This is a genomic window from Escherichia sp. WS2035, assembly GCF_046487065.1.
GTDB lineage: Bacteria > Pseudomonadota > Gammaproteobacteria > Enterobacterales > Enterobacteriaceae > Escherichia > Escherichia coli.
In genome coordinates, this window is the sequence record NZ_JBJQKD010000012.1 from 1 (window position 1) to 115,343 (window position 115,343).

Below are 115,343 nucleotides of genomic sequence, written 5' to 3' on the forward strand. Positions count from 1 at the left end.
GATAAGATGCGTCAGCATCGCATCCGGCAACGCGCACAGGATAACAAATGTGCCATTAATGTCGGATGCGGCGTGAGCGCCTTATCCGACCTACGTTCGGCACCCGTAGGCCGGATAAGATGCGTCAGCATCGCATCCGGCAACGCGCACAGGATAACAAATGTGCCATTAATGTCGGATGCGGCGTGAGCGCCTTATCCGACCTACGTTCGGCACCCGTAGGCTGGATAAGATGCGCCAGCATCGCATCCGGCAACGCGCACAGGATAACAAATGTGCCATTCATGTCAGATGCGGCGTAAACGCCTTATCTGACCTACGTTTGGCACCACCATGCCTTACTTAACTCCATCCGCGCTCATACGATCGCGAATATGTTGGGCGCGTTCGGCGGATGCTGGGTGGTCGTCAAACATTGAACTTTGGCGACCTTCTTCCAGTTTAGCCAGTTTTTCAAAGCTGGTGGCAAGGCCAGCCGGACTGATGCCGCGTTGGCGCAGCAAATCGTAGGAGTAATCATCGGCCTCTGCTTCCTGGCGCTGGGAGAATTGCGAATTGACTAGCTTTTCGCCCAGGTCTCCTAGTTGTGATTGTGACAAACTGCCGACAATTCCGCCTGCAGAGGCCGCCGCAACGCGAATTGCGTTTGTACCAAGTGCTACCTGCATTCCTTTCTTCACATGGCCTAATGCCACGTGCCCCATTTCGTGACCGAGCACCGCTTCGACTTCGTTATCCGTCATCATATCCATCAGCCCGCTATAGACGCGGATACAGCCGTTAGCCATTGCAAAGGCGTTCACATCCTTCGCCATATACACTTTGTAATTCACCGGCTGACCATTGATGTTATCGCCTAACGCGCGAGAAATTGTCGTCAGACGTTTAGCGTATTCGCTATTGGCTGGCGCAATCGTCGCCTTGCTGTCCATATCCTGACATGCCTGATCGCTCAGGGTTTTCACCTGCGCATCACTCAAACTGTAAGCCTGAAAAGCTTCCGCTCCTGATGAGAGCAGTCCACTGGAGTCCATATTCTGGCAACCAGTCAGTACCGTTGCCACGCTCATTGCTACCAATAAGGCGCGAATTTTCATGTTTTCTCTTCCGCACAAGGTCAGGATTATTCTAAAAATGCGCCATCTGCAGGTGAATTGACGCTCAATCGAAGTATAAGGAAAAGTGCAGTGGACCGGCGAGTAGATTGCGCAACATGCGAGCATGATCCAGAGATTTCTGAAGCGGCAAAAGGATGTTCCATGTACATGACGCGCGGCTTGCGGTAAATTGTTGGCAAATTTTCCGGCGTAGCCCAAAACGCGCTGTCGTCAAGTCGTTAAGGGCGTGCCCTTCATCATCCGATCTGGAGTCAAAATGTCCTCACGTAAAGAGCTTGCCAATGCTATTCGTGCGCTGAGCATGGACGCAGTACAGAAAGCCAAATCCGGTCACCCGGGTGCCCCTATGGGTATGGCTGACATTGCCGAAGTCCTGTGGCGTGATTTCCTGAAACACAACCCGCAGAATCCGTCCTGGGCTGACCGTGACCGCTTCGTGCTGTCCAACGGCCACGGCTCCATGCTGATCTACAGCCTGCTGCACCTCACCGGTTACGATCTGCCGATGGAAGAACTGAAAAACTTCCGTCAGCTGCACTCTAAAACTCCGGGCCACCCGGAAGTGGGTTACACCGCAGGTGTAGAAACCACCACCGGTCCGCTGGGTCAGGGTATTGCCAACGCAGTCGGTATGGCGATTGCAGAAAAAACGCTGGCGGCGCAGTTTAACCGTCCGGGCCACGACATCGTCGACCACTACACCTACGCCTTCATGGGCGACGGCTGCATGATGGAAGGCATCTCCCACGAAGTTTGCTCTCTGGCGGGTACGCTGAAGCTGGGTAAACTGATTGCGTTCTACGATGACAACGGTATTTCTATCGATGGTCACGTTGAAGGCTGGTTTACCGACGACACCGCAATGCGTTTCGAAGCTTACGGCTGGCACGTTATTCGCGACATCGACGGTCATGACGCGGCATCCATCAAACGCGCAGTAGAAGAAGCGCGCGCAGTGACTGACAAACCGTCCCTGCTGATGTGCAAAACCATCATCGGTTTCGGTTCCCCGAACAAAGCCGGTACCCACGACTCCCACGGTGCGCCGCTGGGCGACGCTGAAATTGCCCTGACCCGCGAACAGCTGGGCTGGAAATACGCGCCGTTCGAAATCCCGTCTGAAATCTATGCTCAGTGGGATGCGAAAGAAGCAGGCCAGGCGAAAGAGTCCGCATGGAACGAGAAATTCGCTGCTTACGCGAAAGCTTATCCGCAGGAAGCCGCTGAATTTACCCGCCGTATGAAAGGCGAAATGCCGTCTGACTTCGACGCGAAAGCGAAAGAGTTCATTGCTAAACTGCAGGCTAACCCGGCGAAGATCGCCAGCCGTAAAGCGTCTCAGAATGCTATCGAAGCGTTCGGGCCGCTGTTGCCGGAATTCCTCGGCGGTTCTGCAGACCTGGCGCCGTCTAACCTGACCCTGTGGTCTGGTTCTAAAGCAATCAACGAAGATGCTGCGGGTAACTACATCCACTACGGTGTACGTGAATTCGGTATGACTGCGATTGCCAACGGTATCTCCCTGCACGGTGGTTTCCTGCCGTACACCTCCACCTTCCTGATGTTCGTGGAATACGCACGTAACGCCGTACGTATGGCTGCGCTGATGAAACAGCGTCAGGTGATGGTTTACACCCACGACTCCATCGGTCTGGGCGAAGATGGCCCGACTCACCAGCCGGTAGAGCAGGTCGCTTCTCTGCGCGTGACCCCGAACATGTCTACATGGCGTCCGTGTGACCAGGTTGAATCCGCGGTAGCGTGGAAATACGGCGTTGAACGTCAGGACGGCCCGACTGCGCTTATCCTCTCCCGTCAGAACCTGGCGCAGCAGGAACGTACTGAAGAGCAGCTGGCAAACATCGCGCGCGGTGGTTATGTGCTGAAAGACTGTGCTGGTCAGCCGGAACTGATCTTCATCGCGACCGGTTCTGAAGTTGAACTGGCTGTAGCGGCATACGAAAAATTGACTGCCGAAGGCGTGAAAGCGCGCGTGGTTTCCATGCCGTCTACCGACGCATTCGACAAGCAGGACGCGGCTTACCGTGAATCCGTACTGCCGAAAGCGGTTACCGCTCGTGTTGCGGTGGAAGCTGGCATTGCTGACTACTGGTACAAGTATGTTGGCCTGAACGGTGCTATCGTCGGCATGACCACCTTCGGTGAATCTGCTCCGGCAGAGCAGCTGTTTGAAGAGTTCGGCTTCACCGTTGACAACGTTGTTGCGAAAGCAAAAGCGCTGCTGTAATCGGTAAGATGCTTTGTGAGAAGGGCCGCAAATGCGGCCCTTCAGATTGTTGGCAAAGTGCGCGTTGTTTATGCCGGATGCGGCGTGAACGCCTTATCCGTCCTACAAGATTTTGCAAATTCAACATATTGCAGCCTGATAAGCGTAGCGCATCAGGCAGTTTTGTCTTTGCTATCAGTCTCAAGGGCCGCGAAAGCGGCCTTTTTTTACTTAGTAGAGATAAACGGAACTGTGCTGCCGGGGATCATGGTATCGGGCAGTTTACCGTCCCAACGCTCAGCAGTGGTGAGGGCAACAAGTCCGGGATTCTCCCGCAGAGCTTCACCGCGCAGGCGGATAGCTTCTGCTTCAGCCGCACTTTTTAAACGAATAGTTTCAGCCTCTGCCGCGCCTCTTACGCGAATGGTCTCAGCTTCTGCTTTGGCTGCCGCCAGTTTACTGTCTGCTTCTGCCTGGGCCTGAGTTACTGCTATTTGCGCTTGGATTTTCTCTGTTTCCAGATTTTGCTTACGTGTGGCAATGGCGACTTCTGCTTTCATTCGGTCTTCAATCGACTTTTCATAAGCGTCAGAAAAATCAATATTTTCAATCTGGACACCATCAATCACCACCGGGCCAACAACGGCTTTACGCATTGCATTTTGCAGATCCTGAACCAGTTTTGTACGATCCTGTACCGCGCTGATGGCGGTATATTGGCCGAAAACGTTCTCCAGTTGAGTTGGCAACTGACGGACAATCAGACGATCTTTTAATGCTTCAATGGTGTTGTAGGTGGTATAAACCGCGCCTGCTTCTGAAGGTTTAATGTGGAAGCTGACTGATACCGTCATTTGTGCCGGTTGCTGGTCGCGGCTGTAGGCCTGTAATCCCTGATAGACCACAGCCTGATTACGCGTGGAAATTTTCTCTACACTTTCCATAAAAGGGATCTTAAAACCCAGCCCCGGCTCGGCAACTTTTACGATTTTTCCGTAGCGCAGCAAAATGCCGCGTTCACCTTCATTAACGGTGTAATACGAGAGAAATGGCAGCACAACCACGGCAAGCACGCCAATGGCGATAGCAATAGATTTTTGTGGGCGAAATGAGGTTATTGAAACAGGTGCTTTCATATGAATCTTCCTTGAGTAAAGTATGGGAATATGTCACATGGGGGGAGGAGAAAACAGCTGGCAGGTGAGAATTCAGAATCTATAAAGGGGTATAGCGAAAAAACATTGCATTAGAAAAGTATGCTTTCGGACATTCAATAAATAAATAGAGATATGCATCACAAATACAATAACAAACAAAATATTTATTTTGTGATAAACATAACAAATACAAAATTGACTTTAAAAATATCAATTTCATGTTGTTGTTATTTAAAGTTTTATTATTTTTACTCATGAGGTTTTTCTTCTCGCGTGCCCAATTGCTTTCATTAAACTGCACGAGTATTTTATTTTTACCGCCGGACGGTACCCTAAAAATAAAATAAGGATAATTTATGCGGCTTATTGATTATTTTCCAGAATCATCAATCTCAGTTATACATTCAGCAAAAGACTGGCAGGAAGCTATCGATTTCTCGATGGCATCATTGCTGGATAAAAACTATATCAGCGAGAATTACATTCAATCTATTAAAGACTCCACCATCAGCAATGGTCCTTATTATATTCTCGCACCAGGCGTGGCAATGCCTCATGCGCGACCGGAATGTGGGGCGCTTAAAACCGGGATGTCTTTGACGTTACTTAAACAAGGCGTTTATTTCCCGGGGAAGGACGAACCGATTAAATTACTCATCGGGCTTTCTGCTGCCGATGCCAATTCGCACATTGGCGCTATTCAGGCGTTAAGTGAATTACTGTGCGAAGAAGAAATACTCGAACAACTCTTAACAGCATCATCAGAAAAACAATTAGCGGACATTATCAGCCGCGGATAATTACTCTCTCCTCTACAGGATAATATTATGGAAAACAAGTCTGCTCGTGCAAAGGTCCAGGCTTTTGGGGGCTTTTTGACTGCAATGGTCATCCCCAATATCGGTGCTTTTATTGCCTGGGGATTTATAACGGCATTATTTATTCCCACCGGCTGGCTGCCGAATGAACATTTCGCCAAAATTGTTGGTCCGATGATTACCTATTTATTGCCCGTGATGATTGGTTCTACCGGTGGTCATCTGGTCGGCGGTAAACGCGGCGCGGTCATGGGCGGAATTGGTACGATTGGTGTGATCGTCGGCGCTGAAATCCCGATGTTCCTTGGCTCGATGATTATGGGGCCGCTCGGTGGTCTGGTGATTAAATATATCGACAAGTCGCTGGAAAAACGCATACCTGCTGGTTTTGAGATGGTTATCAATAACTTCTCATTAGGTATCGCGGGGATGCTCCTTTGTCTGCTGGGTTTTGAAGTTATCGGTCCGGCGGTGTTAATTGCTAATACTTTCGTCAAAGAGTGTATTGAGGCGCTGGTACATGCGGGTTATCTGCCTTTGCTGTCAGTCATCAATGAACCGGCGAAAGTGCTTTTCCTTAATAATGCGATTGATCAGGGCGTCTATTATCCGCTGGGAATGCAACAGGCTTCGGTTAACGGTAAATCCATCTTCTTCATGGTGGCCTCCAACCCAGGTCCTGGTCTGGGGCTGCTGCTGGCGTTTACCTTGTTTGGTAAAGGGATGAGTAAACGTTCTGCGCCCGGGGCGATGATTATTCACTTCCTCGGTGGGATCCACGAACTGTATTTCCCGTATGTGCTGATGAAGCCGCTGACCATTATTGCCATGATTGCGGGCGGTATGTCTGGCACCTGGATGTTTAACTTACTGGACGGTGGTCTGGTGGCTGGCCCAAGTCCGGGGTCTATCTTTGCTTACCTGGCACTGACGCCGAAAGGCTCGTTCCTGGCGACAATTGCCGGTGTTACGGTAGGTACCCTGGTGTCCTTTGCTATCACTTCGCTGATACTGAAGATGGAAAAAACGGTGGAAACGAAGAGCGAAGATGAGTTTACCGAGTCAGCCAATGCGGTTAAGGCGATGAAACAAGAAGGTGCATTCTCGTTAAGCCGTGTTAAGCGTATTGCCTTTGTTTGCGATGCAGGGATGGGCTCCAGTGCGATGGGCGCAACCACCTTCCGTAAACGCCTGGAAAAAGCGGGGCTGGCAATAGAAGTAAAACATTACGCCATAGAAAACGTGCCTGCGGATGCGGATATCGTCGTTACTCACGCCAGTCTGGAAGGGCGCGTGAAACGTGTGACGGATAAACCACTGATATTGATTAATAACTATATTGGCGATCCAAAACTCGACACTTTATTTAATCAATTAACCGCTGAACATAAACACTGATTACAGAGGTAAAAATGAAAACCAAAGTTGCTGCTATTTATGGCAAGCGGGATGTCCGTCTGCGCGAATTTGAACTGCCAGAAATTACTGATAATGAACTGTTAGTGAGTGTAATTTCTGACAGCGTTTGTTTATCCACCTGGAAAGCGGCGTTGCTTGGTAGTGAACATAAACGCGTCCCCGACGATTTAGAAAATCATCCGGTTATTACCGGGCATGAATGTGCTGGGGTTGTTGTCGAAGTGGGTAAAAATCTCACTGGCAAATATAAAAAAGGGCAGCGTTTTGTATTGCAACCGGCGATGGGGCTACCAAGCGGATATTCAGCCGGATACAGCTACGAATATTTTGGTGGCAATGCCACCTATATGATTATTCCCGAAATCGCGATTAATTTAGGCTGTGTATTACCGTATCACGGCTCTTATTTTGCTGCGGCGTCGCTGGCAGAGCCTATGTGCTGCATTATTGGTGCTTATCATGCCAATTATCACACCACGCAATATGTTTATGAGCATCGTATGGGCGTCAAACCTGGCGGCAATATTGCCCTGCTGGCGTGTGCTGGCCCGATGGGCATTGGCGCTATCGATTACGCCATTAACGGCGGCATACAACCGGCGCGGGTGGTGGTAGTCGATATCGACGACAAACGGCTGGCGCAGGTGCAGAAGTTGCTGCCGGTGGAGCTGGCGGCCAGTAAAGGCATTGAGCTGGTGTATATGAATACCAAAGGGATGAGCGATCCGGTCCAGACGCTGCGGGCGCTGACGGATGATGCCGGATTTGATGACGTATTTGTCTATGCAGCGGTGCCTTCAGTCGTCGAGATGGCTGATGAATTACTGGCTGAAGATGGCTGCCTGAACTTCTTTGCCGGTCCGACGGATAAAAACTTCAAAGTGCCGTTTAATTTCTACAACGTCCATTACAACAGTACGCACATTGTCGGCACGTCTGGCGGTTCCACGGACGACATGAAAGAGGCGATTGCCCTTAGCGCCACGGGGCAGTTACAGCCGTCGTTTATGGTGACCCATATTGGTGGCCTGGATGCGGTGCCAGAAACCGTGCTCAATCTGCCGGATATCCCTGGCGGTAAAAAACTCATTTATAACGGCGTGACCATGCCGCTGACCGCCATTGCCGATTTTGCCGAAAAAGGCAAAACCGATCCGCTGTTTAAAGAGCTGGCGCGGCTGGTTGAGAAAACGCACGGTATCTGGAATGAACAGGCCGAGAAATATCTGCTGGCACAATTTGGCGTTGATATTGGGGAGGCCGCGCAATGATGTCCCTGGCGTGGCCATTATTTCGCGTTACGGAACAGGCAGCGTTGGCTGCCTGGCCGCAAACCGGCTGTGGCGACAAAAATAAAATTGATGGCCTTGCGGTCACCGCGATGCGCCAGGCATTAAACGACGTTGCTTTTCGTGGGCGAGTGGTTATCGGCGAGGGGGAAATTGACCATGCGCCGATGCTGTGGATTGGCGAAGAGGTGGGCAAAGGCGATGGGCCAGAAGTCGATATCGCGGTCGATCCCATTGAAGGCACGCGGATGGTGGCGATGGGGCAGAGCAATGCGCTGGCGGTCATGGCTTTCGCCCCTCGAGATAGCCTGTTACATGCGCCCGATATGTATATGAAAAAGCTGGTTGTTAATCGACTGGCTGCCGGGGCGATAGATCTGTCTTTGCCTCTGGCGGACAACTTGCGTAACGTGGCGCGGGCGTTAGGTAAACCGCTGGACAAGCTGCGCATGGTTACGCTGGATAAACCGCGCCTGAGTGCCGCAATTGAGGAAGCAACACAGCTCGGCGTGAAGGTTTTTGCCCTGCCGGATGGCGATGTCGCCGCCAGCGTGCTGACTTGCTGGCAGGATAATCCTTACGATGTGATGTACACCATCGGTGGCGCACCGGAAGGTGTTATTTCTGCCTGTGCCGTTAAAGCATTAGGCGGGGATATGCAGGCCGAGCTGATTGACTTTTGTCAGGCTAAAGGGGATTACACGGAAAATCGGCAGATTGCAGAGCAGGAGCGCAAGCGTTGCAAGGCAATGGGCGTTGACGTTAACCGTGTATACTCGCTCGATGAACTGGTGAGGGGGAACGATATCCTCTTTAGCGCTACGGGCGTGACGGGCGGCGAGTTGGTGAACGGTATCCAACAGACGGCGAATGGGGTGCGGACGCAGACATTACTGATCGGCGGCGCGGACCAAACGTGTAATATAATAGACTCCCTGCATTGATGGTGATCTATCGGAAGACCAATGGCGACGCTGACAGAAGATGATGTGCTTGAGCAACTGAATGCACAGGACAATTTATTTTCATTTATGAAAACTGCGCATTCTATTTTGCTCCAGGGGATACGCCAGTTTCTGCCGTCGCTGTTTGTCGATAACGATGAAGAGATCGTCGAATATGCAGTGAAGCCGTTACTCGCCCAAAGCGGCCCGCTTGACGATATTGATGTTGCGCTGCGTTTGATTTATGCGCTGGGGAAAATGGATAAATGGCTGTACGCCGATATCACGCATTTTTCCCAGTTTTGGCATTACCTGAACGAACAGGATGAAACGCCCAGATTTGCTGATGACATAACCTGGGATTTTATCAGCAACGTCAATAGCATAACCCGCAATGCGACGCTCTATGACGCGTTGAAAGCGATGAAGTTCGCCGATTTCGCCGTCTGGTCAGAGGCGCGTTTTAGCGGGATGGTCAAAACGGCGCTGACGCTGGCAGTAACGACCACCTTAAAGGAATTAACGCCGTGAAAATCGAACTGACGGTGAATGGACTAAAGGTACAGGCGCAGTACTCTGATGATGAAATTGAAAATGTACATAAACCATTGCTGCGTATGCTGGCGGCCTTACAGACAGTAAATCCGCAGCGGCGTACGGTGGTTTTTCTTTGCGCTCCGCCGGGGACGGGTAAATCTACCCTAACCACCTTCTGGGAATATCTCGCGCAACAAGACCCGGAACTGCCCGCTATTCAGACGCTGCCGATGGATGGTTTTCACCATTACAATAGCTGGCTGGATGTGCATCAATTGCGACCCTTCAAAGGCGCACCAGAGACATTCAACGTTGCGAAACTGGCGGAAAATCTGTGCCGGGTTGTGGAAGGGGATTGTACGTGGCCGCAGTACGATCGACAAAAGCATGATCCTGTTGAAGATGTGTTGCACGTTACCGCACCACTCGTCATCGTCGAAGGAAACTGGTTGTTGTTGGACGACGAGAAGTGGTGCCAGCTTGCGCAATTTTGTGATTTCTCGATCTTTATCAAAGCTCCCGCATCTGCGTTGCGGGAGCGTCTGGTGGGGCGCAAGCTGGCGGGAGGGTTATCGCTGGCAGACGCAGAAGCCTTTTATGACCGTACCGACGGGCCGAATGTTCGCCGGGTGCTGGAAGAGAGTCTGCCTGCAAATTTGACCTTAATGATGACCGCTACGGGTGAATATCGTCTGATGGATTAACGTTCCTGATTACACCATCTTCCAGTCGCACCACACGAGAGAAATGACGCCGGGTAAATGCGGCGTCATGACTGATTGCTACGACGCTCGTGCCTCGCTGGCGGCACTTTTCCAGCCAGCTTTCAAACACGCTCAACCAATTTTCGTCAAAATCCCGACTCGGCTCGTCCAGTAGCAATAGTGGCGGAGAGAGTGCTTCCAGGCAGGCGACGGCGACCATCCGTCGCTGCGCACTATGCAGATCTAACGGATGCGCGCTGGCAGTGTCTGCTAACTGACAGCATTGCAGGGCAGCATTGGTACGTTGAGTGATTTCATCCGCCGGGCATTTTTGCAGTATCAAACCAAATGCGATTTCGTCAGCAACGGTGCTGTGAAAAAGCTGATTTTCCGCTTCCTGAAACAGTACGCCAATCTTTGCCGCGCGCTGGCGGTTTTTCAGGTTTTTCATCGCTTGTTGTTGCAGCATAACCGTACCGGCTGTGGGCGTAAGAAGACCTGCCATTACTCGTAACAGCGTCGATTTTCCCGCGCCATTGTCGCCGGTCAGCGCCAGCCATTCACCTTGTTTGAGTTGCAGAGAAATGTCGCAAAGACAATCCGTAGCCGCGCCAGGCCAGCGATAAGATATCTGATTTAACGTTAACATAGTGGCTGGAGCGCTCCGTTTTGCAATTGCCACGCTTGCTGGCAGTGGTTCAGGAAAGGTGTGTGATGACGTTCAAAAAGAATAATCAGCGAACCACGTTCAAGCGCCCAGTGTTGTAAGCGCTGCAACAGCATTTCGCGGGCCTGCGGCGTCAGGCGGCTAAAGGCTTCATCAAGAATTAAGAGCTTTGGCTGCATCGCGATGGCGCAGGCGATGACCACACGCTGTGTCTCTCCACCGGAGAGTGTTGCCGGGTGACGATGGCGCAACGGCTGGCACTCGGTCAGGGCCAGGGCGGCGTCAATCCGCGCCATAATCTCTTTTTCAGCAAGACACAGATTTTCTGGCCCAAAGGCAACTTCTTCTTCCACGCTAAAGGTACAGCCGGAGAGCTGCAAATAGGGCGATTGCTGGACGAGCTGGATGGTGGCGGATTGTTCATTAAGCGGGAGACGCCCAATGGGCGTACCGAGAAGCGTCCCCGTGCCGGTTATCTCTCCTGGTAGAAAGTCCGGATACCAGCCCGCCATCAGCTGTGCCAGCGTACTTTTGCCACTGCCGTTGTCACCAAAGATGGCGACCATCCCCGGTTTGACATAGTGAAAGTCATAACAGAACGGAGGATGCGTTGAGTGTGTCGGGCAATAGCGAAACTGTTCTAACGTAACCATATCCACGCTCCGAATTCAGCCAGCATTAGCAATATCATGGCGTAACGTGCTACGCATTGTAGGGTGCTATCGGCTGGTGCCCATAACGTAGTGCGCCTATTGTTGATTCGAAATGCCCGCATATCCAGCGCCGCACCACGGACAGCAAGATCGTTTAGCGCATTGTGTGTTAGCGGAATAATTAACGCGGGCATCGCACGTAAACGCTGATACCAGCCCTCATCCAGCGGCACGCCGCGGGCGCACTGCGCTTCATGAATAATCGCCAATTGCCGTTTTAACTGCTCAACGACCAATAACGGCCCGGCAAACAGATAAGCGACGCCCGGCGGCAGGCGAGAAGCAAACAAAGCGCGGATAAAACGTTGCACGGGGACGTACTGCATCCACAACTGTGAGGTTGAAACAATCGCCAGAATCCGCAACCAGAGCGTAATAGCATGCGCCCACCGTTCTGGAGAGTGTGGCGTGCCGCTTAGCCATTCTGTCAGCCAGCCACCGTGCACCAGCCACAGTCCAGCCCCCAGCGAGAACATCAGCCAGACGACATATTTTGCCCGCCGCCGCGTGGCCTTTAGCGCAATAAGGCAGAAAAAGGTCGCCGCGCTATAGACTGGCAATATTGTCTGTGTAGGCAGGATAAGCGTGGTGCAGGCCGCCAGCGCCCACAGCGTTAAGGATGTAAAAGGATGCATTTAGCGCACGGCAGCCATTGCCGGAAAATGGCGCGTGGTGCGAATCGGCAGCTGACGCAGTAAAAGCCAGACTATCACCGCTGTAAGAATTTTATCGACCAGGTTCGCGCCTATCACCGTAATCGCCACCGACTCCACCAGGTTTTGCCCCATCGAGTGCATCCAGGCAACGAACAAATCGGCTCCGCTTCCTGTCACGCCGCCGAACAGCGCAGTACGCAGCGGTACAGCGACGACCGTTACCGCAAGCGTAATAATCACGCCGCTAACAACGACTTTTGGCAGGGTGCGAAACCAACCCGCTCGCGCCAGCCAACCGGCGACCAGGCCGATGACCATCGCGACGGGCGCAAATGCGGCGGCGATCGGGTCGGTCAGCAATCCCCAGAGTAAATTGGTCAGTAAACCGGTCAGCATCCCGATTATCGGACCAAGCAGTACCGCGCTAATAAGTGTGCCGATGGAGTCGAGAAAAATAGGTAATTTAACCATGCTGGCCAGTTGCCCGCCGATCATATTGATGGCGATAGAGATAACGATCAACACCAGTGCCTGACTGGAAAAGTGGCGACGCGCCATAAGAAAACCTCTCTGAAAATAGTTATTTAACGGGGGAAATATGCAACTCGTCGTAACCAGAAAGCGCGCAAAGCTGGCGGCTAAACGCCAGTTCCTCAAGGCAGCCGATCACCAGTTCAAGCGTGGTCCGCACGGTACAGCCGGGCATCATATGACCGCCAAGCATCGTGCCGTGTGGATCGGAAACGCAGAGATGAAGATGTTCACCACTCTGTTCCAGCGTGCCGTTCAATGCGATGACTTCGAACTTACCGCTTAGCAGGGCAGTGTTTTCTTGCCCGGCATAGCGTAAGGCGACGTCAGTCAGACTGCCGGTACAACCTGCAATCCACGCGGCGTGAAGTTGTTGTTGCTGCGCGAAGGCGCGTAATTGGGAGAGAACTTCCTGCCCGGGGAGCAGGCGCAGCGCGTAAAAGCGTGCGGAGGAAGAATATGGGTAGGGCAATGTCATCATTGGAGTACTCCGAAACTCGGACGTATTGCGGATAATATCGACGCTGCATCAGTCATATTCTGATATAAGTCAGGGTTTGTGACCGCACAACGAAAAGATATTGCTACGCTTATTCGTGATTCTGCAAAGTGGAATAAATTCCACAGGGGCGGGGATGAAAACGTGACATAAGTCAGATAATTGTCTTCTTTGACTGGACAAACATTCCTTTTATTCCACGTTTCGCTTATCCTAGCTGAAGCGTTTCAGTCGATTAAATGTTCGACAATTAACCAATCAGTCGCAGTTTGCGACAGGTAAGGTTTCCCCGAACGATTTGCTGGATTACTCTGTCTGGCAAATTTGCTCAGGGAAAACCTTGCAGGAGATCTATGACCGTACGCGTAGCGATAAATGGCTTCGGTCGCATCGGGCGTAATGTGGTTCGTGCTTTGTATGAATCCGGACGCCGTGCGGAAATTACCGTGGTGGCAATCAACGAACTGGCGGATGCTGCGGGCATGGCGCATTTGTTGAAATATGACACCAGCCATGGCCGTTTTGCATGGGAAGTACGACAGGAACGCGATCAACTTTTTGTTGGTGATGACGCCATCCGTGTATTGCATGAACGTTCACTGCAATCGCTCCCCTGGCGTGAACTTGGCGTTGATGTAGTCCTCGACTGCACCGGCGTATATGGCTCCCGCGAGCATGGTGAAGCACACATTGCCGCCGGGGCTAAAAAAGTGCTCTTTTCACATCCTGGCAGTAACGATCTCGACGCGACCGTTGTTTATGGCGTCAATCAGGATCAACTTCGTGCGGAACACCGCATCGTTTCTAATGCTTCCTGTACCACGAATTGCATAATTCCCGTCATCAAATTGTTAGATGATGCGTACGGTATTGAGTCTGGCACTGTGACCACAATTCACTCCGCCATGCATGATCAACAGGTTATTGATGCATACCATCCTGACCTGCGTCGCACTCGGGCAGCCAGTCAGTCGATCATTCCGGTCGATACTAAACTGGCCGCCGGTATCACACGATTTTTTCCGCAATTTAACGATCGCTTTGAGGCGATTGCGGTACGTGTGCCAACCATAAATGTGACGGCAATCGATTTAAGCGTGACGGTGAAGAAACCTGTAAAAGCCAATGAAGTCAACCTGTTGCTGCAAAAAGCAGCACAAGGTGCATTTCATGGTATAGTTGACTATACGGAATTGCCGTTGGTCTCTGTAGATTTTAACCACGATCCGCACAGTGCCATTGTCGATGGCACTCAAACCCGGGTCAGTGGCGCACACCTGATCAAAACGTTGGTCTGGTGCGATAACGAATGGGGCTTTGCTAACCGAATGCTCGACACGACGTTAGCTATGGCTACTGTTGCTTTCAGGTAAGACGCAAGCAGCGTCTACAAAACTTTTAGAATCAACGAGAGGATTCACCATGTCTGTAATTAAGATGACCGATCTGGATCTTGCTGGGAAACGTGTATTTATCCGTGCGGATCTGAACGTACCAGTAAAAGACGGGAAAGTAACCAGCGACGCGCGTATCCGTGCTTCTCTGCCGACCATCGAACTGGCCCTGAAACAAGGCGCAAAAGTGATGGTAACTTCCCACCTGGGTCGTCCTACCGAAGGCGAGTACAACGAAGAATTCTCTCTGCTGCCGGTTGTTAACTACCTGAAAGACAAACTGTCTAACCCGGTTCGTCTGGTTAAAGATTACCTCGACGGCGTTGACGTTGCTGAAGGTGAACTGGTTGTTCTGGAAAACGTTCGCTTCAACAAAGGCGAGAAGAAAGACGACGAAACTCTGTCCAAAAAATACGCTGCACTGTGTGACGTGTTCGTAATGGACGCATTCGGTACTGCTCACCGCGCGCAGGCTTCTACTCACGGTATCGGTAAATTCGCTGACGTTGCGTGCGCAGGCCCGCTGCTGGCAGCTGAACTGGACGCGCTGGGTAAAGCACTGAAAGAACCTGCTCGCCCGATGGTGGCTATCGTTGGTGGTTCTAAAGTATCTACCAAACTGACCGTTCTGGACTCCCTGTCTAAAATCGCTGACCAGCTGATCGTTGGTGGTGGTATTGCTAACACCTTTATTGCGGCACAAGGCCACGATGTGGGTAAATCCCTGTACGAAGCTGACCTGGTTGACGAAGCTAAACGTCTGCTGACCACCTGCAACATCCCGGTTCCGTCTGATGTTCGCGTAGCAACCGAGTTCTCTGAAACTGCACCGGCTACCCTGAAATCTGTTAACGATGTGAAAGCTGACGAGCAGATCCTGGATATCGGTGATGCTTCCGCTCAGGAACTGGCTGAAATCCTGAAGAATGCGAAAACCATTCTGTGGAACGGTCCGGTTGGCGTGTTCGAATTCCCGAACTTCCGCAAAGGTACTGAAATCGTGGCTAACGCTATCGCAGACAGCGAAGCGTTCTCCATCGCTGGCGGCGGCGACACTCTGGCAGCAATCGACCTGTTCGGCATTGCTGACAAAATCTCCTACATCTCCACTGGCGGCGGCGCATTCCTCGAATTCGTGGAAGGTAAAGTACTGCCTGCAGTAGCGATGCTCGAAGAGCGCGCTAAGAAGTAAAAAATCACAGGGCAGGGAAACCTGCCCTTGTTTCAGCGCGCTTTTAGAGCACGCACTTTTTCATACTCTAAATAATTCGAGGTGCAGGAAGGCGACAAGAGAGTGAATCCCAGGAGCTTACATAAGTAAGTGATTGGGGTGAGCGAACGCAGACGCAGCACATGCAACTTGAAGTATGACGAGTATAAGGCCCGACGATACAGGACAAGAGACATGTCTAAGATTTTTGATTTCGTAAAACCTGGCGTAATCACTGGTGATGACGTACAGAAAGTTTTCCAGGTAGCAAAAGAAAACAACTTCGCACTGCCAGCAGTAAACTGCGTCGGTACTGACTCCATCAACGCCGTGCTGGAAACCGCTGCTAAAGTTAAAGCGCCGGTTATCGTTCAGTTCTCCAACGGTGGTGCTTCCTTTATCGCTGGTAAAGGCGTGAAATCTGACGTTCCGCAGGGTGCTGCTATCCTGGGCGCGATCTCTGGTGCGCATCACGTTCACCAGATGGCTGAACATTATGGTGTTCCGGTTATCCTGCACACCGACCACTGCGCGAAGAAACTGCTGCCGTGGATCGACGGTCTGCTGGACGCGGGTGAAAAACACTTCGCAGCTACCGGCAAGCCGCTGTTCTCTTCTCACATGATCGACCTGTCTGAAGAATCTCTGCAAGAGAACATCGAAATCTGCTCTAAATACCTGGAGCGCATGTCCAAAATCGGCATGACTCTGGAAATCGAACTGGGTTGCACCGGTGGTGAAGAAGACGGCGTGGACAACAGCCACATGGACGCTTCTGCACTGTACACCCAGCCGGAAGACGTTGATTATGCGTATACCGAGCTGAGCAAAATCAGCCCGCGTTTCACCATCGCAGCGTCCTTCGGTAACGTACACGGTGTTTACAAGCCGGGTAACGTTGTTCTGACTCCGACCATCCTGCGCGACTCTCAGGAATATGTTTCTAAGAAACACAACCTGCCGCACAACAGCCTGAACTTCGTATTCCACGGTGGTTCCGGTTCTACTGCTCAGGAAATCAAAGACTCCGTAAGCTACGGCGTAGTGAAAATGAACATCGATACCGATACCCAATGGGCAACCTGGGAAGGCGTTCTGAACTACTACAAAGCGAACGAAGCTTACCTGCAGGGTCAGCTGGGTAACCCGAAAGGCGAAGATCAGCCGAACAAGAAATACTACGATCCGCGCGTATGGCTGCGTGCCGGTCAGACTTCGATGATCGCTCGTCTGGAAAAAGCATTCCAGGAACTGAACGCGATCGACGTTCTGTAAGTCATTCTTTTCTGCTTATCTCAAGGCCCGCTCTGCGGGTCTTTTTTTCGCCAAAAGCAAGGTGATGCAGATGAGAAATCTGTGATCTATTTGGCAAAATTATGCTTTATTGTTTACCCTTGTCAGACTGCCCGCCATAAGGCGGCGGAGTGTATTTCTCCATTTTGAGTCAGTTGAAAAGGAATATTGAATGGAAGATTTGAATGTTGTCGATAGCATAAACGGCGCGGGAAGCTGGCTGGTGGCTAACCAGGCGCTGCTGCTAAGTTATGCAGTAAACATCGTGGCGGCACTCGCGATCATCATCGTTGGTTTGATTATCGCGCGGATGATTTCCAACGCGGTGAATCGCCTGATGATCTCCCGTAAAATCGATGCCACTGTTGCTGATTTTCTTTCTGCATTAGTCCGTTACGGAATTATCGCCTTTACGCTAATCGCTGCACTGGGGCGCGTGGGCGTACAAACAGCGTCAGTCATTGCTGTACTCGGTGCCGCAGGCTTAGCTGTTGGTCTGGCTTTGCAGGGGTCACTGTCTAACCTGGCCGCTGGCGTGTTACTTGTCATGTTCCGCCCGTTCCGTGCCGGTGAATATGTTGACCTCGGCGGCGTAGCCGGCACTGTGCTGAGTGTGCAGATTTTCTCCACCACCATGCGTACTGCAGACGGTAAAATTATCGTTATTCCGAATGGTAAAATTATTGCCGGGAATATTATTAACTTCTCCCGCGAGCCAGCTCGCCGTAACGAATTTATTATTGGCGTGGCGTATGATTCCGATATCGATCAGGTTAAGCAGATCCTGACCGATATTATCCAGTCTGAAGATCGCATTTTGAAAGATCGCGAAATGACTGTGCGTCTGAACGAACTTGGTGCATCGTCGATTAATTTCGTGGTCCGAGTCTGGAGCAACAGCGGCGATCTGCAAAACGTGTACTGGGATGTGCTGGAGCGTATTAAACGTGAATTTGATGCCGCCGGTATCAGCTTCCCGTATCCGCAAATGGATGTGAACTTTAAGCGGGTGAAAGAAGACAAAGCTGCGTAATCAACGCTGAGGCCAGATAATACTCTCTGGCCTCTCTCTTATTAGTTTTTCTGATTGCCAATTAATATTATCAATTTCCGCTAATAACAATCCCGCGATATAGTCTCTGCATCAGATACTTAATTCGGAATATCTAACGTGTTTTCTTATTACTTTCAAGGTCTTGCACTTGGGGCGGCTATGATCCTACCGCTCGGTCCACAAAATGCTTTTGTGATGAATCAGGGCATTCGTCGTCAGTACCACATTATGATTGCCTTACTTTGTGCTATCAGCGATTTGGTCCTGATTTGTGCGGGGATTTTTGGTGGCAGCGCGTTATTGATGCAGTCGCCGTGGTTGCTGGCGCTGGTCACCTGGGGCGGCGTAGCCTTCTTGCTGTGGTATGGTTTTGGCGCTTTTAAAACAGCAATGAGCAGTAACATTGAGTTAGCCAGTGCCGAAGTCCTGAAACAAGGCAGATGGAAAATTATCGCCACCATGTTGGCAGTGACCTGGCTGAATCCGCATGTTTACCTGGATACTTTTGTTGTGCTGGGCAGCCTTGGCGGGCAACTTGATGTGGAACCAAAACGTTGGTTTGCGCTCGGGACAATTAGCGCCTCTTTCCTGTGGTTCTTTGGTCTGGCTATTCTCGCAGCCTGGCTGGCACCGCGCCTGCGCACGGCAAAATCACAGCGCATTATCAATCTGGTAGTGGGATGTGTTATGTGGTTTATTGCCTTGCAGCTGGCGAGAGACGGTATTGCTCATGCACAAGCCTTGTTCAGTTAGGCGCTATCTGATGGAAAAATAAAACAGAGGCGCTAAGCTTGCCTCCAGAGGTCCTGAATTTTGGGCAAGTCAATTAACACGGAGAGACTAACGTGAAGTTCAAAGTTATCGCCCTGGCGGCATTAATGGGTATTAGCGGGATGGCAGCGCAGGCTAACGAATTGCCGGATGGACCGCATATTGTCACCTCCGGTACGGCAAGCGTGGATGCGGTGCCAGACATTGCCACTCTTGCGATTGAAGTTAACGTGGCCGCGAAGGATGCCGCTACTGCCAAGAAACAGGCAGATGAGCGCGTCGCACAATACATTTCCTTCCTTGAGCTCAATCAGATCGCGAAAAAAGATATCAGCTCAGCGAACTTACGCACTCAGCCAGATTATGATTATCAGGATGGTAAAAGTATCCTGAAAGGCTACCGCGCAGTGAGAACGGTGGAAGTCACGCTCCGTCAGTTAGACAAACTGAATTCCTTGCTGGACGGCGCGCTAAAGGCGGGTCTTAACGAAATTCGTTCTGTGTCGCTGGGCGTGGCGCAGCCGGATGCCTATAAAGACAAAGCGCGTAAGGCAGCGATTGATAACGCGATTCATCAGGCACAGGAACTGGCGAATGGCTTTAATCGTAAACTGGGGCCGGTATATAGCGTGCGCTACCATGTTTCCAACTATCAGCCCAGCCCAATGGTGCGGATGATGAAAGCTGATGCTGCACCGGTGTCCGCACAGGAAACTTACGAGCAGGCCGCTATTCAGTTTGATGATCAGGTCGATGTAGTCTTCCAGTTAGAACCTGTGGATCAACAACCTGCTAAAACACCTGCAGCACAATAATACTTGTAGCCCGACGTATTCGTCGGGCTAATGCCTTTACCCGATATTGCCTCCTTTTTCTGTAATTTTCTGTAAAACCATGACGTAATCACCTATCTTTGCTCGCGGTTTCATCAAGGATAGGCTGACTGAAACGGTTAAGCGGACAAGGATGCGGGAGAGGGGGGATGGACATTTTTATTTCGAAAAAGATGCGCAATTTCATTTTATTAGCGCAAACCAATAATATTGCCCGGGCGGCAGAAAAAATCCATATGACGGCTTCGCCATTTGGCAAAAGCATTGCCGCGCTGGAAGAACAAATTGGCTATACGCTATTTACCCGCAAAGATAATAATATCAGCCTCAATAAAGCCGGACAGGAACTGTATCAAAAACTGTTCCCGGTTTATCAACGACTTTCTGCGATTGATAATGAAATCCATAACTCAGGACGTCGTTAACGAGAAATTGTGATAGGCATAGATAATACTTATCCGACAATTATTTTTGATCAGTTGATTAGTCTCGGAGATAAGTACGAAGGCGTGACCATCCAGCCAGTTGAGTTCAGCGAAAATGGCGTTATCGATAATCTTTTTGACCGTCAGTTAGATTTTATTATCTCCCCACAGCATGTATCTGCACGAGTTCAGGAACTGGAAAACCTGACTATCAGTGAACTACCACCGCTGCGATTGGGCTTTCTCGTTTCTCGCCGTTATGAAGGGCGACAGGAGCAAGAGCTGCTTCAGGAGCTGCCCTAGCTACAAATGCGCTTTCAAAACCGGGCTAACTTCGAAGCAATGATTGATGCGAATATGCGTCCTTGTGGGATCAATCCAACCATTATTTATCGTCCCTATAGTTTTATGGCTAAAATCAGCGCCGTGGAGCGGGGACATTTTCTGACGGTGATCCCGCATTTTGCCTGGCGACTGGTGAATCCGGCAACGCTGAAATATTTTGATGCGCCGCACAGGCCGATGTATATGCAGGAATATCTTTATTCAATCAGAAATCATCGTTATACCGCCACGATGCTTCAGCATATTGCTGAAGATCGTGACGGGACAAACCATTAACCCAGCATCGATCCGGTTGCAATTAAATTACGGTGTAAGTCGAAGACGTGGCTAAGATCGTGGTGAATATGTCCGCCGGACGCATTTTCCAGATATCGATGCAGATAATCCCGATACATGGGATGTGCACAATGATCAATGGTGGTGCGGATAACGTTGTTATACGGATCCTGTGCGCCAAATCCACTGACCGCTTCGCTCCATAAATAACGTGCCGCACGCAACATGGCGACGTTCATAAACAGATCCATGCCAATGCCGAAGAAAAACGACAGGCGAGGGGCGAAGTCATCAATTTTCAGCCCGGCGGAGATTGCTGCTTTGATGTACTCAATCCTATCGGCGAGCGTAAATGCTACCTGCTGCACGCAGTTGGCACCCGCTTCACCCATGTGGTAACCGCTGATACTGATGGTATTAAATCGCGGCATGTTGCCGGAACACCAGGCGATGATGTCTGCGATAATACGCATTGACGGTTTTGGTGGGTAAATATAGGTGTTGCGGCAAAGATACTCTTTGAGGATATCGTTTTGAATGGTGCCGGTCAGTTTATCGGATGTAACACCTTGCTCTTCTGCGGCGACGATATAAAACGCCAGTACTGGTAGCACTGCGCCATTCATGGTCATCGAAACCGACATTTTATCCAGCGGGATCTGGTCGAACAGGACTTTTATATCTTCCACGGTGTCGATAGCGACGCCCGCTTTGCCGACGTCGCCCGCCACGCGTGGGTTATCGGAGTCGTAGCCTCGGTGGGTGGCCAGGTTACGGCGATAAAAAGCGTTGGACTCTTTTGCTGTCGAGAAACCAGCATACTGACGGATGGTCCACGGTTGGGCGGTATACATAGTGGCACGCGGGCCACGAACGTAGGGGGGCAAACCAGGAAGGGTACCCGTCACCTCCAGATTATCGAGATCGGCTTCGGTATACAGCGGCTTGATGGCGATCCCTTCCGCGGTTTGCTGAACCAGCGAGTCGACAGTTTTCTCCCGACGGCTCAATTCCTTGTTGGCAAGCTGTTGCCACTCCTGCACGTTAGACATTATTTGCTCCGTAAAACGCAATCAAAATGAGGGTATTTGCGCTTACGGTGAGCTTTTTACGTGGGTTTGTCGCCAGCAAAAAAATGCATTCAGACGTCGTTTTTTGCCGCCTGAGATTTGTCTATTTTGCGATGTGATTCAAGGAATACAAAAAGAAGTGAGGATAACGCCTGATATGTGCTATCAGGCGTTATTTGATGGATTAATCCTGACGAAGAACTTTGTGACCATAATCGAGCAACGCATCAGTGACTTTACGCATCATGCGGCTTTCAGGAGCAAAGCGGTGCCAGTAGAGCATCCGGCGTTGAAATAGCCCTGGCGTTAAGTCAATCAGTTCGCCGCTGGCCAGCTCTTTCTCGATTTGCAGGTGCGGGATCATACAGCAGGTGGTGCCCTGACGAGCAAGTTGCACGAACGCTTCCGAAGAATTAACGATATGGCAGGGTACGCTGCCAGGAGGCAGATCGAAATTTTGCTGCAAAAAGGCCTGGTGCATATCGTCAAGATGGTCAAACGCGACCACTGGCGCTTTCAGTAATGCCGAACGCGTTACGCCGTTAGGGAAATATTTTTCGGCAAATGGTTTTGAGCTGACGAACAGATAGTCGAGCGCACCGAGTTTATCGACAAGACAACTCGGCAGCGCCTGATGTTGAATACTCACTGCGCCGACCACTTCGCCGCGACGCAGACGTTCCTGAGTGCGGGTTTCATCTTCTACCTGCAAGTTGAGGCGGATGGGCGAATCAGCCAACACAGGAGCCAGTGCCGGAAGCAACCACGTCGCCAGACTGTCGGCGTTGACCGCCAGTGAAAGCAGCAGCGGAGTCGAACCGGTTTGTTCATCGCCCAGCCACTCTTCTTCCAGCAGCTCCACCTGGCGTAGTAGCGCCAACAGTTTTTGCCCTTGTTCCGTCGGGCGCGGCGGTACGGTACGCACTAACAACGGCTGCCCGAACATATTTTCCAGTTGCTTAATGCGCTGTGAGACGGCTGATTGTGTAATGCACAGCTTTTGTGCCGCGCGCTCAAATCCTCGTTCACGTATCACCGCATCCAGTGCCTGTAATGTTCTGTAGTCCGGGCGTTTCATTGCTGTTGTCTGCTCCTGGTAAATGCTTTTTCCTGCACTATGACACAATTTTGTGTCGGGTTGCATATACCGAAGCCGTTGGCGGGTAACATTTGTATCAGTGGTTAACGCGCAGCTTAAAAGATCAGAGATTTGCGCTAATGCATTTCGCTCAGCGAGTTCGCGCCCTGGTTGTGTTGAATGGCGTGGCGTTATTGCCTCAGTTTGCCTGTAAACAGGGGCTTGCGAACGGGGAACTGGTGCGCCTGTTCGCACCGTGGAGCGGCATACCCAGACCGTTGTATGCTTTATTTGCGGGGCGAAAAGGGATGCCCGCCATTGCGCGATATTTTATGGATGAGTTAACCACGCGGCTTGCCAACGGGGTCTGAATCGCTTTTTTTGTATATAATGCGTGTGAAATTTCATACCACAGGCGAAACGATCATGACGCAGGATGAATTGAAAAAAGCAGTAGGATGGGCGGCACTTCAGTATGTTCAGCCCGGCACCATTGTTGGTGTAGGTACAGGTTCCACCGCCGCACACTTTATTGACGCACTCGGTACAATGAAAGGCCAGATTGAAGGGGCCGTTTCCAGTTCAGATGCTTCCACTGAAAAACTGAAAAGCCTCGGCATTCACGTTTTTGATCTCAACGAAGTCGACAGCCTTGGCATCTACGTTGATGGCGCAGATGAAATCAACGGCCACATGCAAATGATCAAAGGCGGCGGCGCGGCGCTGACCCGTGAAAAAATCATTGCTTCGGTTGCGGAAAAATTTATCTGTATTGCAGACGCTTCCAAGCAGGTTGATATTCTGGGCAAATTCCCGCTGCCAGTAGAAGTTATCCCGATGGCACGTAGTGCAGTGGCGCGCCAGCTGGTGAAACTGGGCGGTCGTCCGGAATACCGTCAGGGCGTAGTGACCGATAACGGCAACGTGATCCTCGACGTCCACGGCATGGAAATCCTTGACCCGATAGCGATGGAAAACGCCATAAATGCGATTCCTGGCGTGGTGACTGTTGGTTTGTTTGCTAACCGTGGCGCGGACGTTGCGCTGATTGGCACACCTGACGGTGTCAAAACTATTGTGAAATGATCTGACGGGGGAACCTCCCCCGTTAAAAAAATTCTCTTCATTAAATTTGGTGACATGTGTCACGTTTTTACCAGGCAATTGTCGATTGCTCTAAATAAATCCTCTAAACCAGCATATTCATCCAAGAAATACTTTTGCGTGATATTTCCTCAACATCGCGACGCAAACGTTCATATTGCCGCAATATTATTTTTTGATATGTTGAAAGGCGGATGCAAATCCGCACACAACATTTCAAAAGACAGGATTGGGTAAATGGCAAAGGTATCGCTGGAGAAAGACAAGATTAAGTTTCTGCTGGTAGAAGGCGTGCACCAAAAGGCGCTGGAAAGCCTTCGTGCAGCTGGTTACACCAACATCGAATTTCACAAAGGCGCGCTGGATGATGAACAATTAAAAGAATCCATCCGCGATGCCCACTTCATCGGCCTGCGATCCCGTACCCATCTGACTGAAGACGTGATCAACGCCGCAGAAAAACTGGTCGCTATTGGCTGTTTCTGTATCGGAACAAACCAGGTTGATCTGGATGCGGCGGCAAAGCGCGGGATCCCGGTATTTAACGCACCGTTCTCAAATACGCGCTCTGTTGCGGAGCTGGTGATTGGCGAACTGCTGCTGCTATTGCGCGGCGTGCCGGAAGCCAATGCTAAAGCGCATCGTGGCGTGTGGAACAAACTGGCGGCGGGTTCTTTTGAAGCGCGCGGCAAAAAGCTGGGTATCATCGGCTACGGTCATATTGGTACGCAATTGGGCATTCTGGCTGAATCGCTGGGAATGTATGTTTACTTTTATGATATTGAAAACAAACTGCCGCTGGGCAACGCCACTCAGGTACAGCATCTTTCTGACCTGCTGAATATGAGCGATGTGGTGAGTCTGCATGTACCAGAGAATCCGTCAACCAAAAATATGATGGGCGCGAAAGAGATTTCGCTAATGAAACCCGGCTCGCTGCTGATTAATGCTTCGCGCGGTACTGTGGTGGATATTCCAGCGCTGTGTGACGCGCTGGCGAGCAAACATCTGGCGGGGGCGGCAATCGACGTATTCCCGACGGAACCGGCGACCAATAGCGATCCATTTACCTCTCCGCTGTGTGAATTCGACAATGTCCTTCTGACGCCACACATTGGCGGTTCGACTCAGGAAGCGCAGGAGAATATTGGCCTGGAAGTTGCGGGTAAATTGATCAAGTATTCTGACAATGGTTCAACGCTCTCTGCGGTGAACTTCCCGGAAGTCTCGCTGCCACTGCACGGTGGTCGTCGTCTGATGCACATCCACGAAAACCGTCCGGGTGTGCTGACTGCGCTCAACAAAATTTTTGCCGAGCAGGGCGTCAACATCGCCGCGCAATATCTGCAAACTTCCGCCCAGATGGGTTATGTAGTTATTGATATTGAAGCCGACGAAGACGTTGCCGAAAAAGCGCTGCAGGCAATGAAAGCTATTCCGGGTACCATTCGCGCCCGTCTGCTATACTAAATCCCTTTCTCTGAAAATCAACGGGCAGGTCACTGACTTGCCCGTTATTTTATCCCTTCTCCACACCGTTGCCGCGTTGCGCATTCTACTTTGCGAGTCTGCTCCAGAAAATAAATCAAAGTCAGATCAATGCGTTGTGTTTATTTAATGGGGATTTACGATGGCGGGACTGTACAGGGCTGTAACGGTAAAGCCCTCACCGAAGCGAGGGCTTGAAGGAGAAGGGTTATGATGCGACTTGTCATCATACTGATTGTACTGTTACTCATAAGTTTCAGCGCTTATTAACAGTCAGTCACAGGGGAGGAGCAATCCCCCCTTACCCTTACTCACTAAATTAGGTTAAAGAATCAACGATGTCAATCAGGGCGATGCAGGTGTGTCGCCCTCACCACTCCCAGACTTTCGACGGTGTAACCACCGCAGGCAGTGGGATATCCCACTCTTCAACGGGGAGTTTTTCCACCAACTGACAATCATGCGCATAACCCACCGGTTGCATTTTATAGTGCTGCCAGTTTTGTAAGGTCCGATCATAAAAACCACCGCCCATTCCCAGGCGCTGACCGTACTCATCAAAGGCGACCAGCGGTGTAATCAACACGTCTAATCGGGAAAGGGGTAGCACGTCACGCACATCCAGTTTTGGCTCATGGATCTTCAACTTGTTCATCACCAGTTCGCTTTGTGGATGGTAATTCAGGAACAGCAAATTACCGGCACTAAAGGGATGCAAAACTGGAAGATATACGCGCTTACCGGCGCGCCAGAGTTGTTCTATGAGTGGCTGGGTGTCGAGTTCGCCATCAAAAGAGAGGAATACAGCGACCGTATGTGCCATCACCACCGGGGGATAAGTCATCATCCGGGTAGCGGCTTGTTGACCCATTTCCTGCTGTTGTTCCGGCGTTAACGCACGACGACGTTGCCGAATCATTTTGCGGATTTCTTGTCGGGATAATGTCAGTGGGAGTTCTGGTAATTGCGTCATGGCTGGTGCCAGATAAGAAGGGAATCTCCGAGATGCCGCCGCAGGCTGTAACCCTTGAACCCTTGGTTCAAGGTGAATGTGTCGTCGCAGTTTTAAGGCTTCTCGGACGGACCGAGCATGCTCACCAACCGCGGAGCGCCACATTCTTGTGGTATGAAATATCGGCTCAGGGGACTGGCCCGCTTGCGAACATCTCAGAGAAATTTTGTCTTCACGGTTACTCTACCACAGTAAACCGAAAAGTGTCATTCAAAGTTTTGGTTAGTTTTTTCGGTGATGCGACCTTGTTCAAGTAACGCTTGTTCTATGGTCTGCTGCAGCATCCGAATACGCTGTTCCATACTTGCCGCGTAGTCACGAGTCTTCGCTTTTTCTTGCGCTAACTCATAGCTGATATTCAGTGCGGCAATGAAGACCAACTGTTCAGTATTTGTGACTCTAGTGCGTTCTTTCAGATCTTGCAACCGTTGGTTCAGATCGTCCGCTGCCTGATTCAACGCATCCCTTTGGTCAGGCGGGCAGTTCACACGCAGTGAACGGCCAAAAATTTGGATATCGACGGGTTGTGCAGACATGCCACCTTCCTGCTGATTGACTGCGCTGCCTTCGTCTTTAGACCCATGGTCTGCGAAGGGGCGACACTATAGCTACCCTGATGAGAAGAGACAAGCCCTTTTCTGGTCCACCAGGGCCCAAAGTGGTAGCATATCATGAATATTCCTCCCTTTGACGACGAATGCTTATGTCTATACAGAACGAAATGCCTGGTTACAACGAAATGAACCAGTATCTGAACCAACAAGGGACGGGTCTGACCCCTGCTGAGATGCATGGTTTAATCAGTGGGATGATATGTGGCGGTAACGATGACAGCTCATGGCTGCCGCTACTTCACGACCTGACGAACGAAGGCATGGCTTTCGGTCATGAGCTGGCACAGGCACTGCGCAAAATGCACTCTGCCACCAGCGATGCCCTGCAGGATGACGGCTTCCTTTTTCAGCTTTATCTACCTGATGGCGATGATGTCAGCGTTTTCGATCGGGCTGATGCGCTGGCTGGTTGGGTCAATCACTTCCTGCTTGGTCTTGGCGTTACGCAACCGAAGCTGGACAAAGTGACCGGCGAAACCGGTGAAGCCATCGACGATCTGCGTAACATCGCGCAGTTGGGTTACGACGAAGACGAAGATCAGGAAGAGCTTGAAATGTCGCTTGAAGAGATCATCGAGTACGTCCGTGTTGCCGCGCTGTTATGCCACGACACCTTTACTCATCCGCAACCGACCGCGCCAGAAGTACAAAAACCGACTCTACACTAAAAACAAAAAACGTAAGGAGAGTGTTATGAGTGATATATCCCGGCAAGAATTTCAGCGTCGCCGTCAGGCCCTGGTAGAGCAAATGCAACCCGGCAGCGCCGCGCTGATTTTTGCTGCACCAGAAGTAACACGTAGCGCCGACAGCGAATACCCCTATCGTCAGAACAGTGACTTCTGGTACTTCACCGGCTTTAACGAACCGGAAGCGGTGCTGGTGCTGATTAAAAGCGATGACACTCATAACCACAGCGTTTTGTTTAACCGCGTTCGCGACCTGACGGCAGAGATCTGGTTTGGTCGTCGCTTAGGCCAGGATGCCGCGCCAGAGAAACTGGGCGTTGACCGCGCACTGGCATTCAGCGAAATCAATCAACAACTTTATCAACTACTTAATGGTCTGGATGTGGTTTACCACGCCCAGGGCGAATATGCATATGCTGATGAAATCGTGAACAGCGCGCTTGAGAAACTGCGTAAAGGTTCGCGGCAAAATCTCACCGCACCGGCAACGATGATCGACTGGCGTCCTGTTGTTCATGAAATGCGCCTGTTCAAATCACCAGAAGAGATTGCCGTACTTCGCCGCGCGGGTGAAATCACCGCACTGGCGCATACACGGGCGATGGAAAAATGCCGTCCGGGGATGTTCGAGTACCATCTGGAAGGCGAAATTCACCACGAATTTAACCGCCACGGTGCGCGTTACCCTTCCTATAACACCATTGTTGGCAGCGGTGAAAACGGCTGCATTTTGCATTACACCGAAAACGAGTGTGAACTGCGTGACGGTGACCTGGTGTTGATTGACGCGGGTTGTGAATACAAAGGTTACGCTGGCGACATTACCCGCACCTTCCCGGTCAACGGCAAATTCACTCAGGCTCAGCGTGAAATCTATGACATTGTGCTGGAGTCTCTTGAAACCAGCCTGCGCCTGTATCGTCCGGGAACTTCCATTCAGGAAGTCACTGGTGAAGTGGTGCGCATCATGGTTAGCGGTCTGGTAAAACTCGGCATCCTGAAAGGTGATGTTGATGAACTGATCGCTCAGAACGCCCATCGTCCTTTCTTTATGCATGGCCTTAGCCACTGGTTAGGACTGGATGTTCATGACGTTGGTGTTTATGGTCAGGATCGCTCGCGTATTCTGGAACCGGGTATGGTACTGACCGTAGAACCAGGACTGTATATTGCGCCGGATGCAGAAGTGCCAGAACAGTATCGCGGTATCGGCATTCGTATTGAAGACGATATTGTGATTACCGAAACCGGTAATGAAAACCTCACCGCCAGCGTGGTGAAAAAGCCGGAAGAAATCGAAGCGTTGATGGCAGCTGCGAGAAAGCAATGAGCGTAATCATCGTCGGTGGCGGCATGGCGGGCGCGACGCTGGCGCTGGCTATTTCCCGGTTAAGTCACGGGGCGCTGCCAGTACATTTGATTGAAGCGACCGCGCCAGAGTCACATGCGCATCCGGGCTTTGATGGACGAGCTATTGCGCTGGCGGCGGGTACCTGTCAGCAACTGGCGCGCATCGGCGTCTGGCAATCTCTGGCTGATTGCGCAACTGCCATCACCACCGTGCATGTTAGCGATCGTGGTCACGCTGGATTTGTCACCCTCGCCGCAGAAGATTACCAACTGGCGGCGCTGGGGCAGGTTGTCGAATTGCACAATGTCGGGCAACGGCTGTTTGCATTGCTGCGCAAAGCACCTGGCGTAACGCTGCATTGCCCTGATCGCGTGGCTAACGTTGCCCGTACTCAGAGCCACGTTGAAGTGACGCTGGAGAGTGGCGAGACGCTGACGGGCCGCGTGCTGGTAGCCGCTGATGGCACCCATTCAGCGTTAGCCACCGCGTGCGGTGTTGACTGGCAGCAGGAGCCTTACGAACAACTGGCTGTGATTGCCAACGTTGCGACTTCCGTTGCGCATGAAGGGCGCGCTTTTGAACGCTTTACACAATATGGCCCGCTGGCGATGTTGCCGATGTCTGACGGACGCTGTTCGCTGGTCTGGTGTCATCCACTGGAACGGCGCGAAGAGGTGCTGTCGTGGAGCGACGAGAAGTTCTGCCGTGAACTCCAGTCGGCCTTTGGCTGGCGACTGGGGCAAATTACCCACGCCGGAAAACGTAGTGCTTATCCGCTGGCGTTAACCCGCGCCGCCAAACCTATTACCCATCGTACCGTGCTGGTGGGGAATGCGGCGCAAACTCTGCATCCCATCGCCGGGCAAGGATTTAACCTCGGTATGCGTGATGTGATGAGTCTTGCAGAAACCCTGACTCAGGCGCAGGAACGCAGAGAAGACATGGGTGATTACGGCGTATTGTGCCGTTATCAGCAGCGTCGACAGCGCGATCGCGAAGCAACCATCGGCGTCACGGACAGCCTTGTACATCTTTTTGCCAACCGTTGGACGCCGCTGGTTGTCGGGCGCAACATCGGGCTGATGACGATGGAATTATTTACCCCGGCACGCGATGTGCTGGCGCAGCGCACTCTTGGTTGGGTGGCGCGTTGAAGGCGGTTTTAAGGAATAAACAATGCAAAGTGTTGATGTAGCCATTGTTGGCGGCGGCATGGTCGGGCTGGCGGTTGCCTGCGGCTTACAGGGTATCGGCTTACGCGTTGCCGTACTGGAGCAGCGCGTACCGGAACCTCTGGCGGCGGATGCACCACCACAACTGCGCGTTTCGGCTATCAATGCCGCCAGCGAAAAATTACTCACCCGTCTTGGCGTCTGGCAGGACATTCTCTCTCGTAGGGCCTGTTGCTATCACGGCATGGAAGTGTGGGACAAAGACAGCTTTGGTCACATCTCGTTTGACGATCAAAGCATGGGCTATAGCCATCTTGGGCATATCGTTGAAAACTCAGTGATTCACTACGCGCTGTGGAACAAAGCGCTGCAGTCGTCAGATATCACTCTGTTGGCCCCCGCAGAATTACAGCAGGTCGCCTGGGGTGAAAATGAAACCTTCCTGACGTTGAAAGATGGCAGCATGTTAACGGCGCGTCTGGTGATTGGCGCGGACGGCGCTAATTCCTGGTTGCGCAACAAAGCCGATATTCCGCTGACTTTCTGGGATTATCAGCATCACGCGCTGGTGGCGACCATTCGCACGGAAGAACCGCATGATGCGGTGGCGCGACAGGTTTTTCATGGCGAAGGCATTCTGGCCTTTTTGCCGCTTAGCGATCCGCATCTTTGCTCGATTGTCTGGTCACTGTCGCCAGAGGAAGCGCAGCGGATGCAGCAGGCAGGCGAAGACGAATTTAATCGCGCGTTAAATATCGCTTTTGATAATCGCCTGGGCTTATGCAAGGTTGAAAGTGAGCGCCTGGTGTTCCCGCTAACGGGGCGTTATGCGCGCCAGTTTGCCGCGCACCGTCTGGCGCTGGTGGGCGACGCCGCGCATACCATTCACCCGTTGGCGGGGCAGGGGGTAAATCTCGGCTTTATGGATGCTGCAGAGCTGATTGCTGAACTGAAACGGTTGCATCGTCAGGGTAAAGACATCGGGCAGTACATTTACCTGCGTCGCTATGAGCGTAGCCGCAAGCACAGCGCGGCGCTGATGCTGGCTGGTATGCAGGGATTCCGCGATCTGTTTTCCGGGGCTAATCCGGCGAAAAAATTGCTGCGTGATATTGGTCTGAAACTGGCTGATACGCTTCCTGGCGTTAAGCCACAACTTATTCGCCAGGCAATGGGATTAAACGATTTGCCTGAATGGCTGCGTTAAAAATTTCTCTTCTGCTGTTTATTTGATACCCATCACACTTTCATCTCCCGGTTTTTTCGCCGGGAGATTTTCCTCATTTGAAATAAACTAATTTCACCTGCGATTTCGCATTATATTTTCTAATGCCACGAATTTTTGATTTAGTGTTTTTTGACATTTTTTTAGTTCTTAATGTTGTCTTATTCAAATTAACTTTCTCATCTATTTATCTTTATATAGAGATTTGTTCATTTTTTGGTTTTTTATTCTGTTACGATTTTGGCGTTTTTTAACCATAAGCTAATGTGATGATCAATTTTACCTTATGGTTAACAGTCTGTTTCGGTGGTAAGTTCAGGCAAAAGAGAACGATTGCGTTGGGGACCGGGAGTGGCTCCGATGCTGGGTTTCGTGGTGATAATTTCGCCATAGAAAAGTTGTCAGCCCCGCTTATTCAATGAGGACAAGATGGCACAACAGACTCCTTTGTACGAACAACACACGCTTTGCGGCGCTCGCATGGTGGATTTCCACGGCTGGATGATGCCGCTGCATTACGGTTCGCAAATCGACGAACATCATGCGGTACGTACCGATGCCGGAATGTTTGATGTGTCACATATGACCATCGTCGATCTTCGCGGCAGCCGCACCCGGGAGTTTCTACGTTATCTGCTGGCGAACGATGTGGCGAAGCTCACCAAAAGCGGCAAAGCCCTTTACTCGGGGATGTTGAATGCCTCTGGCGGTGTGATAGATGATCTCATCGTCTACTACTTTACTGAAGATTTCTTCCGCCTCGTTGTTAACTCCGCCACCCGCGAAAAAGACCTCTCCTGGATTACCCAACACGCTGAACCTTTCGGCATCGAAATTACTGTTCGTGATGACCTTTCCATGATCGCCGTACAAGGGCCGAATGCGCAGGCAAAAGCTGCCACACTGTTTAATGACGCCCAGCGTCAGGCGGTGGAAGGGATGAAACCGTTCTTTGGCGTGCAGGCGGGCGATCTGTTTATTGCCACCACCGGTTACACCGGTGAAGCGGGCTACGAAATTGCGCTGCCCAATGAAAAAGCGGCCGATTTCTGGCGCGCGCTGGTGGAAGCTGGCGTTAAGCCATGTGGCCTGGGCGCGCGTGACACGCTGCGTCTGGAAGCGGGCATGAATTTGTATAGCCAGGAGATGGACGAAACTATTTCTCCTTTAGCCGCCAATATGGGCTGGACTATCGCCTGGGAACCGGCAGATCGTGACTTTATCGGTCGTGAAGCTCTGGAAGCGCAGCGTGAACATGGCACAGAAAAACTGGTTGGTCTGGTGATGACCGAAAAAGGCGTGCTGCGTAATGAACTGCCGGTACGTTTTACTGATGCGCAGGGCAACCAGCATGAAGGCATTATCACCAGCGGTACTTTCTCCCCAACGCTGGGTTATAGCATTGCGCTGGCGCGCGTGCCGGAAGGTATTGGTGAAACGGCGATTGTGCAAATTCGCAACCGTGAAATGCCGGTTAAAGTGACGAAACCTGTTTTTGTGCGTAACGGCAAAGCCGTCGCGTGATTTACTTTTTTGGAGATTGATTGATGAGCAACGTACCAGCAGAACTGAAATACAGCAAAGAACACGAATGGTTGCGTAAAGAAGCCGACGGCACTTACACCGTTGGCATCACCGAACACGCTCAGGAGCTGTTAGGCGATATGGTGTTTGTTGACCTGCCGGAAGTGGGCGCAACGGTTAGCGCGGGCGATGACTGCGCGGTTGCCGAATCGGTAAAAGCGGCGTCAGATATTTATGCGCCAGTAAGCGGTGAAATCGTGGCGGTAAACGATGCACTGAGCGATTCTCCGGAACTGGTCAACAGCGAACCGTATGCAGGCGGCTGGATTTTCAAAATCAAAGCCAGCGATGAAAGCGAACTGGAATCACTGCTGGATGCAACCGCATACGAAGCATTGTTAGAAGACGAGTAACGGCTTTATTCCTCTTCTGCGGGAGAGGATCAGGGTGAGGAACATTTACGCCTCACCCTCACTCTCTTCGTAAGGAGAGAGGTTCACAATTCACTGCACGTTTCAGGAACCATCGCTCATGACACAGACGTTAAGCCAGCTTGAAAACAGCGGCGCTTTTATTGAACGCCATATCGGACCGGACGCCGCGCAACAGCAAGAAATGCTGAATGCCGTTGGCGCACAATCGTTAAACGCGCTGACCGGCCAGATTGTGCCGAAAGATATTCAGCTTGCGACTCCGCCGCAGGTTGGCGCACCGGCGACCGAATACGCCGCACTGGCAGAACTCAAGGCTATTGCCAGTCGCAATAAACGCTTCACGTCTTACATCGGCATGGGTTACACCGCCGTGCAGCTACCGCCGGTTATCCTGCGTAACATGCTGGAAAATCCGGGCTGGTATACCGCGTATACTCCGTATCAACCTGAAGTCTCCCAGGGCCGCCTTGAAGCACTGCTCAACTTCCAGCAGGTAACGCTGGATTTAACCGGGCTGGATATGGCCTCTGCTTCTCTTCTTGACGAAGCCACCGCTGCCGCCGAAGCAATGGCGATGGCGAAACGCGTCAGCAAACTGAAAAATGCCAACCGCTTCTTTGTTGCTTCTGACGTTCATCCGCAAACGCTGGATGTGGTCCGTACTCGTGCCGAAACCTTTGGTTTTGAAGTGATTGTCGATGATGCGCAAAAAGTGCTCGACCATCAGGACGTCTTCGGCGCGCTGTTACAGCAGGTCGGCACTACTGGTGAAATTCACGACTACACTGCGCTTATTAGCGAACTGAAATCACGCAAAATTGTGGTCAGCGTTGCCGCCGATATTATGGCGCTGGTGCTGTTAACTGCGCCAGGTAAACAGGGCGCGGATATTGTTTTTGGTTCGGCGCAACGCTTTGGCGTACCGATGGGCTACGGTGGCCCACACGCGGCATTCTTTGCGGCGAAAGACGAATACAAACGCTCAATGCCGGGCCGTATTATCGGTGTATCGAAAGATGCAGCTGGCAACACCGCTCTGCGCATGGCGATGCAGACTCGTGAGCAACATATTCGTCGTGAAAAAGCGAACTCCAACATTTGTACATCCCAGGTCTTGCTGGCAAACATTGCCAGTCTGTATGCCGTTTACCACGGTCCGGTTGGCCTGAAACGTATCGCTAACCGCATCCACCGTCTGACCGATATCCTGGCGGCGGGCCTGCAACAAAAAGGTCTGAAGCTGCGCCATGCGCACTATTTCGATACTTTGTGTGTGGAAGTGGCCGACAAAGCGGGCGTGCTGGCGCGTGCCGAAGCGGCTGAAATCAACCTGCGTAGCGATATTCTGAACGCGGTTGGGATCACCCTTGATGAAACCACTACGCGCGAAAACGTGATGCAGCTTTTCAGCGTGCTGTTGGGCGATAACCACGGGCTGGACATCGACACACTGGACAAAGACGTGGCTCACGACAGTCGCTCTATTCAGGCTGCGATGCTGCGCGACGACGAAATCCTCACCCATCCGGTGTTTAATCGCTACCACAGCGAAACCGAAATGATGCGCTATATGCACTCGCTGGAGCGTAAAGATCTGGCGCTGAATCAGGCGATGATCCCGCTGGGTTCCTGCACCATGAAACTGAACGCCGCCGCCGAGATGATCCCGATCACCTGGCCGGAATTTGCCGAACTGCACCCGTTCTGCCCGCCGGAACAGGCTGAAGGTTATCAGCAGATGATCGCGCAGCTGGCTGAGTGGCTGGTGAAACTGACCGGTTACGACGCCGTTTGTATGCAGCCGAACTCTGGCGCACAGGGCGAATACGCGGGCCTGCTGGCGATTCGTCATTATCATGAAAGCCGCAACGAAGGGCATCGCGATATCTGCCTGATCCCGGCTTCTGCGCACGGCACTAACCCGGCTTCCGCGCATATGGCAGGAATGCAGGTGGTGGTTGTGGCGTGTGATAAAAACGGCAACATCGATCTGACTGATCTGCGCGCGAAAGCCGAACAGGCGGGCGATAACCTCTCCTGTATCATGGTGACCTATCCTTCCACCCACGGCGTGTATGAAGAAACGATCCGTGAAGTGTGTGAAGTCGTGCATCAGTTCGGCGGTCAGGTTTACCTTGATGGCGCGAACATGAACGCTCAGGTTGGCATCACCTCGCCGGGCTTTATTGGTGCGGACGTTTCCCACCTTAACCTGCATAAAACTTTCTGCATTCCGCATGGCGGTGGTGGTCCGGGTATGGGACCGATCGGTGTGAAAGCGCATCTGGCTCCGTTTGTACCGGGTCATAGCGTGGTGCAAATCGAAGGCATGTTAACCCGTCAGGGCGCGGTTTCTGCGGCACCGTTCGGTAGTGCCTCTATCCTGCCAATCAGCTGGATGTACATCCGCATGATGGGCGCAGAAGGGCTGAAAAAAGCAAGCCAGGTGGCAATTCTTAACGCCAACTATATTGCCAGCCGTCTGCAGGATGCCTTCCCGGTGCTGTATACCGGTCGCGACGGTCGCGTGGCGCACGAATGTATTCTCGATATTCGCCCGCTGAAAGAAGAAACCGGCATCAGCGAGCTGGATATTGCCAAGCGCCTGATCGACTACGGTTTCCACGCGCCGACCATGTCGTTCCCGGTGGCGGGTACGCTGATGGTTGAACCGACTGAATCTGAAAGCAAAGTGGAACTGGATCGCTTTATCGATGCGATGCTGGCTATCCGCGCAGAAATTGACCAGGTGAAAGCCGGTGTCTGGCCGCTGGAAGATAACCCGCTGGTGAACGCGCCGCACATTCAGAGCGAACTGGTCGCCGAGTGGGCGCATCCGTACAGTCGTGAAGTTGCAGTATTCCCGGCAGGTGTGGCAGACAAATACTGGCCGACCGTGAAACGTCTGGATGATGTTTACGGCGACCGTAACCTGTTCTGCTCCTGCGTACCGATTAGCGAATACCAGTAATTTACTGATTCGACTATCTTCTAAAGGCGCTTCGGCGCCTTTTTCGCTTGTTAATAAAGTGCGCTTTGTGTGTTTCGGTTGAGGCGTAATATAAAATATTGCGAGCTCAATATATTAAAAGAGTGCCAGGCCTGATGAGCGGAGCACATCAGGCACATCGGCTAATTACAAATTCTCGCCGTTGCTGGCAATCACCTCTTTGTACCAGTTAAAGCTCTTCTTACGTGAACGCGACATATCGCCAGTACCGTCGTCATGTTTATTCACATAGATAAAGCCGTAGCGTTTGCTGTACTGCCCGGTAGTGAACGACACGCAGTCGATGCAGCCCCACGGTGTGTAGCCCATCAGATCCACGCCATCGTAAGTCACCGCTTTTTTCATCTCTTCAATATGGGCGCGCAGGTAGTCAATGCGGTAATCGTCATTGATGCTGCCATCATCTTCCACTTTGTCGTAAGCGCCAAAACCGTTTTCGACAATAAACAGCGGCTTCTGGTAACGCTCATACAGCTCGCAAAGCGCGTAACGCAGACCAACCGGATCAATCTGCCAGCCCCAGTCAGACGCTTTAACATACGGGTTCGGTACGCTGCCTTCAAAACCAGAGATCGCATCGCCGGTGCCGCCTTCGGCCTTCACCGCGTTGGTCATGTAATAGCTGAAGCCGAGATAATCGCAGGTGCCTTCGCGCAGTACATCCAGATCGCCGTCTTCCATTTTGATGTTAAATCCGCGGCGTTCCCACTCGTTCAACACATAGGACGGGTAATAGCCACGCAACTGCACATCGGTAAAGACGTAACGTTCGCGCATCGACTTCTGGGCAAACATCACATCGTCCGGGTTACAGGAGTAGGGATAGAGCGGCACCATCGCCAGCATACAACCGACTTTCATCTCCGGGTTGATGCGATGCGCGGCTTTCACCGCCAGGGCGCTGGCGACAAACTGGTGATGCAGCACCTGATACATGGTCTCTTCCGGGTTTTCATGTTCGGTATACACCACGCCGGAGCAGCAGTAACCGAACAGCGGTGCACGCCAGTTACGCTGGTTGTTAATTTCGTTGAAGGTCATCCAGTATTTGACTTTGTGCTTATAGCGTTCGAATACCACTTCCGCGAAACGGACAAAGAAATCAACCACTTTACGGTTGGTCCAGCTACCATATTGCTGCACCAGATGCAGCGGCATTTCAAAGTGGGAGAGGGTGATCACCGGTTCGATGTTGTATTTCAGCAGTTCATCGATCATATCATCGTAGAACTTCAGCCCTTCTTCGTTTGGCTGAGCTTCATCGCCTTTTGGAAAAATGCGCGTCCAGGCGATGGAAGTACGAAAACATTTGAAGCCCATTTCGGCAAATAGCTTGATGTCCTCCTTGTAGTGACCATAAAAATCAACGGCTTCATGGTTTGGATAGTATTTGCCAGGCACAACTTCTTTGGTGATTTCGCGCGGCACGCCGTGTGCGCCACCGGTCAGAACGTCACAAATGCTCGGCCCTTTGCCGCCTTTGTTCCAGCCGCCTTCGACCTGATGAGCGGCAACTGCGCCGCCCCATAAGAAATCTTTCGGTAAGGTGAGTTTTTTCACTATCATAGGCTCCAGATGAGTCAATTCTTACAGGAAATATTACCATGCAGCCAAACGACATCACTTTTTTTCAACGTTTCCAGGATGACATTCTGGCTGGGCGTAAAACCATCACCATCCGCGACGAGTCTGAATCGCACTTCAAAACGGGTGATGTGCTTCGTGTCGGACGTTTTGAAGATGACGGTTATTTTTGCACGATTGAAGTCACCGCAACCTCAACCGTAACGCTGGATACGCTGACGGAAAAACATGCAGAGCAGGAAAATATGACCCTGACTGAACTGAAAAAGGTCATTGCCGACATCTATCCCGACCAGACACAGTTTTATGTGATTGAATTTAAATGTCTTTAAATTGAACTCACGCCTGTTAGTTGAAATTTCGCATTTAATTTCATGATTTTTCGGAGATTAATCTCAAATCAGAATTTATTTTAGCTAACAGGTGTTCACTGGAACTATTCTCAGTTACGCTGGAGAGGTATACATGTGCGTGTACGTTTTTCCGGAGTAAGTTATGGTTCAGAAGCCCCTCATTAAGCAGGGATATTCGCTGGCAGAGGAAATTGCCAACAGCGTCAGTCACGGCATTGGGCTGGTGTTTGGTATCGTTGGGCTGGTGTTGCTACTGGTTCAGGCGGTGGATCTCAATGCCAGCGCCACGGCGATAACCAGTTACAGCCTCTATGGCGGCAGTATGATCCTGCTGTTCCTCGCTTCGACGCTCTATCACGCCATTCCTCATCAACGGGCAAAAATGTGGCTGAAGAAATTTGACCACTGCGCTATTTATCTGTTGATTGCCGGAACCTACACGCCGTTTTTGCTGGTGGGGCTGGATTCTCCGTTAGCGCGCGGGTTGATGATTGTTATCTGGAGCCTGGCATTGCTGGGTATTCTGTTTAAACTGACCATCGCGCACCGATTCAAAATTTTATCTCTGGTGACCTATCTGGCGATGGGCTGGCTGTCGCTGGTGGTAATTTATGAAATGGCAGTTAAGCTCGCGGCGGGCAGCGTTACCTTACTGGCGGTAGGCGGTGTGGTTTATTCGCTCGGGGTGATTTTCTACGTCTGCAAGCGCATTCCATACAATCATGCCATCTGGCACGGCTTTGTGCTCGGCGGTAGTGTGTGCCACTTTCTGGCGATCTATTTGTATATTGGGCAGGTGTAATTGGCGTGCCTTTGTAGGCCTGAAAAGACACACCAGTGTCGCATCAGGCGATAAATGCCTGATGCGATACAGAGATTTACTCTTCCAGCGAATATGGCAGTGGCTCAATACGCAATGTATTCGCATCGTCACGCACGCGGAAGATGCTGTCCGGTTCCATATCGTTATTCATGACAACCTGCACCACAACCTGACCATCTTCCAGTTTGACCGCAGCCAGCACCGTACCGGTACGACGCCAGTTCTCGCCCATTTTCAGCTCTAAGTCTTCACCAGCTTCCGGCAGTCGGCTGGCGCTACCCGTCAGCAACCAGAGCGCGCGTTTGTTGGCACCACGGAATTTTGCTCGCGCCACCATCTCTTGTCCGGTATAGCAGCCTTTCTTAAAGCTGATGCCGCCCAGCGCCTGGAGGTTGGTCGCCTGGGGGATAAACTGCCCGCTGTTGGCGGCATCAATCACCGGAAAACCCGCTTCAATGTTTAATGCCAGCCACTGTTGGCTATTGTTCAGTTCCGCTTCACCGCGCAGTTTATCGGTCAGCATATTGGCAGTAGCTTCATCGGTTACGATCAGGAAACGTTCTGCCGGGTGTTCAAACCATAGCAACGTGGTCGCGCCTTCTTTGACTACCTGTTTTTCTCTCGAAGGTAGTTCACTAAAGAGATTTGCCAACGCGGCGCGCGCCTGAAAACCGGCAACACCAAGCAGCACACGCTCGTCGTCTGGCGCGATGGTCACTTTAGAGAACACCGCATATTTTTTCAGTTCAGTCAGCTGCGGTTCACGCACGCTGCGCCGTTCAATCCATGCAAAGCCATCGCCGTCGCGGAACAGACGTAAATTGCTCCACATTTTACCTTTGGCGTCGCAATGGGCGGCGAGCAGGTGCTGATCTTCAGTCATCTGGCTGACATCTGCTGTCACCTGGCCTTGCATATATTTTTCGCTGTCCGCGCCAGTAATAGTGGCAAGCGCCCAGTCATCAAGCGTCATCAGCGTCAGTGGCAAACGGGCAGAAGCCGTAGGCTGACGGGGAGGAAAAGGTGTAAAAGCCATAATAGAGTCCTGAGTTGCTTAACGGCGTATTAATCACTAATGGTAAAAGAGCTATGAGGCAATGCAAGTGCTTTCACTGCGCGATCTGTGCCTTCTGCGAGGCGACTTCCAAAAAAATGAAGCCCTTGAATTGTTGTGAATTAATTTCGCGATCGCGATTGTGTTTACTGATATTCCCGTAAAAGAAGTCGAAAAACACGTTACAATAGCCGGGTACTGGATTTTCGTGAGACAGGAAGAAGATGGACATTAACAACAAAGCCCGCATTCATTGGGCATGCCGCCGTGGTATGCGCGAACTCGATATTTCAATCATGCCGTTTTTCGAACATGAGTACGACAGCTTAAGCGATGACGAAAAACGCACCTTTATTCGTCTGCTGGAATGTGACGATCCGGACCTGTTTAACTGGCTGATGAATCACGGTAAACCAGCCGATGCAGAACTGGAAATGATGGTCCGACTCATCCAGACACGGAACCGGGAACGTGGTCCTGTGGCAATCTGATTTGCGCGTCTCCTGGCGCGCACAGTGGCTTTCCTTGCTGATTCATGGGCTGGTTGCCGCTGTTATTTTACTCATTCCCTGGCCGCTCAGTTACACCCCGTTATGGATGGTGTTACTTTCGCTGGTGGTGTTTGATTGCGTTCGCAGCCAGCGGCGCATTAATGCTCGCCAGGGGGAAATTCGCTTGTTGATGGACGGGCGTTTGCGTTGGCAAGGGCAGGAGTGGAGCATCGTCAAAGCGCCGTGGATGATTAAGAGCGGCATGATGCTGCGTTTACGTTCTGACAGCGGAAAACGGCAACATTTATGGCTGGCAGCTGACAGCATGGACGAAGCCGAATGGCGGGATTTACGGCGGATATTGTTGCAACAAGAGACGCAAAGATAAAGATGACGGCAAAGCATATGTGCTAAGCCGTCAGTGACATCAGGCGTAATGCTCTGCCATTTCGTTGAGGATTTGCTCGCACCAGCTTTGAATACGCTCGTCGCTAAGGTCATACTGGTTAGTTTCATCCAGCGCCAGACCCACGAACAGTTGCCCGTCAGCAATCACCGGTTTCGGACTGGTAAATTCATATCCTTCCGTTGGCCAGTAGCCGACGAACTTCACGCCTTTGGTCGAGAGTTTGTCATGCAGCATACCGAGCGCATCGAGGAACCACTCGCCGTATCCCAGTTGATCGCCAAGCCCATACAGCGCAACAATTTTACCTTCGAGGTTCAGGTCGTCGAGCTGATCCCAGACGGCTTCCCAGTCTTCCTGGATTTCGCCAAAATCCCAGGTCGGGATACCCAGAATGAGCACATCGTACTGCTCCATTAATTTCGGGGAGTCGTCCTTGAGGTTATGTAAGGTCACCAGTTCTGGGCCGATAATATCGCGGATTTTTTCTGCCGCCATTTCGGTGTAACAGGTGCTGGAACCGTAAAAAAGACCCATATTCATAACGTAAGCTTCTCGATTCTGCTGTGGCTTTTGCGGCTAGTGTATCAGAATCGCTTTAGTCACGGCACAATAAGGCATAATGGATCAAATGAGTGACCATAAGGGGCGCAAGTGAAACAGGATCTGGCACGCATCGAGCAGTTTCTTGATGCTCTGTGGCTGGAAAAAAATCTGGCTGAAAATACGTTGAACGCTTACCGTCGCGATCTGTCAATGATGGTGGAGTGGTTGCATCACCGCGGGTTGACGCTGGCGACGGCGCAAAGTGACGATTTGCAGGCATTACTGGCAGAACGGCTGGAGGGCGGGTATAAAGCCACCAGCTCAGCGCGTTTGCTGAGTGCAGTGCGCCGATTGTTCCAGTATCTTTATCGCGAAAAGTTTCGTGAAGATGATCCCAGTGCGCATCTCGCTTCACCGAAATTGCCCCAGCGTTTGCCAAAAGATTTAAGCGAAGCGCAGGTCGAACGTTTATTACAGGCACCATTAATTGATCAGCCACTGGAGCTACGCGATAAAGCCATGCTTGAAGTGTTGTATGCTACCGGACTGCGTGTCTCTGAACTGGTCGGGCTGACAATGAGTGATATCAGCCTGCGTCAGGGCGTGGTGCGGGTCATTGGTAAAGGCAACAAAGAGCGCCTGGTGCCGTTAGGTGAAGAGGCGGTTTACTGGCTGGAAACCTATCTGGAACATGGGCGTCCGTGGCTGTTGAATGGTGTGTCAATTGACGTGTTGTTTCCCAGCCAGCGTGCGCAGCAGATGACGCGACAGACCTTCTGGCACCGCATTAAACATTATGCCGTGCTGGCGGGTATCGACAGCGAAAAGCTGTCACCGCATGTGTTGCGTCACGCTTTTGCCACTCACTTATTAAATCATGGTGCGGATTTACGCGTGGTGCAGATGCTACTGGGCCACAGCGATCTCTCCACCACGCAAATTTATACGCATGTCGCTACCGAGCGTCTGCGACAACTTCATCAACAGCATCACCCGCGGGCGTGATGTCTGAAAAGAACAGGAAAATTTATGAAGAAAGGTTTTATGTTATTTACCTTGTTGGCAGCGTTTTCAGGCTTTGTTCAGGCTGATGACGCGGCAATTCAACAAACGTTAGCCAAAATGGGCATCAAAAGCAGCGATATTCAGCCCGCGCCCGTAGCTGGCATGAAGACAGTTCTGACTAACAGCGGTGTGTTGTACATCACCGATGATGGTAAACATATCATTCAGGGGCCAATGTATGACGTTAGTGGCACGGCTCCGGTCAATGTCACCAATAAGATGCTGTTAAAGCAGTTGAATGCGCTTGAAAAAGAGATGATCGTTTATAAAGCGCCGCAGGAAAAACACGTCATCACCGTGTTTACTGATATTACCTGTGGTTACTGCCACAAACTGCATGAGCAAATGGCAGACTATAACGCGCTGGGGATCACCGTGCGTTATCTTGCTTTCCCGCGCCAGGGGCTGGACAGCGATGCAGAGAAAGAAATGAAAGCTATCTGGTGTGCGAAAGATAAAAACAAAGCGTTTGATGATGTGATGGCAGGTAAAAGCGTCGCACCAGCCAGCTGCGACGTAGATATTGCCGACCATTACGCACTTGGCGTCCAGCTTGGCGTTAGCGGTACTCCGGCAGTTGTGCTGAGCAATGGCACACTTGTTCCGGGTTACCAGCCGCCGAAAGACATGAAAGAATTCCTCGACGAACACCAAAAAATGACCAGCGGTAAATAATTCGCGTGAAACAACAGATACAACTTCGTCGCCGTGAAGTCGATGAAACGGCCGACTTGCCCGCTGAATTGCCTCCCTTGCTGCGCCGTTTATATGCCAGCCGGGGTGTGCGTAGCGCGCAGGAACTGGAACGCAGTGTTAAAGGCATGCTGCCCTGGCAGCAACTGAGCGGCGTCGAAAAGGCCGTTGAGATCCTTTACAACGCTTTTCGCGAAGGAACGCGGATTATTGTGGTCGGTGATTTCGACGCCGACGGTGCCACCAGCACGGCTCTAAGCGTGCTGGCGATGCGCTCGCTTGGTTGCAGCAATATCGACTACCTGGTTCCAAACCGTTTCGAAGACGGTTACGGCTTAAGCCCGGAAGTAGTCGATCAGGCTCATGCCCGTGGCGCGCAGTTAATTGTCACGGTGGATAACGGTATTTCCTCCCATGCGGGGGTTGAACACGCTCGTTCGTTGGGCATTCCGGTTATTGTTACCGATCACCATTTGCCAGGCGACACATTACCCGCAGCGGAAGCGATCATTAACCCTAACTTGCGCGACTGTAATTTCCCGTCGAAATCACTGGCGGGCGTTGGCGTGGCGTTTTATCTGATGCTGGCGCTGCGCACCTTTTTGCGCGATCAGGGCTGGTTTGATGAGCGCGGCATCGCAATTCCTAATCTGGCAGAACTGCTGGATCTGGTAGCGTTGGGGACAGTGGCGGACGTCGTGCCGCTGGACGCTAATAATCGCATTCTGACCTGGCAGGGGATGAGTCGCATCCGTGCCGGAAAGTGCCGTCCGGGGATTAAAGCGTTGCTGGAAGTGGCCAATCGCGATCCACAAAAACTCGCCGCCAGCGATTTAGGTTTTGCGCTGGGGCCACGTCTCAATGCTGCCGGGCGACTGGACGATATGTCCGTTGGCGTGGCGCTGTTGCTGTGCGACAACATCGGCGAAGCGCGCGTGCTGGCAAATGAACTCGATGCGCTAAACCAGACGCGAAAAGAGATCGAACAGGGAATGCAAGTTGAAGCCCTGACCTTGTGCGAGAAACTGGAGCGCAGCCGCGACACGCTACCCGGCGGGCTGGCAATGTATCACCCCGAATGGCATCAGGGCGTTGTCGGTATTCTGGCTTCGCGCATCAAAGAGCGTTTTCATCGTCCGGTTATCGCCTTTGCGCCAGCTGGTGATGGTACGCTGAAAGGTTCCGGTCGCTCCATTCAGGGGCTGCATATGCGTGATGCGCTGGAGCGGCTAGACACGCTTTACCCCGGCATGATGCTCAAGTTTGGCGGTCATGCGATGGCGGCGGGTTTGTCGCTGGAAGAGGAGAAATTCGAACTCTTTCAACAACGGTTTGGCGAACTGGTTACTGAGTGGCTGGACCCTTCGCTATTGCAAGGCGAAGTGGTGTCGGACGGTCCGTTAAGTCCGGCCGAAATGACCATGGAAGTGGCGCAGCTGTTGCGCGATGCTGGCCCGTGGGGGCAGATGTTCCCGGAGCCGCTGTTTGATGGTCATTTCCGTCTGCTGCAACAGCGGCTGGTGGGCGAACGTCATTTGAAAGTCATGGTCGAACCGGTCGGCGGCGGTCCACTGCTGGACGGGATTGCTTTTAATGTCGATACCGCCCTCTGGCCGGATAACGGCGTGCGCGAAGTGCAACTGGCTTACAAGCTCGATATCAACGAGTTTCGCGGCAACCGCAGCCTGCAAATTATCATCGACAATATCTGGCCAATTTAGCGTCATCTTCTCTATAAAAAAGAGCGTGGATTGGGTACAATCCCGCTCTTATCACCGCATTTTGACTAGCTCAATAAAAGAAATCAGACCATGTTTGAAATTAATCCGGTAAATAATCGCATTCAGGACCTCACGGAACGCTCCGACGTTCTTAGGGGGTATCTTTGACTACGACGCCAAGAAAGAGCGTCTGGAAGAAGTAAACGCCGAGCTGGAACAGCCGGATGTCTGGAACGAACCCGAACGCGCACAGGCGCTGGGTAAAGAGCGTTCCTCCCTCGAAGCCGTTGTCGACACCCTCGACCAAATGAAACAGGGGCTGGAAGATGTTTCTGGTCTGCTGGAACTGGCTGTAGAAGCTGACGACGAAGAAACCTTTAACGAAGCCGTTGCTGAACTCGACGCCCTGGAAGAAAAACTGGCGCAGCTTGAGTTCCGCCGTATGTTCTCTGGCGAATATGACAGCGCCGACTGCTACCTCGATATTCAGGCGGGGTCTGGCGGTACGGAAGCACAGGACTGGGCGAGCATGCTTGAGCGTATGTATCTGCGCTGGGCTGAATCGCGTGGTTTCAAAACTGAAATCATCGAAGAGTCGGAAGGTGAAGTGGCGGGTATTAAATCCGTGACGATCAAAATCTCCGGCGATTACGCTTATGGCTGGCTGCGTACAGAAACCGGCGTTCACCGCCTGGTGCGTAAGAGCCCGTTTGACTCCGGCGGTCGTCGCCACACGTCGTTCAGCTCCGCGTTTGTTTACCCGGAAGTTGATGATGATATCGATATCGAAATCAATCCAGCGGATCTGCGCATCGACGTTTATCGCGCATCCGGCGCGGGCGGTCAGCACGTTAACCGTACCGAATCTGCGGTGCGTATTACTCACATCCCAACCGGGATCGTGACCCAATGCCAGAACGACCGTTCCCAGCACAAGAACAAAGACCAGGCCATGAAGCAGATGAAAGCGAAGCTTTATGAACTGGAGATGCAGAAGAAAAATGCCGAGAAACAGGCGATGGAAGATAACAAATCCGACATCGGCTGGGGCAGCCAGATTCGTTCTTATGTCCTTGATGACTCCCGCATTAAAGATCTGCGTACCGGGGTAGAAACTCGCAACACGCAGGCCGTGCTGGACGGCAGCCTGGATCAATTTATCGAAGCAAGTTTGAAAGCAGGGTTATGAGGAACCAACATGTCTGAACAACACGCACAGGGCGCTGACGCGGTAGTCGATCTTAACAATGAACTGAAAACGCGTCGTGAGAAGCTGGCGAACCTGCGTGAGCAGGGGATTGCCTTCCCGAACGATTTCCGTCGCGATCATACCTCTGACCAATTGCACGCAGAATTCGACGGTAAAGAGAACGAAGAACTGGAAGCGCTGAACATCGAAGTCGCCGTTGCTGGCCGCATGATGACCCGTCGTATTATGGGTAAAGCGTCTTTCGTTACCCTGCAGGACGTTGGCGGTCGCATTCAGTTGTACGTTGCCCGTGACGATCTGCCGGAAGGCGTTTACAACGAGCAGTTCAAAAAATGGGACCTCGGCGATATCCTCGGCGCGAAAGGTAAACTGTTCAAAACCAAAACCGGCGAACTGTCTATCCACTGTACCGAGCTGCGTCTGCTGACCAAAGCACTGCGTCCGCTGCCGGATAAATTCCACGGCTTGCAGGATCAGGAAGCGCGCTATCGTCAGCGTTATTTGGATCTCATCTCTAACGATGAATCCCGCAACACCTTTAAAGTGCGCTCGCAGATCCTCTCTGGTATTCGCCAGTTCATGGTGAACCGCGGCTTTATGGAAGTTGAAACGCCGATGATGCAGGTGATCCCTGGCGGTGCCGCTGCGCGTCCGTTTATCACTCACCATAACGCGCTGGATCTCGACATGTACCTGCGTATCGCGCCGGAACTGTACCTCAAGCGTCTGGTGGTCGGTGGCTTCGAGCGTGTATTCGAAATCAACCGTAACTTCCGTAACGAAGGTATTTCCGTACGTCATAACCCAGAGTTCACCATGATGGAACTCTATATGGCTTACGCAGATTACAAAGATCTGATCGAGCTGACCGAATCGCTGTTCCGTACTCTGGCACAGGATATTCTCGGTAAGACGGAAGTGACCTACGGCGACGTAACGCTGGACTTCGGTAAACCGTTCGAAAAACTGACCATGCGTGAAGCGATCAAGAAATATCGCCCGGAAACCGACATGGCGGATCTGGACAACTTCGACTCTGCGAAAGCGATTGCTGAATCTATCGGCATCCACGTTGAAAAGAGCTGGGGTCTGGGCCGTATCGTTACCGAGATCTTCGAAGAAGTGGCAGAAGCTCATCTGATCCAGCCGACCTTCATTACTGAATATCCGGCAGAAGTTTCTCCTCTGGCGCGTCGTAACGACGTTAACCCGGAAATCACAGACCGCTTTGAGTTCTTCATTGGTGGGCGTGAAATCGGTAACGGCTTTAGCGAACTGAATGACGCGGAAGATCAGGCGCAGCGCTTCCTGGATCAGGTTGCCGCGAAAGATGCAGGTGACGACGAAGCGATGTTCTACGACGAAGATTATGTCACCGCACTGGAACATGGCTTACCGCCGACAGCCGGTCTGGGAATTGGTATCGACCGTATGGTGATGCTGTTCACCAACAGCCATACCATCCGCGACGTTATTCTGTTCCCGGCGATGCGTCCGGTAAAATAAGCATTACGTTATGCTCACAACCCCGGCAACCGTCGGGGTTTTTTATTTAAGTTGGGTAAATGCAGATAATCGTTTTCTGGCTTCGCGATTTGTCGCCTGCATCACCATCCACGGACTGAACGCCCACGGCGTAGCATCAATACCGCGTAAAACCGCTGCTAAATCACACCATTGATAATCCATCACTTCATCATCGTTGATCTGTAACGCACTGGTCGTGCGTGCGGCAAATACCGGACACACTTCATTTTCCACAATGCCATTCGGATCGGTGGCGCGGTAGCGAAAGTCAGGATAGATAGATTCAGGAGGCGTAATTTCTACGCCAAGCTCATAACGGCAACGGCGGATCACCGCCTCTTCGTTGCTTTCTCCCAGTTGTGGGTGCCCACAAACCGAGTTAGTCCACACGCCAGGCCATGCTTTTTTGCTAAGGGCGCGGCGGGTAACTAATAATTGCCCTTTGGCATTAAACAGCCAACTGGAAAACGCGAGATGTAAGAGGGTGTCTGCCGTGTGTGCGGCATACTTTTCCAGCGTACCCGTGGGAACTCCCTGTGCATTCAATAAAATGACGTGTTCCGTTTGCATAATTTCTCACATGTAATTCTGATCACTCATCATTATAGATAATAGAAGAGTGAAATGATTAACCAAGTGAGCGTTTATCGACAACCGCCCGTTTTGAGCGGATGTCGACAGGTAAAAACCATTTAAAAAAGCAGCATCATATATTTGAAGCGACTTTCAATGGCCATTGCAACACAATCAGAAATGACAGGAATAGAGAGAGTAAAAAGCAACAGCAGACTGAATATAGCGCGCATTAAAAGATTCATATTATTCTCCATGCTCATTTTTCTTCAGCTTGCGCATCAGAAGCCACATACGTACTGTCCTGACTTTTAAATCTTTATCAGAGACGGATTCCTTCACCAGGTCAGCATGATGCTGGTAGCCATTAAAGAAGACGTTCAGCACAACGGCGCTAAGGGTTGCGAGCATAATGCCGCTATGCAGCAACGGTTGCAGTACGGCCGGTAACTTAGAAAAGAAATCGTGAGAGAGCGTTGGCGTCATGCCAACACCGAGACTGATCGCCACAATATAGAGGTTGTAACGGTTAGTGGTGTAGTTACAGCGCGACAGAATTCGAATCCCTGTCGCCAGTACCATGCCGAACATCACCAGCCCCGCGCCGCCCAGCACAAATTGCGGAATGGAGGCGACCAGCACCGCCATTTTGGGCACCATGCCAAACAGGATTAATATAATTCCCGAAGAAATACACACCCAGCGGCTGTGGACGCGCGTCACGCTGACCAGCCCGACGTTCTGCGAAAATGACGTATGTGGGAAGCTGTTAAACGTGCCTCCAATCATTGTCCCGACCCCATCTACGCGTAACCCACGAATAATGTCCTGGGAAGAGAGTTTGCGACCGACTATTTCACCCAGTGCCAGGAACATCCCCATTGACTCAATAAATACGATGATGAGTACTGCGGTCATGGTCAAAATGGAAACGGGATCGAAAATCGGCATACCAAATGACATCGGCGTGACAATCGCAAACCATGAAGCATCATGTAGCCCGGATAAATTGACTTCATTCATCATCCACGAAAGTAAAAAGCCAAATACAATCCCCAGTAATACGGCGACGTTGGACATAAATCCTTTCGCATAGCGAGTAATGAGCAAGATAAAAATTAAGACGGCAAAGGAGATACCTAAATAAACGGGATTACCATATTGCGGATTCCCTTTACCTCCGGCGGCCCAGTCAATACCCACCTGAATGATGCTAAGCCCGATAGAAGTAATCACCACACCGGTAACCAGTGGCGGGAATAAAGGCATCAAGCGACCGATAAGTGGCGCTAATAATGTGGTGATAAAACCCGCGGCGATAGTGGCACCGAATATCCCCAGCAGGCCGATATCCGGGTTCATACCAATGGCTATCATTGGTGTTACAGCGGCGAAGGTCACCGACATAATCACCGGCAGGCGGATCCCCATAAAGCGGCCGATACCGATACATTGCAATAATGTGACGATCCCGCAGCAAAAGAGATCCGAGCTAATGAGCATCGCAATAGCTTCTTTTGATAGGCCGAGTCGGTCACCAATCATAAGAGGAACAGCGACTGCACCTGCGTACATGACAAGGACGTGTTGCAGACCGAGTATGATCAGCTTTCCTGGTGATAATATGCGGTCAACCTCATCAGTTGGGCGGTCTTGCCCAGAAGATGAGGGAAGTTGGGAATCTATGGCGCTCATCAGTGTTTCTCCTTTCGCCCGCCAGAGTAAAAAGCAACCGTTTATGTTCATGAAACTGTCTAAACACATGCTCGTGGAGTGCCAGTTTTTGCGAGGAAGGGGAGTTAGAGACAGGAATTGCGGAGGCAATCACATAATCGTGGTTAAACCACGAAAATGAGAAGAGAACCTGACAATGGAATTATCTGTAATTTTCTCATATTGATATTTCATTAATCATTCTGGCATGTCGCACTCTCGCATTTAATCGTTTTTATCTGGATAGCATTCTTTTGATCGGCAATGTTGAAATAATGAAAGCGGCATAGATTGAGGGGCAATAATTTGAACTCAGTTGCAAAATTATAATTAAAACGGTCATGCTACCTAATATATGCCCGTTTATTGCATCGCGAAATTTGAGAAGACATAACTCATTAAATGAAAGGGATGCAAATGAATAAGTTTATCGCTGCTGAAGCTGCGGAATGTATAGGCTGCCATGCTTGTGAAATTGCCTGTGCGGTGGCACATAATCAAGAAAACTGGCCGCTGAGTCACAGTGACTTTCGACCGCGTATCCACGTTGTAGGGAAAGGCCAGGCTGCGAATCCGGTGGCCTGCCATCACTGCAACAATGCCCCTTGCGTTACGGCTTGTCCGGTTAATGCTCTGACTTTCCAGTCCGATAGCGTACAACTGGACGAGCAAAAATGTATTGGTTGTAAAAGATGCGCAATCGCTTGCCCCTTTGGCGTCGTTGAGATGGTCGATACGATTGCACAGAAATGCGACCTTTGTAACCAGCGCAGTTCCGGCACGCAAGCCTGTATTGACGTCTGCCCAACACAGGCGTTACGGCTGATGGACGATAAAGGGTTGCAGCAGATAAAGGTGGCCCGCCAGCGCAAAACGGCAGCAGGAAAAGCGTCATCAGACGCTCAGCCATCTCGCAGTGCAGCGTTGCTCCCCGTTAACTCGCGTAAAGGCGCAGATAAAATTTCAGCGAGTGAACGGAAAACCCACTTTGGCGAAATCTATTGCGGGCTGGATCCACAACAAGCGACTTATGAGAGTGACCGCTGTGTTTATTGTGCCGAAAAAGCTAACTGCAACTGGCATTGTCCGCTGCATAACGCTATTCCGGATTACATCCGTCTGGTACAGGAAGGAAAGATTATTGAAGCGGCAGAACTTTGCCACCAGACCAGTTCCTTACCCGAAATCTGCGGCAGGGTATGTCCACAGGACCGTCTTTGTGAAGGTGCATGTACTTTGAAAGATCACTCTGGCGCAGTCTCTATCGGTAATCTGGAACGCTACATCACCGATACTGCGCTGGCGATGGGCTGGCGTCCCGATGTCAGCAAAGTTGTTCCCCGTAGCGAAAAAGTGGCGGTGATTGGCGCTGGACCTGCAGGATTAGGGTGTGCTGATATTCTGGCGCGCGCGGGAGTTCAGGTTGATGTCTTTGATCGCCATCCAGAAATTGGCGGTATGCTGACTTTTGGCATTCCTCCTTTCAAACTCGATAAAACGGTATTAAGCCAGCGGCGAGAGATATTCACCGCAATGGGAATCGATTTCCATCTCAACTGTGAAATTGGCCGCGATATCTCTTTCAACGAATTAACGGCGGAATATGATGCTGTTTTCCTCGGCGTGGGGACTTACGGGATGATGCGAGCAGATCTGCCGCATGAAGATGCGCCTGGTGTCATTCAGGCGTTACCGTTCCTGACCGCCCATACCCGCCAGCTCATGGGATTGCCGGAGTCTGCAGAGTATCCGCTGACGGATGTGGAAGGTAAGCGAGTTGTGGTATTGGGCGGTGGCGATACGACAATGGATTGTTTGCGGACTTCCATCCGCCTTAATGCTGCCAGCGTGACCTGTGCGTATCGTCGTGATGAAGTCAGTATGCCGGGTTCGCGCAAAGAGGTGGTCAATGCCCGCGAGGAAGGTGTTGAGTTTCAGTTCAATGTTCAGCCGCAATATATCGCTTGTGATGAAGATGGACGCTTAACGGCGGTGGGCCTGATTCGTACCGCTATGGGTGAGCCGGGGCCGGATGGCCGCCGTCGTCCTCGTCCGGTTGCGGGTTCAGAGTTTGAATTGCCCGCCGATGTTCTCATTATGGCCTTTGGTTTCCAGGCACATACCATGCCGTGGTTGCAGGGCAGCGGAATTAAACTCGATAAATGGGGCCTGATTCAAACCGGCGACGTCGGGTATTTACCCACCCAGACGCATCTGAAAAAAGTCTTTGCTGGTGGTGATGCAGTTCATGGCGCAGATCTGGTTGTCACTGCAATGGCCGCAGGAAGGCAGGCGGCGCGCGATATGTTAACTCTGTTTGATACGAAGGCATCGTGATGAAATCGTTAATTATCGTTAATCCGGCTGACTGTATTGGCTGCCGTACTTGTGAAGTGGCCTGTGTGGTCGCTCACCCTTCAGAACAGGAGTTGAATGCCGATATCTTTTTACCCCGGCTGAAGGTACAACGGCTGGATAGCATCAGTGCGCCGGTGATGTGCCATCAGTGTGAAAACGCCCCTTGTGTTGGCGCTTGTCCCGTGGGGGCGCTGACGATGGGCGAGCAGGTGGTGCAGGCAAATTCTGCCCGTTGTATTGGCTGTCAGAGTTGCGTCAGTGCGTGCCCGTTTGGAATGATCACCATTCAGTCATTGCCGGGGGATACCCGGCAACAAATCGTGAAATGCGATCTCTGTGAACAGCGGGAAGAGGGGCCAGCCTGCGTTGAATCTTGCCCGACACAGGCGCTGCAGTTGCTGACTGAAAGAGAACTCAGGCGAGTCCGCCAGCAGCGTATTGTTGCCAGCAGTGAGAATCCTCTGTGAAAGAAATCTCCGCGCTGAAAGGCGCGGAGAATCTATTAGATTGCCCAACCACCCGCGTAAAACGCGACCAGTGCGGCAGTAATGATCACCGTACCAATATTCAGCTTTTGCCATTCGCGCGCAAAGACGCGACCCACCACCAGTGTTACAAAGCCCAGCATAATACCGGTAACGATATTACAAGTCAGAACGATGAACACGGCACACACCAGGCCAGCCATTGCGTCAATAAAATCGTTGAAATCCAGCTTCGAGACGTTGCTTAACATCAGCAAACCCACGTACATCAGTGCGGGAGCTGTGGCATAACCGGGGATCAGAAACGATAACGGTGATAAAAACAGAATCATCAGGAACAACACACCAACCACGGTTGCGGTTAAACCGGTTTTCCCCCCGGCGGCGGTTCCTGCCGCTGATTCGATATAAACCGCCGCGGGCGCTGCGCCCACCAGGCCGGAGAATATTGAACTTACTGAGTCACTGGTCAGGGCTTTGCCGCCGTTGATGATCTGGTTGTCTTTATCCAACAAATTCGCCTGACCGGCGACGGCACGGATGGTGCCAGTGGCGTCGAACACTGCGGTCATCACCAATGCCAGTACACTCGGAAGTACAGTTGGCTGGAGTGCGCCCATAATATCGAGGCTGAAAATCAGAGACTTACCATCTTCGCCAGTCAGGCTTGGCATCGCCACCAGACCGTGGTACTTCACCGCTGGGTCAAAGATTAAGCCGATGATCGAAATTGCAATAATCACCAACAAGATCCCGCCGGGTACGCGGCACTTTTCCAGACCGAAGATGACCGCCAGCCCCAGTAAGCTCATCATCACCGGGAAGGAGGTAAAGGCACCGAGCGCCACTGGCAAGCCTTCAATCGGGTTTTTTATAACCATTCCCACACCGTTAGCAGCAATCAGCAGCAGAAACAGGCCGATACCGATACCTGTACCGTGAGCGATCCCCATCGGCAAATTACGTAAGATCCAGGTACGCACACCGGTTACGGAAATAGCGGTGAAGATGACGCCCATCAGAAAGACTGCGCCCAGTGCGACAGGAACGCTAATTTGTTGCCCGAGTACCAGACTGAATGCGGTAAACGCCGTCAAGGAAATAGCGCAACCAATCGCCATTGGCAAATTGGCCCATAACCCCATCAGCAACGAGCCGAAGCCCGCGACCAGACAGGTGGCAACAAACACAGCTGCGGGAGGAAAACCTGCTTTGCCCAGCATTCCCGGAACGACGATAACGGAATAAACCATGGCCAGAAAGGTCGTTAAGCCAGCCAGTACTTCCTGACGAACGGTACTGCCACGAGCGGTAATTTTAAAATAATTATCCAGCGCGCCCTGTGGCTTTGGTGCGTCCGGTGTTTGTAGGATGTCTCCAGACATAATGATGTCCTCACGAGGATGTTAAAGTTTTATTATTAGTTGCGTTCGTACACCAGACGACCATCAACGTAGGTGCGGTAGATCGAACGGTCATCGCCCAACGTCATCATCACGAACAATTTGTCGACTAAAGAAACAGAGTTGTCATAGCGCAGCTGCTGTAGCGGAGTGGCAGTGGGTTCCATCACCACGAAATCAGCCTCTTTGCCAGGTAAAAAGTTGCCAATCAAATCGTCAAGGCCCAGAGATTTCGCTCCGCCGAGCGTGGCCAGGTAAAACGCTTCATATGCCGAGAGGCGATAGCCTTGTAATTGCAATACCTTGTAGGCTTCGTTCAGCGTTTGCAGCATGTTAAAAGTTGTTCCGGCACCGATATCCGTTCCCATGCCCACTTTGACTTTCTTCTGCCATGCTTTTTTCAAGTTGAATAAGCCGCTGCCGAGGTAAAGGTTGGAGGTCGGACAGAAAGCAATGCTGGATTTGGTTTCGCTGAGACGATCCCACTCTTTTTCTTCGAGATGGACGCAGTGAGCAAAGACGCAGTTTTTACCGGTCAGGCCGTACTGATGGTAAACATCAAGATAACCATCATGGTCAGGATAAAGCGATTTCACCCAGGCAATTTCATCTTTGTTTTCACAGAGATGGGTATGTACCCATGTATCCGGATATTCTTCTTTCAGGCGTTGCGCCATCGCCATCTGTTCAGGAGATGAGGTAGGGGCGAAGCGTGGCGTAATCGCATACAACAGACGACCATTTTTGTGCCAGCGTTCAATCAGTTCTTTGCTTTGGTGATAGCTGCTTTCGGCAGTGTCGAGCAGATAATCCGGTGCGTTTCGGTCCATCATCACTTTACCGGCAATCATACGCATATTGATATGACTGGCGGCTTCAAACAGCGCATCAACGGATTGTGGATGAACAGTGCCAAACACCAGCGCCGTGGTGGTTCCGTTACGTAAAAGCTGCTTGATGAAGAACGCCGACATCTCGCGGGCGTACTCTAAATCCTCATAACGACGTTCAGTAGGGAAGGTGTGTTTATTCAACCACTCCAGCAATTGTTCACCATAGGCCCCCACCATTTCACTTTGCGGATAATGGATATGTGTATCGATAAAGCCCGGTACTATCAGTTTGCCGCGATAGTCGCGCACGCGAATGGTGTCAGGAATTTGATGCTTTCCGTCTTCCCATTCGCCAAACCATTCCACTTTTCCCTGTTTAATGAGTAATAAACCATCCTCAATAAACCGCAGCGCAGAGGCAATTTCTTCCGGGTTATCGACCGTACGGGTGACATCAATAAAACTGCCTCGTACCGCTTTTAACGTGTGTTCTCCTGACATCATTGACTCCTTTACTGTTAATCCATCTCTTCCGCTGAGGTAATACCAGGCAGAACGTTTTCCTGTCGGTAGCCACCAGGGAGGATAATATTTAATAAAATCGCAGTTAACCCGCCAGCACAAATAGGGTTTTCAACTAATACATAAATAGAGGCTGGCAATATTTTAAAAATTTCGGGATCGTAGGAGATACCAAGCCCTAAACCTAAAGAAGTGGCAACAATAAGCGTTTCACGGCGCTTTAAACCGTTGGTGATGATGATGCGAATCCCTGCGATGGCAATCATGGAAAACATCAACGTCATTGCGCCTCCCAGAACTGCTGAGGGAATGGTCGTGAAGAAGCCGCCAATCATCGGAAATAAGCCGAGGATAACCAGCATTACCGCGATGGTTCGCCCGACATAACGTGAAGCGACGCCAGTCATCTGAATAACCCCATTATTTTGCGCAAACGTGGTTAATGGTAATGAACCGACAGCGGAGGCGATAACAGAAACCAGACCATCTGCCAGCACGCCGCCTTTCAGTCGGGACTGATACTCTTCCCCCTGAATGGGACGGCGGGAAACCATTGCCGTGGCGGTGATATCGCCGACAGCTTCCAGCACGCTAAGCAGATAAATCGTGCCAACCACCAGGAACTGATGGAAGCTAAAACTAAAGCCGTATTTGAACGGATGCGGGATGGTGATTAACGGCAAATTGCGCATACTGCTGAAATCCACCATGCCCAGGCATAACGATGCGATATAGCCGACACATAGCCCAATGGCGATCCCTCCCATGCGTAGCAACGGACTGCGACAGCAGTTAAAGCCGATCACCACAATCAAAACCAATAAACCAACGCCGAGATGTTCGTAATTGCCGAACGTACCGCTGCTTTTGGCTGCAAATCCTCCACCAAAATCAATAATGCCGACTTTAATCAGGCTTAAGCCGATCATCAGCACCACAATGCCGCTGACGGTAGGCGTAATAACCCGACGTAAATAGGGCAGGATAAAAGAAGAGCCGACAACCAGAAATGCGCCAACGAAGGAGACGCCGAGGAGCGACGACATGATTAACTCTTCGTGAAAACCGTCGCTTTTCATGCTGCTGCCCAGCGCAATCATGACCGTAACAAATGAAAAATTGACTGACTGAATTGAAAGTAAACCAGAACCGACGATGCCGTAGCGGTTTACTTGTAACCAGGTACCAATACCAGAGGCGATCATCGCCATAGAAACAAGATAGGCAGTTGTTTCAGCGGAAAGCTGTAAGGCCGCACCCACGATTAACGCGGGGGTTACCATCGGAACGAAAATTGCCAACAGATGGGTAATGGCACCTACGAGAGCCTGATGAAAGGGAGGGCGATCCTCCAGTTCAAATATAAGGTCAGAACCTGCATGGTTTATATCAGACATCCCTTCACTCCTTTTAAAGTAAATTTGATCATCTGAATTAGTAAAATAAATTCCCACGAATTTGGGGCGCAGGACGCCTTGAGAACGGCTTATCTCATTTTCGCAGTCACTATTTAGTCATCGTTCAAACAGAGAAACAGGCCGCCGAAGCGGCCATTTATTACTTATATTTTTTCCAGCGCGGTGAGTATTTTCTCCGGTGTGAAATGCCATTCGCGTAACCAGATGCCGCAGGCATCGTGAATTGCGGTAGCAATCGCCGGAGCTGCGCCATTTACACCGATTTCCGAGATCGATTTCGCCCCGAATGGGCCGACTTTATCGTCGCTCGGCACCAGCACAGCGCGGAAATCACGCGGAATGTCACCAATTTTCGGTGCGCCGTAACTGCGTAAATCACGCGTTAACGGGTGACCTTCGGCGTCATAAATGATCTCTTCGCTCATACTGTGGCCGATAGCACGCAGGGTGGCACCGTAGATTTGTCCCAACGCTAACTCTGGATTGACCGGTGTACCGCAGTCCAGCAAGGCGTAGAATTTATCCAGGCGGATTTCACCCGTACGCGTGTTGACGGCAACTTCAGCGAAGTTTGCGCCATACGGGAAGGCGAAATCAGGTGTGATATAACTGCCAGTTCCCACCAGTGAACCAAAGCCGGTGCCGGTTTCGCCTTTATGGGCTATCTCTCCGAAACTAACTTCGCCTTTCTTGCCGCGAACGACGCCCGGCGTTGCTAGTTGAACATCTGCCACTGGCTCACCCAATATTTGCGCGCCGTGGAACAGGATTTTCTCCCGCAGATTTTCCGCTGCCAAACGCGCAGCGTTACCCGAGAAGCAAGTACCGGACGAGGCATATGCGCCTTTATCAAACAGTGCATGATCGGTATCACCAGAGATAACATGCACGTCCTGCGGTGGGCAGTGCAGCACTTCTGCTGCCAGTTTGGTCACCACAGTATCCAGACCAGTACCAATATCCGCACCACCGGAATGAACGATAAAGGTGCCATCCGATTCCAGTTTGATCATGCAGTTAGCCTGATCGATATCCGGGATACCCGATTTCTGCATGATAATGGCGACGCCGCGACCGATGTGCCAGTCACCATTTTGCGGTTTTGGTGAAGACCATTGGATCATCTCGCGACCCTGACGCAGGATCTCTTCCAGTGCGCAGCTGGCGGCGGAAGGAACGGAGGTCGGCGCTTTACCTTCACCGATTGCACCGAGAATTTTCAGCTCTTGCCCTTCGTGTACCCGGTTACGTTCGATAATTTCCAGTTGGTCGATCTGTAACTGTTCAGCCAGTTCCGCTAATGCCATGGTGATAGCGAAGTTACCTTTCGGTGCGCCATAACCCTGATAAGCACCATTTGGGCAAATGTTGCTGTAGTAGGTGGTGACCTGAAAATCGACGTTATCGCATGGATATAACGGCAGCGACAGCGCCGGTCCGTTACACGGTACGGTGAGTGAGTGGTTACCGTAAGGACCCGTGTTGGCGCGGAAATCCATCTTCACTGCCGTCAGGCGACCATCTTTTTTCGCGCCCAGTTTGACGGTGACTTTCGCGACGTGACGAGAGGTGTTAGCAATAAACTCTTCTTCACGGGTGTAGCGGAAAAGTACCGGACGCCCGGTCACGCAGGTTGCCCAGGCGCACACTTCTTCCAGCAGGATGTCCTGTTTGGAACCAAAACCGCCGCCAACTCGCTCTTTAATGACATGAACTTTATGCTGTTTCATGCCCACGAGGCGCGCGACCTGGCGGCGTAAGTGCCATGGTACCTGGGTGGAGGCGTGGATCACCAGACGATCGCCGTCCATACGGGTAAAGCAGATATGTGTTTCAGTCGGGCACTGCTGTGCCTGCGTTGAATTATAGGTTCGCTCAATGATCACATCGGCATCGGCAAAGCCTTTGTCCATATCGCCAATATGACCATGAATACTGGCGGCGATATTTTTGCGTGGGCGAGAACCGATCGGGAAGTTGATGATCATATGCTCGCCGCGCTGGGCTGCATGGCTGTTATCATCTTCCAGAGTATCTGGCGCACCAGCAACATACACCACCGGTTCATCGTGCACGACAGGCGCATCTTCCGCCATTGCCTCGTCAATCGACATTACCGGCTTAAGCACTTCATATTCAACGTCGATGAGCTTCAGTGCTTCGAGCGCAATGTCTTCACTTTCGGCTACTACCGCAGCAACGCGATCGCCGACGTGACGCATTTTCTTGCCGAACATTCGGCGGTCAAGCGGTGACGGTTCCGGTGCGCTCTGACCACCCGGGGTATAGTAAATATCCGGGCAATTCAGGTGAGTAATAACGTGAACGACGCCCGGTAAGGCTTCAGCTTTGCTGACATCCAGATGAGTAATCAGTGCGTGAGCGTGTGGGCTACGTAACATTTTAATGACGCAGGCGTCAGCCGTTACGCGATCTTCAACATAGCAGGGTTTCGCCTGCACCATTTTCGCGGCATCAGTTTTAGGATAATGCTTGCCAATGACTTCAAGGTCGTCACGGAAAGTCGGAGCGATATCAATGGTGGCCTGCGGATTATTTTTACGTGCAACCGCCAGTTCAATGACCTGATAGTATTGCTGCCAGCCAGCATCGCGGCTAAACAGACCTGAGAGTGCGTCGTCGATCTCTTCGCGGGTAGGTGCGTCGATGCGATCGAGAAGATCGGTGATAATCAGAGCCGCAGCTGGATCGTTATAACCAGACTGCACCACGCCAACATCAACCATGGCCTGTTGAACCAGACTTAACTCATTCCATTTGCCCAGAGATTCTGCGGTACGAATATCTGCCTTCTCTAACTGTGCGGCGATAAGCAAGGACGCGTTAACGATATTACCGTTAAAGATAATTGCGTCAGAACCGGCAAACCCAAAGCCATCATCACTGTTGCGTACAGAGTGCATTCCCATGTTAAACAACAGCTTTTGCACGTTTTCGCCTGGATTAACGGTTAGCTCCTGAGGCGCGCCATTTAAAGTAAAGTGGATGATCATACGGCTTCCTCCCCAGCCTGTTGGCAGTCGGCATACAGGTCGGCTACCAGAACTCCCGTGATATAGCGTTTATAGGCCACGCTGCCCCGCAAATCTTCCTGCGGGAAAATGGCGTTGGCGACAGCCTGTTCCAGTGCATTGCCTTCCAGATTTTGAGTTTCAACATCATGCAGACGCAGTGCTTTACTGGCGACGCCATCCAGCGCAATTCGCATACCGTCGTGGTCTGTTATTGCAACGGCTGCCGTCACGACGGTTAAACCTGCCTGAGAACGGCTAATTTTGCGAGTCGCACAGGTGCGATACGGATCTTTAATGATAATTTCGGTTAACAGGCGATCGCATGGGCAGGCCAGGTAGTCCTCGATTGACAGCGTTTCGCCGTTGCCAAAAACCAGTTCAGCATCCAGTGCCAGCAGGACGGGAAGCAGCACTGACTCTTCTTGCCGGGCGGCAATTTCACCACCAATGGTCGACTGATTACGAACATGGCGAGAGTAGACAAAACCGAGAGCTTCCCGCAGTGCTGCAGGAATAAATCGCGCATCACGCAGTGGCTGCAAGCGAGACATTGCGCCAATTCGTAGTGCACCGTTATCCCAGTCAATCCAGTCCAGCTCCAGATCCTGCAAGGAAATGGCAATCTTTTTATCGGTACGGGTTGGTGTAGCGTTGAGTTTGCTGCCCCCGGCGAACCAGACGGCTTCATCCTGGTAGCGGCGCTTCAGTTCCAGCGCCTGTTCGACAGAGTCGGGTCTGAAAAATTGTTCAATCATCGTCTTTCCTTAATTTCCCCTCTTCTCTGAAAGAAGAGGGGAGCTGTTATTTATGCCAGCGCATCCATCCGACGCCACATACTGGCAGCGGCTTTTCTGGCTTGCGCATAAATGGAATCGCAATCGAAGTTAAACTGACGGTCTTCATAGACCATCACACCATTGACCATCACGCTGTGAACGCTACCTGAGCCCATACCGAAAGCGATATGCCCGGCGATATTGTCTGCCAGCAGCGGCGTCGGCGAGTTGTAATCGCAAATGGTTAAATCGGCTTTGTAACCGGCTTCCAGAAGCCCAAATTTCGCGCCAAAGTTGCGGCTCATCAGTTCGTTGCCGTTAGCCAGTGCTTTGGCAAAACTGTCAGGCCACAGCGGGCCACCCGCATCGCGATGTTTAAAGAAGGCAAATTTCATCTCTTCAAACATGTCCGAACCAATGCCGTCCGTTCCCAACGCCAGATTGCGGATGTCGCTAAGGTGATGGTTGTAGCCGACATGGTTGTTCATGTTTGAACGGGCGTTATGCACCAGGAACGCATCGCGCTGATTGAGTAGGACGATGTCATCTTTCGACAGGTACAGCCCATGAGCGACCAGCGTTTTGCTGTCGATGAGATCGAATTGCGCAAGTCGTGCCAGCAGGTCTTTGCCGTACCAATGGTGACTGTAGGAAACGTCGTAAAGGTCTTCCGCAACGTGAATATGCAAACCACGACCTGTGCTTTTCACGGCTTCACGCAGCATCTCCAGACCGGCATCCGGCACGGTAAACGGCGCGTGAGCGCCGATATGTGCTTCCACCAGATACGGCTCGGTTGCTGCTTTCTTCGCCTCATCAATCTGACGGGTGAAGCGGATGTTTTCTTCTACACCTTCCTGCAACTCTTTGATGCCGTTGTTACGGTCAGTAGTTTCAAAACAGGTCATCGCGCGCAGGCCAACTTTTAAAAATGCGTTGCGCAATGTGGAGAGCGACCCGTCGATATACGCCGGAGAGGCATGGTGATCGATAACCGATGTACATCCGCTCTTAATCGCTTCCAGGGAACAAATCAGTCCGCTGTAATAGAGCGACTCTTCATCAAGAGCGCGATCGAGCCGCCACCAGAGATTTTTCAGCGTTGAGATGAAATCCGGGCAGGGGGCGATGTTTGCCATAATTCCGCGGGAAAGCCCCGAGTAAAAATGGTTGTGCGAGCAGACAATTCCCGGCATCACAATCCGACCATGCATCTCTTTGTAGCTGGCATCGGGGTAGCGTTGCGTCAGGGCATCGCCGATAGCGACAATCACATCATTTTCGATGGCGATATCAACGCCTTCCTGCACTTTCGCCGGGTGTAACTGCACTGCGGTGACATTCTTCAGAATCAACATGATTACACCTCCACGCGGCCCAGCAGATAATGATGATGCTGGTGGACATGGCTAATGATGCGGCACATATCGTTCAGCTCCGGTGGTACGTTGTTGAACTGACCTTCGCTGTCGATGTTTAACACCCAGCTTTGGTTATTCAGACGTACGCGTACCCGGCAATCTTCCACAAGGAAGCCTGGGTTACTGCTGTTATCAAAGTCTTGCGACAGGCTGAAGACGGTGATTTTGTCTTTGTACGGTTTACCGTTCCACGGGCAGAATTGGGCGCAGTTGCCGCATTCGTTGCAGTAGGCATCGAGATGCAGCGTCTGGAAACGGTTCTGGAAGCCAGGAACCGCAATGGATACGTTGGCGCGGTTCGGGCAGACATCCACACACTTGCTGCAAACGTAGTTACATTCAAGGCAGCGTGCGGCTTCCTGTGCGACAAACGCGTCACGATCGTCACTGTTCACCAGAGTGACAGAGATATCGCCTTTACGTTGATAGATTTCCGCCGGATTTACGTTGTTCCAGTATTTATCGTTCTGGTGGGAACGGATATTTTCCCGACTAAGGATGGTATCGGTCGCCCGACGCGCGGTTCCGACAGCAGCGACAATGGAGGATGGTCCGCGCTGTACGTCGCCGATCATAAAGACGTCAGTCAGACGCGTTTCGCCATTATGGTCGACGTCTGGCCAGCCGTTTTTGTCCAGCGGCACGCCCATCGCATTCAGGGCTTCAGTATCCTGCTGTTCACCAATGGCGGTGATCAGACTGTCCACATGCAGTGTTACTGTTTCGTTGGTTTCAACCGGACGGCGACGACCTTTCTCATCAGGTTCGCCAAGCGACATAACGCGCAAGGTTAAGGTGCCATCAGCATCGAAACGTTCCGGATTATTCAGAAAACGGAACTCCACGCCGTCGTGCAACGCTTCTTCATACTCTTCGCGCCATGCGGGCATTTCTTGCAGTGAACGACGGTAAACGACCGTTGCTTTTTCTACGCCTGGAACGCGTAACGCCGCACGAGCGCAGTCCATTGCGGTGTTACCCGCCCCGACAACGACCACATGTTTGCCCAGCTTGAGCGCGGTGCCCTTGTTGTATTCACGCAGGAAAGGGAGTGATTTCCAGACATTTTGGTTGTCGCCCGCCAGTTTCACACCGCTATTTTTATCAGTGCCGGTGGCAATCAGAACATAGTGGAAGCCCTGATTTTTTAACTGTTCAACGGTCAAATCGGGTGAGCAACCGTACTCAAATTTCACGCCGTGAGCGGCAACAAAATCGATATCGTGCTGAATTAACTCTGCAGGAATACGGAACTGAGGAATGATATTTTTCACCACGCCGCCCGCATTGGCTTCGCGTTCAAACAGCGTGACCGGATGGCCCGCTCTGGCAAGGAAGTAACCTGCGGCCAGACCCGCCGGACCTGCACCAATCACGGCTACCGGATGGCGTGAACCGGAACCGGCTGGTTTGTGCCAGCGTTGCTTATATTCATCCCAACCTTTTTCCAGGGCGACTTTTTTCAGTTCGCGGATATTCAGCGCACTGTCGTAATCCAGGCGGGTACAGTTGTATTGGCACTGGTGATCGCAAATATGACCGGTAATGGCGGGCAGGGCGTTGCGTTGATAGATGAGTTCCAGCGCGTCGGCATAGCGGTGTTCGCCAAGCAGACGGATGTATTCCGGAATATCTTGCTTGATAGCGCAGGCAGTAACACAGGGGGCAACGTAGCAATCGGTCAGCGGCAGGTCTTCAGCCACTTCAATACGCTCTTCTGGCTTCCAGTGTTTCTGGGTGTATTCCATGGTTAACGCGTCTGCTGCCAGTCTGTTCAGTCGTTCGACGTCAACGTGGTTAAGCTCCCAGGCGTCGGAGCCTTCCAGCTCGCGCATGCAGGCACTTAAGCGCAGATAGCCGCCAGGTTTCAGCAGGTCGGTTGCCATAGTAATAGGGCGAATACCAGTATCAAAAATATCGCGGATAGTCAGCTGACTGGCACCACCGGAATAAGAAATGGGCAGTTTGCCGTCAAAGGCGCGAGAGAGAACTGCTGCAACGTTGATGGAGAGCGGGAACAGCGCACGGCCTGACATATACATCTCTTCACCGGGCAGTGCGCCTTTATTGTTGATGGTGCCGAGAGTGTTAGTCAGTTTTACGCCAAAGCCGAGTGATTTTTCTTTTGCCAGTGCCATCAGGCGTTCCAGCATTTCCAGTGCTTGCGTCAGCTTGAGGTCGTGATCAAATGACTCTTCTTTTAAGCCGATGTAACCGAAACCGCAGACATCGAGGATCTCACGAACACGCGCGTACCCCAGTAAGGTCGGGTTGAGTTTCACAAAGGTGTTGAGTCCTTTTTCTTCCAGCATGTAGCGGCAAATGGCTTCGATTTCATGCGGAGGACAGCCGTGCATGGTGGAGAGGGTAACACCTTGTACCATGCTGGTGGGGATGCGAGCGGGTAAGGCTTGCAAGCTTTCGCGTTTTTCCTGCAATCCGTGGCGGGCTAAAAATGCCTCATCCTGGAGTAGCTTATTAAGTGCATCGCGGTATTGAGCGAATTTCGGATGGTCAGATGCGTCCATCATATTGTCGATGAACTGCTGCATCGGCGGTTGCTTAATACCTTCGAGGTTGTAACCGACGCTCATATTAAAGATGAACGATTTACCGGAATCAGAAGGCTGGAACATCGCTTCGAGAAGGTGCAGGGCAAACCAGGCTTTGAGGTATTCATCCCAGGCTTTAAGCAGGGTAAATTCGGTAGACCATTCGGTGTTAAAGCACTCGTCTTCGGCATCGATACAGGGCTTTTCCAGCTCCAGACGGTCAAGAATTTGGACGGTTTTTAGTTCGATGAAGCGTCCGCCAGTCAGCCAGGAAGTGACAATATTTTGCGCGAGTTGCGTGTGCGGGCCAGCGGCAGGGCCGACGGGAGTGGCACAGGTTTCACCGAAGACGCTAACAGTTTTACTTTTTACGGGTGAGTAAAACTGTTGCTCGGGAATACCAAAGATTGAGCGTTGTTGTTGGTATTCATCAAATATGCGCGTCAAAAGTTCCTCAAACGGAATGGGACGCATAATATCCCCCATAACCCTCTCCTTAGCTTATACAGATATCATTGAGTGACCGGTGTTGAGAAATCCGGTGGTTTAGGGGGATAGAGCAACAATCGCACCACTCTTGCCAGGTTTGACGGGAAATATAAAAAAATGTGAGGCGGCTCGAAACTTAATGGCTTTTTGTGAATGAACTCACAGGTGCCAAATGAGAATTAAAATCACTCCTGAAAATTATTATTGCCAGCCCATTTATCACTTTTTCTCTTTTCTCAAAATCAGTGATTCCTTATCATTATGATAAAGAGTGCTGGAGGGATTAAATATTTGAACGCAATCGTTTAACTACGTTTTCTAAATTTCAGTATACCTTTTCTTCGCTGTAATAAAGTCGTCCGGAGTATCAATATCTAAAATTATTTCTGCATTTTCTATTTCGACGGAATAATGTTCTCCCATAAGGAGTGCCTGACGCATATTGGTGACATTGGGGCGCTGGATTGCCTGCATCAGGCATGGTTTTGACACTAAAATCGGATGGCCGGGGATGCCATTATGGAGTGGCAGTATTGCGCCATCATTTCGTAACGACCAGATTTTTCTAAAAATATCGATGGTGAGGGTTGGCATATCTCCGTGGGTGAGAAAACAATGTTCTGTTTGCACCGCGGGTACTGCGGCCTTTACTGATGTCAGTAAACCCTGCGCATAATCTGGGTTGTGGATAATAGTGATATTGCTCTGGTTCGCATAACGTTCGTGCAGTTCATTACCACGATAGCCGGTGACTAAAATAATTCGGCTACAAAACTGCAACGCATTTTTGATACTTGTATCAAGAATTGTTCCCTGTTGCCAGGGTAACATCATTTTCCATTGCCCCATTCTTGATGATAATCCTGCGGCGGTAATTATACAGTCGATGGCTGACATAGTGATTCCATTATTTACAGGAGCTAATAACGCCTGATAATTGCGTTACTTCCTGATGGATTACGTTGAGGGTAATTTATCCCAGAGAGGTCCATAAAGACGCGTGAAAAGTATAATTGACCCATCGGCATTATTCATTGATTTAGGCGCGCAGAAACGTCCCACTGTGATTTCTATTGTTGGTGCTGGGGGGAAAACCAGCTTGCTTTTTTGGCTGGCAGAACTGTTCCAGGCGAGTGGCAGGCGTGTATTAATCACTACGACGACACATATGTTTATGCCAACATCTCACTGGCCCGTGGTTTTCTGTCGTGATCCCGCCATGCTTCCTCATGCGTCTTTTATATCCCCCATTTCATTTTGTTTTCACTGCTGGAAAGCGAACCAGGGAAAAGTGCAGGGATTTACGCCAGAAGCGATTGATGCACTGGTACAACGACCAGAGTGTGACGTAATTCTCATTGAGGCAGATGGCTCGCGTGGAATGCCGTTAAAAGCGCCTGATGAGCACGAACCTTGCATACCTAAAAGCAGTTGCTGCGTGATTGCTGTGATGGGAGGACATATTTTGGGTGCGAAAGTGAGCACAGAAAATGTCCATCGCTGGTCGCAGTTTGCTGATATTACTGGGTTAACACCTGATGCACCCTTGCAACTGAGCGATCTCGTTGCGCTGGTTCGCCACCCTCAGGGCGCGTTTAAAAACGTACCGCAAGGTTGTCGGCGAGTCTGGTTCATTAACCGTTTTTCTCAATGTGAGAATGCGATTGCGCAAAGCGAGCTCCTTCAACCGCTGCAACAACACAACGTAGAGGCAATCTGGCTGGGCGATATACAAGAACATCCTGCAATCGCGCGCAGATTTGTGAATTAGCGGCCCGGGTATTCCGGGTTACTGAAAGGATATCCATTGAGGTTGGTATGAATATTTTCACAGAGGCTGCAAAACTCGAAGAGCAAAATTGTCCGTTTGCGATGGCGCAAATTGTTGATAGCCGAGGCTCAACCCCCCGCCATTCTGCACAAATGTTAGTGCGCGCCGATGGTTCTATCGTCGGTACAATTGGTGGCGGAATGGTTGAGCGGAAGGTGATTGAAGAGTCGCTTCAGGCATTGCAGGAACGTAAGCCGCGATTATTCCATGGACGTATGGCTCGTAACGGTGCGGATGCTGTCGGGTCAGATTGTGGAGGTGCAATGTCAGTATTTATCAGCGTCCATGGTATGCGTCCACGTCTGGTGTTGATTGGTGCGGGGCATGTCAACCGGGCGATAGCCCAGAGTGCGGCGCTATTAGGATTTGATATCGCCGTTGCCGATATTTATCGCGAAAGCCTCAATCCTGAACTATTCCCACCATCAACCACGCTTCTCCATGCTGAGTCGTTTGGTGCGGCAGTGGAAGCACTGGATATTCGCCCTGATAATTTTGTCCTGATTGCCACGAATAATCAGGATCGTGAAGCCCTCGACAAACTCATTGAACAACCCATTGCATGGCTGGGGTTGCTGGCAAGTCGCCGCAAGGTTCAGCTTTTCCTACACCAATTGCGTGAGAAAGGCGTGGCTGAAGAACATATTGCCCGTTTACATGCGCCCGTTGGTTACAACATAGGTGCGGAAACGCCGCAGGAGATCGCCATCAGCGTGCTGGCAGAAATATTACAGGTGAAAAATAACGCGCCGGGTGGGCTGATGATGAAGCCTTCTCATCCTTCCGGACACCAGCTGGTGGTGATTCGCGGTGCGGGGGATATCGCCAGTGGTGTAGCGCTACGTCTGTATCATGCGGGTTTTAAAGTGATCATGTTGGAAGTGGAAAAACCGACAGTGATTCGTTGTACCGTGGCGTTTGCCCAGGCCGTGTTCGATGGCGAAATGACGGTCGAAGGCGTCACCGCCCGCCTGGCAACCAGCTCTGCGGAAGCGATGAAACTTACCGAACGCGGATTTATCCCTGTGATGGTAGATCCCACCTGTTCATTGCTTGATGAACTGAAACCGCTTTGCGTGGTGGACGCTATTCTGGCGAAACAGAATTTGGGAACGCGGGCAGATATGGCACCAGTAACAATCGCGCTTGGGCCGGGCTTTACTGCAGGGAAGGATTGTCATGCGGTAATTGAAACAAATCGCGGGCACTGGCTCGGTCAGGTGATTTACTCAGGTTGTGCGCAGGAGAATACCGGTGTTCCCGGCAATATTATGGGGCATACCACCCGACGAGTGATCCGCGCTCCTGCTGCAGGCATTATGCGATCCAACGTGAAATTAGGCGATCTGGTGAAAGAGGGCGATGTCATTGCCTGGATTGGTGAGCATGAAATTAAAGCACCGTTGACGGGGATGGTGCGTGGCTTGTTGAACGACGGACTGGCCGTGGTCGGTGGTTTTAAAATTGGTGATATCGATCCTCGTGGTGAAACGGCTGATTTCACCAGCGTTTCTGATAAAGCCCGGGCGATTGGCGGCGGCGTACTTGAGGCGTTAATGATGTTGATGCATCAGGGCGTTAAAGCGACAAAAGAAGTGCTGGAAGTGGCTTAAATGAAAATGGCCGGATGGTATTACCCATCCGGCCTTTAAATTACTGACAAATCACCGTTCCGGTTTTGCCTTCAATCCCTTCTTTCGCTTTGCTCAATACGGTAATCAGTGCTTCACGACCTGCGCGAGAGCGAGCAAACGAGGCGGCAGCTTCCACTTTAGGCAGCATAGAACCTTTCGCAAAATGACCTTCTTCGATAAAGCGTTCAGCATCACTTAATGACAGGCGATCGAGCCACTGTTCATTCTCTTTTCCGAAGTTAATGGCCACTTTTTCTACCGCAGTCAGAATGATCAGCATATCGGCATCGATCATTTCTGCTAAACGGGCACTGGCCCAGTCTTTATCGATAACCGCGCTGGCACCACGCAGATGGTTACCTTCACGAATAACAGGGATACCACCACCGCCAACGGTGATCACCACCTGTCCGGCATCTACCAGAGCTTTAACCGTTTCTTTTTCAATGATATCAACCGGTTTTGGCGAAGCAACGACACGACGATAGCCGCGACCCGCATCTTCTTTCAGAGTGTAACCCTGTTTTGTCAGTAGCTCTGCTTCTTGCTCGGTAAAGAACGAACCAATCGGCTTGGTCGGGTTGAGGAATGCCGGATCGTTAGCATCGACTTCGACCTGGGTAACCAGCGTTGCTACAGGTTTATTAATGCCACGAGAAAGCAGTTCTTCTCTTAAGGCGTTTTGTAGATCGTAACCAATATAACCCTGGCTTAAGGCAACACAGACAGACATCGGCAGCATTGGCGAGTGCGCTTCAGTTTTTGCGGCAGCTTCAAAGGCCTGGTTAATCATGCCCACCTGTGGCCCGTTGCCATGAGTGACGATGACCTCATGTCCCTGGGCAATTAAATCAACAATTGCCTGAGAAGTAATTTTTACCGCTTTCATTTGTCCGGCCAGGTCATCGCCCAGCGCATTCCCGCCCAGGGCGAGAACAATTTTCTTACTCATTTTTCCTCACTCATCATTCTTGATTGTGTATAGATCCCTGGCAGTGGTTAGAGCACGGGAGGGACAAACGGTTTGCGTCGCAGGAAACGACCTTGCCCGGCTTTGCCTGTAAAGGTGCCGTCGCAGAAAATCGTTTCACCACGGGATAAGGTTCTGACAATCGCGCCCTGACAGGTAAAACCCTCCCATGGCGAGTAGTCAGCGTTGTCGTGGAGATGGCGATGCTGAATTTGTTGGCTCTGACGTGGGTCTATAATCACCACGTCGCCATCGGAACCGGGCGCTAATAATCCTTTTTGTGGCCACAGGCCAAACAGCCTGGCGGGCATTGCACTGGTTAACTCAACAAAACGCTCCGGTGAGATACGCCCCGTCATCACGCCACTGGAGAACAGCAGTTGCATGCGGTTCTCCACACCGGGTAAGCCATTTGGGCAGCGGCTGAAATCGCCTTTAGAAATTTGCAGGCGTTGAGCCATCGAGAAGGTGCAGTGATCGGTTGCCACCACGTCAATCGCACCATCGCTGATGCCACACCACAGTTTGTCCTGCTCGCGTACGTTACGCAGCGGTGGGCTAAGAATGAACTTCATGCCATCTTCTGTATCGTAACTGCGTTCGTCCAACAGGAGATATTGTGGGCAGGTTTCAACCCAGACTGGCTGGTGATTCGCACGGGCAAGACGCAGATAATCCAGACCTAAGCCGTTAGACAGGTGCACGATATAGAGCGGGGCGTTACCGGCAATTTGTGCCAGGTTAATCATGCGGGCGATGGCTTCCGCTTCGCATTCCAGAGGTCGACTCAAGGCATGATAACGCGGCGCGGTTAACCCTGCGGCGATAAACTCCGCCCGCTTGCTGGCGATAGCTGCGTCATTTTCCGGGTGCACGGTGGTCAGCGCGCCGGACTCATGCAAGCGGCGTAATGCCTGCAACACTTCATCATCGTTGAGTTTATATTGATAGGTTAAATAGAGTTTAAAACTGCTCAGTCCTTCCTCAACCATCATCGGAATTTCGTCGAGGATAGCGTGATTAATATGTTGAATGACACCGTGAAAGCTGTAGTCGATGACTGCTTTGTGGGCGGCATAACCGCGATAAACTTCCAGTTGATGGCGTAACCGGCAGCCATTTGGGCCAAATCCCATATGGTCAATAATGGTTGTTGTACCGCCACACGCAGCTGCGCGGGTACCGGTAAAAAAATCATCACAACTGCGCGCGATGCCGACATCAATATTGAAATGCGTATGGACATCCACGCCGCCAGGGAAAACGTAACAGCCAGAGGCATCAATTTCTTCGCAAGGGAGTTGCGGCGAAATATCGGTACCCAACTGGCGAACAATCCCGCTTTCAATCAGCAAATCCTGCTTCGCCTGTCCATCTGCATTAACAACAATGCCGTTTTTTATCAATACGCGCATAGCAAACTCCAAAAACCCTCCGGTGAACCGGAGGGGAATAAGTGAAGAGTAATTATTCGGTTGCCAGCCAGCTTAATGGGATTGCAGCGTACATAGCGGCACAGGTTACCAGGTGAGATTTCCAGGTTTTTTCGTTTGGCGCGTGCGCTTCCGGTTCTTTACCGGGGCCAAAACCGATGACCGGAATGCCGTGGCGACCCATGATGGATACGCCATTAGTCGAGAAGGTCCACTTATCAACGACAGGCGCTTTACCAAACAGCCCTTCATAAGCATTCACCAGTGCTTTAACGGTGAAGTGATCTTCTTCCACTTTCCAGGTCGGGAAGTAGCATTCGGTTGGGTAAACCAGGCCAGTCCAGGACGGGCGGTCGTAGTTGTACATAGAAACGACAGCATTCGCTTTTTGTACTGCAGGCAGGGCACGGATCTCGTCCAGCGCGCCTTCCCAGGTTTCGCCCCAGGTCAGACGACGGTCGATTGAAACTGCGCAGCTGTCTGCGACAGCGCAACGGCTTGGGGAGGTGAAGAAAATTTCAGAAACGGTGAGGGTGCCTTTGCCGAGGAATTCGTCATAACCCAGACGTTGGGAGAGTTCTTGTAATTCGCCAAGAATCGGACCCATTTTGAAAATGGCGTTATCACCGCGTTCTGGTGCCGAACCGTGGCAGCTAACACCCTGAACATCAATACGAATTTCCATACGACCGCGTTGACCACGGTATACCTGGCAGTCGGTTGGTTCGGTACTGACCACAAATTCCGGGCGAATGCCGGATTGTTCAATAATGTACTGCCAGCACAGGCCGTCGCAGTCTTCTTCCTGCACAGTACCGGTAACCAGCAGGGTATATTCATCTTCCAGACCGAGATCTTTAATGATTTTACCGGCATATACCATAGACGCCATGCCGCCTTCCTGGTCGGAAGTACCACGACCACCGATCAGCTCGTCGGTTTCCATGCCTTCATACGGATCGAAGTCCCAGTTTTTGATGTTGCCAATGCCGACTGTATCGATATGAGCGTCCATTGCCACCAGACGCGGGCCGTGGCCGATATAACCGAGAACGTTGCCCATTGGGTCGATTTCAACTTTATCGAAGCCGACTTTTTCCATCTCTTCTTTAATACGATGTACTACGCGTTTCTCGTCGCAGCTTTCACTGGGAATAGCAACCATATCGCGCAGGAAGCGAGTCATGTCTGCCTGGTAATCTTTTGCTTTTTCAAGAATCAGTTTGAATGGAATATTCTTAGCCATTATTTTTCTCCAGATTTTTTACTCCCCGTTTTGCAGGGAGCAGTTCCAATAGGGTGATTAAGGTGCTACAGCGTGTTTGCCTTCCCAGACAACTTCGCGGTAGTGCTTCACGTCGGTGTCGCCTTCAGTGCTGATAACCAGCACCACGGCATCTTTGTTCAGCGCCAGTTTTTCCATCAGGCTTTGACGTTGCGGGTGATAATGAACCGCTGCGAGAACGCCCAAACCGACAGCGCCGGATTCACCGGAGATGATGCGCGGGTCGTTGCCGTACGGATTACCCAGCACGCGCATACCTAATGCGGCAACGCTGTCCTGGCAGGAGATGAATTGGGTGGCGCAGTTACGTAGGATTTCCCAGCCCAGCGGGTTAGGTTCGCCGCAGGCCAGGCCCGCCATGATGGTGGCCATATCACCGCCAACGTTGACGATGTCGCCTTTGACGCCGGAGCGATAAATACAGTCAGCTTTGTCAGGTTCAACAATAATGCTGTGCAGATTTTGCGGGCTATAGACGTCGACCAGATAACCCAGCACACCACCGGCCATTGCACCGACACCTGCTTGCAGCAGAACGTGTGTCGGGGTTACGCCCATTTCACGCATTTGCTCGACGGCTTCATCCGCCAGTGTTGCGTAGCCTTGCATGATCCAGGTTGGGATTTTGGTGTAACCTTCCCATGCCGTGTCCTGTACCACTTCCCAGCCGTGCTGCTGCGCGTGTTGCATGGTCAGGCGAACGGTATCGTCATAGTTCATATCCGTGACGATGCACTCGGCACCGAGGTTTAGAATGGCGTCAACGCGTTCCTGAGCAGAACCTTTCGGCATGTAAATCACCGCATTCTGTCCGAGTTGCTGAGCGGCCCATGCCACACCGCGCCCGTGGTTGCCGTCGGTGGTGGTCGCGAAAGTCATTTTTTCGCCAATGGCATTTTTCAGGTGCTCAAATGATAGCGTTTCGATATCAAGATGATATTTTTCACACAATAATTGAGCGATGGCGTATGCGCCGCCGAGCATTTTGAAGGCGTTCAGACCGAAGCGTTTTGATTCGTCCTTAACGAGAATTTTCTTTACACCAAACAGGTTTGCGAGATCGTCCAGCGCACAAAGCGGTGTTGGGCGATAACCAGCAATTTTCTGGTGGAACTGGCGTGCCAGTTTTGCCTGGCTTTGCGAAAAAAGCGGTGATGTTTCGCCGTTGAAAAATTTGTTATCGGCGATATCAATCTTTAATGAGAAAACGGACATATCCTATCCTTTTGGCCTCTGGAAATAGAGGGCCGACCAGCTGATCGGCCCGAGGGGTTATTTCACGCGTTCTTGCGCTTCTTTCAGCAGTTGCTCGAGCAGTGCACCTGGTTTGGCGTATTTACGGGACAGGATCATCGCGGCGATGATATAAGGCTTCCAGCTGGCTTCTTTGTAGGTAGCGATACGGTATTTTTCGAATACGCCTTCAGTCACTTCACCTTCTTTGCAGGATACGCCGCTGATATCAGCTGGCAGGCAGTGCATGTACAGGGCTTCGCCATCACGGGTCAGCTCCATCATCTCTTCGGTACAATGCCAGTCTTTGTGCTGTGCGTTCTGTGCCAGACACTGTTTTTCCAGCGCTTTCAGTCCTTCGTGATCGTTCGCACGCAGCAGTTCAGTACGCTCTTCCATCACTTTGTAAGGTGCCCAGGACTTCGGATAAACGATGTCTGCGTCTTTGAAGGCTTCTTCCATGCTGGTGACCTGACGGAAGCTACCACCGGAGGCTTTAGCATTGTTTTTAGCAACTTCAACGACATCCGGGATCAGGTCGTAGCCTTCCGGATGGGCCAGGGTGACATCCATACCGAAGCGGGTCATCAGACCGATGATGCCTTGTGGTACAGAGAGCGGTTTGCCATAGCTTGGGGAGTAGGCCCAGGTCATGGCGATTTTTTTACCTTTCAGGTTTTCCAGTGAACCAAAGTGTTCACGTAACCATGCCAGATCAGCCATTGATTGAGTCGGGTGGTCAATATCGCATTGCAGGTTCACTAAAGCCGGACGCTGCGGCAGCACACCCTGCTTGTAACCGTCATCAAGTGCAGCGCCAACTTCACGCATATAGGCGTTGCCTGCGCCCAGATACATATCGTCGCGAATACCGATAGCGTCAGCGCAGAAGGAGATCATATTGGCGGTTTCACGCACGGTTTCGCCGTGAGCGATTTGTGATTTACCTTCGTCAAGATCTTGTTGTGCAAGGCCGAGCAGGTTAAGCGCGGAAGCATAAGAGAAGCGGGTACGGGTGGAATTGTCGCGGAATACGGAAATACCTAATCCACTATTAAAGACTTTGGTTGAGATGTTTTCAGCACGCAGTGCTTTTAACGCGGCGGCAACGTCCAGTACTTGTTTCAGTTCGTCTGGCGTCTGTTCCCACGTTAACAAAAAATCTTTTTCATGCAGGTGAGAGGTCAGCGAATTGATATCCTTAATCAGCTCATTAACAGTTTTCATCATAAAGTCCCGATAGTGGAATGACAGGCAAAGTGGTTTATTTCACTGTGACGTGCCAAAGTGATTGGTGTTTTCACAGCTATACCTCGGACTAACAATAAGTGTGCCAGAATTATCCACGCGGCTGCGAAAGGCTAATTTGACGGATAATGTGTGGGGTTGATCACATATTGATGCCAGTTTCCGGTTGTTTGTAAAATACGAAAACGTTTGGCTTTTTTTATTACGTTATTTATTTGCTGCTAAGTATCAGAAATAAGATAAAGAGGCAGGCTATCTCTCTTCAGTTTGATAAACTTGCCGCTGTAATTCTCATATTGATATAGAAATGTGATATCTCTTCCATAATTTTATTAGAAAGTGATAAAAATCTTATGTTTTTATCAAAGCCAATTTCGCCTGAGTTAATATCATCATGATCTGTGAACCATCAACGTCTTCAATGATCGACTTTTAAGTAAGTCTGGAAGGTAAAGCTATGGAGCTTGCGACTACGCAGTCAGTATTGATGCAAATTCAACCAACAATTCAGCGTTTTGCCAGAATGCTTGCCAGCGTTTTGCAGCTTGAGGTTGAGATCGTTGATGAAAACTTGTGTCGCGTCGCCGGAACGGGCGCGTATGGGAAGTTTCTTGGCCGCCAGTTGAGCGGCAACTCACGTCTGCTCCGCCACGTCCTGGAAACGAAAACTGAAAAAGTTGTGACACAGTCTCGCTTCGATCCCCTTTGTGAAGGTTGCGATAGTAAAGAAAATTGCCGCGAAAAAGCATTTCTGGGTACGCCAGTCATTTTACAGGATCGTTGTGTTGGGGTGATAAGTTTGATTGCCGTTACCCACGAGCAACAAGAACATATCAGTGATAATTTACGCGAATTTTCCGATTACGTTCGCCATATATCCACCATTTTTGTTTCTAAACTTCTGGAGGATCAGGGACCAGGAGATAACATCAGTAAAATATTCGCGACCATGATCGATAATATGGATCAGGGCGTGTTAGTGGTTGATGCTGATAATCGGGTTCAGTTTGTTAATCAGACAGCTTTAAAAACACTCGGTGTTGTACAAAATAATATTATTGGAAAACCTGTTCGTTTCAGACCATTAACATTTGAGAGTAATTTTACCCATGGTCATATGCAACATATTGTTTCGTGGGATGATAAAAGTGAATTAATCATTGGTCAGTTGCATAACATCCAGGGCCGACAACTATTTTTAATGGCGTTTCACCAATCGCATACCAGTTTTTCTGTAGCAAATGCACCTGATGAACCGCATATTGAACAATTGGTTGGCGAGTGCCGTGTTATGCGGCAATTAAAACGACTCATTAGCCGTATTGCACCCAGCCCATCCAGCGTTATGGTGGTTGGTGAAAGCGGCACGGGTAAAGAAGTCGTCGCCCGTGCAATCCATAAGTTGAGCGGAAGACGGAATAAACCCTTTATTGCTATCAACTGTGCCGCGATTCCGGAACAGCTTCTGGAGAGCGAACTGTTCGGTTATGTTAAAGGCGCATTTACTGGCGCTTCTGCCAACGGTAAAACAGGGTTGATTCAGGCGGCGAATACGGGCACGCTGTTTCTCGATGAAATTGGTGATATGCCATTAATGTTGCAGGCTAAATTACTGCGCGCTATTGAGGCGCGTGAAATTCTGCCGATTGGTGCCAGTAGCCCAATACAAGTCGACATCCGCATCATTTCTGCAACTAATCAGAATTTGGCCCAGTTCATTGCCGAAGGTAAATTCCGCGAAGATCTCTTCTACCGACTTAATGTTATCCCGATAACTCTTCCACCGCTGCGTGAACGTCAGGAAGATATTGAATTACTAGTGCATTACTTTTTACATCTGCATACCCGTCGTCTGGGATCGGTTTATCCTGGCATTGCTCCTGATGTCGTCGAAATATTGCGTAAGCATCGTTGGCCCGGAAACCTGCGCGAGTTAAGCAATTTGATGGAATATCTGGTTAACGTTGTTCCTTCAGGTGAAGTTATCGACAGCACGCTATTGCCGCCAAATCTGCTGAATAATGGCACAACGGAGCAAAGTGATGTAACAGAGGCCAGTGAGGCGCACCTGTCACTCGATGATGCGGGCGGCACGGCGCTGGAAGAGATGGAAAAGCAAATGATCCGCGAGGCGCTTTCACGTCATAACAGCAAGAAGGAAGTTGCTGATGAACTGGGCATCGGCATTGCTACGCTCTATCGCAAGATTAAGAAATATGAGTTGTTAAACACATAACCTCTGAGAATCCGGCCTGAATTCAGGCCGGATATCTTTTACTTTGTTTTCTCGCAATCCAGAACTGTATTTACAATCATCTGATACCCCGTGCAGCGACAAAGATTTCCCGCCAGTCCACGACGAATTTCCGTAATGGTTAATGGCTTCTCGCGTGGTTTCGCCAGCATTGCCGTGGTAGCCATAATCAGGCCCGGCGTACAAAACCCGCATTGCACTGCACCAGATTTCGCATAAGCCAGTTGGACATGAGAAAGTTTACCGCCTTTCGCTTCACCTTCCAGCGTGCGGATCTCTTTTCCTTCAGCCCAGGCCGCAAGGAATAAGCAACTGTCTATCGCAGTGCCGTCGACCAGCACCGTACAGGCACCACATTCACCCACGCAGCACCCTTGTTTGACACTTAGCAGTCCTTGTTCGCGGAGTAATTCCGAGAGCGGCGTGCCTGGTGCGGCGTGAAGCTGAAAAGGCATCCCGTTAATGGTGCATTCGATGGTAATTGTTTCGCTGTGATTCATTGCAATTTCCCCCCCGCCGCGGCGACGGCTTCGCTAATCACTTTTTTGGTCATCGTCTGGATGAGATGCAGACGAAACTCTTTACTGGCCCGCCATGACGAACGCGGGGCGACATCTTGCAGGACTGATTCGCTGATGGCTTCCAGCGTTTGCAGGTTTAATGGCGCATTTTGTGCAGTCTGTTCGGCATGTTGGCAGCGAATCGGCGTTGGCGCGGCAACACCAAATGCCAGGCGTAATTCGCTGAAATTGCCGTTATCCAGTCGGCAATGTGCGGCGCAGCCAATTGTTGAAATATCCATTGCGTCGCGCATGGCATATTTAAAATGCGCGCTGCCCGCGTGTTCTTTCGGCTGTGGCGGAAAATGAAAGGCGACAAGGATTTCGTCATGCTCAAGAGACACTTTGCCCGGCCCGGTGTGAAAGCCATTAATCGGGACGAAACGAACACCGCGCGGGGAGTGGATCTCCAGTTTCGCGTCATAAATTAGCGTTGGCGTGGCAGAATCTGCGCTGGTGGCACCGTTGCAAATATTTCCGCCGTAGGTGGCGACATTACGGATCTGCGGCCCGGCGATTGATGCAGCCGCAGCACATAACGCCGGGAGATGACGTTGAGTTACAGGATCTTCAATGAGCTGGGTAAATGTCGTTGCAGAGCCGATACGTAGCGCGCCATCTTCCGCCAGCGTAATTCCCCGCAGCTCCGCCAGATTATGAATATCAACAATATGGCGATAACGGTCATTGTGATGGTGAAGCTGTATCAGTACGTCAGTGCCACCGGCGAGCAGTTTGGCCTGCGGGTTGTCAGTCAGCAGGTTGATGGCATCGGCAAGGGTTGCTGCGCGATGGTAAGAAGCAAAATCAAACATGATGTTATCCTCAAATCAATCCTGCCAGATGGAATTCTTCATATAATCGTTTTGGCGTTAGCGGCAGTGTATTGATTGCAACACCGGTAGCCATCTTCACCGCGTTACGAATAGCAGCGGCTACAGGAATTATGGGTGGCTCACCCAGTGACTTATGTCCGTATGCGGATTGCGGCTCATTGATTTCGACGAACGCGCTTTCCAGTTGTGGCAGATCCGGCATGGTCGGCATTTTGTAATCCAGCAGATTGGGGTTACGGACCACGCCGCTTTTCGCATCGATGATCATCTCTTCAAATAGCGCCCAGCCAATGCCCATCCCCATTCCGCCGTGTACCTGACCTTCTGCCAGCAGCGGATTAAGAATATGGCCCGAATCATGAACGTTGAGGATGCGGTTGATGGTTACTTTACACAGTGCAATATCGACCGTCAGATCAACAAAGGTACAGCCAAACGCCGGTGGGTTAGTGGTGGTTTTGATGGAGCTTTCGGCAGAGAGCTGCCCGCCGCGTTCAGGGTGGTAGAAAGCGTCCATCGCCAAATCTTTTAACGACATTAACGGCTCTTCCGGTCGTTCAACCAGCACGATATGGCCTTTTATCAGGGTCAGATTCATCGCTGACTGATGTAGCATGACTGCGGCGTGAGCGATGATTTTCTCTTTTAATAACAGTGCCGCACTGCGCAGCGCAGGCGCGGCAACATAGCTCTGACGTGAGGCAAATGCGCCGGGGTCGAATGGTGTAACGTCGGTGTCTTGTGTCGAAATTACGCGGACATCGCTGACCGGAACTCCCACGGTTTCTGCCACCATTTGCGAGAACACGGTGTCGGCACCCTGGCCGATTTCCGTCGCGCCGCTTTGCACGTTGATGGTTCCATCCTGATTCATCAACAGGCGCGCGCCTGCTATTTCTACGCCGACAGGCCAGGTGTTAGAGGTGTAGCTAAAACAGGCGACGCCAACGCCACGACGTAAATTGCCTTGCTGGTTCTGGCACTCTGCACGGCGTTTTTCCCATTCAAAGATTTTCCGGCCTTTTTCAAGACACTCCGGCAACCCTGCGCTGTAAATACGTTTTCCCGTGAGCGGATTAGCATCTCCTTCGCGGGCGGCGTTGCGTAAACGAATTTCAACAGGATCAATACCTAACGCTGTCGCGGCATCATCAAGCATAGACTCAACGGCAAATACGACTTGTGGCGCGCCATAACCACGCATCGCACCAGCCGAGGGGAGGTTGGTATAGCAGGTCTTTGAACTGTAAGCGTAGGCACAACGAGGATAAAGGTAAGCGACTTTATTCCCCCCAGCAGAAGCAATGGAGTGCCCGTGAGATGCATAAGCGCCGGTGTTAGACAGAACATCCAGACTATAACCTTTCAATGTTCCGTCGCGGTTCACGCCCATTTGCCCGTCAATAGTAAAAGCGTGGCGGGTACGGGTTGCGAGGAAACACTCTTCACGGCTAAGAGAAACTTTCACCGGAATGCCGCCAAGTTTGCTTGTCAGGAATGCCGCCATTGGCTCTTCCAGTACATCCTGTTTATTACCAAAACCGCCACCGATAAACGGTTTGATGACTCGTACGCATGACCAGGGAATATCCAGCGCCTGACCAACCACGCGGCGAACAATGTGCGGGATCTGGGTGCTGGAAACGATGGTAATTCGCGAGTCATCCTCCATCCATGCCAGCGATGTCACGCTTTCCATATGACAATGTTGAATAACGGGCGTCTGATAGTGCCCCTGTACCTGGTAGTCGGCGGCATCGATTGTTTGTTGGACATTACCCGTCGACATCGTGCTTTGTTTCAGTAAATTGCCACCGTTATGGATTGGTGCAGCGTCTTCTGCCAGCGCCGCTTCTGACGAGGTGATAACGGGTAATTCTTGCCACTCAATGCTGACCAATTGCACCGCTTTTTCTGCCGTGAGTTCATCGCGGGCTACGACGATGGCAACGGCGTCACCATGATGACGAACATGACGCGTTAGCAGGGCACGATCGGCAGTATCGCGCTTGTTTTCGTCAAGTGTCCAGGCATGCCCTGCCGTGGCGAATGGGATTTCTGGCACATCTTCCCAGGTAAAAATCGCCAGGACGCCCGGCAAACTCCTGGCTTGTTCATCATTAATACTTACGGCATAACCATGTGCGATAGGGCTACGTACATATTTCGCGTAACACATGCCCGCCATAACATAATCGTCAGTATATCGTGCCCGCCCGGTGACCTTAGCAATGGCATCGACGCGCATGCATGATTCACCCGTAGCGGTTGCTTCCCGCGCTTCCATAGAAATCCCCTCGGTTTGAACATTTGGTTCTTATGGCAAAGATTTAGTCTTAGCAGGCAAGAATTACGCCAGAAACGACTATATGCGTGAGGGGAGGAAGGAAGTGTGATGACGTTAAAAAAACACAGATATGATACGAAACAGGACTCTGAATAGGGACAGTGATACGTATCAATATGAGTGGCGATAAAATCAATGTGATAAATTAGGATTATTACGCATCAAGGTGGGAAATAGGGTAAAAGTCAGGAAATTCGATACCACTACAGCAAATATTTTGCTGATGATACTTCCCTTTGCCAAATGAAATTAACCTCTTTCTCTATTACATCGTTTTTCCAGAAGCAAGAGATTGGGTATCAAGAGGCTGGCTGCTATGATATGGCGTCTTGTTTTTTAAGCGAGGAAAGATTTTGAGTGCGGGACGCCTGAATAAAAAATCTCTGGGTATCGTGATGTTGTTATCGGTTGGACTGCTTTTGGCGGGCTGTTCGGGTAGCAAATCATCCGATACAGGAACGTATTCCGGCTCCGTTTACACCGTGAAACGGGGGGATACGCTATATCGTATTTCGCGCACCACGGGAACCAGCGTAAAAGAACTGGCGCGACTGAACGGCATTTCCCCCCCTTACACCATTGAAGTAGGTCAGAAACTAAAACTGGGTGGGGCGAAAAGTAGCAGTAGTACACGTAAATCAACCGCCAAATCCACGACCAAAACCGCATCGGTTACACCGTCATCAGCGGTACCGAAATCTTCCTGGCCGCCAGTAGGGCAACGTTGTTGGTTATGGCCAACGACAGGGAAAGTTATCATGCCGTATTCGACAGCAGATGGCGGCAATAAAGGGATTGATATCTCAGCTCCACGAGGTACACCTATTTACGCCGCGGGTGCAGGAAAGGTGGTGTATGTGGGCAACCAGCTGCGTGGCTACGGTAATCTCATCATGATTAAACACAGTGAAGATTACATTACGGCTTACGCTCATAATGACACGATGCTGGTAAATAATGGGCAAAGCGTGAAGGCTGGGCAAAAAATCGCCACTATGGGGAGCACTGATGCGGCATCTGTTCGCCTGCATTTCCAGATTCGTTACCGTGCAACGGCAATTGATCCGCTACGTTACTTGCCGCCTCAGGGCAGCAAGCCAAAATGCTGATGGCGAATTAATCAGCAGTCAGCAGCGTGGTACTTGCTAAGGAGAGCGTAAGGTTTATAATGCCTTACGCATCTCGAAGCGGGCGTAGTTCAATGGTAGAACGAGAGCTTCCCAAGCTCTATACGAGGGTTCGATTCCCTTCGCCCGCTCCAATTTATCTTCACATCATCTACCTGCCATTTTTGTTGTATCTGATTTTCTATATTATCTTAATTCAAGCGCTTCAGACTTTTCGCAATCGCCGTAATACTTCCCCATTTTTTTGTAAATAAAAAGCGTTTACGCAATGCAATCGTCATGTATCTTAAATAGTCTTATTTAAGATGTTCAGAACTCTTTGTGTGTTTAACTGGCTGATAATTATATAATATTACGAGAGAAGTGATAGAGCGGAATAATAACAAATGAACATTATGAAAACTGGGATGGTTCAAAATTGAAGCAATTTTGAACCATCCACAACGGATATTAGCTAAAGAACATTACCGATACGCACAGGATACCCACGATCAGGGTAATCAGATTTCCGATGGAACGCCAGGGTTTAAGCGCCGGGATGAGATACGTTGACAGCGTAGGCATGATGAAAAGTATCATGGCAATGAGCGGGCCGCTGATCGCGTAAATCATCGAAATCGCGTTCGGGTTAATGCAACAAACAATGAAGGTAATCAGCGATACCAACATAATTGATAGTGCGCGGTTAAATGCACGACTTTTCTTTACACCAACCTGCTGTAATGTTGTTTTGACGACCTCTGTGGCACCTTCAATAACGCCAAAGTACGTACCCAGGAATGATTTCGACATCGCAACTACTGCGACAATAATCCCGGAAATTGACAACCATGCTGGGGCGTTCGGCAGCATAGAAAGCGCCGATAAAATGGTAACCCCTTCTTCTTTAGCCGCTTCAATATACGAAGGTGGAATAGAAAGCAGGCAGCTAAAGACAAAGAACAATACACTTATGCAGATGATGAGATAAGCGACTTTCATAATTTTTTTGCATTTATCCATAGCATGTTCGCCATATTTTTCACGTCTGTCTATGGCAAACGTAGAAATAATGGGCGTATGGCTAAAAGCGAAAACCATCACGGGAATCGATATCCATATCTGGTGAAGGGTATTCTGATTGAACTCTACCTGGGTTGTTAATAGATCAGGTTGCCAACTACCGACCAGGTAAATAGAAAGAAATAAGAAATAGGCAATCAATGGGAATACCAAAAATCCCATTACCCGAATAGTGGCATGGCGTCCCATCAGAAAAATGAGATTCAGGATTAATACAACCCCCAGACTCACTAGCATACGGATGCGAAGATCAATAACCATATGCTTTGCCAGCTGTTCCGTAAGTGAGTTGGTAATTGCCACTGCATATATCAACACGACGACAAAAAAGGCGATGAAGTACAGCGTGGTAATCAGATTACCAATCTTCTTGCCATAGTAGTGTGTTACCGCGCCCGTTATCCCTTCACCTGCTGATGTTTTCGATGAGAGGATGAACTGGCATAAGGCTTTATGTGGCCAATATGTTAAAGGCCAGGCGACCAGAGCAGTAATAAACAGGACCACAGCCCCCGCCGAACCTAACTGAATAGGAAGGAAGAGCGTGCCTGCACCAACGGCTGTGCCGTAGAGTGCGAAACTCCACAGAGTTTCTTCTTTTGACCAAATATTAGACATTATCTGAACGTATCATCTACAAATTAAACAAAATGGAGGGCAATTTACCATAAACCAGGTTAAGTATGGGAGATTAACGCCTTATCTACCTCTCTATTGGTGGGTTAGTGGTTGCAAACCTTACGTGCCAGTTATGTCTCTGACTACTACTCAGGCGTATTTCCTTTGTGATAATGGTCACTTTTTTTAAACAATTAAGATAACTGTAATTAACAATCATTTACTATTGCACTGTTAATTGGTGCGAGGTTGTGATGAAAGACGTTGTGATTGTCGGGGCGTTACGGACACCTATCGGCTGCTTTCGTGGTGCGTTAGCGGGTCATTCCGCCGTGGAACTTGGCAGCCTGGTCGTCAAAGCGTTAATAGAACGTACCGGCGTTCCTGCATATGCGGTGGATGAAGTGATTCTTGGTCAGGTGTTGACTGCAGGGGCAGGGCAGAATCCGGCAAGACAATCGGCTATTAAAGGTGGTCTTCCTAATAGCGTTTCTGCAATCACTATTAATGACGTTTGTGGTTCCGGGCTTAAAGCACTGCATCTGGCTACTCAGGCGATACAGTGTGGCGAGGCTGATATTGTCATCGCCGGTGGCCAGGAAAACATGAGCCGCGCACCACATGTTCTGACTGATAGCCGCACCGGCGCACAGCTTGGCAATAGCCAGTTGGTTGATAGTCTTGTGCATGATGGGTTGTGGGATGCCTTCAATGATTATCATATTGGTGTCACCGCCGAAAATCTGGCTCGCGAATATGGCATCAGCCGTCAGTTGCAGGATGCTTACGCACTTAGCTCGCAACAAAAAGCGCGAGCGGCGATTGACGCCGGACGATTTAAAGATGAGATCGTCCCGGTAATAACCCAAAGTAACGGTCAGACGTTGGTTGTTGATACCGATGAACAGCCACGCACTGACACCAGCGCAGAAGGCTTAGCCCGTTTAAATCCTTCATTTGATAGTCTCGGTTCTGTGACAGCGGGTAATGCATCATCCATAAACGATGGGGCAGCTGCAGTAATGATGATGAGCGAAGCCAAAGCACGAGCGTTGAATTTACCCGTGCTGGCCCGCATCCGCGCATTTGCCAGCGTTGGTGTGGATCCGGCATTGATGGGAATTGCGCCGGTGTATGCGACCCGCCGTTGCCTGGAGCGTGTTGGCTGGCAGTTGGCTGATGTCGATCTTATCGAGGCTAATGAAGCGTTTGCTGCACAGGCGCTTTCGGTTGGCAAGATGCTTGAATGGGATGAGCGTCGGGTCAATGTTAATGGTGGTGCGATCGCACTCGGTCACCCGATAGGCGCTTCCGGTTGCCGAATCCTGGTTTCTCTTGTTCATGAAATGGTGAAACGTAATGCCCGCAAAGGACTGGCAACGCTTTGTATCGGCGGAGGCCAGGGTGTGGCATTGACCATTGAACGTGACGAGTAGCTCTGCATTACCTCCTTACCGATAAATATCTGCCGTCATTAATCTGTTGAATAATGATGGCTGGTGAGTCGACATACCTTTTCAGGGCTCCCTGATTTTTCCATTCTCATGACATATTCGTGATCGACACTGCACTTTTTTTAATCCTTAACTTGAAAATGAAACATTGTTTTATTTTTAATTGAAAACCCTATCCCATGGGCATATCATCCCCTCATAGAGAAAACGAAACAGTGTTTTATTATTGTTTTCTATTTTCACGCTTCACTGATTATCGGAGGTTGATGTGGACGTAAGACAGAGCATCCACAGCGCGCACGCAAAAACGCTGGATACCCAGGGGCTGCGCAATGAATTTTTGGTTGAAAAGGTATTTGTCGCCGATGAGTACACCATGGTTTACAGCCACATTGACCGTATTATTGTTGGCGGCATTATGCCGGTAACTAAAACGGTTTCCGTTGGCGGGGAAGTTGGTAAACAACTCGGCGTAAGCTATTTCCTTGAACGTCGCGAGTTAGGTGTTATCAATATTGGCGGTGCCGGTACGATTACTGTCGATGGTCAATGCTATGAAATCGGTCACCGCGACGCCCTGTATGTTGGTAAAGGTGCAAAAGAAGTTGTCTTTGCCAGTATTGATACCGCCACTCCGGCGAAGTTTTATTACAATTGCGCACCCGCGCATACGACGTATCCCACCAAAAAAGTCACACCGGACGAAGTATCTCCAGTCACGTTAGGCGATAACCTCACCAGTAACCGTCGCACGATTAACAAATATTTTGTCCCGGATGTGCTGGAAACCTGCCAATTGAGTATGGGGCTGACGGAGCTGGCTCCAGGTAACTTGTGGAACACCATGCCGTGTCACACCCACGAGCGCCGGATGGAAGTTTATTTCTATTTCAATATGGATGATGACGCCTGCGTTTTCCACATGATGGGGCAACCGCAAGAAACGCGTCACATTGTGATGCATAACGAGCAGGCGGTGATCTCCCCGAGCTGGTCGATCCATTCCGGCGTCGGAACCAAAGCTTATACCTTTATCTGGGGCATGGTCGGTGAAAACCAGGTTTTTGATGATATGGACCATGTGGCCGTTAAAGATTTGCGCTAGTTGTGGGCATAAACGAATAAGGTATTGTTATGATTTTAAGTGCATTTTCTCTCGAAGGTAAAGTTGCGGTCGTCACTGGTTGTGATACTGGGCTGGGCCAGGGGATGGCGTTGGGGCTGGCGCAAGCGGGCTGTGACATTGTTGGCATTAACATCGTTGAACCGACTGAAACCATCAAGCAGGTCACGGCGCTGGGGCGTCGTTTTTTAAGCCTGACCGCCGATCTGCGAAAGATTGATGGCATTCCAGCACTGCTGGATCGCGCGGTAGCGGAGTTTGGTCATATTGATATCCTGGTGAATAACGCCGGATTGATTCGCCGCGAAGACGCTCTCGAATTCAGCGAAAAAGACTGGGACGATGTCATGAACCTGAATATCAAGAGCGTATTCTTCATGTCTCAGGCAGCGGCGAAACACTTTATCGCGCAAGGCAATGGCGGCAAGATTATCAATATCGCGTCAATGCTCTCCTTCCAGGGCGGGATCCGTGTGCCTTCTTATACCGCATCAAAAAGCGGTGTGATGGGCGTGACGCGATTGATGGCGAACGAATGGGCTAAACACAACATTAATGTTAATGCGATAGCTCCGGGTTACATGGCGACCAACAATACTCAACAACTGCGGGCAGATGAACAACGTAGCGCGGAAATTCTCGACCGCATTCCAGCTGGCCGTTGGGGACTGCCGAGTGACCTGATGGGGCCGGTGGTGTTCCTTGCCTCCAGCGCTTCAGATTATGTGAATGGTTATACCATTGCCGTGGATGGCGGTTGGCTGGCGCGTTAATTCATTCCTCTTACTTTTATGACCCTGTCGCATGGCAGGGTTTTTTATACCTGTAGATCATCATAATCCATATCATGGTTATGAAATAATCCATATCAATTATCAATTGATGAACTTTATGAATTTTATCTGCTTTAAAATTAGGTGGTTAATAATAATCTCAATAATTCAACTTAATTTGAAAATTGGAATATCCATCACATAACGACATGTCGTAGCAATTTAATCCATATTTATGCTATTTCCGACCTGACACCTGTGTGAATTGTTCACGTATTTTTTCACTATGTCTTACTCTCTGCTGGCAGGAAAAAATGGTTACTATCAATACGGAATCTGCTTTAACGCCACGTCCTCTGCGGGATACGCGGCGTATGAATATGTTTGTTTCGGTAGCTGCTGCGGTCGCAGGATTGTTATTTGGTCTTGATATCGGCGTAATCGCCGGAGCGTTGCCGTTCATTACCGATCACTTTGTGCTGACCAGTCGTTTGCAGGAATGGGTGGTCAGTAGCATGATGCTCGGTGCAGCAATTGGTGCGCTGTTTAATGGTTGGCTGTCGTTCCGCCTGGGGCGTAAATACAGCCTGATGGCGGGGGCCATCCTGTTTGTACTCGGTTCGATAGGGTCCGCTTTTGCGACCAGCGTAGAGATGTTAATCGCCGCTCGTGTGGTGTTGGGCATTGCTGTCGGGATCGCGTCTTACACCGCTCCTCTATATCTTTCTGAAATGGCAAGTGAAAACGTTCGCGGTAAGATGATCAGCATGTACCAGTTGATGGTCACTCTCGGCATCGTGCTGGCGTTTTTATCCGATACAGCGTTCAGTTATAGCGGTAACTGGCGCGCAATGTTGGGGGTTCTTGCTTTACCAGCAGTTCTGCTGATTATTCTGGTGGTCTTCCTGCCAAATAGCCCGCGCTGGCTGGCGGAAAAGGGGCGTCATATTGAGGCGGAAGAAGTATTGCGTATGCTGCGCGATACGTCGGAAAAAGCGCGAGAAGAACTCAACGAAATTCGCGAAAGCCTGAAGTTAAAACAGGGCGGTTGGGCACTGTTTAAGATCAACCGTAACGTCCGTCGTGCTGTATTTCTCGGTATGTTGTTGCAGGCGATGCAGCAGTTTACCGGTATGAACATCATCATGTACTACGCGCCACGTATCTTCAAAATGGCGGGCTTTACGACCACAGAACAACAGATGATTGCGACTCTGGTCGTGGGGCTGACCTTTATGTTCGCTACCTTCATTGCGGTCTTTACGGTAGATAAAGCAGGGCGTAAGCCGGCGCTGAAAATTGGTTTCAGCGTGATGGCGTTAGGCACTCTGGTGCTGGGTTACTGCCTGATGCAGTTTGATAACGGTACGGCTTCCAGTGGCTTGTCCTGGCTCTCTGTTGGCATGACGATGATGTGTATTGCCGGTTATGCGATGAGCGCCGCGCCAGTGGTGTGGATCTTGTGCTCTGAAATTCAGCCGCTGAAATGCCGCGATTTTGGCATCACCTGCTCAACGACGACAAACTGGGTGTCGAATATGATTATCGGCGCGACCTTCCTGACACTGCTTGATAGCATTGGCGCTGCCGGTACGTTCTGGCTCTACACTGCGCTGAACATTGCGTTTGTGGGCATCACTTTCTGGCTCATTCCGGAAACCAAAAATGTCACGCTGGAACATATCGAGCGCAAACTGATGGCAGGCGAAAAGTTGAGAAATATCGGCGTCTGATTTCACGGGCCGGATGTGCTGTACATCCGGCCCTTTTTTCGTTAATAGAGATTAGGCACCTGGCCGTTGAGGCGTTTGCCTCGTTCCTTATTCAGCCTTGTTGCGGTAACACTCATCAGGAGAGAGGAATGAAAACAATTGGTTTGCTGGGAGGAATGAGCTGGGAATCCACTATTCCTTACTATCGTCTGATAAATGAAGGCATTAAACAGCGGCTTGGTGGGCTTCACTCTGCGCAAGTGCTGCTACATAGCGTCGATTTTCATGAAATAGAAGAGTGCCAGCGTCGCGGTGAGTGGGACAAAACCGGGGATATTCTGGCTGAGGCGGCGCTTGGCTTACAGCGGGCGGGCGCAGAAGGTATTGTGTTATGCACCAATACGATGCACAAAGTGGCGGATGCCATTGAGTCTCGTTGCTCTCTGCCTTTCTTACACATAGCGGATGCCACTGGACGTGCAATTACCGGGGCAGGAATGACTCGTGTGGCGCTGCTGGGTACACGTTACACCATGGAACAGGATTTTTATCGCGGGCGGCTGACGGAACAATTTTCCATCAACTGTCTTATTCCTGAAGCGGATGACCGGGCGAAAATTAATCAGATTATTTTTGAAGAACTGTGTCTGGGGCAATTTACCGAAGCGTCACGCGCTTATTATGCGCAAGTGATTGCTCGCCTTGCAGAACAGGGCGCACAGGGCGTCATTTTTGGCTGCACAGAAATTGGTTTACTGGTGCCAGAAGAGCGCAGTGTTCTGCCTGTGTTTGATACCGCGGCGATCCATGCCGAGGATGCTGTCGCTTTTATGCTGTCGTAGCTGACGACAAAATAGCGTCAAGAGAAGTGACCAGTTTCGGTAATCCCGCTTGTAAATGCTCACTAAACGCCTGCACCAGCGCTGATGACGGGCGGTGCAGGGGGCGGATCAGGCTGACGGTGAATGGAACCGCAATGCTGAACCGCCGCACCACTAAACCGCTTGCCGCATAATCCAGTGCGGTGAGCGGGTTAACCACTGAAACGCCTACCCCCGCCCGTACCATTGCGCAGACTGACGCGGCGCTGTGGGTTTCTACGATCATGCGTCGTTTAACCTGATTCTCAGTAAACAATTGATCCAGCAACTGGCGATAGCTGTCAGTACGGGAAAGGCTGATGTAGTTCTCACCGTGAAAATCATCCGGCGTTAATACCTTTTTTACCGCCAGCGGATGGCCCGGAGGTAACACACACACTTCATCTAAAGAGAGTAATTCGGTACGTTCTGTTCCCGCAGGCGTATGGAGCGTTTCAGTGAGTCCTAAATCATGACGCTGGGCCGAGAGCCACTCTTCAAGTAGCGGTGATTCCTGGGGCACGATATTTAAGCTGACATCGGGATAACGTGCCAGAAAGGGTTGCAGGAGCTGCGGTAAAAAAGATTGCGAAAAGACCGGCAGGCAGGCAATAGACAGTTCTCCCTGGCGAAACTCGCGCAGACTTTCTGCGGCACTGACAATGCGATCCAGTCCGTACCAGGATCGTTGCACTTCTTCAAACAGACGCAGTCCTTGCACGGTAGGATGTAATCGTCCACGTATGCGCTCAAACAATTTCAGCCCGATCACCTTCTCAAAGCGCGCCAGTTCGCGGCTGACGGTTGGCTGTGAGGTGTGTAGCAGGTGTGCCGCCTCAGTCAGGCTTCCGGCGGTCATTACCGCATGAAAAATTTCAATATGACGTAAGTTAACGGCGGCCATTAGCGCTCTCTCGCAATCCGGTAATCCATATCATTTTTGCATAGACTCGACATAAATCGATATTTTTTATTCTTTTTATGATGTGGCGTAATCATAAAAAAGCACTTATCTGGAGTTTGTTATGCCACATTCACTGTTCAGCACTGATACCGATCTCACCGCCGAAAATCTGCTGCGTTTGCCCGCAGAATTTGGCTGCCCGGTGTGGGTCTACGATGCGCAAATTATTCGTCGGCAGATTGCGGCGCTGAAACAGTTTGATGTGGTGCGCTTTGCACAGAAAGCCTGTTCCAATATTCATATTTTGCGCTTAATGCGTGAGCAGGGCGTAAAAGTGGATTCCGTCTCGTTAGGTGAAATAGAGCGTGCACTGGCGGCGGGTTACAATCCGCAAACGCACCCTGATGATATTGTTTTTACGGCAGATGTTATCGATCAGGCGACGCTTGAACGCGTCAGTGAATTGCAAATTCCGGTGAATGCGGGTTCTGTTGATATGCTCGACCAACTGGGGCAGGTTTCGCCAGGGCATCGGGTATGGCTGCGTGTTAATCCGGGGTTTGGTCACGGGCATAGCCAAAAAACCAATACCGGTGGCGAAAACAGCAAGCACGGTATCTGGTACACCGATCTGCCCGCCGCACTGGACGTGATACAACGTCATCATCTACAGCTGGTCGGCATTCACATGCACATTGGTTCTGGCGTCGATTATGCCCATCTGGAACAGGTATGTGGTGCTATGGTGCGTCAAGTCCTCGAATTCGGTCAGGATTTACAGGCTATTTCTGCGGGCGGTGGGCTTTCTATTCCTTATCAACAGGGTGAAGAGGCGGTTGATACCGAACATTATTATGGTCTGTGGAATGCCGCGCGTGAGCAAATCGCCCGCCATTTGGGCCATCCTGTGAAACTGGAAATTGAACCGGGTCGCTTTCTGGTAGCGCAGGCTGGCGTATTAATTACTCAAGTGCGGAGCGTCAAACAAATGGGTAGCCGCCACTTTGTTCTGGTTGATGCCGGGTTCAACGATCTGATGCGCCCGGCAATGTACGGTAGTTACCACCATATCAGTGCCCTGGCAGCTGATGGTCGTTCTCTGGAACACGCGCCAACGGTGGAAACCGTCGTCGCCGGGCCGTTATGTGAATCGGGCGATGTCTTTACCCAGCAGGAAGGGGGAAATGTCGAAACCCGCGCCTTGCCGGAAGTGAAGGCGGGTGATTATCTGGTACTGCATGATACAGGGGCATATGGCGCGTCAATGTCATCCAACTACAACAGCCGTCCGCTGTTACCAGAAGTTCTGTTTGATAATGGTCAGGCGCGGTTGATTCGCCGTCGCCAGACCATTGAAGAATTACTGGCGCTGGAATTGCTTTAACTGCGGTTAGTCGCTGGTTGCATGATGACTTGCCTCCAGCGACGGAGTTGACACTGAATGGCGACGTACCAGCGTCGGACTAAAGACATTAGTGATTTCCGGGAGAGGGCGATTATCCGCCAGCGCCAAAGCCAGTTCGGCAGCCTGCGTCGCCATCGTCACGATTGGGTAACGCACGGTGGTCAGGCGCGGACGCACATAGCGTGACACCAGCACATCATCAAAGCCAATTAACGAAATCTCACCCGGTACATCAATACCATTATCATTGAGCACGCCCATCGCGCCCGCCGCCATTGAATCGTTATAACAGGCTACCGCAGTGAAATTTCTGCCTCGTCCCAAAAGCTCGGTCATTGCCTGTTCGCCGCCGCTTTCGTCTGGTTCGCCAAATGTCACCAGCCGGTCATTGGCCGGAATACCACTTTCAGCAAGGGCATCGTAATACCCTTGCAGACGATCTTCGGCGTCAGAAATAGAGTGGTTAGAGCACAGATAACCAATGCGGGTATGACCTTGCTGAATTAAATGACGCGTTGCCAGCCAGGCACCGTAACGATCGTCCAGAGCAATACAACGGTTTTCAAAGCCAGGCAGGATACGGTTGATCAGCACCATACCGGGCATTTGTTTCATTAATGAGGCTAAATCGGCATCCGGGATCATTTTGGCATGGACAACCAGCGCAGCACAGCGATGGCGGATCAGTTGCTCAATGGCCTGACGCTCTTTTTGTTCGTTGTGGTAACCGTTGCCAATCAATAAAAAATTACCAGTGTGATAAGCCACCTGTTCGACCGCTTTCACCATTGCACCGAAAAACGGATCGGAAACATCACCAACGACCAGACCGATCGTTTCAGTGGTCTGCTGCGCCAGCGCACGGGCGTTGGCGTTCGGGTGATAGCTAAGAGACTCCATTGCACTATGCACAGCCAGTCGGGAAGCTTCGCTGGCTTTGGGTGAATTATTAATGACGCGGGAAACGGTGGCGACTGAAACGCCTGCCAGTCGGGCTACATCCTTTATGGTCGCCATGAAAATACCTTAGTGGGTAAACGCTTACATTCTTTCAGTGTTACGGAAAACGCCCGTTGGTTCAAGGGGCGGCGTGTTTTCATTGTGGGAATGTGAGCCAAACGCAAATAAGTAAGACAAAAAAAGAGATTGCAAACCTTTGGTTACACTTTGCGAAACGCTGTTGCGATTGACCGCTGGTGGCGTTTGGCTTCAGGTTGCTAAAGTGGTGATCCCAGAGGTATTGATAGGTGAAGTCAACTTCGGGTTGAGCACATGAATTACACCAGCCTGCGCAGATGCGCAGGTTTTTTTTTGCCGGTCATCAATCTGTAACAGTAACCGACAATTTACACACCTCGTTGCATTTCCCTTCATTCCTTTGCGTTTTCTCGCTGGCGAAGAGTCGTCGTGCAGACCACAATCAAGATCCCAGAGGTATTGATTGGTGAGATTATTCGGTACGCTCTTCGTACCCTGTCTCTTGCACCAACCTGCGCGGATGCGCAGGTTTTTTTTCGCACCTAATTTACTGTCGCTCGCGTTCTTTATCTCGTGTAATCTCCCTCCATTCGCTTTTACTGAATCAGAGCAAAGGGAGTTGGAATGCTTTTTAGCTTTTTTCGAAATTTGTGCCGTGTTTTGTATCGCGTTCGCGTTACGGGTGACACCAAGGCACTGAAGGGCGAGCGCGTTCTAATCACGCCTAATCACGTCTCTTTTATTGATGGCATACTGCTGGCATTGTTTTTACCCGTACGTCCGGTATTTGCCGTTTACACCTCAATAAGCCAACAGTGGTATATGCGTTGGCTGAAATCATTTATCGACTTTGTTCCTCTCGACCCGACGCAACCTATGGCGATTAAACATCTGGTACGTCTGGTGGAACAGGGCCGACCAGTGGTGATTTTCCCTGAAGGACGCATCACCACCACTGGCTCGCTGATGAAAATCTACGATGGCGCGGGATTTGTCGCGGCGAAGTCTGGTGCAACGGTTATTCCTGTGCGTATTGAAGGGGCGGAACTTACGCACTTCAGCCGCCTGAAAGGTCTGGTTAAACGTCGCTTGTTCCCGCAAATTACTCTGCATATTTTGCCACCAACGCAGGTGGAGATGCCGGATGCGCCGCGTGCCCGTGACCGTCGCAAAATCGCTGGCGAAATGCTGCATCAAATAATGATGGAGGCGCGTATGGCGGTGCGCCCGCGTGAAACGCTGTACGAATCTTTACTGAGCGCAATGTACCGCTTCGGAGCCGGGAAGAAATGTGTCGAAGACGTCAACTTTACCCCAGACTCCTATCGCAAATTGCTTACGAAAACGCTGTTTGTTGGACGCATCCTTGAAAAATACAGTGTTGAAGGCGAACGCATCGGCTTAATGCTGCCCAATGCAGGCATCAGTGCGGCAGTGATTTTTGGGGCCATCGCCCGTCGCCGCATTCCCGCAATGATGAACTACACCGCCGGGGTAAAAGGGCTGACCAGTGCTATTACGGCGGCTGAAATCAAAACCATCTTCACTTCCCGTCAGTTTCTCGATAAAGGCAAACTCTGGCATCTGCCGGAGCAACTTACTCAGGTGCGCTGGGTCTATCTGGAAGATTTAAAAGCAGATGTCACCACTGCCGACAAAGTGTGGATTTTCGCTCATTTGCTGATGCCGCGTCTGGCACAGTTAAAACAGCAGCCGGAAGAAGAAGCGCTGATCCTCTTTACCTCCGGTTCTGAAGGCCATCCGAAAGGCGTCGTCCATAGCCATAAAAGCATTCTGGCGAACGTTGAGCAGATTAAAACGATTGCCGACTTCACCACCAACGATCGCTTTATGTCGGCGTTACCGCTGTTTCACTCCTTTGGGCTGACGGTAGGCCTGTTTACGCCACTGCTCACAGGTGCAGAAGTGTTCCTTTATCCAAGCCCGCTGCATTACCGCATTGTGCCGGAGTTGGTGTATGACCGCAGTTGCACCGTGTTGTTCGGTACCTCGACTTTCCTCGGTCACTACGCGCGCTTTGCCAACCCGTATGACTTCTATCGTCTACGCTATGTGGTGGCAGGCGCAGAAAAACTACAAGAAAGTACCAAACAGCTTTGGCAGGATAAATTTGGCCTGCGCATCCTTGAAGGCTACGGTGTGACCGAATGCGCGCCTGTCGTTTCTATCAACGTACCGATGGCGGCGAAACCCGGTACGGTAGGGCGTATTCTACCAGGAATGGATGCGCGCCTGTTGTCGGTTCCTGGTATCGAAGAGGGCGGACGCCTGCAACTGAAAGGGCCGAACATAATGAACGGCTATCTGCGGGTGGAGAAGCCTGGTGTACTGGAAGTGCCCACCGCCGAGAATATTCGCGGCGAAATGGAGCGCGGCTGGTATGACACTGGCGATATCGTGCGTTTTGATGAGCAGGGCTTTGTGCAGATTCAGGGCCGCGCAAAACGCTTTGCCAAAATTGCAGGCGAAATGGTGTCGCTGGAAATGGTGGAACAACTGGCACTTGGTGTTTCGCCAGATAAAGTCCATGCCACTGCGATTAAGAGCGATGCCAGCAAAGGCGAGGCACTGGTGCTTTTCACCACAGATAACGAACTGACGCGCGATAAGTTACAACAGTATGCCCGCGAGCACGGCGTGCCGGAGCTTGCTGTACCGCGCGATATTCGCTATCTGAAACAGATGCCATTACTTGGCAGCGGCAAACCTGACTTTGTCACGTTGAAAAGCTGGGTAGACGAAGCGGAACAACACGATGAGTGAGTCAGTGCACACTAACACTTCGTTGTGGTCGAAGGGGATGAAAGCGGTTATCGTGGCGCAGTTTCTCTCTGCGTTTGGCGATAATGCGCTACTGTTTGCTACTCTGGCGTTACTGAAAGCGCAGTTCTATCCGGAGTGGAGCCAGCCCATCCTGCAAATGGTGTTTGTAGGTGCTTACATTCTTTTTGCGCCGTTTGTCGGGCAGGTGGCGGATAGCTTCGCCAAAGGCCGGGTGATGATGTTTGCCAACGGCCTGAAGCTACTGGGCGCAGCCAGTATCTGCTTTGGTATCAATCCGTTTCTCGGCTATACGTTGGTGGGTGTTGGTGCTGCAGCCTATTCACCGGCGAAATACGGTATTCTCGGCGAATTAACCACGGGTAGTAAGTTAGTAAAAGCTAACGGTTTAATGGAGGCGTCTACCATAGCGGCGATTTTGCTCGGTTCCGTAGCTGGTGGTGTTCTGGCTGACTGGCATGTCCTGATCGCCCTGGCCGCATGCGCACTGGCCTACGGTGGCGCGGTCATTGCCAATATCTACATTCCCAAACTGGCGGCGGCGCGTCCGGGGCAGTCCTGGAATCTCATCAGCATGACCCGCAGTTTCCTGAATGCCTGCACCTCGCTATGGCGCAATGGTGAAACGCGTTTTTCGCTGGTGGGCACCAGTTTATTCTGGGGAGCGGGTGTCACGCTGCGTTTCCTGTTGGTGCTGTGGGTACCGGTGGCGCTGGGTATTACCGATAACGCTACGCCGACCTATCTCAACGCGATGGTAGCGATTGGTATCGTGGTTGGTGCAGGTGCGGCAGCGAAGTTAGTTACGCTGGAAACCGTGTCACGCTGTATGCCAGCCGGGATTTTGATTGGCGTGGTGGTACTGATTTTCTCCCTGCAACACGAGCTGCTGCCAGCCTATGCTTTGTTGATGCTGATTGGCGTGCTGGGGGGTTTTTTTGTCGTTCCGCTCAATGCGTTGCTACAGGAGCGGGGTAAAAAAAGCGTCGGGGCGGGGAATGCGATTGCAGTACAAAACCTTGGCGAAAACAGCGCCATGTTGTTGATGCTGGGCATTTACTCGCTGGCGGTAATGGTAGGCATCCCGGTCGTGCCCATTGGCATTGGCTTCGGTGCGCTGTTTGCGCTGGCAATAACGGCGCTGTGGATCTGGCAGCGCCGTCATTAATATTTAACGCCGGTTTTAACCGGCGTTAATCTTATGGTGCAGGATACGTATAAACCTGATGCACCGCTTCAATTTCAGCTAATACGTCTTCGCTCAACTCCAGATGCAAACTTTCGACGTTAGTTTTCAGCTGCTCCATCGTGGTTGCGCCCAGCAGAGTGCTGGCAACAAACGGTTGACGGCGTACAAATGCGAGCGCCATCTGAGCAGGGTCCAGGCTATGACGTCTGGCGATATCAACATACGCCGCGACGGCTTTTTGCGTTTGCTCACCGCTATAGCGGGTGAAGCGACTAAAGAGCGTATTACGTGCGCCAGCGGGTTTTGCACCATTGAGATATTTCCCGGTCAGCGTGCCGAAACCCAGGCACGAATAGGCCAGCAGTTCGACCCCTTCATACTGGCTGACTTCTGCCAGACCTACTTCAAAACTGCGGTTTAACAGGCTGTAGGGGTTCTGAATGGTGACAATACGCGGCAGATCGTGTTTGTCCGCCAGATGCAGGTAGCGCATTACGCCAAATGCAGTTTCGTTCGACACGCCTATATAACGAATTTTTCCCGCGCGTTGGTACTCTGCCAGTGCGTCCAGCGTATCCAGCAGCGAAACCGCAGGCGCAGAATCTGTCCAGCTATAACCGAGTTTGCCGAAGCAGTTGGTTGGGCGCTGCGGCCAGTGCACCTGATAGAGATCGAGGTAATCAGTCTGCAGACGCTTGAGGCTGTCATGCAGCGCTTCACGGATATTCTTCCGATCCAGCGCCTGATCCGGGCGGATGCCTTTGTCATTATTGCGCGACGGTCCGCTCACTTTGGAGGCGATAATTAACTTTTCGCGGCTGCCATGTTTCGCCAGCCAGTTGCCGACGTAGGTTTCGGTTAGCCCTTGAGTTTCGGGGCGCGGAGGTACTGGGTACATTTCGGCAACGTCGATAAGGTTAATGCCCTGAGCGACGGCATAGTCGAGTTGTGCGTGGGCGTCGGCTTCGCTGTTCTGTTCACCAAACGTCATCGTGCCAAGCCCCAGCGTGCTGACTTCCAGCGAACTGTGGGGTATACGGTGATATTGCATAGCCGTTTCCTTTTTATAATCACGACATAAGGAATATAAAAATGGCAGAGGGAAGGGAAAAGGGAAAGAGAAAAATCTTAAGGCCAGCCGGATGCTGACCTTATTTGTTAACGTTCAATAATTTGCGAAACATCATCACGGTTAATTTGCATCGCGTTACCTTGCTGATCGTGATAACTCACCAGCCCGGTATCATCATCAATTTCAGGTTTTCCATCGGTCAAAATCATACGGCCATCTTTGGTCGCCATGACGTAATCACTGGAACACCCGGAAACAGCAAACGCCAGTCCGACTGCAGAAATTATTACTGCCCATTTTTTCATCCGGTTATCCTCATTTGGCCCACCTATGATAATAGTCTGTTTATAAACCGACGTTATATATCTTGAAAGCAGGAAAATCTTAAACTGTGAGGGTAACAGGAGTGAGTACGCCCTCCCGCAGGAGAGCGTACGGAGTATCAGAGCGGATTCTTTTTGTTGCGAATCAGGTTTAGGCTTTCAACCGCAATAGAGAAGAACATCGCGAAGTAGATGTAACCTTTCGGTACGTGGATGTCGAAACTTTCCAGAATCAGGGTAAAGCCCACCAGAATCAGGAAAGAGAGCGCCAGCATTTTTACCGAAGGATGGCGCTCGACAAAATCACCAATCGAGCGCGCGGCGAACATCATCACGCCTACGGCAATCACCACGGCAGCCATCATAATAAACAGGTGATCTGACAGACCCACAGCGGTAATCACCGAGTCGAGGCTGAAGATAATATCCAGCAGCATAATCTGCACGATAGCGCCGAGGAATGATGAAACGCGTGTTTTCAGCCCTTCTTCTTCACCTTCGATGGATTCGTGGATTTCCTTGCTGGCTTTCCAGATAAGGAACAAGCCACCCAGAAGCAGAATCAAATCACGGGCGGAAATTTCCTGACTGAATATTGTAAAAAGCGGATTCGTCAGGCGCGTAACCCAGGCGATGGATGCCAGCAGCGCCAGACGCATGACCATGGCTCCCGCCAACCCCAGACGGCGCGCATGAGCACGTTGTGCTGTTGGGAGCTTTGCCACCACCAGAGAAAGGAAAATAATATTGTCGATCCCAAGAACGATCTCCAGCAGCGTCAGCGTACCGAGCGCAAGCCAGGCGTTAGGATCGGTTATCCATGCAAATAACATCTAAAAAGCCCTGCCAAAAAAATGAAGCGGTAATTATATGCCCGGAAAGCGGCAGGTCAAAGCGATGGCTACTGGATCAGAAAATGACGGGCCAGTAGCGCACTGGTGAAATTCTTCTTCAAATAAAATCCGCGCGGCAGCGTCAGAATCCGTTCGCCCCGGGCACCAATAGCTTCGGTCAGCGCTTTCGCATTCGCTGCTTTCGGTCGTATCTGTAAATATTCCCCGTGACGAGCGGTGATCCGCTCAATCTGACCGAGAACAATCATATCCATTAATTCTTCCCAGTCTTCGCGTAGCTGCCGGTCTTCCTCTTCATTCGGGCTCCACAGCAACGGTGATCCTACGCGACGCTTTGCCAGCGGGATGCTGCGCTCGCCTTCAACCGGTATCCACAGCACGCGTTTGAGCTTGTGGCGCACGTGGCTGGTTTCCCATGTCACCCCGCTATTGCCCGTTAACGGGGCAACACAAACGAATGTTGTTTCCAGCGGACGACCAAGACTATCCACAGGGATAGTTTTAAGTTCCACGCCCAGAGCAGCAAAATCTTGCTCAGGTTTACTCCCTGCGCTGGCACCTAGCCAGATCTCCAGTAACACGCCAATCCAGCCCTTATCGCGTTTTAAATTCTCCGGCGTAACCAGCCCGGCAAGTGCCGCCAGTTCTCCCAATGTATAACCAGAAAGTTGTTGTGCTTGCGCTAACAATTGTTCTTCAGTTTCGGGAGGAGAGAGCAGTGGGCGAGGTTGGGACATGTCATGATACCTTGGTTAAAAAACAAACAGCAATTATGTGCCGAATATTCGCAGTGTAACTTTTTCCACATGCGTTGTTCAATTCTCTGATTTATATTGCTTTTTAGGTTGCCGGTAATCGAGTTGCGCAACACTGCAACGGGTTTTCCAAATCTGGTCACTGAAAATAAACAGGATCTTACACCATGTTATCCACAGAAAGCTGGGATAACTGTGAAAAACCTTCACTACTGTTTCCATTTACAGCCTTGACGTGCGACGAAACTCCAGTTTTTAGTGGTTCAGTGCTTAACTTAGTGGCACATTCTGTGGATAAATACGGCGTTGGTTGATCTTTCGCCAACCCGTAAATGAGAGGTGTGACCTGGGTCACGAATTACTCTTTTTTATTACTCAAATCACATGTAATACATTGACTGATAATGAATATTTTAAAATCTCTATATCTGTCTTATTCAGAATGCTCCGGGTTTTCCCGTAGTAATTCCGTAGTTCTTCACAACTCTATCCACAGAAAAGGTGAATAAAAACGGCTATCCACCCCTTCCTCTGTTTATAACTCTGCACATAACTGTGAGTTATTCAATTGTTATTAGTGTGTAATGCCCTGCAGAGAGTGGTTTACCGTCTTCCTGGAGTATGAAACAATCATTCGTATATAAAGCTTTATTTTGAGGTAGTCCGGTGATTGATGACGATGGCTACCGCCCAAACGTAGGTATCGTGATTTGTAATCGCCAGGGGCAGGTAATGTGGGCCCGGCGATTTGGTCAGCACTCCTGGCAATTTCCGCAAGGCGGAATCAACCCCGGAGAATCCGCAGAGCAGGCGATGTACCGTGAATTGTTTGAAGAAGTAGGATTAAGCCGCAAAGACGTTCGAATCCTTGCTTCAACGCGTAACTGGTTGCGCTACAAATTACCGAAACGTTTGGTGCGTTGGGACACGAAGCCGGTTTGTATCGGCCAAAAACAAAAATGGTTTCTCTTGCAGCTGGTGAGCGGCGATGCAGAAATCAATATGCAAACCAGCAGTACACCAGAGTTTGACGGCTGGCGATGGGTAAGTTACTGGTATCCAGTCAGACAGGTGGTGTCATTTAAACGTGATGTCTACCGTAGGGTAATGAAAGAGTTCGCGAGTGTGGTGATGTCACTGCAGGAAAATACGCCAAAACCACAAAACGCATCTGCTTATCGACGTAAAAGAGGTTAAGTCACGCCAATTATGCTCACTCGCCTGCGCGAAATAGTCGAAAAGGTAGCCAGCGCACCACGCCTGAATGAGGCGTTAAATATTCTGGTTACCGACATCTGTCTTGCGATGGATACCGAGGTCTGTTCGGTCTACCTGGCCGATCATGATCGACGTTGTTACTACCTGATGGCGACCCGGGGACTGAAAAAACCACGCGGTCGCACTGTAACGCTCGCGTTTGATGAAGGGATCGTCGGCCTGGTTGGCAGGCTGGCGGAACCGATAAACCTTGCAGATGCGCAAAAGCACCCCAGCTTCAAATACATCCCCTCCGTAAAAGAAGAACGTTTCCGCGCGTTTTTAGGCGTACCAATTATTCAACGTCGCCAGTTGCTTGGTGTACTGGTGGTACAGCAACGAGAGTTGCGCCAGTATGACGAAAGTGAAGAATCCTTCCTGGTGACGCTTGCCACCCAGATGGCAGCTATTCTTTCTCAGTCGCAGTTGACTGCCTTGTTTGGGCAATATCGCCAGACGCGAATCCGTGCATTACCGGCAGCACCTGGTGTGGCGATTGCCGAAGGCTGGCAGGATGCCACGTTACCTTTAATGGAACAGGTGTATCAGGCATCAACGCTGGATCCGGCTCTGGAACGCGAACGACTGACCGGGGCGTTGGAAGAGGCGGCTAACGAGTTTCGCCGCTATAGCAAACGCTTTGCTGCCGGTGCACAAAAAGAAACGGCGGCTATTTTCGATCTTTACTCACACCTGCTTTCGGATACCCGGCTGCGTCGCGAATTGTTTGCCGAGGTTGATAAAGGCTCGGTGGCAGAGTGGGCGGTAAAAACGGTCATTGAAAAATTTGCCGAACAGTTTGCCGCGCTAAGCGATAACTATCTCAAAGAGCGGGCTGGCGATTTACGTGCACTTGGTCAGCGATTGCTGTTTCATCTTGATGACGCTAATCAAGGGCCGAACGCCTGGCCGGAACGTTTCATTCTGGTGGCAGATGAACTGTCAGCGACAACGCTTGCTGAGCTGCCCCAGGATCGCTTAGTCGGTGTTGTCGTGCGCGATGGCGCTGCCAACTCCCATGCTGCGATCATGGTACGTGCGCTGGGGATCCCTACCGTGATGGGCGCGGATATTCAGCCTTCGGTACTGCATCGTCGGACGCTGATCGTCGATGGTTATCGCGGTGAATTGCTGGTCGATCCGGAGCCGGTACTGCTGCAAGAATATCAGCGGCTAATTAGTGAAGAGATCGAGCTTAGCCGTCTGGCGGAAGATGACGTCAATTTACCCGCCCAGTTAAAAAGCGGCGAACGCATTAAAGTCATGCTCAATGCCGGTTTAAGCCCGGAACATGAAGAAAAACTGGGCAGCCGTATTGATGGCATAGGACTTTATCGCACTGAAATCCCATTCATGCTGCAAAGTGGTTTTCCGTCGGAAGAAGAACAGGTGGCGCAGTATCAGGGGATGCTGCAAATGTTTAATGATAAACCCGTCACCTTGCGTACGCTGGATGTCGGAGCAGATAAGCAGCTGCCTTACATGCCGATCAGCGAAGAGAATCCATGCCTGGGTTGGCGTGGGATTCGCATTACGCTCGATCAGCCGGAGATCTTCTTGATCCAGGTGCGGGCGATGCTGCGTGCTAATGCCGCTACGGGCAACCTGAATATTCTGTTGCCGATGGTCACAAGCCTCGATGAAGTTGACGAAGCACGCCGCCTGATTGAACGTGCCGGACGTGAAGTCGAGGAGATGATCGGTTACGAAATTCCCAAACCACGTATCGGCATCATGCTGGAAGTGCCGTCAATGGTGTTTATGCTGCCGCATCTGGCAAAGCGGGTCGATTTCATCTCTGTTGGCACCAACGATCTGACGCAATACATCCTGGCCGTTGATCGCAACAATACCCGGGTGGCGAACATTTATGACAGTCTTCATCCTGCAATGTTACGAGCTCTGGCGATGATCGCCCGGGAAGCGGAAATACATGGAATCGATCTCCGTTTGTGCGGTGAAATGGCGGGCGATCCGATGTGCGTGGCAATCCTCATTGGGCTTGGGTATCGCCATCTGTCTATGAACGGACGTTCTGTAGCGCGCGTAAAATACCTGCTGCGGCGCATTGATTTTGCCGAAGCAGAAAATCTTGCGCAGCGTAGTCTGGAAGCGCAACTGGCGACCGAAGTTCGCCATCAGGTTGCAGCCTTTATGGAGCGTCGCGGCATGGGCGGGCTGATTCGTGGGGGGTTATAGCGCGGATCATATACATATCTTTTAACGGTATCCGGCAACCAGCCAGGTCCCCTTGTGCTATTATTCGCACCTTTGGAGCGCCTGAAACCTGCGGCGCGCATTTCAATCGCTGTTCTCTTTCAGCGAAATAACAAGAACTTGTGGTGACAGATGACCAGTAGCTATCTGCATTTTCCGGAGTTTGATCCGGTCATTTTCTCAATAGGACCCGTGGCGCTTCACTGGTACGGACTGATGTATCTGGTGGGTTTCATTTTTGCAATGTGGCTGGCAACACGACGGGCGAATCGTCCGGGCAGTGGCTGGACCAAAAATGAAGTTGAAAACTTACTCTATGCGGGCTTCCTCGGCGTCTTCCTCGGTGGACGTATTGGTTATGTTCTGTTCTACAATTTCCCGCAGTTTATGGCCGATCCGCTGTATCTTTTCCGTGTCTGGGACGGCGGCATGTCCTTCCACGGCGGCCTGATTGGCGTTATCGTGGTGATGATTATCTTCGCCCGCCGTACTAAACGTTCCTTCTTCCAGGTCTCTGATTTTATTGCTCCACTCATTCCGTTTGGTCTTGGTGCCGGGCGTCTGGGCAACTTTATTAACGGTGAATTGTGGGGCCGCGTTGACCCGAACTTCCCGTTTGCCATGCTGTTCCCTGGCTCCCGTACAGAAGATATTTTGCTGCTGCAAACCAACCCGCAGTGGCAATCCATTTTCGACACTTACGGTGTGCTGCCGCGCCACCCATCACAGCTTTACGAGCTGCTGCTGGAAGGTGTGGTGCTGTTTATTATCCTCAACCTGTATATTCGTAAACCGCGCCCAATGGGAGCTGTCTCAGGCTTGTTCCTGATTGGTTACGGAGCGTTTCGCATCATTGTTGAGTTTTTCCGCCAGCCCGACGCGCAGTTTACTGGTGCCTGGGTGCAGTACATCAGCATGGGGCAAATTCTTTCCATCCCGATGATTGTCGCGGGTGTGATCATGATGGTCTGGGCATATCGTCGCAGCCCACAGCAACACGTTTCCTGAGGAACCATGAAACAGTATTTAGAACTGATGCAAAAAGTGCTCGACGAAGGCACACAGAAAAACGACCGTACCGGAACCGGAACGCTTTCCATTTTTGGTCATCAGATGCGTTTTAACCTGCAGGATGGATTCCCGCTGGTGACAACTAAACGTTGCCACCTGCGTTCCATCATCCACGAACTGCTGTGGTTCCTGCAGGGCGACACTAACATTGCTTATCTACACGAAAACAATGTCACCATCTGGGACGAATGGGCCGATGAAAACGGCGACCTCGGGCCAGTGTATGGTAAACAGTGGCGCGCCTGGCCAACGCCGGATGGTCGTCATATTGACCAGATCACTACGGTACTGAACCAGCTGAAAAACGACCCGGATTCCCGTCGCATTATTGTTTCAGCGTGGAACGTAGGCGAACTGGATAAAATGGCGCTGGCACCGTGCCATGCATTCTTCCAGTTCTATGTGGCAGACGGCAAACTCTCTTGCCAGCTTTATCAGCGCTCCTGTGACGTCTTCCTCGGCCTGCCGTTCAACATTGCCAGCTACGCGTTACTGGTGCATATGATGGCGCAGCAGTGCGATCTGGAAGTGGGTGATTTTGTCTGGACCGGTGGCGACACGCATCTGTACAGCAACCATATGGATCAAACTCATCTGCAATTAAGCCGCGAACCGCGTCCGCTGCCGAAGTTGATTATCAAACGTAAACCCGAATCCATCTTCGACTACCGTTTCGAAGACTTTGAGATTGAAGGATACGATCCACATCCGGGCATTAAAGCGCCGGTGGCTATCTAATTACGAAACATCCTGCCAGAGCCGACGCCAGTGTGCGTCGGTTTTTTTTGCCCTCCGTTAAATTCTTCGAGACACCTTCCCGAAATTTTGCAACGTCCTGCAACGACGTAAATAGTCCGGAAGATGCGCCGAAGAAATAGAAACTGGCCCTCGTCTTTTTTTCTCCTCGCTCCATACTGCCGGCATGAAAAAACAACGTGGTTATACGCTGATTGAAACGCTGGTCGCGATGCTGATTCTGGTCATGCTAAGCGCAAGTGGGCTCTATGGCTGGCAATACTGGCAGCAGTCGCAACGGCTTTGGCAAACCGCCAGCCAGGCGCGGGACTATTTGCTCTATTTACGTGAAGATGCCAACTGGCATAACCGCGACCACAGTATCAGTCTTATCAGGGAGGGGACGTTATGGTGCCTTGTGAGTTCCGTTGCTGGGGCGAATACCTGTCATGGCAGTTCACCATTGGTCTTTGTGCCGCGCTGGCCCGAAGTCGAAATGAGCGACCTGACACCTTCGCTTGCTTTCTTTGGCCTGCGCAATACCGCATGGGCCGGGCATATTCGCTTCAAAAACTCAACGGGCGAGTGGTGGCTAGTGGTTTCGCCGTGGGGAAGACTCCGGCTTTGTCAGCAAGGAGAAACAGAAGGATGCCTGTAAAAGAGCAAGGTTTTTCTCTGCTGGAAGTGTTGATTGCTATGGCGATCAGTAGCGTATTGTTGCTGGGGGCTGCACGCTTTCTGCCTGCGTTACAGCGTGAAAGTTTAACGAACACCCGTAAGCTGGCGCTGGAAGATGAAATCTGGCTGCGGGTATTTACCGTCGCGAAGCATCTCCAGAGGGCGGGTTATTGCCATGGCAGCTGTACGGGCGAAGGGCTGGAAATTGTCGGACAGGGTGACTGTGTCATTGTGCAGTGGGATGCGAACAGTAATGGTATCTGGGATCGCGAACCGGTAAAAGAGTCCGACCAGATTGGATTTCGTCTGAAGGAGCATGTGCTGGAAACGCTACGCGGTGCGACATCCTGTGAAGGTAAGGGCTGGGATAAAGTCACTAATCCGGATGCCATCATTATCGACACTTTTCAGGTCGTACGTCAGGATGTCAGCGGCTTCTCGCCGGTGTTGACGGTTAATATGCACGCTGCCAGCAAGGCTGATCCGCAAACCGTGGTGGATGCCAGCTATAGCGTGACAGGATCCAACCTGTGAACCGCGAAAAGGGTGTTTCGTCACTGGCTCTGGTCCTGATGCTGCTGATTTTGGGTAGCTTGCTATTGCAAGGAATGAGTCAGCAGGATCGCAGTTTTGCTTCTCGCGTGAGCATGGAAAGTCAGTCATTGCGCCGCCAGGCCATCGTTCAGTCGGCGCTGGAGTGGGGAAAAATGCACTCCTGGCAGACGCTGCCCGCAGTTCAGTGCTTACTGTATGCTGCCACCGGTGCCCGGGTTTGTCTGCGTTTACTGGCAGATAATGAAGCCTTATTGATTGCTGGTTATGAAGGCGTTTCGTTGTGGCGAACAGGCGAAGTCATCGATGGAAACATTGTTTTTTCGCCACGCGGCTGGAGCGATTTTTGTCCGCTGAAAGAGAGGGCGTTATGTCAGCTTCCCTGAGGAATCAACAAGGCTTTAGTCTGCCGGAGGTAATGTTGGCGATGGTGTTGATGGTGATGATTGTCACTGCGTTATCGGGTTTCCAGCGAACATTAATGAACAGTCTTGCCAGCAGAAACCAGTACCAACAGCTCTGGCGGCATGGCTGGCAGCAAACGCAACTGCGCGCGATTTCGCCACCTGCTAACTGGCAGGTCAACCGAATGCAGACATCGCAGGCGGGATGTGTCAGCATCAGCGTTACGCTAGTTTCACCCGGGGGCAGAGAAGGCGAGATGACCCGCCTGCATTGCCCGAATCGTCAGTAGTCAGGAGCCGCTATGTTAAGGGTCTACCATTCCAATCGTCTGGACGTGCTGGAAGCGTTGATGGAGTTTATTGTCGAACGCGAACGGCTGGACGATCCTTTCGAACCAGAGATGATTCTGGTGCAAAGTACCGGTATGGCACAGTGGCTGCAAATGACCCTGTCGCAAAAGTTTGGTATTGCGGCAAACATTGATTTTCCGCTGCCAGCGAGCTTTATCTGGGATATGTTCGTCCGGGTGTTACCGGAGATCCCCAAAGAGAGCGCCTTTAACAAACAGAGCATGAGCTGGAAACTGATGACACTGCTGCCGCAACTGTTGGAGCGCGAAGACTTTACCCTGTTGCGGCATTATCTGACTGACGATAGTGACAAGCGAAAACTGTTCCAGCTTTCTTCAAAAGCGGCGGACCTGTTTGACCAGTATCTGGTCTATCGTCCGGACTGGCTGGCACAGTGGGAAACAGGACATCTGGTAGAAGGGTTGGGAGAAGCACAGGCCTGGCAAGCGCCGTTGTGGAAGGCGTTGGTGGAATATACCGACGAACTTGGGCAACCGCGCTGGCACCGCGCCAATCTCTATCAGCGCTTTATCGAAACGCTGGAGTCCGCGACGACCTGCCCGCCGGGGTTACCTTCGCGCGTCTTTATATGCGGTATTTCCGCGTTACCGCCTGTTTATCTCCAGGCGCTACAGGCGCTGGGTAAACATATTGAAATCCATCTCCTGTTTACCAACCCCTGCCGTTATTACTGGGGCGACATTAAAGATCCCGCTTATCTGGCGAAACTACTGACTCGCCAGCGCCGACACAGTTTTGAAGATCGCGAATTACCGCTATTTCGCGACAGCGAAAATGCCGGGCAGCTCTTTAACAGCGATGGTGAACAGGATGTCGGCAACCCGCTGCTGGCTTCATGGGGCAAGCTTGGGCGCGACTACATTTATCTCCTTTCTGACCTGGAGAGCAGCCAGGAGCTGGACGCTTTTGTCGATGTGACGCCAGATAACCTGCTGCATAATATTCAGTCTGACATTCTGGAACTGGAAAACCGCGCCGTTGCTGGTGTGAACATCGAAGAGTTTTCCCGTAGCGATAACAAACGCCCGCTTGATCCACTGGATAGCAGTATCACCTTCCACGTTTGCCATAGCCCGCAGCGTGAAGTTGAAGTTTTACACGATCGCCTGCTGGCGATGCTGGAGGAAGACCCGACACTTACTCCGCGCGACATCATCGTGATGGTGGCTGATATCGACAGCTACAGTCCGTTTATTCAGGCTGTGTTTGGTAGCGCACCTGCGGATCGTTACCTGCCTTACGCCATTTCCGACCGTCGGGCGCGGCAGTCGCATCCTGTACTTGAAGCGTTTATCAGCCTGTTATCGTTGCCAGACAGCCGCTTTGTGTCGGAAGACGTGCTGGCATTACTGGATGTGCCGGTGCTGGCGGCGCGGTTTGACATCACCGAAGAAGGGCTGCGTTATTTACGCCAGTGGGTCAACGAGTCCGGCATTCGTTGGGGGATAGATGACGACAACGTTCGCGAGCTGGAACTTCCCGCTACCGGTCAACACACCTGGCGGTTTGGCCTGACGCGCATGTTGCTGGGCTACGCGATGGAGAGCGCGCAGGGCGAGTGGCAATCGGTTCTACCTTATGATGAATCGAGCGGCTTAATTGCAGAACTGGTGGGGCATCTGGCTTCACTGCTAATGCAGCTAAATATCTGGCGTCGCGGGCTGGCGCAGGAGCGTCCGCTGGAAGAGTGGTTGCCGGTTTGTCGCGATATGCTCAACGCCTTCTTCCTGCCGGATGCGGAAACCGAAGCGGCGATGACGCTGATCGAACAACAATGGCAGGCGATTATCGCCGAAGGTTTAGGTGCGCAGTATGGCGACGCGGTGCCGCTGTCACTATTGCGTGATGAACTGGCACAGCGCCTGGATCAAGAACGTATCAGCCAGCGTTTTCTCGCCGGACCGGTTAACATTTGTACTCTGATGCCAATGCGTTCAATTCCGTTCAAAGTGGTTTGCCTGCTGGGAATGAACGACGGCGTTTATCCACGTCAGCTTGCGCCATTGGGCTTTGATCTGATGAGCCAGAAACCGAAGCGTGGCGACCGTAGCCGTCGCGATGACGACCGCTATCTGTTCCTGGAAGCGTTAATTTCCGCGCAGCAAAAACTCTATATCAGCTATATCGGGCGTTCCATTCAGGATAACAGTGAACGTTTCCCGTCGGTACTGGTGCAGGAACTGATCGACTACATCGGGCAAAGCCATTATCTACCGGGCGATGAAGCGCTCAACTGTGATGAAAGCGAGGCAAGGGTAAAAGCGCATCTTACTTGCCTCCATACCCGAATGCCGTTTGATCCACAAAACTACCAGCCAGGCGAACGACAAAGTTATGCTCGTGAATGGCTACCTGCGGCCAGCCAGGCTGGTAAAGCACATTCTGAATTTGTTCAGCCGCTGCCATTTACCTTACCGGAAACCGTGCCGCTGGAAACGCTACAACGATTCTGGGCACATCCGGTGCGGGCATTTTTCCAGATGCGTTTGCAGGTGAACTTCCGTACCGAAGACAGCGAAATCCCCGACACCGAGCCATTTATTCTGGAAGGACTTAGCCGTTATCAAATCAATCAGCAGTTATTGAATGCACTGGTTGAGCAGGATGATGCCGAACGCTTGTTCCGTCGCTTCCGGGCGGCAGGGGATTTACCGTATGGCGCTTTTGGTGAAATTTTCTGGGAAACGCAGTGTCAGGAGATGCAGCAGCTTGCCGACAGAGTCATTGCCTGTCGCCAGCCGGGGCAGAGTATGGAGATTGATCTCGCCTGCAACGGTGTGCAAATAACGGGCTGGTTGCCGCAGGTGCAGCCGGATGGCCTGTTGCGCTGGCGTCCCTCTTTATTAAGTGTGGCGCAGGGAATGCAACTTTGGCTGGAACACCTTGTCTACTGTGCCAGCGGTGGTAATGGTGAAAGTCGCCTTTTTCTACGCAAAGACGGCGAGTGGCGTTTTCCGCCGCTTGCAGCCGAACAGGCTTTGCATTACCTCTCACAACTGATTGAGGGGTATCGTGAAGGAATGTCCGCGCCATTGCTGGTGTTACCTGAAAGTGGCGGCGCGTGGCTAAAAACCTGTTATGACGCGCAAAACGATGCCATGCTGGATGACGATTCCACGTTGCAAAAAGCCCGTACGAAATTCCTTCAGGCTTACGAAGGCAACATGATGGTGCGTGGCGAAGGTGATGATATCTGGTATCAACGGCTCTGGCGGCAATTAACACCAGAGACAATGGAGGCTATCGTTGAACAGTCGCAACGTTTCCTGTTACCGCTGTTTCGCTTTAATCAGTCATGAGTGTTGTATAAAAATTGCGCAATCTATCCGCTTACTTTATGATGCGCACCAGTCACGGACTGATGGTTATATAGACATAGGCTGACTCGTTCAGCACAAGATTAAATTCTGGCAGATGATTTGCGTTAACGTGTTGAATCTGGCCAGAAAATAAAGTTGATTATGAGGTCCGTGAATGCCCCGCAGCATCTGGTTCAAAGCATTATTGTTGTTTGTTGCCCTCTGGGCACCCTTAAGTCAGGCAGAAACGGGATGGCAGCCGATTCAGGAAACCATCCGTAAAAGTGATAAAGATAACCGCCAGTATCAGGCTATACGTCTGGATAACGGTATGGTGGTCTTACTGGTTTCTGATCCGCAGGCAGTTAAATCGCTCTCGGCGCTGGTGGTGCCCGTTGGGTCGCTGGAAGATCCTGAGGCGTACCAGGGGCTGGCACATTACCTTGAACATATGAGTCTGATGGGGTCGAAAAAGTATCCGCAGGCTGACAGTCTGGCCGAATATCTCAAAATGCACGGCGGCAGTCACAATGCCAGCACGGCACCGTATCGCACGGCTTTCTATCTGGAAGTTGAGAACGATGCCTTACCCGGTGCGGTAGACCGCCTGGCCGATGCTATTGCAGAACCCTTGCTCGACAAGAAATACGCCGAACGTGAGCGTAATGCAGTGAATGCCGAATTAACCATGGCGCGTACGCGTGACGGGATGCGCATGGCACAGGTCAGCGCAGAAACCATTAACCCGGCACACCCCGGTTCAAAGTTTTCTGGTGGTAACCTCGAAACTTTAAGCGACAAACCAGGTAATCCGGTACAGCAGGCGCTGAAAGATTTCCACGAGAAGTACTATTCCGCCAATCTGATGAAGGCGGTTATTTACAGCAATAAACCGTTGCCGGAGTTGGCGAAAATGGCGGCGGACACCTTTGGTCGCGTGCCGAACAAAGAGAGCAAAAAACCGGAAATCACCGTGCCGGTAGTCACCGACGCGCAAAAGGGCATTATCATTCATTACGTCCCGGCGCTGCCGCGTAAAGTTCTGCGCGTTGAGTTTCGCATCGATAACAATTCAGCGAAGTTCCGTAGTAAAACGGATGAATTGATTACCTATCTGATTGGTAATCGCAGCCCTGGTACACTTTCTGACTGGCTGCAAAAGCAGGGATTAGTTGAGGGCATTAGCGCCAATTCCGATCCTATCGTCAACGGCAACAGCGGCGTATTAGCGATCTCTGCGTCTTTAACCGATAAAGGTCTGGCGAATCGCGATCAGGTTGTGGCGGCCATTTTTAGCTACCTCAATCTGTTACGTGAAAAAGGGATCGATAAACAATACTTCGATGAACTGGCGAATGTGCTGGATATCGACTTCCGTTATCCGTCAATCACCCGTGATATGGATTACGTCGAATGGCTGGCAGATACCATGATTCGCGTTCCTGTTGAGCATACACTGGATGCAGTCAATATTGCCGATCGGTACGACGCTAAAGCGGTAAAAGAACGTCTGGCGATGATGACGCCACAGAATGCGCGTATCTGGTATATCAGCCCGAAAGAGCCGCACAACAAAACGGCTTACTTTGTCGATGCGCCGTATCAGGTCGATAAAATTAGCGCACAAACTTTCGCTGACTGGCAGAAAAAAGCCGCCAATATTGCGCTCTCCTTACCGGAGCTTAACCCCTATATTCCTGACGATTTCTCGCTGATTAAGTCAGAGAAGAAATACGACCATCCAGAGTTGATTGTTGATGAGTCGAATCTGCGCGTGGTGTATGCGCCAAGCCGTTATTTTGCCAGCGAGCCCAAAGCTGATGTCAGCCTGATTTTGCGTAATCCGAAAGCCATGGACAGCGCCCGCAATCAGGTGATGTTTGCACTCAATGATTATCTCGCAGGGCTGGCGCTTGATCAGTTAAGCAACCAGGCGTCGGTTGGTGGCATAAGTTTTTCCACCAATGCTAACAACGGCCTTATGGTTAATGCTAATGGTTACACCCAGCGTCTGCCGCAGCTGTTCCAGGCTCTGCTGGAGGGCTACTTTAGCTATACCGCTACGGAAGATCAGCTTGAGCAGGCGAAGTCCTGGTATAACCAGATGATGGATTCCGCAGAAAAGGGCAAAGCGTTCGAGCAGGCGATTATGCCCGCGCAGATGCTCTCGCAAGTGCCGTACTTCTCGCGAGATGAACGGCGCAAAATTTTGCCCTCCATTACGTTGAAAGAGGTGCTGGCCTATCGCGACGCCTTAAAATCAGGGGCTAGACCAGAGTTTATGGTTATCGGCAACATGACTGAAGCCCAGGCAATAACGCTGGCACGCCATGTGCAAAAACAGTTGGGCGCTGATGGTTCAGAGTGGTGTCGTAACAAAGATGTCGTGGTCGATAAAAAACAATCCGTCATCTTTGAAAAAGCCGGTAACAGCACCGACTCCGCACTGGCAGCGGTATTTGTACCGACTGGCTACGATGAATACACCAGCTCAGCGTATAGTTCTCTGTTGGGGCAGATCGTACAGCCGTGGTTCTACAATCAGTTGCGTACCGAAGAACAGTTGGGCTATGCCGTGTTTGCGTTTCCAATGAGCGTGGGGCGTCAGTGGGGCATGGGCTTCCTTTTGCAAAGCAATGATAAACAGCCTTCATTCTTGTGGGAGCGTTACAAGGCGTTTTTCCCAACCGCAGAGGCAAAATTGCGGGCGATGAAGCCAGAAGAGTTTGCGCAAATCCAGCAGGCGGTAATTACCCAGATGCTGCAGGCACCGCAAACGCTCGGCGAAGAAGCATCGAAGTTAAGTAAAGATTTCGATCGCGGCAATATGCGCTTCGATTCGCGTGATAAAATCGTGGCCCAGATAAAACTGCTGACGCCGCAAAAAATTGCTGATTTCTTCCATCAGGCGGTGGTCGAGCCGCAAGGTATGGCTATTCTGTCGCAGATTTCCGGCAGCCAGAATGGGAAAGCCGAATATGTGCATCCTGAAGGCTGGAAAGTGTGGGAGAACGTCAGCGCGTTGCAGCAAACAATGCCCCTGATGAGTGAAAAGAATGAGTGATGTCGCCGAGACACTAGATCCTTTGCGCTTGCCCTTACAGGGCGAGCGCCTGATTGAAGCCTCTGCCGGCACAGGCAAAACCTTTACGATTGCGGCGCTCTATTTGCGCCTGTTACTTGGACTAGGCGGTTCGGCCGCCTTTCCCCGCCCGCTGACCGTTGAAGAACTGCTGGTGGTGACCTTTACCGAGGCTGCCACGGCAGAATTGCGTGGTCGTATCCGTAGCAATATCCACGAGTTGCGCATCGCCTGTCTGCGTGAAACCACCGACAATCCACTGTACAAACGCCTGCTGGAAGAGATCGACGATAAAGCGCAAGCCGCGCAGTGGTTGTTGTTAGCCGAGCGGCAGATGGATGAAGCGGCAGTCTTTACTATCCACGGCTTTTGCCAGCGCATGCTCAACCTGAATGCCTTTGAATCCGGCATGCTGTTTGAGCAGCAGCTGATTGAAGATGAGTCTCTGCTACGCTACCAGGCCTGCGCCGATTTCTGGCGTCGCCACTGCTACCCGCTGCCGCGTGAAATTGCCCAGGTCGTCTTTGAAACCTGGAAAGGGCCGCAGGCGTTGCTGCGCGATATTAATCGTTATCTGCAAGGCGAAGCGCCAGTTATCAAAGCACCGCCCCCCGATGATGAAACGCTGGCTTCCCGCCACGCGCAAATTGTGGCGCGTATTGATGCCGTAAAACAGCAGTGGCGCGACGCAGTGGGTGAACTGGATGCGCTGATCGAATCTTCTGGTATTGATCGACGCAAGTTTAACCGTAGCAATCAGGCTAAATGGATCGAGAAGATCAGCGCCTGGGCAGAAGAAGAGACCAATAGCTATCAGTTGCCGGAGTCGCTGGAAAAATTCTCTCAGCGTTTCTTAGAAGATCGCACGAAAGCCGGGGGGGAAACCCCGCGACATCCACTGTTTGAGGCGATCGATCAACTGCTTGCAGAACCATTGTCGATCCGCGATCTGGTGATCACCCGCGCATTGGCTGAGATCCGCGAAACAGTAGCGCGTGAAAAACGCCGCCGTGGCGAATTGGGTTTTGATGACATGTTAAGTCGGCTCGATTCCGCGCTGCGTAGTGAAAGCGGCGAGGTATTGGCAGCGGCGATCCGTACGCGATTCCCGGTGGCAATGATCGATGAATTTCAGGATACCGACCCCCAGCAGTACCGAATTTTTCGCCGTATCTGGCACCATCAGCCGGAAACCGCATTGTTGCTGATTGGCGACCCGAAACAGGCCATATATGCATTCCGGGGTGCGGATATCTTCACTTATATGAAGGCGCGTAGCGAAGTTCATGCTCACTACACCTTAGATACCAACTGGCGTTCCGCACCGGGAAT

General features: G+C 51.1%; 100 protein-coding genes, 1 tRNA gene, 1 other RNA gene and 3 pseudogenes (1 of these 105 running past the window's edge). 62 read left to right on the forward strand and 43 right to left on the reverse strand.

Translation table 11 applies throughout. The features are described from left to right. Positions 1 to 338 precede the first annotated feature (338 nt). Positions 339 to 1,097: a metalloprotease LoiP gene (gene loiP, locus ACJHX4_RS18595; RefSeq protein WP_001296354.1), complete on the reverse strand. Its 759-nt coding sequence runs from the start codon at positions 1,095 to 1,097 to the stop codon at positions 339 to 341. Positions 1,098 to 1,374: 277 nt separating this feature from the next. Between loiP and tkt the strand changes: the two genes are divergently transcribed. Then, complete coding sequence (gene tkt, locus ACJHX4_RS18600; protein WP_000098615.1) at positions 1,375 to 3,366, forward strand: transketolase; 1,992 nt, start codon at positions 1,375 to 1,377, stop codon at positions 3,364 to 3,366. Between the two features lie 206 nt (positions 3,367 to 3,572). On the opposite strand, the gene ACJHX4_RS18605 is transcribed toward tkt, so the two are convergent. Continuing rightward, the gene (locus ACJHX4_RS18605) at positions 3,573 to 4,481 is read right to left on the reverse strand and encodes a prohibitin family protein (RefSeq protein ID WP_000646924.1); all 909 of its coding nucleotides are present in this window, start codon (positions 4,479 to 4,481) and stop codon (positions 3,573 to 3,575) included. Positions 4,482 to 4,858: 377 nt separating this feature from the next. On the opposite strand from ACJHX4_RS18605, the gene cmtB reads away from it, so the two are divergent. The 6 genes from cmtB to ACJHX4_RS18635 are packed head-to-tail and all read left to right on the forward strand — an operon-like array spanning position 4,859 to position 10,213. Further along, entirely contained in the window at positions 4,859 to 5,302 is a 444-nt protein-coding gene (gene cmtB, locus ACJHX4_RS18610; protein ID WP_001236698.1) for a PTS mannitol transporter subunit IIA, read from the forward strand. Positions 5,303 to 5,329: 27 nt separating this feature from the next. Continuing rightward, positions 5,330 to 6,718: a PTS mannitol transporter subunit IICB gene (cmtA, locus tag ACJHX4_RS18615; protein ID WP_000428787.1), complete on the forward strand. Its 1,389-nt coding sequence runs from the start codon at positions 5,330 to 5,332 to the stop codon at positions 6,716 to 6,718. A gap of 14 nt (positions 6,719 to 6,732) precedes the next feature. Next, a complete protein-coding gene (locus ACJHX4_RS18620) occupies positions 6,733 to 8,010 on the forward strand; it encodes a zinc-binding dehydrogenase (protein ID WP_000853238.1) in 1,278 nt (425 codons plus the stop codon). Beyond that, positions 8,007 to 8,972 (forward strand): class II fructose-bisphosphatase, encoded by a 966-nt coding sequence (glpX, locus tag ACJHX4_RS18625; RefSeq protein WP_000987277.1) that lies wholly within the window; start codon positions 8,007 to 8,009, stop codon positions 8,970 to 8,972. Before ACJHX4_RS18620 ends, glpX begins: the two co-directional genes overlap by 4 nt. 21 nt (positions 8,973 to 8,993) lie before the next feature. Further along, positions 8,994 to 9,503 (forward strand): fumarase E, encoded by a 510-nt coding sequence (fumE, locus tag ACJHX4_RS18630; protein WP_000224168.1) that lies wholly within the window; start codon positions 8,994 to 8,996, stop codon positions 9,501 to 9,503. Then, positions 9,500 to 10,213, forward strand: coding sequence for a nucleoside/nucleotide kinase family protein (locus ACJHX4_RS18635; RefSeq protein WP_000687745.1), 714 nt, complete (start codon positions 9,500 to 9,502; stop codon positions 10,211 to 10,213). The genes fumE and ACJHX4_RS18635 overlap by 4 nt, the downstream gene beginning before the upstream one ends. On the opposite strand, the gene ACJHX4_RS18640 is transcribed toward ACJHX4_RS18635, so the two are convergent. The 5 genes from ACJHX4_RS18640 to ACJHX4_RS18660 are packed head-to-tail and all read right to left on the reverse strand — an operon-like array spanning position 10,185 to position 13,261. Continuing rightward, positions 10,185 to 10,862, reverse strand: coding sequence for an ABC transporter ATP-binding protein (locus ACJHX4_RS18640; protein WP_000956881.1), 678 nt, complete (start codon positions 10,860 to 10,862; stop codon positions 10,185 to 10,187). The two genes, ACJHX4_RS18635 and ACJHX4_RS18640, sit on opposite strands and share 29 nt — an antisense overlap. After that, a complete protein-coding gene (locus ACJHX4_RS18645) occupies positions 10,856 to 11,533 on the reverse strand; it encodes an ABC transporter ATP-binding protein (protein ID WP_000256973.1) in 678 nt (225 codons plus the stop codon). Before ACJHX4_RS18645 ends, ACJHX4_RS18640 begins: the two co-directional genes overlap by 7 nt. Next, positions 11,521 to 12,228, reverse strand: coding sequence for an energy-coupling factor transporter transmembrane component T (locus tag ACJHX4_RS18650; RefSeq protein ID WP_000553238.1), 708 nt, complete (start codon positions 12,226 to 12,228; stop codon positions 11,521 to 11,523). Before ACJHX4_RS18650 ends, ACJHX4_RS18645 begins: the two co-directional genes overlap by 13 nt. Then, on the reverse strand, positions 12,229 to 12,807 hold the full coding sequence (locus tag ACJHX4_RS18655) for an ECF transporter S component (protein ID WP_000113902.1): 579 nt from the start codon (positions 12,805 to 12,807) through the stop codon (positions 12,229 to 12,231). Between the two features lie 22 nt (positions 12,808 to 12,829). Next, positions 12,830 to 13,261 carry a PPC domain-containing DNA-binding protein gene (locus ACJHX4_RS18660; protein ID WP_000988707.1) on the reverse strand — a complete coding sequence of 144 codons (432 nt, stop codon included), beginning with the start codon at positions 13,259 to 13,261 and terminating at the stop codon, positions 12,830 to 12,832. Between the two features lie 371 nt (positions 13,262 to 13,632). On the opposite strand from ACJHX4_RS18660, the gene epd reads away from it, so the two are divergent. From epd to srsR, 7 genes and pseudogenes are all read left to right on the forward strand, one after another. After that, positions 13,633 to 14,652, forward strand: coding sequence for an erythrose-4-phosphate dehydrogenase (epd, locus tag ACJHX4_RS18665; RefSeq protein ID WP_000218480.1), 1,020 nt, complete (start codon positions 13,633 to 13,635; stop codon positions 14,650 to 14,652). A 49-nt stretch (positions 14,653 to 14,701) separates the two neighbouring features. Further along, entirely contained in the window at positions 14,702 to 15,865 is a 1,164-nt protein-coding gene (pgk, locus tag ACJHX4_RS18670; RefSeq protein WP_000111269.1) for a phosphoglycerate kinase, read from the forward strand. A gap of 213 nt (positions 15,866 to 16,078) precedes the next feature. Beyond that, the gene (gene fbaA / locus ACJHX4_RS18675; RefSeq protein ID WP_000034372.1) at positions 16,079 to 17,158 is read left to right on the forward strand and encodes a class II fructose-bisphosphate aldolase; all 1,080 of its coding nucleotides are present in this window, start codon (positions 16,079 to 16,081) and stop codon (positions 17,156 to 17,158) included. 190 nt (positions 17,159 to 17,348) lie between these two features. Continuing rightward, positions 17,349 to 18,209 carry a small-conductance mechanosensitive channel MscS gene (gene mscS / locus ACJHX4_RS18680; protein ID WP_000389811.1) on the forward strand — a complete coding sequence of 287 codons (861 nt, stop codon included), beginning with the start codon at positions 17,349 to 17,351 and terminating at the stop codon, positions 18,207 to 18,209. Between the two features lie 138 nt (positions 18,210 to 18,347). After that, positions 18,348 to 18,983: an arginine exporter ArgO gene (gene argO / locus ACJHX4_RS18685; RefSeq protein WP_000493346.1), complete on the forward strand. Its 636-nt coding sequence runs from the start codon at positions 18,348 to 18,350 to the stop codon at positions 18,981 to 18,983. 92 nt (positions 18,984 to 19,075) lie between these two features. Further along, positions 19,076 to 19,816: an oxidative stress defense protein gene (locus tag ACJHX4_RS18690; RefSeq protein ID WP_000669838.1), complete on the forward strand. Its 741-nt coding sequence runs from the start codon at positions 19,076 to 19,078 to the stop codon at positions 19,814 to 19,816. 167 nt (positions 19,817 to 19,983) lie between these two features. Further along, positions 19,984 to 20,880, forward strand: a pseudogene (gene srsR, locus ACJHX4_RS18695) (LysR family transcriptional regulator SrsR). Here the strand turns inward: srsR and ACJHX4_RS18700 are convergent. The 3 genes and pseudogenes from ACJHX4_RS18700 to argP form a co-directional block, all read right to left on the reverse strand. After that, positions 20,877 to 21,029, reverse strand: a pseudogene (locus tag ACJHX4_RS18700) (acetyl-CoA hydrolase); the annotation flags it as partial. The pseudogenes srsR and ACJHX4_RS18700 overlap by 4 nt on opposite strands. Continuing rightward, a pseudogene (locus ACJHX4_RS18705) lies at positions 21,006 to 21,932 on the reverse strand (methylmalonyl-CoA mutase family protein); the annotation flags it as partial. The pseudogenes ACJHX4_RS18705 and ACJHX4_RS18700, both read right to left, overlap by 24 nt. Positions 21,933 to 22,134: 202 nt before the next feature. Next, on the reverse strand, positions 22,135 to 23,028 hold the full coding sequence (argP, locus tag ACJHX4_RS18710; RefSeq protein ID WP_000828351.1) for a DNA-binding transcriptional regulator ArgP: 894 nt from the start codon (positions 23,026 to 23,028) through the stop codon (positions 22,135 to 22,137). A 140-nt stretch (positions 23,029 to 23,168) separates the two neighbouring features. Here argP and ACJHX4_RS18715 point away from each other — a divergent pair, with 140 nt between their 5' ends. From ACJHX4_RS18715 to ibsC, 4 genes are all read left to right on the forward strand, one after another. Next, positions 23,169 to 23,399, forward strand: coding sequence for a LysR substrate-binding domain-containing protein (locus ACJHX4_RS18715; protein ID WP_000545308.1), 231 nt, complete (start codon positions 23,169 to 23,171; stop codon positions 23,397 to 23,399). A 55-nt stretch (positions 23,400 to 23,454) separates the two neighbouring features. Then, positions 23,455 to 24,114: a ribose-5-phosphate isomerase RpiA gene (gene rpiA, locus ACJHX4_RS18720; RefSeq protein ID WP_000189743.1), complete on the forward strand. Its 660-nt coding sequence runs from the start codon at positions 23,455 to 23,457 to the stop codon at positions 24,112 to 24,114. 255 nt (positions 24,115 to 24,369) lie between these two features. Next, positions 24,370 to 25,602, forward strand: a complete 1,233-nt coding sequence (serA, locus tag ACJHX4_RS18725) for a phosphoglycerate dehydrogenase (RefSeq protein ID WP_001151604.1) — start codon at positions 24,370 to 24,372, stop codon at positions 25,600 to 25,602. A 228-nt stretch (positions 25,603 to 25,830) separates the two neighbouring features. Continuing rightward, the gene (gene ibsC / locus ACJHX4_RS18730) at positions 25,831 to 25,890 is read left to right on the forward strand and encodes a type I toxin-antitoxin system toxin IbsC (RefSeq protein WP_010723220.1); all 60 of its coding nucleotides are present in this window, start codon (positions 25,831 to 25,833) and stop codon (positions 25,888 to 25,890) included. A 100-nt stretch (positions 25,891 to 25,990) separates the two neighbouring features. Here the strand turns inward: ibsC and ACJHX4_RS18735 are convergent, their stop codons facing one another. The 3 genes from ACJHX4_RS18735 to zapA all read right to left on the reverse strand — a co-directional run bounded on the left by ACJHX4_RS18735 (position 25,991) and on the right by zapA (position 27,168). Next, positions 25,991 to 26,593, reverse strand: a complete 603-nt coding sequence (locus tag ACJHX4_RS18735; RefSeq protein WP_000192747.1) for a 5-formyltetrahydrofolate cyclo-ligase — start codon at positions 26,591 to 26,593, stop codon at positions 25,991 to 25,993. Between the two features lie 20 nt (positions 26,594 to 26,613). Then, positions 26,614 to 26,797: non-coding RNA, 6S RNA (gene ssrS / locus ACJHX4_RS18740), on the reverse strand. A 41-nt stretch (positions 26,798 to 26,838) separates the two neighbouring features. After that, entirely contained in the window at positions 26,839 to 27,168 is a 330-nt protein-coding gene (zapA, locus tag ACJHX4_RS18745) for a cell division protein ZapA (protein ID WP_001276008.1), read from the reverse strand. Between the two features lie 167 nt (positions 27,169 to 27,335). Here zapA and ygfB point away from each other — a divergent pair, with 167 nt between their 5' ends. Genes ygfB through ubiI form a run of 4 tightly spaced genes read left to right on the forward strand, consistent with a single transcriptional unit; the run spans position 27,336 to position 31,665 of the window. Next, positions 27,336 to 27,914 (forward strand): UPF0149 family protein YgfB, encoded by a 579-nt coding sequence (gene ygfB / locus ACJHX4_RS18750; protein ID WP_001295378.1) that lies wholly within the window; start codon positions 27,336 to 27,338, stop codon positions 27,912 to 27,914. Between the two features lie 25 nt (positions 27,915 to 27,939). Beyond that, complete coding sequence (gene pepP / locus ACJHX4_RS18755; protein WP_001280386.1) at positions 27,940 to 29,265, forward strand: Xaa-Pro aminopeptidase; 1,326 nt, start codon at positions 27,940 to 27,942, stop codon at positions 29,263 to 29,265. Continuing rightward, positions 29,262 to 30,440 carry a 2-octaprenyl-6-methoxyphenyl hydroxylase gene (gene ubiH, locus ACJHX4_RS18760; RefSeq protein WP_000111200.1) on the forward strand — a complete coding sequence of 393 codons (1,179 nt, stop codon included), beginning with the start codon at positions 29,262 to 29,264 and terminating at the stop codon, positions 30,438 to 30,440. The genes pepP and ubiH overlap by 4 nt, the downstream gene beginning before the upstream one ends. Positions 30,441 to 30,462: 22 nt before the next feature. Then, positions 30,463 to 31,665 carry an FAD-dependent 2-octaprenylphenol hydroxylase gene (ubiI, locus tag ACJHX4_RS18765; RefSeq protein WP_001192133.1) on the forward strand — a complete coding sequence of 401 codons (1,203 nt, stop codon included), beginning with the start codon at positions 30,463 to 30,465 and terminating at the stop codon, positions 31,663 to 31,665. A gap of 73 nt (positions 31,666 to 31,738) precedes the next feature. Here ubiI and ACJHX4_RS18770 read toward each other — a convergent pair whose 3' ends face one another. Continuing rightward, positions 31,739 to 31,822, reverse strand: a complete 84-nt coding sequence (locus ACJHX4_RS18770; RefSeq protein WP_122083101.1) for a hypothetical protein — start codon at positions 31,820 to 31,822, stop codon at positions 31,739 to 31,741. A 290-nt stretch (positions 31,823 to 32,112) separates the two neighbouring features. On the opposite strand from ACJHX4_RS18770, the gene gcvT reads away from it, so the two are divergent. From gcvT to gcvP, 3 genes are all read left to right on the forward strand, one after another. Continuing rightward, entirely contained in the window at positions 32,113 to 33,207 is a 1,095-nt protein-coding gene (gcvT, locus tag ACJHX4_RS18775; RefSeq protein WP_000068706.1) for a glycine cleavage system aminomethyltransferase GcvT, read from the forward strand. 23 nt (positions 33,208 to 33,230) lie between these two features. Continuing rightward, entirely contained in the window at positions 33,231 to 33,620 is a 390-nt protein-coding gene (gene gcvH, locus ACJHX4_RS18780) for a glycine cleavage system protein GcvH (RefSeq protein WP_001295377.1), read from the forward strand. A 118-nt stretch (positions 33,621 to 33,738) separates the two neighbouring features. Beyond that, positions 33,739 to 36,612, forward strand: a complete 2,874-nt coding sequence (gcvP, locus tag ACJHX4_RS18785; RefSeq protein ID WP_000195013.1) for an aminomethyl-transferring glycine dehydrogenase — start codon at positions 33,739 to 33,741, stop codon at positions 36,610 to 36,612. A 165-nt stretch (positions 36,613 to 36,777) separates the two neighbouring features. Here the strand turns inward: gcvP and bglA are convergent, their stop codons facing one another. Next, positions 36,778 to 38,211, reverse strand: coding sequence for a 6-phospho-beta-glucosidase BglA (gene bglA / locus ACJHX4_RS18790; RefSeq protein ID WP_001296350.1), 1,434 nt, complete (start codon positions 38,209 to 38,211; stop codon positions 36,778 to 36,780). A gap of 44 nt (positions 38,212 to 38,255) precedes the next feature. Here bglA and yqfB point away from each other — a divergent pair, with 44 nt between their 5' ends. Next, complete coding sequence (gene yqfB / locus ACJHX4_RS18795) at positions 38,256 to 38,567, forward strand: N(4)-acetylcytidine aminohydrolase (protein ID WP_001182956.1); 312 nt, start codon at positions 38,256 to 38,258, stop codon at positions 38,565 to 38,567. Positions 38,568 to 38,730: 163 nt separating this feature from the next. After that, positions 38,731 to 39,390, forward strand: a complete 660-nt coding sequence (gene trhA / locus ACJHX4_RS18800; RefSeq protein ID WP_000250275.1) for a PAQR family membrane homeostasis protein TrhA — start codon at positions 38,731 to 38,733, stop codon at positions 39,388 to 39,390. Positions 39,391 to 39,466: 76 nt separating this feature from the next. On the opposite strand, the gene ygfZ is transcribed toward trhA, so the two are convergent. Further along, complete coding sequence (gene ygfZ, locus ACJHX4_RS18805; RefSeq protein ID WP_000886080.1) at positions 39,467 to 40,447, reverse strand: tRNA-modifying protein YgfZ; 981 nt, start codon at positions 40,445 to 40,447, stop codon at positions 39,467 to 39,469. A gap of 242 nt (positions 40,448 to 40,689) precedes the next feature. On the opposite strand from ygfZ, the gene sdhE reads away from it, so the two are divergent. Both sdhE and ACJHX4_RS18815 read left to right on the forward strand, forming a co-directional pair. Then, positions 40,690 to 40,956: an FAD assembly factor SdhE gene (gene sdhE, locus ACJHX4_RS18810; RefSeq protein WP_000354050.1), complete on the forward strand. Its 267-nt coding sequence runs from the start codon at positions 40,690 to 40,692 to the stop codon at positions 40,954 to 40,956. Further along, positions 40,937 to 41,344 (forward strand): protein YgfX, encoded by a 408-nt coding sequence (locus ACJHX4_RS18815; protein WP_000244765.1) that lies wholly within the window; start codon positions 40,937 to 40,939, stop codon positions 41,342 to 41,344. The genes sdhE and ACJHX4_RS18815 overlap by 20 nt, the downstream gene beginning before the upstream one ends. Positions 41,345 to 41,383: 39 nt before the next feature. Here the strand turns inward: ACJHX4_RS18815 and fldB are convergent, their stop codons facing one another. Next, positions 41,384 to 41,905, reverse strand: a complete 522-nt coding sequence (gene fldB, locus ACJHX4_RS18820; RefSeq protein ID WP_001055874.1) for a flavodoxin FldB — start codon at positions 41,903 to 41,905, stop codon at positions 41,384 to 41,386. A 111-nt stretch (positions 41,906 to 42,016) separates the two neighbouring features. Here fldB and xerD point away from each other — a divergent pair, with 111 nt between their 5' ends. From xerD to lysS, 5 genes are all read left to right on the forward strand, one after another. Beyond that, on the forward strand, positions 42,017 to 42,913 hold the full coding sequence (xerD, locus tag ACJHX4_RS18825; protein ID WP_000806638.1) for a site-specific tyrosine recombinase XerD: 897 nt from the start codon (positions 42,017 to 42,019) through the stop codon (positions 42,911 to 42,913). A 24-nt stretch (positions 42,914 to 42,937) separates the two neighbouring features. Beyond that, positions 42,938 to 43,648, forward strand: coding sequence for a bifunctional protein-disulfide isomerase/oxidoreductase DsbC (gene dsbC, locus ACJHX4_RS18830; RefSeq protein ID WP_000715230.1), 711 nt, complete (start codon positions 42,938 to 42,940; stop codon positions 43,646 to 43,648). Between the two features lie 5 nt (positions 43,649 to 43,653). After that, positions 43,654 to 45,387 carry a single-stranded-DNA-specific exonuclease RecJ gene (gene recJ / locus ACJHX4_RS18835; RefSeq protein WP_000813195.1) on the forward strand — a complete coding sequence of 578 codons (1,734 nt, stop codon included), beginning with the start codon at positions 43,654 to 43,656 and terminating at the stop codon, positions 45,385 to 45,387. 90 nt (positions 45,388 to 45,477) lie between these two features. Further along, positions 45,478 to 46,576 (forward strand): peptide chain release factor 2 gene (gene prfB, locus ACJHX4_RS18840; protein WP_001701073.1). Its coding sequence is split into 2 segments (ribosomal slippage): positions 45,478 to 45,552 and positions 45,554 to 46,576, totalling 1,098 coding nucleotides; the frame shifts between segments, so codons are not numbered across the junction. A gap of 9 nt (positions 46,577 to 46,585) precedes the next feature. Next, positions 46,586 to 48,103: a lysine--tRNA ligase gene (gene lysS / locus ACJHX4_RS18845; RefSeq protein ID WP_000003071.1), complete on the forward strand. Its 1,518-nt coding sequence runs from the start codon at positions 46,586 to 46,588 to the stop codon at positions 48,101 to 48,103. Between the two features lie 42 nt (positions 48,104 to 48,145). Here the strand turns inward: lysS and idi are convergent, their stop codons facing one another. Beyond that, positions 48,146 to 48,694, reverse strand: a complete 549-nt coding sequence (gene idi, locus ACJHX4_RS18850) for an isopentenyl-diphosphate Delta-isomerase (protein ID WP_001192798.1) — start codon at positions 48,692 to 48,694, stop codon at positions 48,146 to 48,148. A gap of 54 nt (positions 48,695 to 48,748) precedes the next feature. Here idi and ACJHX4_RS18855 point away from each other — a divergent pair, with 54 nt between their 5' ends. Continuing rightward, on the forward strand, positions 48,749 to 48,820 hold the full coding sequence (locus tag ACJHX4_RS18855; RefSeq protein WP_120795390.1) for a protein YqfH: 72 nt from the start codon (positions 48,749 to 48,751) through the stop codon (positions 48,818 to 48,820). Here the strand turns inward: ACJHX4_RS18855 and yqfG are convergent. Both yqfG and uacT read right to left on the reverse strand, forming a co-directional pair. Continuing rightward, positions 48,817 to 48,942: a protein YqfG gene (gene yqfG, locus ACJHX4_RS18860; RefSeq protein WP_001050745.1), complete on the reverse strand. Its 126-nt coding sequence runs from the start codon at positions 48,940 to 48,942 to the stop codon at positions 48,817 to 48,819. The genes ACJHX4_RS18855 and yqfG overlap by 4 nt on opposite strands. A gap of 1 nt (position 48,943) precedes the next feature. Next, positions 48,944 to 50,392 carry a urate/proton symporter UacT gene (gene uacT / locus ACJHX4_RS18865; protein ID WP_001296348.1) on the reverse strand — a complete coding sequence of 483 codons (1,449 nt, stop codon included), beginning with the start codon at positions 50,390 to 50,392 and terminating at the stop codon, positions 48,944 to 48,946. Between the two features lie 435 nt (positions 50,393 to 50,827). On the opposite strand from uacT, the gene ygfT reads away from it, so the two are divergent. Together ygfT and ACJHX4_RS18875 are read left to right on the forward strand one after the other, a co-directional pair. Further along, positions 50,828 to 52,747 carry a formate-dependent uric acid utilization protein YgfT gene (gene ygfT, locus ACJHX4_RS18870; RefSeq protein WP_001363023.1) on the forward strand — a complete coding sequence of 640 codons (1,920 nt, stop codon included), beginning with the start codon at positions 50,828 to 50,830 and terminating at the stop codon, positions 52,745 to 52,747. Beyond that, positions 52,747 to 53,235 (forward strand): 4Fe-4S dicluster domain-containing protein, encoded by a 489-nt coding sequence (locus ACJHX4_RS18875; RefSeq protein ID WP_000838415.1) that lies wholly within the window; start codon positions 52,747 to 52,749, stop codon positions 53,233 to 53,235. The genes ygfT and ACJHX4_RS18875 overlap by 1 nt, the downstream gene beginning before the upstream one ends. A 35-nt stretch (positions 53,236 to 53,270) precedes the next feature. On the opposite strand, the gene ghxQ is transcribed toward ACJHX4_RS18875, so the two are convergent. The 8 genes from ghxQ to mocA form a co-directional block, all read right to left on the reverse strand. After that, positions 53,271 to 54,638 carry a guanine/hypoxanthine transporter GhxQ gene (gene ghxQ / locus ACJHX4_RS18880; protein WP_000012167.1) on the reverse strand — a complete coding sequence of 456 codons (1,368 nt, stop codon included), beginning with the start codon at positions 54,636 to 54,638 and terminating at the stop codon, positions 53,271 to 53,273. Between the two features lie 35 nt (positions 54,639 to 54,673). Beyond that, positions 54,674 to 55,990 carry a guanine deaminase gene (gene guaD / locus ACJHX4_RS18885; protein ID WP_001296347.1) on the reverse strand — a complete coding sequence of 439 codons (1,317 nt, stop codon included), beginning with the start codon at positions 55,988 to 55,990 and terminating at the stop codon, positions 54,674 to 54,676. Positions 55,991 to 56,007: 17 nt separating this feature from the next. Then, positions 56,008 to 57,408 (reverse strand): xanthine/proton symporter XanQ, encoded by a 1,401-nt coding sequence (xanQ, locus tag ACJHX4_RS18890; protein WP_001280189.1) that lies wholly within the window; start codon positions 57,406 to 57,408, stop codon positions 56,008 to 56,010. 164 nt (positions 57,409 to 57,572) lie between these two features. Next, positions 57,573 to 60,443 (reverse strand): molybdopterin-dependent oxidoreductase Mo/Fe-S-binding subunit, encoded by a 2,871-nt coding sequence (locus ACJHX4_RS18895; protein ID WP_000583653.1) that lies wholly within the window; start codon positions 60,441 to 60,443, stop codon positions 57,573 to 57,575. Further along, entirely contained in the window at positions 60,440 to 61,219 is a 780-nt protein-coding gene (gene ygfM / locus ACJHX4_RS18900; protein ID WP_000572441.1) for a molybdopterin-dependent oxidoreductase FAD-binding subunit, read from the reverse strand. Before ygfM ends, ACJHX4_RS18895 begins: the two co-directional genes overlap by 4 nt. 50 nt (positions 61,220 to 61,269) lie before the next feature. Continuing rightward, positions 61,270 to 62,598 carry a putative aminohydrolase SsnA gene (gene ssnA / locus ACJHX4_RS18905; protein ID WP_000906266.1) on the reverse strand — a complete coding sequence of 443 codons (1,329 nt, stop codon included), beginning with the start codon at positions 62,596 to 62,598 and terminating at the stop codon, positions 61,270 to 61,272. A 2-nt stretch (positions 62,599 to 62,600) separates the two neighbouring features. Next, the gene (gene ygfK / locus ACJHX4_RS18910; RefSeq protein ID WP_000502457.1) at positions 62,601 to 65,699 is read right to left on the reverse strand and encodes a putative selenate reductase subunit YgfK; all 3,099 of its coding nucleotides are present in this window, start codon (positions 65,697 to 65,699) and stop codon (positions 62,601 to 62,603) included. A gap of 321 nt (positions 65,700 to 66,020) precedes the next feature. Next, on the reverse strand, positions 66,021 to 66,599 hold the full coding sequence (mocA, locus tag ACJHX4_RS18915; protein ID WP_001272860.1) for a molybdenum cofactor cytidylyltransferase: 579 nt from the start codon (positions 66,597 to 66,599) through the stop codon (positions 66,021 to 66,023). A gap of 103 nt (positions 66,600 to 66,702) precedes the next feature. Here mocA and yqeC point away from each other — a divergent pair, with 103 nt between their 5' ends. Together yqeC and yqeB are read left to right on the forward strand one after the other, a co-directional pair. Further along, positions 66,703 to 67,473, forward strand: coding sequence for a selenium cofactor biosynthesis protein YqeC (yqeC, locus tag ACJHX4_RS18920; protein ID WP_000835686.1), 771 nt, complete (start codon positions 66,703 to 66,705; stop codon positions 67,471 to 67,473). Between the two features lie 47 nt (positions 67,474 to 67,520). After that, entirely contained in the window at positions 67,521 to 69,146 is a 1,626-nt protein-coding gene (gene yqeB / locus ACJHX4_RS18925; protein ID WP_001020370.1) for a selenium-dependent molybdenum cofactor biosynthesis protein YqeB, read from the forward strand. Between the two features lie 40 nt (positions 69,147 to 69,186). Here the strand turns inward: yqeB and arcC are convergent, their stop codons facing one another. Genes arcC through ygeW form a run of 5 tightly spaced genes read right to left on the reverse strand, consistent with a single transcriptional unit; the run spans position 69,187 to position 75,315 of the window. Next, positions 69,187 to 70,119: a carbamate kinase gene (gene arcC / locus ACJHX4_RS18930; protein ID WP_000037984.1), complete on the reverse strand. Its 933-nt coding sequence runs from the start codon at positions 70,117 to 70,119 to the stop codon at positions 69,187 to 69,189. Positions 70,120 to 70,166: 47 nt separating this feature from the next. After that, positions 70,167 to 71,552, reverse strand: a complete 1,386-nt coding sequence (gene hyuA / locus ACJHX4_RS18935) for a D-phenylhydantoinase (RefSeq protein ID WP_021533512.1) — start codon at positions 71,550 to 71,552, stop codon at positions 70,167 to 70,169. Between the two features lie 52 nt (positions 71,553 to 71,604). Then, positions 71,605 to 72,816, reverse strand: a complete 1,212-nt coding sequence (locus ACJHX4_RS18940; protein ID WP_001107125.1) for a YgeY family selenium metabolism-linked hydrolase — start codon at positions 72,814 to 72,816, stop codon at positions 71,605 to 71,607. Positions 72,817 to 72,873: 57 nt separating this feature from the next. Then, complete coding sequence (dpaL, locus tag ACJHX4_RS18945; RefSeq protein WP_000110493.1) at positions 72,874 to 74,070, reverse strand: diaminopropionate ammonia-lyase; 1,197 nt, start codon at positions 74,068 to 74,070, stop codon at positions 72,874 to 72,876. 57 nt (positions 74,071 to 74,127) lie between these two features. Continuing rightward, positions 74,128 to 75,315: a knotted carbamoyltransferase YgeW gene (gene ygeW / locus ACJHX4_RS18950; RefSeq protein ID WP_000859787.1), complete on the reverse strand. Its 1,188-nt coding sequence runs from the start codon at positions 75,313 to 75,315 to the stop codon at positions 74,128 to 74,130. A 478-nt stretch (positions 75,316 to 75,793) separates the two neighbouring features. Here ygeW and ACJHX4_RS18955 point away from each other — a divergent pair, with 478 nt between their 5' ends. Further along, on the forward strand, positions 75,794 to 77,572 hold the full coding sequence (locus ACJHX4_RS18955; protein WP_000417783.1) for a sigma-54 interaction domain-containing protein: 1,779 nt from the start codon (positions 75,794 to 75,796) through the stop codon (positions 77,570 to 77,572). Positions 77,573 to 77,610: 38 nt separating this feature from the next. Here ACJHX4_RS18955 and xdhC read toward each other — a convergent pair whose 3' ends face one another. From xdhC to xdhA, 3 genes are read right to left on the reverse strand one after another with little or no spacing between them, the layout of a single operon-like run. After that, entirely contained in the window at positions 77,611 to 78,090 is a 480-nt protein-coding gene (xdhC, locus tag ACJHX4_RS18960) for a xanthine dehydrogenase iron sulfur-binding subunit XdhC (RefSeq protein ID WP_001016598.1), read from the reverse strand. Next, positions 78,087 to 78,965: a xanthine dehydrogenase FAD-binding subunit XdhB gene (gene xdhB, locus ACJHX4_RS18965; RefSeq protein ID WP_000459203.1), complete on the reverse strand. Its 879-nt coding sequence runs from the start codon at positions 78,963 to 78,965 to the stop codon at positions 78,087 to 78,089. The genes xdhC and xdhB overlap by 4 nt, the downstream gene beginning before the upstream one ends. Before the next feature lie 10 nt (positions 78,966 to 78,975). Beyond that, complete coding sequence (gene xdhA, locus ACJHX4_RS18970; protein ID WP_000388187.1) at positions 78,976 to 81,273, reverse strand: xanthine dehydrogenase molybdenum-binding subunit XdhA; 2,298 nt, start codon at positions 81,271 to 81,273, stop codon at positions 78,976 to 78,978. A 413-nt stretch (positions 81,274 to 81,686) separates the two neighbouring features. Between xdhA and actS the strand changes: the two genes are divergently transcribed. Further along, positions 81,687 to 82,442, forward strand: a complete 756-nt coding sequence (actS, locus tag ACJHX4_RS18975; RefSeq protein WP_001272558.1) for an amidase activator ActS — start codon at positions 81,687 to 81,689, stop codon at positions 82,440 to 82,442. A gap of 78 nt (positions 82,443 to 82,520) precedes the next feature. Then, positions 82,521 to 82,594, forward strand: a tRNA-Gly gene (locus ACJHX4_RS18980). Between the two features lie 316 nt (positions 82,595 to 82,910). On the opposite strand, the gene ACJHX4_RS18985 is transcribed toward ACJHX4_RS18980, so the two are convergent. Further along, positions 82,911 to 84,140, reverse strand: a complete 1,230-nt coding sequence (locus ACJHX4_RS18985; RefSeq protein WP_000065950.1) for an amino acid permease — start codon at positions 84,138 to 84,140, stop codon at positions 82,911 to 82,913. A 254-nt stretch (positions 84,141 to 84,394) separates the two neighbouring features. Between ACJHX4_RS18985 and ACJHX4_RS18990 the strand changes: the two genes are divergently transcribed. The 5 genes from ACJHX4_RS18990 (at position 84,395) to ygeA (ending at position 90,044) form a co-directional block, all read left to right on the forward strand. Next, entirely contained in the window at positions 84,395 to 85,576 is a 1,182-nt protein-coding gene (locus tag ACJHX4_RS18990; RefSeq protein WP_000656017.1) for an acetyl-CoA C-acetyltransferase, read from the forward strand. A gap of 286 nt (positions 85,577 to 85,862) precedes the next feature. Next, the gene (gene kduI, locus ACJHX4_RS18995; protein WP_000383248.1) at positions 85,863 to 86,699 is read left to right on the forward strand and encodes a 5-dehydro-4-deoxy-D-glucuronate isomerase; all 837 of its coding nucleotides are present in this window, start codon (positions 85,863 to 85,865) and stop codon (positions 86,697 to 86,699) included. Between the two features lie 29 nt (positions 86,700 to 86,728). Beyond that, entirely contained in the window at positions 86,729 to 87,490 is a 762-nt protein-coding gene (gene kduD, locus ACJHX4_RS19000) for a 2-dehydro-3-deoxy-D-gluconate 5-dehydrogenase KduD (RefSeq protein ID WP_000603518.1), read from the forward strand. A gap of 314 nt (positions 87,491 to 87,804) precedes the next feature. Beyond that, positions 87,805 to 89,223 (forward strand): arabinose-proton symporter AraE, encoded by a 1,419-nt coding sequence (gene araE / locus ACJHX4_RS19005; protein WP_000256426.1) that lies wholly within the window; start codon positions 87,805 to 87,807, stop codon positions 89,221 to 89,223. Between the two features lie 128 nt (positions 89,224 to 89,351). After that, positions 89,352 to 90,044, forward strand: coding sequence for an amino acid racemase (ygeA, locus tag ACJHX4_RS19010; protein WP_000848653.1), 693 nt, complete (start codon positions 89,352 to 89,354; stop codon positions 90,042 to 90,044). On the opposite strand, the gene lysR is transcribed toward ygeA, so the two are convergent. Further along, positions 90,031 to 90,966: a DNA-binding transcriptional regulator LysR gene (gene lysR, locus ACJHX4_RS19015; protein WP_000741810.1), complete on the reverse strand. Its 936-nt coding sequence runs from the start codon at positions 90,964 to 90,966 to the stop codon at positions 90,031 to 90,033. The two genes, ygeA and lysR, sit on opposite strands and share 14 nt — an antisense overlap. Positions 90,967 to 91,087: 121 nt before the next feature. On the opposite strand from lysR, the gene lysA reads away from it, so the two are divergent. Then, the gene (gene lysA / locus ACJHX4_RS19020; RefSeq protein ID WP_001120720.1) at positions 91,088 to 92,350 is read left to right on the forward strand and encodes a diaminopimelate decarboxylase; all 1,263 of its coding nucleotides are present in this window, start codon (positions 91,088 to 91,090) and stop codon (positions 92,348 to 92,350) included. Between the two features lie 6 nt (positions 92,351 to 92,356). On the opposite strand, the gene galR is transcribed toward lysA, so the two are convergent. Beyond that, positions 92,357 to 93,388: an HTH-type transcriptional regulator GalR gene (gene galR / locus ACJHX4_RS19025; protein ID WP_000201041.1), complete on the reverse strand. Its 1,032-nt coding sequence runs from the start codon at positions 93,386 to 93,388 to the stop codon at positions 92,357 to 92,359. Between the two features lie 585 nt (positions 93,389 to 93,973). On the opposite strand from galR, the gene aas reads away from it, so the two are divergent. Both aas and lplT read left to right on the forward strand, forming a co-directional pair. Then, the gene (gene aas / locus ACJHX4_RS19030) at positions 93,974 to 96,133 is read left to right on the forward strand and encodes a bifunctional acyl-ACP--phospholipid O-acyltransferase/long-chain-fatty-acid--ACP ligase (RefSeq protein ID WP_000899021.1); all 2,160 of its coding nucleotides are present in this window, start codon (positions 93,974 to 93,976) and stop codon (positions 96,131 to 96,133) included. Further along, complete coding sequence (lplT, locus tag ACJHX4_RS19035; protein WP_000004602.1) at positions 96,126 to 97,319, forward strand: lysophospholipid transporter LplT; 1,194 nt, start codon at positions 96,126 to 96,128, stop codon at positions 97,317 to 97,319. The genes aas and lplT overlap by 8 nt, the downstream gene beginning before the upstream one ends. 31 nt (positions 97,320 to 97,350) lie before the next feature. Here the strand turns inward: lplT and ACJHX4_RS19040 are convergent, their stop codons facing one another. The 4 genes from ACJHX4_RS19040 to mutH all read right to left on the reverse strand — a co-directional run bounded on the left by ACJHX4_RS19040 (position 97,351) and on the right by mutH (position 100,326). Further along, positions 97,351 to 98,391, reverse strand: coding sequence for an NADP(H)-dependent aldo-keto reductase (locus ACJHX4_RS19040; protein WP_001199301.1), 1,041 nt, complete (start codon positions 98,389 to 98,391; stop codon positions 97,351 to 97,353). A gap of 107 nt (positions 98,392 to 98,498) precedes the next feature. Next, positions 98,499 to 98,717: a lipoprotein YgdR gene (gene ygdR, locus ACJHX4_RS19045; protein WP_000758655.1), complete on the reverse strand. Its 219-nt coding sequence runs from the start codon at positions 98,715 to 98,717 to the stop codon at positions 98,499 to 98,501. Positions 98,718 to 98,854: 137 nt separating this feature from the next. After that, positions 98,855 to 99,568, reverse strand: coding sequence for a TerC family protein (locus ACJHX4_RS19050; protein WP_000895624.1), 714 nt, complete (start codon positions 99,566 to 99,568; stop codon positions 98,855 to 98,857). Between the two features lie 68 nt (positions 99,569 to 99,636). Then, the gene (gene mutH, locus ACJHX4_RS19055; RefSeq protein ID WP_000082183.1) at positions 99,637 to 100,326 is read right to left on the reverse strand and encodes a DNA mismatch repair endonuclease MutH; all 690 of its coding nucleotides are present in this window, start codon (positions 100,324 to 100,326) and stop codon (positions 99,637 to 99,639) included. 185 nt (positions 100,327 to 100,511) lie between these two features. Between mutH and ygdT the strand changes: the two genes are divergently transcribed. The 12 genes from ygdT to recB form a co-directional block, all read left to right on the forward strand. Then, positions 100,512 to 100,658, forward strand: a complete 147-nt coding sequence (gene ygdT / locus ACJHX4_RS19060; RefSeq protein WP_001525554.1) for a protein YgdT — start codon at positions 100,512 to 100,514, stop codon at positions 100,656 to 100,658. A gap of 352 nt (positions 100,659 to 101,010) precedes the next feature. Continuing rightward, positions 101,011 to 101,541 carry an RNA pyrophosphohydrolase gene (gene rppH, locus ACJHX4_RS19065; RefSeq protein ID WP_000564489.1) on the forward strand — a complete coding sequence of 177 codons (531 nt, stop codon included), beginning with the start codon at positions 101,011 to 101,013 and terminating at the stop codon, positions 101,539 to 101,541. Between the two features lie 12 nt (positions 101,542 to 101,553). Next, complete coding sequence (gene ptsP, locus ACJHX4_RS19070) at positions 101,554 to 103,800, forward strand: phosphoenolpyruvate--protein phosphotransferase (protein WP_000957911.1); 2,247 nt, start codon at positions 101,554 to 101,556, stop codon at positions 103,798 to 103,800. 150 nt (positions 103,801 to 103,950) lie between these two features. Next, on the forward strand, positions 103,951 to 104,826 hold the full coding sequence (gene lgt, locus ACJHX4_RS19075; protein WP_000204658.1) for a prolipoprotein diacylglyceryl transferase: 876 nt from the start codon (positions 103,951 to 103,953) through the stop codon (positions 104,824 to 104,826). 6 nt (positions 104,827 to 104,832) lie between these two features. Continuing rightward, positions 104,833 to 105,627, forward strand: a complete 795-nt coding sequence (gene thyA / locus ACJHX4_RS19080; RefSeq protein WP_000816232.1) for a thymidylate synthase — start codon at positions 104,833 to 104,835, stop codon at positions 105,625 to 105,627. Between the two features lie 184 nt (positions 105,628 to 105,811). Next, a complete protein-coding gene (locus ACJHX4_RS19085) occupies positions 105,812 to 106,282 on the forward strand; it encodes a prepilin peptidase-dependent protein (protein WP_000744690.1) in 471 nt (156 codons plus the stop codon). Continuing rightward, a complete protein-coding gene (locus ACJHX4_RS19090; protein ID WP_001144304.1) occupies positions 106,273 to 106,836 on the forward strand; it encodes a prepilin peptidase-dependent protein in 564 nt (187 codons plus the stop codon). The genes ACJHX4_RS19085 and ACJHX4_RS19090 overlap by 10 nt, the downstream gene beginning before the upstream one ends. Continuing rightward, positions 106,833 to 107,240: a DUF2509 family protein gene (locus ACJHX4_RS19095; RefSeq protein WP_001078371.1), complete on the forward strand. Its 408-nt coding sequence runs from the start codon at positions 106,833 to 106,835 to the stop codon at positions 107,238 to 107,240. The genes ACJHX4_RS19090 and ACJHX4_RS19095 overlap by 4 nt, the downstream gene beginning before the upstream one ends. After that, positions 107,225 to 107,548: a prepilin-type N-terminal cleavage/methylation domain-containing protein gene (locus ACJHX4_RS19100; RefSeq protein ID WP_001276486.1), complete on the forward strand. Its 324-nt coding sequence runs from the start codon at positions 107,225 to 107,227 to the stop codon at positions 107,546 to 107,548. The genes ACJHX4_RS19095 and ACJHX4_RS19100 overlap by 16 nt, the downstream gene beginning before the upstream one ends. A 12-nt stretch (positions 107,549 to 107,560) precedes the next feature. Beyond that, positions 107,561 to 110,929, forward strand: coding sequence for an exodeoxyribonuclease V subunit gamma (gene recC, locus ACJHX4_RS19105; RefSeq protein WP_000946905.1), 3,369 nt, complete (start codon positions 107,561 to 107,563; stop codon positions 110,927 to 110,929). Positions 110,930 to 111,104: 175 nt separating this feature from the next. Then, complete coding sequence (gene ptrA, locus ACJHX4_RS19110; RefSeq protein WP_001138102.1) at positions 111,105 to 113,993, forward strand: pitrilysin; 2,889 nt, start codon at positions 111,105 to 111,107, stop codon at positions 113,991 to 113,993. Beyond that, positions 113,986 to 115,343 carry the 5' portion of an exodeoxyribonuclease V subunit beta gene (recB, locus tag ACJHX4_RS19115; RefSeq protein WP_001296343.1) on the forward strand. It continues 2,185 nt past the right edge of the window, so 1,358 of the gene's 3,543 nt are visible here — the first part of the coding sequence; the start codon lies at positions 113,986 to 113,988; its stop codon lies beyond the right edge, outside the window. The genes ptrA and recB overlap by 8 nt, the downstream gene beginning before the upstream one ends.

What these genes read in the sequence shown, in the direction of transcription:
- epd (WP_000218480.1), top strand. Translation starts at nt 13,633, where the DNA reads ATGACCGTACGCGTAGCGATAAATGGCTTCGGTCGCATCGGGCGTAAT.
- tkt (WP_000098615.1), top strand. Translation starts at nt 1,375, where the DNA reads ATGTCCTCACGTAAAGAGCTTGCCAATGCTATTCGTGCGCTGAGCATG.
- aas (WP_000899021.1), top strand. Translation starts at nt 93,974, where the DNA reads ATGCTTTTTAGCTTTTTTCGAAATTTGTGCCGTGTTTTGTATCGCGTT.
- ygfT (WP_001363023.1), top strand. Translation starts at nt 50,828, where the DNA reads ATGAATAAGTTTATCGCTGCTGAAGCTGCGGAATGTATAGGCTGCCAT.
- serA (WP_001151604.1), top strand. Translation starts at nt 24,370, where the DNA reads ATGGCAAAGGTATCGCTGGAGAAAGACAAGATTAAGTTTCTGCTGGTA.
- ACJHX4_RS19100 (WP_001276486.1), top strand. Translation starts at nt 107,225, where the DNA reads ATGTCAGCTTCCCTGAGGAATCAACAAGGCTTTAGTCTGCCGGAGGTA.
- guaD (WP_001296347.1), bottom strand. Translation starts at nt 55,990, where the DNA reads ATGTCAGGAGAACACACGTTAAAAGCGGTACGAGGCAGTTTTATTGAT.
- ACJHX4_RS19090 (WP_001144304.1), top strand. Translation starts at nt 106,273, where the DNA reads ATGCCTGTAAAAGAGCAAGGTTTTTCTCTGCTGGAAGTGTTGATTGCT.
- kduD (WP_000603518.1), top strand. Translation starts at nt 86,729, where the DNA reads ATGATTTTAAGTGCATTTTCTCTCGAAGGTAAAGTTGCGGTCGTCACT.
- lysS (WP_000003071.1), top strand. Translation starts at nt 46,586, where the DNA reads ATGTCTGAACAACACGCACAGGGCGCTGACGCGGTAGTCGATCTTAAC.
- ACJHX4_RS18660 (WP_000988707.1), bottom strand. Translation starts at nt 13,261, where the DNA reads ATGATGACATTGCCCTACCCATATTCTTCCTCCGCACGCTTTTACGCG.
- ACJHX4_RS18985 (WP_000065950.1), bottom strand. Translation starts at nt 84,140, where the DNA reads ATGTCTAATATTTGGTCAAAAGAAGAAACTCTGTGGAGTTTCGCACTC.
- ACJHX4_RS19085 (WP_000744690.1), top strand. Translation starts at nt 105,812, where the DNA reads ATGAAAAAACAACGTGGTTATACGCTGATTGAAACGCTGGTCGCGATG.
- araE (WP_000256426.1), top strand. Translation starts at nt 87,805, where the DNA reads ATGGTTACTATCAATACGGAATCTGCTTTAACGCCACGTCCTCTGCGG.
- ygeA (WP_000848653.1), top strand. Translation starts at nt 89,352, where the DNA reads ATGAAAACAATTGGTTTGCTGGGAGGAATGAGCTGGGAATCCACTATT.
- xanQ (WP_001280189.1), bottom strand. Translation starts at nt 57,408, where the DNA reads ATGTCTGATATAAACCATGCAGGTTCTGACCTTATATTTGAACTGGAG.
- gcvP (WP_000195013.1), top strand. Translation starts at nt 33,739, where the DNA reads ATGACACAGACGTTAAGCCAGCTTGAAAACAGCGGCGCTTTTATTGAA.
- dsbC (WP_000715230.1), top strand. Translation starts at nt 42,938, where the DNA reads ATGAAGAAAGGTTTTATGTTATTTACCTTGTTGGCAGCGTTTTCAGGC.
- loiP (WP_001296354.1), bottom strand. Translation starts at nt 1,097, where the DNA reads ATGAAAATTCGCGCCTTATTGGTAGCAATGAGCGTGGCAACGGTACTG.
- thyA (WP_000816232.1), top strand. Translation starts at nt 104,833, where the DNA reads ATGAAACAGTATTTAGAACTGATGCAAAAAGTGCTCGACGAAGGCACA.
- ubiI (WP_001192133.1), top strand. Translation starts at nt 30,463, where the DNA reads ATGCAAAGTGTTGATGTAGCCATTGTTGGCGGCGGCATGGTCGGGCTG.
- ptsP (WP_000957911.1), top strand. Translation starts at nt 101,554, where the DNA reads ATGCTCACTCGCCTGCGCGAAATAGTCGAAAAGGTAGCCAGCGCACCA.
- ACJHX4_RS18990 (WP_000656017.1), top strand. Translation starts at nt 84,395, where the DNA reads ATGAAAGACGTTGTGATTGTCGGGGCGTTACGGACACCTATCGGCTGC.
- mscS (WP_000389811.1), top strand. Translation starts at nt 17,349, where the DNA reads ATGGAAGATTTGAATGTTGTCGATAGCATAAACGGCGCGGGAAGCTGG.
- ghxQ (WP_000012167.1), bottom strand. Translation starts at nt 54,638, where the DNA reads ATGTCTGGAGACATCCTACAAACACCGGACGCACCAAAGCCACAGGGC.
- lplT (WP_000004602.1), top strand. Translation starts at nt 96,126, where the DNA reads ATGAGTGAGTCAGTGCACACTAACACTTCGTTGTGGTCGAAGGGGATG.
- ACJHX4_RS18895 (WP_000583653.1), bottom strand. Translation starts at nt 60,443, where the DNA reads ATGATCATCCACTTTACTTTAAATGGCGCGCCTCAGGAGCTAACCGTT.
- ACJHX4_RS18715 (WP_000545308.1), top strand. Translation starts at nt 23,169, where the DNA reads ATGCATTTCGCTCAGCGAGTTCGCGCCCTGGTTGTGTTGAATGGCGTG.
- rpiA (WP_000189743.1), top strand. Translation starts at nt 23,455, where the DNA reads ATGACGCAGGATGAATTGAAAAAAGCAGTAGGATGGGCGGCACTTCAG.
- gcvH (WP_001295377.1), top strand. Translation starts at nt 33,231, where the DNA reads ATGAGCAACGTACCAGCAGAACTGAAATACAGCAAAGAACACGAATGG.
- ACJHX4_RS18875 (WP_000838415.1), top strand. Translation starts at nt 52,747, where the DNA reads ATGAAATCGTTAATTATCGTTAATCCGGCTGACTGTATTGGCTGCCGT.
- mocA (WP_001272860.1), bottom strand. Translation starts at nt 66,599, where the DNA reads ATGTCAGCCATCGACTGTATAATTACCGCCGCAGGATTATCATCAAGA.
- xdhC (WP_001016598.1), bottom strand. Translation starts at nt 78,090, where the DNA reads ATGAATCACAGCGAAACAATTACCATCGAATGCACCATTAACGGGATG.
- ptrA (WP_001138102.1), top strand. Translation starts at nt 111,105, where the DNA reads ATGCCCCGCAGCATCTGGTTCAAAGCATTATTGTTGTTTGTTGCCCTC.
- galR (WP_000201041.1), bottom strand. Translation starts at nt 93,388, where the DNA reads ATGGCGACCATAAAGGATGTAGCCCGACTGGCAGGCGTTTCAGTCGCC.
- lgt (WP_000204658.1), top strand. Translation starts at nt 103,951, where the DNA reads ATGACCAGTAGCTATCTGCATTTTCCGGAGTTTGATCCGGTCATTTTC.
- pgk (WP_000111269.1), top strand. Translation starts at nt 14,702, where the DNA reads ATGTCTGTAATTAAGATGACCGATCTGGATCTTGCTGGGAAACGTGTA.
- argP (WP_000828351.1), bottom strand. Translation starts at nt 23,028, where the DNA reads ATGAAACGCCCGGACTACAGAACATTACAGGCACTGGATGCGGTGATA.
- ACJHX4_RS19050 (WP_000895624.1), bottom strand. Translation starts at nt 99,568, where the DNA reads ATGTTATTTGCATGGATAACCGATCCTAACGCCTGGCTTGCGCTCGGT.
- ygdR (WP_000758655.1), bottom strand. Translation starts at nt 98,717, where the DNA reads ATGAAAAAATGGGCAGTAATAATTTCTGCAGTCGGACTGGCGTTTGCT.
- fbaA (WP_000034372.1), top strand. Translation starts at nt 16,079, where the DNA reads ATGTCTAAGATTTTTGATTTCGTAAAACCTGGCGTAATCACTGGTGAT.
- ACJHX4_RS18940 (WP_001107125.1), bottom strand. Translation starts at nt 72,816, where the DNA reads ATGGCTAAGAATATTCCATTCAAACTGATTCTTGAAAAAGCAAAAGAT.
- yqeB (WP_001020370.1), top strand. Translation starts at nt 67,521, where the DNA reads ATGAATATTTTCACAGAGGCTGCAAAACTCGAAGAGCAAAATTGTCCG.
- ACJHX4_RS18655 (WP_000113902.1), bottom strand. Translation starts at nt 12,807, where the DNA reads ATGGCGCGTCGCCACTTTTCCAGTCAGGCACTGGTGTTGATCGTTATC.
- xdhB (WP_000459203.1), bottom strand. Translation starts at nt 78,965, where the DNA reads ATGTTTGATTTTGCTTCTTACCATCGCGCAGCAACCCTTGCCGATGCC.
- cmtB (WP_001236698.1), top strand. Translation starts at nt 4,859, where the DNA reads ATGCGGCTTATTGATTATTTTCCAGAATCATCAATCTCAGTTATACAT.
- glpX (WP_000987277.1), top strand. Translation starts at nt 8,007, where the DNA reads ATGATGTCCCTGGCGTGGCCATTATTTCGCGTTACGGAACAGGCAGCG.
- arcC (WP_000037984.1), bottom strand. Translation starts at nt 70,119, where the DNA reads ATGAGTAAGAAAATTGTTCTCGCCCTGGGCGGGAATGCGCTGGGCGAT.
- ygfB (WP_001295378.1), top strand. Translation starts at nt 27,336, where the DNA reads ATGTCTATACAGAACGAAATGCCTGGTTACAACGAAATGAACCAGTAT.
- fldB (WP_001055874.1), bottom strand. Translation starts at nt 41,905, where the DNA reads ATGAATATGGGTCTTTTTTACGGTTCCAGCACCTGTTACACCGAAATG.
- pepP (WP_001280386.1), top strand. Translation starts at nt 27,940, where the DNA reads ATGAGTGATATATCCCGGCAAGAATTTCAGCGTCGCCGTCAGGCCCTG.
- xdhA (WP_000388187.1), bottom strand. Translation starts at nt 81,273, where the DNA reads ATGGAAGCGCGGGAAGCAACCGCTACGGGTGAATCATGCATGCGCGTC.
- ACJHX4_RS18650 (WP_000553238.1), bottom strand. Translation starts at nt 12,228, where the DNA reads ATGCATCCTTTTACATCCTTAACGCTGTGGGCGCTGGCGGCCTGCACC.
- recC (WP_000946905.1), top strand. Translation starts at nt 107,561, where the DNA reads ATGTTAAGGGTCTACCATTCCAATCGTCTGGACGTGCTGGAAGCGTTG.
- ACJHX4_RS18605 (WP_000646924.1), bottom strand. Translation starts at nt 4,481, where the DNA reads ATGAAAGCACCTGTTTCAATAACCTCATTTCGCCCACAAAAATCTATT.
- sdhE (WP_000354050.1), top strand. Translation starts at nt 40,690, where the DNA reads ATGGACATTAACAACAAAGCCCGCATTCATTGGGCATGCCGCCGTGGT.
- hyuA (WP_021533512.1), bottom strand. Translation starts at nt 71,552, where the DNA reads ATGCGCGTATTGATAAAAAACGGCATTGTTGTTAATGCAGATGGACAG.
- fumE (WP_000224168.1), top strand. Translation starts at nt 8,994, where the DNA reads ATGGCGACGCTGACAGAAGATGATGTGCTTGAGCAACTGAATGCACAG.
- yqfG (WP_001050745.1), bottom strand. Translation starts at nt 48,942, where the DNA reads ATGAATCTTTTAATGCGCGCTATATTCAGTCTGCTGTTGCTTTTTACT.
- zapA (WP_001276008.1), bottom strand. Translation starts at nt 27,168, where the DNA reads ATGTCTGCACAACCCGTCGATATCCAAATTTTTGGCCGTTCACTGCGT.
- idi (WP_001192798.1), bottom strand. Translation starts at nt 48,694, where the DNA reads ATGCAAACGGAACACGTCATTTTATTGAATGCACAGGGAGTTCCCACG.
- ACJHX4_RS18645 (WP_000256973.1), bottom strand. Translation starts at nt 11,533, where the DNA reads ATGGTTACGTTAGAACAGTTTCGCTATTGCCCGACACACTCAACGCAT.
- lysR (WP_000741810.1), bottom strand. Translation starts at nt 90,966, where the DNA reads ATGGCCGCCGTTAACTTACGTCATATTGAAATTTTTCATGCGGTAATG.
- ACJHX4_RS18770 (WP_122083101.1), bottom strand. Translation starts at nt 31,822, where the DNA reads ATGTCAAAAAACACTAAATCAAAAATTCGTGGCATTAGAAAATATAAT.
- ygeW (WP_000859787.1), bottom strand. Translation starts at nt 75,315, where the DNA reads ATGAAAACTGTTAATGAGCTGATTAAGGATATCAATTCGCTGACCTCT.
- ACJHX4_RS18640 (WP_000956881.1), bottom strand. Translation starts at nt 10,862, where the DNA reads ATGTTAACGTTAAATCAGATATCTTATCGCTGGCCTGGCGCGGCTACG.
- gcvT (WP_000068706.1), top strand. Translation starts at nt 32,113, where the DNA reads ATGGCACAACAGACTCCTTTGTACGAACAACACACGCTTTGCGGCGCT.
- ygfZ (WP_000886080.1), bottom strand. Translation starts at nt 40,447, where the DNA reads ATGGCTTTTACACCTTTTCCTCCCCGTCAGCCTACGGCTTCTGCCCGT.
- mutH (WP_000082183.1), bottom strand. Translation starts at nt 100,326, where the DNA reads ATGTCCCAACCTCGCCCACTGCTCTCTCCTCCCGAAACTGAAGAACAA.
- ACJHX4_RS18955 (WP_000417783.1), top strand. Translation starts at nt 75,794, where the DNA reads ATGGAGCTTGCGACTACGCAGTCAGTATTGATGCAAATTCAACCAACA.
- dpaL (WP_000110493.1), bottom strand. Translation starts at nt 74,070, where the DNA reads ATGTCCGTTTTCTCATTAAAGATTGATATCGCCGATAACAAATTTTTC.
- trhA (WP_000250275.1), top strand. Translation starts at nt 38,731, where the DNA reads ATGGTTCAGAAGCCCCTCATTAAGCAGGGATATTCGCTGGCAGAGGAA.
- ygdT (WP_001525554.1), top strand. Translation starts at nt 100,512, where the DNA reads ATGTTATCCACAGAAAGCTGGGATAACTGTGAAAAACCTTCACTACTG.
- ygfK (WP_000502457.1), bottom strand. Translation starts at nt 65,699, where the DNA reads ATGGGGGATATTATGCGTCCCATTCCGTTTGAGGAACTTTTGACGCGC.
- ACJHX4_RS18620 (WP_000853238.1), top strand. Translation starts at nt 6,733, where the DNA reads ATGAAAACCAAAGTTGCTGCTATTTATGGCAAGCGGGATGTCCGTCTG.
- yqfB (WP_001182956.1), top strand. Translation starts at nt 38,256, where the DNA reads ATGCAGCCAAACGACATCACTTTTTTTCAACGTTTCCAGGATGACATT.
- ACJHX4_RS19040 (WP_001199301.1), bottom strand. Translation starts at nt 98,391, where the DNA reads ATGCAATATCACCGTATACCCCACAGTTCGCTGGAAGTCAGCACGCTG.
- ssnA (WP_000906266.1), bottom strand. Translation starts at nt 62,598, where the DNA reads ATGTTGATTCTGAAGAATGTCACCGCAGTGCAGTTACACCCGGCGAAA.
- lysA (WP_001120720.1), top strand. Translation starts at nt 91,088, where the DNA reads ATGCCACATTCACTGTTCAGCACTGATACCGATCTCACCGCCGAAAAT.
- ubiH (WP_000111200.1), top strand. Translation starts at nt 29,262, where the DNA reads ATGAGCGTAATCATCGTCGGTGGCGGCATGGCGGGCGCGACGCTGGCG.
- ygfM (WP_000572441.1), bottom strand. Translation starts at nt 61,219, where the DNA reads ATGATTGAACAATTTTTCAGACCCGACTCTGTCGAACAGGCGCTGGAA.
- uacT (WP_001296348.1), bottom strand. Translation starts at nt 50,392, where the DNA reads ATGAGCGCCATAGATTCCCAACTTCCCTCATCTTCTGGGCAAGACCGC.
- cmtA (WP_000428787.1), top strand. Translation starts at nt 5,330, where the DNA reads ATGGAAAACAAGTCTGCTCGTGCAAAGGTCCAGGCTTTTGGGGGCTTT.
- ACJHX4_RS18735 (WP_000192747.1), bottom strand. Translation starts at nt 26,593, where the DNA reads ATGACGCAATTACCAGAACTCCCACTGACATTATCCCGACAAGAAATC.